Origin of the sequence: Nonlabens spongiae (genome assembly GCF_002117125.1) — a bacterium.
Lineage (GTDB): Bacteria > Bacteroidota > Bacteroidia > Flavobacteriales > Flavobacteriaceae > Nonlabens > Nonlabens spongiae.
The window spans coordinates 519043-634385 of the sequence record NZ_CP019344.1; the positions used below are offsets into that span (position 1 = coordinate 519043).

102 protein-coding genes (2 of these 102 only partly in view) are annotated in these 115343 nt (G+C 40.9%); 56 read left to right on the forward strand and 46 right to left on the reverse strand.

The genetic code is table 11. The annotated features are described in order from the left end of the window. The 22 genes from BST97_RS02415 to BST97_RS02520 all read left to right on the forward strand — a co-directional run. Positions 1-113, forward strand: the end of a protein-coding gene (locus BST97_RS02415) for a DUF559 domain-containing protein (RefSeq protein WP_169711518.1). It extends 1069 nt beyond the left edge of the window; only the last 113 of its 1182 coding nucleotides appear in the window; its start codon lies off the left edge, out of view; it ends in the stop codon at positions 111-113. A gap of 5 nt (positions 114-118) precedes the next feature. Further along, positions 119-811: a type ISP restriction/modification enzyme gene (locus BST97_RS02420; protein WP_157111394.1), complete on the forward strand. Its 693-nt coding sequence runs from the start codon at positions 119-121 to the stop codon at positions 809-811. 4 nt (positions 812-815) lie between these two features. Further along, positions 816-1859, forward strand: a complete 1044-nt coding sequence (locus tag BST97_RS02425; RefSeq protein WP_085765746.1) for a hypothetical protein — start codon at positions 816-818, stop codon at positions 1857-1859. A 102-nt stretch (positions 1860-1961) separates the two neighbouring features. Continuing rightward, positions 1962-3368 carry a pentapeptide repeat-containing protein gene (locus BST97_RS02430; protein WP_085765747.1) on the forward strand — a complete coding sequence of 469 codons (1407 nt, stop codon included), beginning with the start codon at positions 1962-1964 and terminating at the stop codon, positions 3366-3368. Continuing rightward, a complete protein-coding gene (locus tag BST97_RS02435; RefSeq protein ID WP_085765748.1) occupies positions 3369-3968 on the forward strand; it encodes a hypothetical protein in 600 nt (199 codons plus the stop codon). It abuts the gene before it with no gap. An 18-nt stretch (positions 3969-3986) separates the two neighbouring features. Next, entirely contained in the window at positions 3987-7133 is a 3147-nt protein-coding gene (locus tag BST97_RS02440) for an McrB family protein (RefSeq protein ID WP_085765749.1), read from the forward strand. Between the two features lie 10 nt (positions 7134-7143). Then, positions 7144-8406: an McrC family protein gene (locus BST97_RS02445; protein WP_085765750.1), complete on the forward strand. Its 1263-nt coding sequence runs from the start codon at positions 7144-7146 to the stop codon at positions 8404-8406. Positions 8407-8896: 490 nt separating this feature from the next. Next, entirely contained in the window at positions 8897-9577 is a 681-nt protein-coding gene (locus BST97_RS02450) for a type 1 glutamine amidotransferase domain-containing protein (RefSeq protein WP_085765751.1), read from the forward strand. A gap of 302 nt (positions 9578-9879) precedes the next feature. Next, on the forward strand, positions 9880-10500 hold the full coding sequence (locus tag BST97_RS02455; protein ID WP_085765752.1) for a DsbA family protein: 621 nt from the start codon (positions 9880-9882) through the stop codon (positions 10498-10500). A gap of 529 nt (positions 10501-11029) precedes the next feature. After that, positions 11030-11467 carry an IS200/IS605 family transposase gene (gene tnpA, locus BST97_RS02460; RefSeq protein ID WP_085765753.1) on the forward strand — a complete coding sequence of 146 codons (438 nt, stop codon included), beginning with the start codon at positions 11030-11032 and terminating at the stop codon, positions 11465-11467. Positions 11468-12509: 1042 nt separating this feature from the next. Further along, positions 12510-14456: a threonine--tRNA ligase gene (gene thrS, locus BST97_RS02465; protein WP_085765754.1), complete on the forward strand. Its 1947-nt coding sequence runs from the start codon at positions 12510-12512 to the stop codon at positions 14454-14456. A gap of 55 nt (positions 14457-14511) precedes the next feature. After that, a complete protein-coding gene (gene infC, locus BST97_RS02470) occupies positions 14512-15024 on the forward strand; it encodes a translation initiation factor IF-3 (protein ID WP_262497081.1) in 513 nt (170 codons plus the stop codon). A gap of 370 nt (positions 15025-15394) precedes the next feature. Further along, a complete protein-coding gene (locus BST97_RS02475; RefSeq protein WP_085765756.1) occupies positions 15395-16000 on the forward strand; it encodes a hypothetical protein in 606 nt (201 codons plus the stop codon). A gap of 615 nt (positions 16001-16615) precedes the next feature. Beyond that, positions 16616-18616: an alpha-ketoacid dehydrogenase subunit alpha/beta gene (locus BST97_RS02480; RefSeq protein ID WP_085765757.1), complete on the forward strand. Its 2001-nt coding sequence runs from the start codon at positions 16616-16618 to the stop codon at positions 18614-18616. Between the two features lie 211 nt (positions 18617-18827). Beyond that, complete coding sequence (locus BST97_RS02485; RefSeq protein WP_085765758.1) at positions 18828-19070, forward strand: hypothetical protein; 243 nt, start codon at positions 18828-18830, stop codon at positions 19068-19070. Next, complete coding sequence (locus tag BST97_RS02490) at positions 19052-19366, forward strand: type II toxin-antitoxin system RelE/ParE family toxin (protein WP_085765759.1); 315 nt, start codon at positions 19052-19054, stop codon at positions 19364-19366. The genes BST97_RS02485 and BST97_RS02490 overlap by 19 nt, the downstream gene beginning before the upstream one ends. A 27-nt stretch (positions 19367-19393) precedes the next feature. Further along, on the forward strand, positions 19394-20515 hold the full coding sequence (locus BST97_RS02495) for an NAD(P)/FAD-dependent oxidoreductase (protein WP_085765760.1): 1122 nt from the start codon (positions 19394-19396) through the stop codon (positions 20513-20515). Between the two features lie 95 nt (positions 20516-20610). After that, positions 20611-22716, forward strand: a complete 2106-nt coding sequence (recG, locus tag BST97_RS02500) for an ATP-dependent DNA helicase RecG (protein WP_085765761.1) — start codon at positions 20611-20613, stop codon at positions 22714-22716. Between the two features lie 93 nt (positions 22717-22809). Next, positions 22810-23478, forward strand: coding sequence for a TetR/AcrR family transcriptional regulator (locus tag BST97_RS02505; RefSeq protein ID WP_085765762.1), 669 nt, complete (start codon positions 22810-22812; stop codon positions 23476-23478). A gap of 2 nt (positions 23479-23480) precedes the next feature. After that, positions 23481-25160, forward strand: coding sequence for a peptidase domain-containing ABC transporter (locus BST97_RS02510; RefSeq protein ID WP_085765763.1), 1680 nt, complete (start codon positions 23481-23483; stop codon positions 25158-25160). Positions 25161-25162: 2 nt separating this feature from the next. Further along, positions 25163-26536, forward strand: coding sequence for an HlyD family secretion protein (locus BST97_RS02515; RefSeq protein ID WP_085765764.1), 1374 nt, complete (start codon positions 25163-25165; stop codon positions 26534-26536). Beyond that, on the forward strand, positions 26520-27986 hold the full coding sequence (locus tag BST97_RS02520; RefSeq protein ID WP_085768128.1) for a TolC family protein: 1467 nt from the start codon (positions 26520-26522) through the stop codon (positions 27984-27986). The genes BST97_RS02515 and BST97_RS02520 overlap by 17 nt, the downstream gene beginning before the upstream one ends. An 11-nt stretch (positions 27987-27997) precedes the next feature. Here BST97_RS02520 and rluF read toward each other — a convergent pair whose 3' ends face one another. Next, positions 27998-28738, reverse strand: a complete 741-nt coding sequence (gene rluF / locus BST97_RS02525; RefSeq protein ID WP_085765765.1) for a 23S rRNA pseudouridine(2604) synthase RluF — start codon at positions 28736-28738, stop codon at positions 27998-28000. Between the two features lie 149 nt (positions 28739-28887). Here rluF and BST97_RS02530 point away from each other — a divergent pair, with 149 nt between their 5' ends. Beyond that, the gene (locus tag BST97_RS02530) at positions 28888-29334 is read left to right on the forward strand and encodes a hypothetical protein (RefSeq protein WP_085765766.1); all 447 of its coding nucleotides are present in this window, start codon (positions 28888-28890) and stop codon (positions 29332-29334) included. On the opposite strand, the gene BST97_RS02535 is transcribed toward BST97_RS02530, so the two are convergent. The 4 genes from BST97_RS02535 to BST97_RS02550 all read right to left on the reverse strand — a co-directional run bounded on the left by BST97_RS02535 (position 29331) and on the right by BST97_RS02550 (position 31668). Beyond that, on the reverse strand, positions 29331-29801 hold the full coding sequence (locus tag BST97_RS02535; RefSeq protein ID WP_085765767.1) for a DUF1569 domain-containing protein: 471 nt from the start codon (positions 29799-29801) through the stop codon (positions 29331-29333). The two genes, BST97_RS02530 and BST97_RS02535, sit on opposite strands and share 4 nt — an antisense overlap. Positions 29802-29805: 4 nt before the next feature. Next, positions 29806-30258, reverse strand: coding sequence for a transcription elongation factor (locus BST97_RS02540; RefSeq protein ID WP_085765768.1), 453 nt, complete (start codon positions 30256-30258; stop codon positions 29806-29808). Between the two features lie 96 nt (positions 30259-30354). Continuing rightward, on the reverse strand, positions 30355-30879 hold the full coding sequence (ribH, locus tag BST97_RS02545) for a 6,7-dimethyl-8-ribityllumazine synthase (protein WP_085765769.1): 525 nt from the start codon (positions 30877-30879) through the stop codon (positions 30355-30357). Positions 30880-30882: 3 nt separating this feature from the next. Continuing rightward, entirely contained in the window at positions 30883-31668 is a 786-nt protein-coding gene (locus tag BST97_RS02550; RefSeq protein WP_085765770.1) for a tetratricopeptide repeat protein, read from the reverse strand. A gap of 266 nt (positions 31669-31934) precedes the next feature. On the opposite strand from BST97_RS02550, the gene recF reads away from it, so the two are divergent. From recF to BST97_RS02575, 5 genes are all read left to right on the forward strand, one after another. Then, on the forward strand, positions 31935-33014 hold the full coding sequence (gene recF, locus BST97_RS02555; protein ID WP_085765771.1) for a DNA replication/repair protein RecF: 1080 nt from the start codon (positions 31935-31937) through the stop codon (positions 33012-33014). Then, a complete protein-coding gene (locus BST97_RS02560) occupies positions 33011-33430 on the forward strand; it encodes a lipocalin-like domain-containing protein (protein WP_085765772.1) in 420 nt (139 codons plus the stop codon). The genes recF and BST97_RS02560 overlap by 4 nt, the downstream gene beginning before the upstream one ends. Continuing rightward, a complete protein-coding gene (locus BST97_RS02565; protein WP_085765773.1) occupies positions 33417-33716 on the forward strand; it encodes a DUF721 domain-containing protein in 300 nt (99 codons plus the stop codon). Before BST97_RS02560 ends, BST97_RS02565 begins: the two co-directional genes overlap by 14 nt. Positions 33717-33827: 111 nt before the next feature. Then, the gene (locus tag BST97_RS02570; protein ID WP_085765774.1) at positions 33828-35000 is read left to right on the forward strand and encodes a GlmU family protein; all 1173 of its coding nucleotides are present in this window, start codon (positions 33828-33830) and stop codon (positions 34998-35000) included. 70 nt (positions 35001-35070) lie between these two features. Then, complete coding sequence (locus tag BST97_RS02575; protein ID WP_157111398.1) at positions 35071-35679, forward strand: hypothetical protein; 609 nt, start codon at positions 35071-35073, stop codon at positions 35677-35679. A gap of 73 nt (positions 35680-35752) precedes the next feature. Here the strand turns inward: BST97_RS02575 and BST97_RS02580 are convergent, their stop codons facing one another. After that, positions 35753-36160 (reverse strand): hypothetical protein, encoded by a 408-nt coding sequence (locus BST97_RS02580; protein WP_085765776.1) that lies wholly within the window; start codon positions 36158-36160, stop codon positions 35753-35755. Positions 36161-36282: 122 nt separating this feature from the next. On the opposite strand from BST97_RS02580, the gene BST97_RS02585 reads away from it, so the two are divergent. Further along, a complete protein-coding gene (locus tag BST97_RS02585) occupies positions 36283-39588 on the forward strand; it encodes a WD40/YVTN/BNR-like repeat-containing protein (RefSeq protein ID WP_085765777.1) in 3306 nt (1101 codons plus the stop codon). A 70-nt stretch (positions 39589-39658) separates the two neighbouring features. On the opposite strand, the gene BST97_RS02590 is transcribed toward BST97_RS02585, so the two are convergent. The 3 genes from BST97_RS02590 to lysA form a co-directional block, all read right to left on the reverse strand. Then, positions 39659-40165: a GreA/GreB family elongation factor gene (locus BST97_RS02590; RefSeq protein ID WP_085768129.1), complete on the reverse strand. Its 507-nt coding sequence runs from the start codon at positions 40163-40165 to the stop codon at positions 39659-39661. A gap of 119 nt (positions 40166-40284) precedes the next feature. Continuing rightward, complete coding sequence (locus BST97_RS02595; protein WP_085765778.1) at positions 40285-41016, reverse strand: septal ring lytic transglycosylase RlpA family protein; 732 nt, start codon at positions 41014-41016, stop codon at positions 40285-40287. A 114-nt stretch (positions 41017-41130) separates the two neighbouring features. Then, a complete protein-coding gene (gene lysA, locus BST97_RS02600) occupies positions 41131-42360 on the reverse strand; it encodes a diaminopimelate decarboxylase (protein ID WP_085765779.1) in 1230 nt (409 codons plus the stop codon). A gap of 245 nt (positions 42361-42605) precedes the next feature. Between lysA and sucC the strand changes: the two genes are divergently transcribed. Continuing rightward, positions 42606-43799 carry an ADP-forming succinate--CoA ligase subunit beta gene (sucC, locus tag BST97_RS02605; protein ID WP_085765780.1) on the forward strand — a complete coding sequence of 398 codons (1194 nt, stop codon included), beginning with the start codon at positions 42606-42608 and terminating at the stop codon, positions 43797-43799. Positions 43800-43906: 107 nt separating this feature from the next. On the opposite strand, the gene BST97_RS02610 is transcribed toward sucC, so the two are convergent. Beyond that, entirely contained in the window at positions 43907-48334 is a 4428-nt protein-coding gene (locus BST97_RS02610) for a translocation/assembly module TamB domain-containing protein (protein ID WP_245833636.1), read from the reverse strand. A gap of 73 nt (positions 48335-48407) precedes the next feature. Between BST97_RS02610 and tsaD the strand changes: the two genes are divergently transcribed. From tsaD to BST97_RS02635, 5 genes are read left to right on the forward strand one after another with little or no spacing between them, the layout of a single operon-like run. Beyond that, positions 48408-49424, forward strand: a complete 1017-nt coding sequence (gene tsaD / locus BST97_RS02615) for a tRNA (adenosine(37)-N6)-threonylcarbamoyltransferase complex transferase subunit TsaD (RefSeq protein ID WP_085765781.1) — start codon at positions 48408-48410, stop codon at positions 49422-49424. After that, on the forward strand, positions 49425-50141 hold the full coding sequence (locus BST97_RS02620; RefSeq protein ID WP_085765782.1) for a 16S rRNA (uracil(1498)-N(3))-methyltransferase: 717 nt from the start codon (positions 49425-49427) through the stop codon (positions 50139-50141). A 57-nt stretch (positions 50142-50198) separates the two neighbouring features. Then, positions 50199-50840 (forward strand): DUF4159 domain-containing protein, encoded by a 642-nt coding sequence (locus tag BST97_RS02625; RefSeq protein WP_085765783.1) that lies wholly within the window; start codon positions 50199-50201, stop codon positions 50838-50840. 2 nt (positions 50841-50842) lie between these two features. Next, a complete protein-coding gene (locus tag BST97_RS02630) occupies positions 50843-51943 on the forward strand; it encodes an AI-2E family transporter (RefSeq protein WP_085765784.1) in 1101 nt (366 codons plus the stop codon). Beyond that, on the forward strand, positions 51940-53115 hold the full coding sequence (locus BST97_RS02635; RefSeq protein WP_245833637.1) for a THUMP-like domain-containing protein: 1176 nt from the start codon (positions 51940-51942) through the stop codon (positions 53113-53115). Before BST97_RS02630 ends, BST97_RS02635 begins: the two co-directional genes overlap by 4 nt. Positions 53116-53142: 27 nt before the next feature. On the opposite strand, the gene BST97_RS02640 is transcribed toward BST97_RS02635, so the two are convergent. The 6 genes from BST97_RS02640 to BST97_RS02665 are packed head-to-tail and all read right to left on the reverse strand — an operon-like array spanning position 53143 to position 57713. Beyond that, entirely contained in the window at positions 53143-53850 is a 708-nt protein-coding gene (locus BST97_RS02640; protein WP_245833638.1) for an SDR family NAD(P)-dependent oxidoreductase, read from the reverse strand. Positions 53851-53886: 36 nt separating this feature from the next. Beyond that, positions 53887-54681: an anti-sigma factor gene (locus BST97_RS02645; RefSeq protein WP_085765785.1), complete on the reverse strand. Its 795-nt coding sequence runs from the start codon at positions 54679-54681 to the stop codon at positions 53887-53889. Next, entirely contained in the window at positions 54678-55214 is a 537-nt protein-coding gene (locus BST97_RS02650) for an RNA polymerase sigma factor (RefSeq protein WP_085765786.1), read from the reverse strand. Before BST97_RS02650 ends, BST97_RS02645 begins: the two co-directional genes overlap by 4 nt. 56 nt (positions 55215-55270) lie before the next feature. Next, a complete protein-coding gene (locus BST97_RS02655; RefSeq protein ID WP_085765787.1) occupies positions 55271-55963 on the reverse strand; it encodes a superoxide dismutase family protein in 693 nt (230 codons plus the stop codon). Positions 55964-56013: 50 nt separating this feature from the next. Further along, positions 56014-56502, reverse strand: a complete 489-nt coding sequence (locus BST97_RS02660; RefSeq protein ID WP_085765788.1) for a YdeI/OmpD-associated family protein — start codon at positions 56500-56502, stop codon at positions 56014-56016. Continuing rightward, positions 56499-57713, reverse strand: coding sequence for a bifunctional alpha/beta hydrolase/OsmC family protein (locus BST97_RS02665; RefSeq protein ID WP_085768133.1), 1215 nt, complete (start codon positions 57711-57713; stop codon positions 56499-56501). The genes BST97_RS02660 and BST97_RS02665 overlap by 4 nt, the downstream gene beginning before the upstream one ends. Before the next feature lie 93 nt (positions 57714-57806). Between BST97_RS02665 and BST97_RS02670 the strand changes: the two genes are divergently transcribed. Both BST97_RS02670 and BST97_RS02675 read left to right on the forward strand, forming a co-directional pair. After that, the gene (locus BST97_RS02670; protein WP_085765789.1) at positions 57807-58334 is read left to right on the forward strand and encodes a SixA phosphatase family protein; all 528 of its coding nucleotides are present in this window, start codon (positions 57807-57809) and stop codon (positions 58332-58334) included. 9 nt (positions 58335-58343) lie between these two features. Continuing rightward, complete coding sequence (locus tag BST97_RS02675) at positions 58344-58565, forward strand: VF530 family protein (RefSeq protein WP_085765790.1); 222 nt, start codon at positions 58344-58346, stop codon at positions 58563-58565. Between the two features lie 166 nt (positions 58566-58731). Here BST97_RS02675 and BST97_RS02680 read toward each other — a convergent pair whose 3' ends face one another. The 14 genes from BST97_RS02680 to BST97_RS02740 form a co-directional block, all read right to left on the reverse strand. Continuing rightward, the gene (locus tag BST97_RS02680) at positions 58732-60084 is read right to left on the reverse strand and encodes an NAD-dependent succinate-semialdehyde dehydrogenase (protein ID WP_085765791.1); all 1353 of its coding nucleotides are present in this window, start codon (positions 60082-60084) and stop codon (positions 58732-58734) included. A gap of 61 nt (positions 60085-60145) precedes the next feature. Beyond that, the gene (locus tag BST97_RS02685) at positions 60146-60712 is read right to left on the reverse strand and encodes a hypothetical protein (protein WP_157111400.1); all 567 of its coding nucleotides are present in this window, start codon (positions 60710-60712) and stop codon (positions 60146-60148) included. Between the two features lie 4 nt (positions 60713-60716). Further along, entirely contained in the window at positions 60717-61688 is a 972-nt protein-coding gene (locus BST97_RS02690; protein WP_085765793.1) for a phosphoribosylaminoimidazolesuccinocarboxamide synthase, read from the reverse strand. A 99-nt stretch (positions 61689-61787) separates the two neighbouring features. Further along, positions 61788-62339: a hypothetical protein gene (locus BST97_RS02695; RefSeq protein WP_085765794.1), complete on the reverse strand. Its 552-nt coding sequence runs from the start codon at positions 62337-62339 to the stop codon at positions 61788-61790. A gap of 10 nt (positions 62340-62349) precedes the next feature. Then, positions 62350-62778, reverse strand: a complete 429-nt coding sequence (locus tag BST97_RS02700; protein WP_085765795.1) for a hypothetical protein — start codon at positions 62776-62778, stop codon at positions 62350-62352. 130 nt (positions 62779-62908) lie between these two features. Beyond that, positions 62909-63400, reverse strand: coding sequence for a Dps family protein (locus BST97_RS02705; protein WP_085765796.1), 492 nt, complete (start codon positions 63398-63400; stop codon positions 62909-62911). Between the two features lie 2 nt (positions 63401-63402). Next, positions 63403-63534: a hypothetical protein gene (locus tag BST97_RS16225; protein ID WP_262497056.1), complete on the reverse strand. Its 132-nt coding sequence runs from the start codon at positions 63532-63534 to the stop codon at positions 63403-63405. Between the two features lie 97 nt (positions 63535-63631). Continuing rightward, positions 63632-64504, reverse strand: coding sequence for a DUF1853 family protein (locus BST97_RS02710; RefSeq protein WP_085765797.1), 873 nt, complete (start codon positions 64502-64504; stop codon positions 63632-63634). Further along, positions 64505-65119 carry a WbqC family protein gene (locus BST97_RS02715; protein ID WP_245833639.1) on the reverse strand — a complete coding sequence of 205 codons (615 nt, stop codon included), beginning with the start codon at positions 65117-65119 and terminating at the stop codon, positions 64505-64507. A gap of 27 nt (positions 65120-65146) precedes the next feature. After that, positions 65147-66778, reverse strand: coding sequence for a signal peptidase I (gene lepB / locus BST97_RS02720; RefSeq protein ID WP_085765799.1), 1632 nt, complete (start codon positions 66776-66778; stop codon positions 65147-65149). 21 nt (positions 66779-66799) lie between these two features. Next, a complete protein-coding gene (gene dapB / locus BST97_RS02725) occupies positions 66800-67501 on the reverse strand; it encodes a 4-hydroxy-tetrahydrodipicolinate reductase (RefSeq protein WP_085765800.1) in 702 nt (233 codons plus the stop codon). Positions 67502-67503: 2 nt separating this feature from the next. Continuing rightward, positions 67504-68100, reverse strand: coding sequence for a DUF5683 domain-containing protein (locus tag BST97_RS02730; protein WP_245833640.1), 597 nt, complete (start codon positions 68098-68100; stop codon positions 67504-67506). Beyond that, complete coding sequence (locus tag BST97_RS02735) at positions 68090-68992, reverse strand: ParB/RepB/Spo0J family partition protein (protein WP_085765801.1); 903 nt, start codon at positions 68990-68992, stop codon at positions 68090-68092. The genes BST97_RS02730 and BST97_RS02735 overlap by 11 nt, the downstream gene beginning before the upstream one ends. A gap of 4 nt (positions 68993-68996) precedes the next feature. Then, the gene (locus BST97_RS02740) at positions 68997-69761 is read right to left on the reverse strand and encodes a ParA family protein (protein ID WP_085765802.1); all 765 of its coding nucleotides are present in this window, start codon (positions 69759-69761) and stop codon (positions 68997-68999) included. Positions 69762-69914: 153 nt separating this feature from the next. Between BST97_RS02740 and BST97_RS02745 the strand changes: the two genes are divergently transcribed. Further along, complete coding sequence (locus tag BST97_RS02745; RefSeq protein WP_085765803.1) at positions 69915-71150, forward strand: glycosyltransferase; 1236 nt, start codon at positions 69915-69917, stop codon at positions 71148-71150. A 28-nt stretch (positions 71151-71178) separates the two neighbouring features. Here BST97_RS02745 and BST97_RS02750 read toward each other — a convergent pair whose 3' ends face one another. From BST97_RS02750 to miaE, 4 genes are all read right to left on the reverse strand, one after another. After that, positions 71179-72132 (reverse strand): D-2-hydroxyacid dehydrogenase, encoded by a 954-nt coding sequence (locus BST97_RS02750; protein WP_085765804.1) that lies wholly within the window; start codon positions 72130-72132, stop codon positions 71179-71181. Positions 72133-72261: 129 nt separating this feature from the next. Continuing rightward, positions 72262-73308 (reverse strand): COX15/CtaA family protein, encoded by a 1047-nt coding sequence (locus tag BST97_RS02755; RefSeq protein WP_245833641.1) that lies wholly within the window; start codon positions 73306-73308, stop codon positions 72262-72264. A gap of 21 nt (positions 73309-73329) precedes the next feature. Beyond that, positions 73330-74118: a DUF3050 domain-containing protein gene (locus BST97_RS02760; protein ID WP_211277460.1), complete on the reverse strand. Its 789-nt coding sequence runs from the start codon at positions 74116-74118 to the stop codon at positions 73330-73332. A gap of 24 nt (positions 74119-74142) precedes the next feature. Beyond that, a complete protein-coding gene (gene miaE, locus BST97_RS02765) occupies positions 74143-74748 on the reverse strand; it encodes a tRNA-(ms[2]io[6]A)-hydroxylase (protein WP_085765806.1) in 606 nt (201 codons plus the stop codon). 140 nt (positions 74749-74888) lie between these two features. Between miaE and BST97_RS02770 the strand changes: the two genes are divergently transcribed. The 7 genes from BST97_RS02770 (at position 74889) to BST97_RS02800 (ending at position 80237) form a co-directional block, all read left to right on the forward strand. Beyond that, positions 74889-75251 carry a nuclear transport factor 2 family protein gene (locus BST97_RS02770; RefSeq protein WP_085765807.1) on the forward strand — a complete coding sequence of 121 codons (363 nt, stop codon included), beginning with the start codon at positions 74889-74891 and terminating at the stop codon, positions 75249-75251. A 139-nt stretch (positions 75252-75390) separates the two neighbouring features. After that, a complete protein-coding gene (locus BST97_RS02775) occupies positions 75391-76482 on the forward strand; it encodes a BT_3928 family protein (RefSeq protein WP_085765808.1) in 1092 nt (363 codons plus the stop codon). Continuing rightward, positions 76479-77552, forward strand: a complete 1074-nt coding sequence (locus BST97_RS02780; protein ID WP_085765809.1) for an ABC transporter permease — start codon at positions 76479-76481, stop codon at positions 77550-77552. The genes BST97_RS02775 and BST97_RS02780 overlap by 4 nt, the downstream gene beginning before the upstream one ends. Positions 77553-77689: 137 nt before the next feature. After that, entirely contained in the window at positions 77690-78442 is a 753-nt protein-coding gene (tpiA, locus tag BST97_RS02785) for a triose-phosphate isomerase (protein ID WP_085765810.1), read from the forward strand. A gap of 35 nt (positions 78443-78477) precedes the next feature. Then, positions 78478-79056, forward strand: a complete 579-nt coding sequence (locus tag BST97_RS02790; RefSeq protein ID WP_317043452.1) for a DUF1287 domain-containing protein — start codon at positions 78478-78480, stop codon at positions 79054-79056. Next, positions 79046-79897 (forward strand): 50S ribosomal protein L11 methyltransferase, encoded by an 852-nt coding sequence (gene prmA, locus BST97_RS02795; protein ID WP_085765811.1) that lies wholly within the window; start codon positions 79046-79048, stop codon positions 79895-79897. The genes BST97_RS02790 and prmA overlap by 11 nt, the downstream gene beginning before the upstream one ends. 46 nt (positions 79898-79943) lie before the next feature. Beyond that, positions 79944-80237 (forward strand): ATP-dependent Clp protease adaptor ClpS, encoded by a 294-nt coding sequence (locus BST97_RS02800; RefSeq protein ID WP_085765812.1) that lies wholly within the window; start codon positions 79944-79946, stop codon positions 80235-80237. An 85-nt stretch (positions 80238-80322) separates the two neighbouring features. On the opposite strand, the gene BST97_RS02805 is transcribed toward BST97_RS02800, so the two are convergent. Continuing rightward, complete coding sequence (locus BST97_RS02805; protein WP_085765813.1) at positions 80323-82830, reverse strand: T9SS type A sorting domain-containing protein; 2508 nt, start codon at positions 82828-82830, stop codon at positions 80323-80325. Positions 82831-82969: 139 nt separating this feature from the next. On the opposite strand from BST97_RS02805, the gene BST97_RS02810 reads away from it, so the two are divergent. Then, positions 82970-83782, forward strand: a complete 813-nt coding sequence (locus tag BST97_RS02810; protein WP_085765814.1) for a hypothetical protein — start codon at positions 82970-82972, stop codon at positions 83780-83782. A gap of 89 nt (positions 83783-83871) precedes the next feature. Here the strand turns inward: BST97_RS02810 and BST97_RS02815 are convergent, their stop codons facing one another. Further along, a complete protein-coding gene (locus BST97_RS02815; protein WP_085765815.1) occupies positions 83872-84645 on the reverse strand; it encodes a DUF1206 domain-containing protein in 774 nt (257 codons plus the stop codon). Between the two features lie 194 nt (positions 84646-84839). On the opposite strand from BST97_RS02815, the gene BST97_RS02820 reads away from it, so the two are divergent. Both BST97_RS02820 and BST97_RS02825 read left to right on the forward strand, forming a co-directional pair. Then, complete coding sequence (locus tag BST97_RS02820) at positions 84840-88436, forward strand: methylmalonyl-CoA mutase family protein (protein WP_085765816.1); 3597 nt, start codon at positions 84840-84842, stop codon at positions 88434-88436. Positions 88437-89440: 1004 nt separating this feature from the next. Beyond that, complete coding sequence (locus BST97_RS02825; protein WP_085765817.1) at positions 89441-89998, forward strand: hypothetical protein; 558 nt, start codon at positions 89441-89443, stop codon at positions 89996-89998. Between the two features lie 9 nt (positions 89999-90007). Here the strand turns inward: BST97_RS02825 and BST97_RS02830 are convergent, their stop codons facing one another. After that, positions 90008-90913, reverse strand: a complete 906-nt coding sequence (locus tag BST97_RS02830) for an IS982 family transposase (protein ID WP_085765538.1) — start codon at positions 90911-90913, stop codon at positions 90008-90010. 679 nt (positions 90914-91592) lie between these two features. Between BST97_RS02830 and BST97_RS02835 the strand changes: the two genes are divergently transcribed. Then, on the forward strand, positions 91593-93122 hold the full coding sequence (locus tag BST97_RS02835; protein ID WP_169711519.1) for a T9SS type A sorting domain-containing protein: 1530 nt from the start codon (positions 91593-91595) through the stop codon (positions 93120-93122). A 77-nt stretch (positions 93123-93199) separates the two neighbouring features. Here BST97_RS02835 and BST97_RS02840 read toward each other — a convergent pair whose 3' ends face one another. The 3 genes from BST97_RS02840 to BST97_RS02850 all read right to left on the reverse strand — a co-directional run bounded on the left by BST97_RS02840 (position 93200) and on the right by BST97_RS02850 (position 95967). Further along, positions 93200-94057, reverse strand: a complete 858-nt coding sequence (locus BST97_RS02840) for a hypothetical protein (RefSeq protein WP_169711520.1) — start codon at positions 94055-94057, stop codon at positions 93200-93202. Further along, positions 94032-94403 carry a hypothetical protein gene (locus BST97_RS02845; protein WP_085765820.1) on the reverse strand — a complete coding sequence of 124 codons (372 nt, stop codon included), beginning with the start codon at positions 94401-94403 and terminating at the stop codon, positions 94032-94034. Before BST97_RS02845 ends, BST97_RS02840 begins: the two co-directional genes overlap by 26 nt. Positions 94404-94527: 124 nt before the next feature. Continuing rightward, complete coding sequence (locus BST97_RS02850; protein ID WP_085765821.1) at positions 94528-95967, reverse strand: glyceraldehyde-3-phosphate dehydrogenase; 1440 nt, start codon at positions 95965-95967, stop codon at positions 94528-94530. A gap of 490 nt (positions 95968-96457) precedes the next feature. Here BST97_RS02850 and BST97_RS02855 point away from each other — a divergent pair, with 490 nt between their 5' ends. The 5 genes from BST97_RS02855 (at position 96458) to BST97_RS02870 (ending at position 105468) form a co-directional block, all read left to right on the forward strand. Next, positions 96458-98794 (forward strand): LamG-like jellyroll fold domain-containing protein, encoded by a 2337-nt coding sequence (locus BST97_RS02855; protein ID WP_085765822.1) that lies wholly within the window; start codon positions 96458-96460, stop codon positions 98792-98794. Further along, complete coding sequence (locus BST97_RS02860; RefSeq protein WP_085765823.1) at positions 98782-101910, forward strand: T9SS sorting signal type C domain-containing protein; 3129 nt, start codon at positions 98782-98784, stop codon at positions 101908-101910. The genes BST97_RS02855 and BST97_RS02860 overlap by 13 nt, the downstream gene beginning before the upstream one ends. Beyond that, entirely contained in the window at positions 101907-102101 is a 195-nt protein-coding gene (locus tag BST97_RS15705) for a hypothetical protein (RefSeq protein ID WP_157111404.1), read from the forward strand. The genes BST97_RS02860 and BST97_RS15705 overlap by 4 nt, the downstream gene beginning before the upstream one ends. 256 nt (positions 102102-102357) lie before the next feature. Beyond that, entirely contained in the window at positions 102358-104682 is a 2325-nt protein-coding gene (locus tag BST97_RS02865; protein ID WP_085765824.1) for an ATP-dependent helicase, read from the forward strand. Positions 104683-104871: 189 nt separating this feature from the next. After that, a complete protein-coding gene (locus tag BST97_RS02870; protein WP_211277462.1) occupies positions 104872-105468 on the forward strand; it encodes an LURP-one-related/scramblase family protein in 597 nt (198 codons plus the stop codon). 77 nt (positions 105469-105545) lie between these two features. On the opposite strand, the gene BST97_RS02875 is transcribed toward BST97_RS02870, so the two are convergent. Both BST97_RS02875 and BST97_RS02880 read right to left on the reverse strand, forming a co-directional pair. Continuing rightward, the gene (locus BST97_RS02875) at positions 105546-106091 is read right to left on the reverse strand and encodes an RDD family protein (protein WP_085765826.1); all 546 of its coding nucleotides are present in this window, start codon (positions 106089-106091) and stop codon (positions 105546-105548) included. A gap of 141 nt (positions 106092-106232) precedes the next feature. Beyond that, a complete protein-coding gene (locus BST97_RS02880) occupies positions 106233-107303 on the reverse strand; it encodes a S41 family peptidase (RefSeq protein WP_085765827.1) in 1071 nt (356 codons plus the stop codon). Positions 107304-107517: 214 nt separating this feature from the next. Between BST97_RS02880 and BST97_RS02885 the strand changes: the two genes are divergently transcribed. Together BST97_RS02885 and BST97_RS02890 are read left to right on the forward strand one after the other, a co-directional pair. Next, positions 107518-107856 carry a single-stranded DNA-binding protein gene (locus BST97_RS02885; protein ID WP_085765828.1) on the forward strand — a complete coding sequence of 113 codons (339 nt, stop codon included), beginning with the start codon at positions 107518-107520 and terminating at the stop codon, positions 107854-107856. A 323-nt stretch (positions 107857-108179) separates the two neighbouring features. After that, positions 108180-109097 carry a glutaminase gene (locus tag BST97_RS02890; protein WP_085765829.1) on the forward strand — a complete coding sequence of 306 codons (918 nt, stop codon included), beginning with the start codon at positions 108180-108182 and terminating at the stop codon, positions 109095-109097. A gap of 84 nt (positions 109098-109181) precedes the next feature. On the opposite strand, the gene BST97_RS02895 is transcribed toward BST97_RS02890, so the two are convergent. The 4 genes from BST97_RS02895 to BST97_RS02910 form a co-directional block, all read right to left on the reverse strand. Then, positions 109182-109781: an SET domain-containing protein gene (locus BST97_RS02895; protein WP_085765830.1), complete on the reverse strand. Its 600-nt coding sequence runs from the start codon at positions 109779-109781 to the stop codon at positions 109182-109184. Positions 109782-110048: 267 nt separating this feature from the next. Then, positions 110049-110921, reverse strand: a complete 873-nt coding sequence (locus BST97_RS02900) for a carboxypeptidase-like regulatory domain-containing protein (RefSeq protein ID WP_085765831.1) — start codon at positions 110919-110921, stop codon at positions 110049-110051. A gap of 688 nt (positions 110922-111609) precedes the next feature. Beyond that, positions 111610-112914 carry an amidohydrolase family protein gene (locus BST97_RS02905; protein WP_317043453.1) on the reverse strand — a complete coding sequence of 435 codons (1305 nt, stop codon included), beginning with the start codon at positions 112912-112914 and terminating at the stop codon, positions 111610-111612. Between the two features lie 10 nt (positions 112915-112924). After that, on the reverse strand, positions 112925-115343 hold the 3' portion of the coding sequence (locus BST97_RS02910; RefSeq protein WP_085765833.1) for an amidohydrolase family protein. Its footprint extends 641 nt past the window's final position; only the last 2419 of its 3060 coding nucleotides appear in the window; its start codon lies off the right edge, out of view — the gene reads right to left on this strand; its stop codon occupies positions 112925-112927.

A 115343-nucleotide genomic window follows, 5' to 3' on the forward strand; every position in this document is an offset into this window, starting at 1 on the left:
AGAATCTTTTGGTTTGTATAAGAGAATTGCAAGATTCTATTGATAAAATTCAATCAAATACTAAGGATTCCCCCTTGGGGGCTAGGGGGCGACAGGAGCATTCACTCCATTAGATGTATTGGATTATATCTACGCGGTGTTGCACAGTCCGTCTTACCGCGAGAAGTACAAAGAATTTTTAAAGACAGATTTTCCACGCGTGCCGTGGCCGGCCTCGCTTGCCTCTGTGGCCTCACCCCAGCCGGAGCATTCCTCTCGCTCCAGCTCGTCGGATGCTGGGGAGAGGGAGCAAGTCCAGTCGGTGTTTTGGAAGTTGGTGGAGTTGGGTGGCGAGCTGCGTCAATTTCATTTGATGAAACACGAGGACAGCGATAAAGTCAGCGTGACTTATCCAGCTGCAGGCGATAACGTGATCCGCAATAAAATGACGAAGACGAGCCCGGGATGGAGCCCCCTTTCTCCTGCGGAGATTTCCCCAAAGGGGAAAGAGGATCTGAAGTTGGACACGAACTCGAAAAACGAAGATGTCAGTACCAGCCGGTCCCTGAGCGGAGTCGAAGGGCATGGCGAAGTGTATCGAGAACGATTAGGCCGCGTAATGATCAATGAAACCCAGTATTTTGACAACGTCCCAAAGTCGGCATGGGAATTTTACATAGGCGGTTATCAGCCCGCTCAAAAATGGCTTAAGGATCGCAAAGACCGCGAGCTTAAAATGGAAGATATTCAACACTACCGGAAGATCATCAAAGCGCTGGTGGAAACAGAGCGGTTGATGGGGGAGGTTGATGGGGTTTTAAAATTAGATTAACCAGATGAACTTAAACTACAATCCCGATTCTTTTCAAAAAGGCAAACAATTTGAAGATTTTGTCGAAAACGTTCTGTTTCCTGACTCAGAATATTCAATTGAGCATAAAACGAGTGAGTTCAAACAGAACCGCGTCAGGTATGTGGGCGATGCGCAATTGCCTGATTTTAGATTCAAAAGCAAGGTTACCGGTCAAGAGTTTCATGTAGAGGCGAAATTCAGTTCCAGCAGTTGGCAGGGCGAATACACCATCGCAAGCGAGAATCAGGTCAAAATATTCAGCAGGATTGATATTGACAAAACTCCAATTTTTGTAGCGTTGGGCTATGGTGGACAGGCACATGAACCTGATTTTGTAAGCTTGATACCCTTTGAAAAATACCCAGATGGAAAAATTCCTGAAACTGAGGTCATGGAATATCGGGTTGAGAAGTCAACGGTAGCATCATCAGAAATACATGATCGAATTCAATCTTTACAAGTTATCGGTGAGGTAGAAATAGCTCTCGAGAATTCAACATCTACAGAGCCAATTGATCAAGATTCAAAAACAAAGTCATCTCAAGTCGAAGAAACTAAAGCACCAAAATCAAGCAAACGCAATGTTGTAGTCGGTGTTTTGGCGGCGCTAATAGTTATTGTATTTGCAATTTTCATGTTCAATAGTGATTCTGTTTCTGATGAAGAATTGCTTAAAGAACGTATTGAGAATTATTACAAGATTCTTGATGCCAACAAAGTCCATGAGATCCACAACTACGTTTCAGAGGATCTGCATACTTGGTACAGCTACGATGATCCTGATTTTGAAACCGTAATCAGCGATATCCAGCGCTACCGTGAGAAATATCCTTTTACCATTTCAGAAATTGATTGGTCTCAATTCAAGCTTACAGAATTAGAAAACGGGCATTTTAAAGCAGAATATCCACTAGAGTATAAGATCAAATCAAAGATGAAAAGTCCTTATAAGCTGTACAATTTAGAGATTACGACGATTTGGGATGAGGATATGAAGCTGGTAAGTGCGGTGGAGGTGAGGAGGTGAACCTAATATACGCTGTAAGTAAAGAATAATGTGCGGAAGGAATAAAATTTTGATGAGTGATACTATAAATTTTTGAATCATAGATTAATAATACGAAACGACATGGCTGGCACTAACCGCAAAATTTTGACGTACGAGGAATTTAATAAGCATTTCGGATTAGCTGGCGAATATGTAAATACTAGTTTACTCAAGTCAGAAAACATTATAAGGAATCGAATAATTAATCAGCCAGTTATAATCAAACCAGGAACACCAGAAGTTCATTTTGAAAATTGTGAATTCAATTGCAAAGTCAAAATTTGTGAAGGTTCTATTAACGAATTTATTCCAAGTTATCGACAGATGGAACTCATCGTGGAGGAGGAAAAAAGAAAAGAATTGAGTGAATACGACTTCGAAAAATGGAAAACAGATAACGAGCTTAAGGAGGCTATTAGGTCAAAAAAAACAAACACAATTAAACATCAACTTTCCTTCACCAATAATTGCGTATTTAATATGGCGTTCATAGCAAATGATATGATTTTCGAGAAAAAATTTATCGTACATAGTTGCAGACTTAATGAATTCCATTTGAGAAATACGAAATTCCATGGTCTGGCAGATTTTTGGAATTCTACTTTCAATAAGGGCATGACCTTTTATAAAACTGACTTCAATAAAACGGCCGTTTTCAGCATGGCTACGTTTGAAGAAAATGTTCTATTCACATACAGTTTGCTAGCGGGAAAAAGCATCTTTGCTAAAACTGAGTTCAAGGCAGGTCTTGATTTATCCCAAGCAATCATTTCGGGTGAATTGAAGATATTTGATCTGCTATTTAGAAAAGAGGAATTTGACACCAATTATTTCGAGAAGGAAAATAAAAATGGATATCAAAAAGCCATAGATTATCAAGGAATTATCCCAACGGAAAATAAAGTGCATACCTTCCAAATTTTACGCAAGGCTTTAGAAGATGTAGGTAATTATGATGACGCTACAAAGATGCGTCGAGCTGAAAAGTCCGCTGCAAGGCAACTGAATTATGAATCATTAGAGTTGGGTGAGATACCCGTAATGGAGAATCAGGGAGATAACAATTTATTATTAAACTGGGCAACTGAGCCTTTTCGTTCTTTCAGATTGATTAACTGGAAGGAATTACGATCAAACGACGGACTAATTTTATTTCTCAATCGCAGATCAAATAAATACAAGACAAGTTTTTGGACAGGAGTTTGGTTTACGGTTCGAATGGCGTTACTTTTTGCCCTTGTAACATTATTGTCATTAGGGGACTTTTGGGCTCATTTACCGTGGATCGATCGTACTACTCCAGATTATGAAGCAATGCAGAAAGGTGTTAAATTCATCGTTCAATTTTTTAACCCGGCTAGGAGAATAAATTATTTGGATGCTCTTAATCCATGGTTTGGATTAGCATACATATTTGATTTTTTAGGTAGAATAGCTGTAGGCTATGGAATTTACCAAACAGTTCAGGCATTTAGAAAATTTAAGTAGATGATAAAAATTAATCAGCAGTATAACGATTTTGAATTCTCTCTGCGAAAAATTTGGAGTTCTAGTAATTTTGAAAAAATGCTGATCGAGATTGCTCAGATGTTATTTCGTACCCGATCTGATATTAAAGATTGGAAGAAGCCAAATGATAACGATGGATACGGTGTTTATGCTTTCTGGTATAAGGGTGGTGGTAAAATTGATTTTGAAACTTTCAATACGAAATGGTCGGGTTTAGAGAAGTGTAGTTCGTCTAGACCCTACAAGAAATGGTTTGAGACTGTAGCCATGAAAGAGCTTCATCGAGAATTAGGTCTACATATTCAAGGTAATAGCCATCGTTGTTTCTATCTCGGTAAACGAGAAATGATATTTACCAGAATTTCAGATCATATTGATGGTTCATCACAGACTACCTATGGACTTCATCTAAATCGGGATGGAATAGATTTTCGCGATCAACTTTCTGTGGGTTACTGGCGTGTACCGATAGATGTTGACGTCAAATGTAATACCTCTCGGATGGTCAATCAACATTTAATCTCTTACATTGAATCAGAATTGCGCTACTACCTAAGTCCGATGGTAGGTAAACAATAGAATTTTAAAAATTAAAATATGTCATTCCAACCTGAAAAAATCACAAAAGAACACGTTTTAAAAGCCTTTGAAGAGATAGATAGTGGCAAGATCGGTATTAGACCTTCAACTAAATACGATATACTTTATGAAGGGCAGACTTATCCACCAAAGGATGTCATGCGCTTGGCACATGAATATGCTACTGGCGATTATTTGTGGCATCCTGGGGGAGGAGAGCCTACGAATAAATATCTTAGGAACTTAGGTTTTGATGTCTTAAATAAAGATGAGATTTTTGATCCCTACAACTGGACTGAAACCCACCGAGAACTCGCTGAATATTTGCGAGACAAACGAGAGCAAACGCCACTTTTATTAAACGTTCTCGAAAAAGCTGGAGTTAATGTAGGTACCGACCAAAAAGAACAGGGAGAAAAGAGTCCTATCGAGAAAATCGATCCATTTACATTTTTCTGTTATATCTATAAATATGGCGAAAAGAAACGGCTTGAGGTTCTGCAAAATATTGCTGACCAACTTGATTTGACTCATCCGGAAGGTGAGCGTGGCATCCCGAGCGCCAATGCTCAAAAAGTTTGGATGTTTCCCTATGCCTACGCTAGAACTGGAAATGAATTTGATATACTGTGGGAATTGTTTGACCGTGTTTTAAACGATAAAGTCGATGACCAAATTTTTCAGAAAGCACTCGCCATAAAAAATGTAGGTAAGACTAAGCTGACCGAGGTACTTTTTTATGTGCGCCCTGATCGATACTTTCCGATTAATGGCCCGTCAAAGCCTTATTTAAAAGAAGTTTTGGGAATCGATCATCAATTTGAAACTTTTGAAGATTATCAAAAAATCAATGAAGCTATTAATGACAAAAGCAAAAAGTCTTATCCTGAACTGTCTTATGAGGCTTGGCAGTTTTCTTCACAAATGGAATCATTATTGGGAGATGATGCAGAAATCTTATTACAAACTCTAAAAAAGTACAAACAAGAAAATGTTGTAGACTATTTCACATTATTGGATCAGTTCATCGATGAGGTAGCAATTGATGCTAGAGACAACTGTTTTACATTTAATGTACGAGAGGGGAAAATTCGTTTGATTGCAGGTCAGATGGTCATCTGGGATCTGAATCATTTGAAGGAGAACAAAGGCTTTGCAATTATTGCAAACAATGAGTGGGGGCACGTGACCTATCGTTATAAAAATGAATCCTTTGTGATGGTGACAGTTTCAGATGTCGATCAAATTGATAATTCACAATTGGATTCCGCTGTTTATATAGCCAAGTCCATTCAATCTAAAAGTGAGAAGTCAGGATACAGGAATAAAATGAATTCTGCTTTCGCGAAAGCGGCGTTTGATAAAGAATACAGACAGTATATTTATGATCAGCTAGATGATCAACCAAAAGTTGACTATTGGATCTTTAAAATTGATCCTGATGAATTTGATATAGCCGCTTCTCTTAGCGGAGGTCATTTTAGAAGTTGGGGAGTTTTAGCTCACGAAAATAAAATAAACGTAGGTGACAAAGCGATAATTTGGAAAAAGGGAAAAGATGCGGGCTGTTATGCGCTCGCAGAGATTATCACTGATATAGAGAATTCTGAACAGAAAGAATTTGAGAATTATTACTACAAGACTGAACAAAACGCTGAGAACTCTGACAGAGTGGGACTAAAAGTAACCCACTATTTTAATGATAATCCAATACTAAAGGATGATATTAAGAACCATCGGGTTTTCAAGACATTAAATCTAGATAGTGAAGAAGAGATTTTAAAGTCTTCTCAAGTCCAGTTTGAGTTTTTTGAAAATTTCAAAGTTCCTCTATCAGAAAATCACAAAATGAACATCCCACTAAACCAAATCCTTTACGGTCCACCGGGAACGGGAAAAACCTACGCTACTAGCAGACTTGCTCTGGAAATTATCAAAGGCAAAGAATATGTAAAAAATCTTTCTAGAGATCAAATTCTTCGGGAATATGGTAGTTTGCTAATACGGGACTGGGAAAGTACTACTGGACAAATCACTTTCTGTACGTTTCATCAATCCTTTTCTTATGAAGATTTTGTAGAAGGAATCAAACCGAGAGTCGTTGAGGAGAAGGATGTCATCTATGAGGAACAGGACGGTGTGTTCAAACTTTTATGTGAACGAGCTAGAACAAGCTCAGATTCTGATAGCTCAGATTTGCAAAAAGTATTGAATGAGTTCAAGAAAAATATTATTGAGAATGGTCCTAAAACCTTGAAAACAGACAGAGGACTTAAATTTGATGTTGATTATAGCGGTCATACTACATTTGGAATCAGACCCCACGAGTCATCGGCAGAGAACCCTAAATACCCTGCCTCTATAAAAAATATCAGATTGCTTTATGAGGGAGCACCTTTGACAAGTATTTATAATCCTTCATACGTAAAGGGTATTTTGAATCATTTGTTTGAGGAATACCACCTGATTGAGTATGAGAAAATCAAAAAGGAGGGAAAGCCACATGTTTTGATAATAGACGAGATCAATAGGGGTAATGTCTCATCAATTTTTGGAGAATTAATTACACTTATAGAGACAGATAAACGAGAACAGAATAAAGAAGAGTTAAGTACTATACTTCCTTACAGTAAGAAAGAATTTAAGGTTCCCAAAAACGTTTACATTATCGGCACCATGAACACCGCAGATCGAAGCATTGAGGCTCTGGACAGCGCGCTGCGCCGTAGGTTTGAGTTTGAAGAGATGATGCCAGATTATGAACTTATAGATGAAGTTTTGGACAGCAATGAGTTTGAAAATTTCAAATTATCTGAAATACTTCAAACTATTAATAAGCGTATTGCGGTTTTATTGGATCGCGACCATCAAATCGGTCATTCCTATTTTCTCAAACTTAAAGACTCTGAAAATCTTGAAGAAGGCTTGAGAACCATATTTGCCAAAAAAATTATTCCGCTGCTTCAAGAATATTTCTTCAACGATTATGTAAAGATTGCCATGGTTCTGGGTGAGGGCTTTTTGGAGAAAAAAGAAACTGAAAAGAATCTTTTTGCTCAGTCTGCTGAGAGCTATGCCGGCGACTACGATGAGGTAATTAGATATGAAATAAAGCAACCCGTAAAAATTGACATTAAAGAAGCCATTGAGTTATTGATGAATTAAAGCAATTGCAATGAAAAATGATCTCATACAGGTTTTTGAATATGAACGCATTGCTTACAAAGGTAGGTATGCTCATGATCAGTTTGACGAAGATCTTTATAAGGCATTTCAATCTTACCACGAACGTTTTCCAGACACGCCGTTTTTTAGCCTGACAGCTTATGGGGTTAAATTCACTCAATATGTAGGTGCAATTAGAGTAGGGAACATCACAATTGAAGTGCTTCCCAAGGCTGGAAAATCTGGCACTCACGCACAATGGCAAGGAATTCTTTTAGAGATGTTGAAGAAATGTCACTTGCTTCAAGCCAAGCAATCTGGTACCGCCAATCTAAAATTGAAAGCCAATTCAATTTTGGAATTATATTTTGAACTGTTTATTGTTGAATTGGAGCAATTAATCCATCGTGGCCTCATCAAAAAATATTATCAATCCAGCGGTCAACAACTCGCATTAAAAGGTGCATTGTTGTTCAATCAACAAATCGCCAAAAATCTAGTTCATAAAGAACGCTTCTACACTCGCCACACGATTTATTCTAAAGATCACTTGCTGCATCAAATCTTACATGAAGCCATATTTGTTATAAGCCATTTAGTCACGAGTTCTGCCTTGGTGGATCGGATAAAGCGTGTTCAAAGCTTATTTCCAGAAGTTCGTAGAGCACAGGTTAATGCAGCTACGTTTGATAAAATTCCGCTTTCGCGAAAGCATCAACCATATCAAACTTCGATTTCGATTGCTAAGCTGATTCTTCTTAATTATCGCCCAGATATCAAATCAGGCCGAAAGGATCTTCTTGCGATTATGTTTGATATGAATAAGCTGTGGGAAGAATATGTTTTGGTTTGCTTACGCAAGGAAGTTAAGGATCGATGGGCTGTGAATGGTCAGAGAAAGAAGTCTTTTTGGTATGCAGAAGCTGGTTATTCCAAATCAATCAAACCAGATATTTTGTTAACCAATGGCGATACTTCCATTATCATTGATACGAAGTGGAAAATTATAGATGATGGCAGACCGAGCGACAATGATCTTAAACAGATGTATGTGTACAATCACTATTGGGATTGTGATCATAGTTTTTTGGTTTATCCAAGATCCTTTTCTGCTAATGGAATCTCAGGACGCTTTTCAAATACCAAAAATTCAAAAGATAAAGGCTGCGAGATGATTTTTCTTGACGTCCATCATGAAGGTCGATTGAATCAATCCATAGGTAATGATTTGATTGAAGAGATCAAAAGTACCGTAGAATCCATTCATTTTTAACTCTTAAAAATTCCCATACAGTTTAACATTGTACACTTTTCAACTTAGTACAGCCCAGAACTGTACAATCCTGTACACTTTTAATTGGTACATTTTCTAAAACTGTACGGTAAAAACTGTACAAACTTTTCTTGTACAAACTTATTCTTTGTACAAATCAACCTTGTACAGCTTTGTACAAACACTTCGTGTACAATTTTAAACTTTTTACAGATTTACCTTGTACAATCCTGTACCCACTTTTTTCGTAACGATCTGAAATCAGTACAGTTTAAAATGTTACAAAGCTGTCACAGATGGCTCTGTCCCATATTGAATTTGTGACAGAAGGATTTGTGACAAGATAAATTGCATCGCTAGGTTTATTTCTAATCGCTTTAACGCGCTTTATCGCTCTATTAACACTCAGCAGTATGTGCAGGCTCTAATTTTGTCTGAAATAAATAGAGGGTTGTATGAGACAGCTCACTAAATCGAAAAAAACAACATTATGAACGTATTATTTGTACTGACATCACACGATAAACTGGGAGACACCGGCAAGAAAACCGGGTTTTGGGTGGAAGAATTCGCTGGGCCTTATTACACCTTAAAAGACAAAGGGGTAAATATCACCCTCGCCACACCAGAAGGTGGAAAGGCGCCCATAGATCCTTCCAGTACCACAGAAGATGCCTCAACCGAGTCCACCGAGCGCTATGATAACGATCTAGAAGCTCAAGAACGCATCGCTAACACGACCAAACTTTCTGAGGTGAAAGCAGCGGATTATGACGCGGTGTTCTATCCAGGTGGTCACGGTCCGCTATGGGATCTATCGCAAGACAAAACTTCCATCGCGCTGATCGAGTCATTTAATCAGGCTCAAAAGCCTATAGGTTTTGTATGTCACGCACCAGCAGCCCTCAAAAATGTAAAGGGTACTGATGGCGCACCACTGGTAAAAGGTAAAAAAGTAACTGGATTCGCTAACACCGAGGAGCAAGCCGTGGACCTGGTAGACGTGGTGCCTTTTCTCGTAGAAGACATGCTCAAGGAAAACGGCGGTGACTACTCAAAAGTAGCTGACTGGGATGAGTATGCCTTGCAGGATGGCAATCTAATCACGGGACAAAATCCAGCTTCTTCTAATAAAGTAGCTGAAATGCTCTACGATTCTTTGAAAAAATAACTAGAACCCGATTAAATATGACGCCTGATCTTTCGCGAGATCGGGCGTTTTTTTATCCCCTAAGATGATGCTCATTTAAAGTTTAATATTATTCATGCTCAGGTGAGTTTATTATTACACGCTTTCGCGAAAGCGAGAAATGAATAGCTTATAAGAAATTTAAAAATCCTACCATGGAAAATTTTTGCATTACCATTTCCAAAACGTGTTTAGAATTTATTTTAAAGAAATGGAATACAGAAAGAACAAACAGATCCAAGCGACTCAAGTAAAGTCGAAAAGATTTACCATAATACGATAGCATGAAACTTATTTACATCTACGACGCCCTCTGCGGCTGGTGCTATGGCTTCTCGCCCGTAATCCATGAGTTTGTAGCTACTAACAAATTAGATTGTGAGGTGCTGTCTGGGGGGATGATCACGGGAAATAGGGTCGGGCCTATCGGTGAGGTCGCTGGATATATAAAGACCGCTTACAAAGATGTGGAAGAGCGTAGTACGGTGCGATTTGGTAAAGACTTTTTGAACGGCACGCTGGAGGAGGGGAGTGCCGTATTCACGTCTATTCCTGCTGCGATTGCCATGGCTGTTTTTAAAAACGTTATGCCTAAACACCTGCTGGATTATGCCAGCGAGATACAAAGAGCCATCTATCATCAGGGTAAACCACCAGCAGATCATGCCACATATGCCAATATCGTGATCAAATACGGCATCGAGCCCAACAGTTTTAAGGAATTGATGAGTAAAACTGAATATTTTGATCAGGCTCAAGATGAATTTGACCACGTTGCTCAACTAGGCGTTTCTGGTTTTCCAACTTTGATGCTAGAAAAAGATGATGAGCTCTTTGTCATTGCAAAAGGTTACTTGCCAGTGCAACAACTGCAAGCAAATTTTGAGCGGACACTAAATATGTAATTTATGAGTGCATGATGTTATGTCAAGCGCTCCCGGCACGTTTCTGGACGAGAAAGGTTACATATCTCGATTTTAAAACGATCTCGCTCTGATAAAATCAGGAAACGTTTGCCCATGGCCGCTGAGCGGAGCCGAAGCGCAAGCTGGCTGACACCAACTACATACGAAGCTCATTTTTTAACTAAAACAGGCTCAAAATTTAACCAAAAAAATGATGTTTAATACTTATTGTGGATGCACTTTTACCATGTTTTAAAAGTCATAATACCATGGCAAACAAACCTAAAAAGCAGGCTAAAAATTTTGGCAAGCCAGCAGCTTCAAAAGCTCAGGCTCCTACTGCAAAGAAGGCTCCTAAGAAATAATCTTAGTACCAGCCTCACGTCAAGTCAAGGACTTGACAAGCAATGTCTAACAATCACAGCCACTCGCAAGGGTGGCTTTTTTATTGGTCTCAGGACAGGGTATAAAACCCTGCAATTTCATTGCAGTACTTTAGTTATGCGAAAAAATCTATACATTGGTCATTATGGGATCAGCACAGAGAAAAGGCTCGCATACTGTAACTCGTCTCACCTGTCATATAGTATGGTCAACGAAATATAGGTATAAGGTTTTGGAGGGCGACATCAAGATTCGCTGTCGTGCTCTCTTGATACAGATCTGTGAATCTGAAAGTGTAGCGATACTGAAGGGTGTGGTCAGCTCAGATCACGTCCATATGCATGTTGAGTACCCGCCAAAGTTGCCAATCAGTATTTTAGTAAAAAACCTTAAGGGTCGGTCATCACGGAAGCTGCAACAGGAGTTTCCAAAATTGAAGAAGCGTTATTGGGGGAACCACTTTTGGGCAACCGGCTACGGAGCATGGAGCAGTGGCAACATAACGGATGAAATGGTCAACAACTATCTGGAACACCACCGCAAGGAGAATGACAACGATAATTCCAACTTCATATTGGAGTAGTCAGAGCAAGGACTTTCAGTCCTGTGTCAAAAACCCCTGCACTTGAGTGCAGGGTGGTTTAGTGACAATTTTTAATTGATTTGGATCTGCTATAAACTCCAATAAGCGCAGTAATTTGTAAGATTTGATTTGATAATTGTTTTACTTGTTCGGTCGGACTTCGAGAACCTCAGTCCTCGCGATCTATTGTTCTTGAGCCCTGAGGCTCTCGAAGGGCAAATCAGTAGACGAATCTTACCGTTAACTAACTTGTTGCCGACTTTAGACTGTCTCGAGCTTTTCGAAAGACTTGAGCTGACATTAGGTGGGTTCATAAAACCGTTCCCTAATAACTTAGTAAATTGATAATTGTTTTTATTGTTCGGTCGGACTTTTAGAACCTCAGTCGTCGCGATCTATGGTTCTTGAGCCCTGAGGCTCTCGAAGGGCGAATCAGTAGACGATTGTTATCCGTTAACCAACTTGTTGCCGACTTTAGACTGTCTCGAGTTTGTCGAGAGACTTGAGCTAACATTAGGTGGGTACTTAAAACCGTTCCCTAACAAATTAGTAAATTGATAATTTTTTTATTGGCTTGATCGGACTTCGAGAACCTCAGTCTTCGCGCTCTATTGTTCTTGAGCTCTGAGGCTCTCAAAGGGTGAATCAGTAGAAGATTCTTATCCGTTAACTAACTTATTCCCAACTTTAGACCGTCTCGAGCTCGTAGCGAGGCTCAAACTGACATAAGGAACACTTATGAAATCCGCTACTTTTCATGCTATGATAATTGTCTTTTTCATTTGACTTCATACATAAAAATTGGTGTAATCCACCGCCCCCTTGAAGGGGTTGGGGTGTTACCAGAATCTGTATCATTCCAGACTTAATCTAGGACTCCTTTTAAACCTTGTTAGATCTTAGATAACGTTGTATCAATTTCAAGGTGACAAGAATTTTTAAAAATCTGATGGCATCAAATTTTCTTAAAAAAGAAACCACATAGAAGGTTTTGGAATCTCATAAAATTTTACCTTTGGCGGCTTAATCGTAAGTTGTAGTTATGATCAACGTTACATTGCCAGACGGCAGTATCAAACAGGTAGAGCAAGGATTTACACCCATGGACATCGCCATGGGAATCTCTCATGGACTAGCGCGCAACGTCATCAGCGCTAGTTATAATGGTAAAAAAGTCGAAACCAAAACGCCACTAACAGAAGATGGTAACCTGGTACTCTATACTTTTAAGGATAAAGAAGGTAAAGAAGCCTTCTGGCATTCTACCTCGCACATCATGGCGCAGGCGATCGAGGAATTATTTCCGGGAGTGAGTCTGACCATAGGCCCAGCCATTGATAATGGATTCTATTATGATGTGGATTTTAAAGAGCACAGCATCAGTGAGTCTGATATTCCCAAGATAGAGAAACGCATGCTGGAGATCGCTCGTGGTAAACATGAGTTCACCATGCGCGAAGTCTCAAAAGCTGATGCGCTGGAGTTCTATAAAAAGAACGATAATCCATACAAAGTTGAGCTTATTGAGAACCTGACCGATGGTGATATCACTTTCTGTGATCACGATTCATTTACCGATCTGTGTCGTGGAGGTCACATTCCAAACACAGGTCTCGTTAAGGCGGTAAAGGTCATGAGCATCGCCGGTGCTTACTGGCGCGGCGATGAGAACAATCCGCAACTGACACGTGTTTACGGGATCAGTTTCCCGAAGCAAAAAGATCTGAAAGAATACCTCGAGCTTCTGGAAGAAGCTAAAAAAAGAGATCACCGTAAGTTGGGTAAGGAACTCCAGTTGTTCCATTTTTCCCAGCGAGTAGGGCAAGGGCTGCCACTATGGTTGCCTAAAGGTGCCGCTTTACGCGAAAGGTTAGAAAACTTCCTCAAAGCCGCTCAGAAAAAAGCTGGCTATGAGATGGTGGTGAGTCCGCATATAGGCTCTAAAGAATTGTATGTGACTTCTGGTCACTACGCGAAGTATGGTGAAGATAGTTTCCAGCCCATTAAAACACCGGCTGAAGACGAAGAGTTTCTACTTAAACCCATGAATTGTCCACACCACTGTGAGATTTATAAAAGCGCGCATTGGTCCTATAAAGACTTGCCAAAGCGTTTTGCAGAGTTTGGAACGGTTTACCGCTATGAGCAAAGTGGTGAATTGCATGGTTTAAGTCGGGTGCGTGGTTTTACGCAAGATGATGCTCACATTTTCTGTATGCCAGAACAGCTGGATGCCGAGTTTAAAGCTGTGATCGATTTGGTGATGTATGTTTTTGGCTCATTAGGATTTGAAGACTTTACCGCTCAGGTAAGCATACGCGATCCTAAAAAACCTGAGAAGTACATCGGTGACGTGGCAAATTGGGAAATTGCAGAGCAGGCGATCATCAGCGCAGCAAAGGATAAAGGTTTAGACTACGTCATTGAAGAGGGTGAGGCGGCCTTTTATGGTCCTAAACTAGACTTCATGGTGAAGGATGCACTGGGACGCAGCTGGCAGCTGGGAACCATTCAGGTAGACTACAATTTGCCAGAGCGTTTTGATTTGAGCTATAAGGGAAGTGACAATGAGTCACATAGACCTGTCATGATCCACCGTGCGCCATTCGGTTCCATGGAGCGTTTTATCGCTATTTTGTTAGAGCACACGGCGGGTAATTTCCCGCTTTGGTTGATGCCTGAGCAATGTATCGTTCTGTCCCTGAGTGAGAAATACGAAGATTATGCAAAAAAAGTGGTAGATTCTTTAGAAAATAACGAAATTCGCGTCACTATCGACAATAGGGCTGAGACCATGGGTAAGAAAATCCGTGAGGCTGAGATGAATAAATTACCCTATATGTTGATCGTAGGCGAGCAGGAAGAGCAAGATGGTACGGTTTCTGTTCGTAAACATGGTGGTGAAGATTTGGGAGCTATGAGTGTTTCCGCTTTCGCGAAAGCGATACATGAAGAAGTATCCCAGAGCATCAAAAAATTTGAAGTTTAATTAAAATTATATAGCCATAGCAATAAGAAGACGCAGAAGCCGCGGCCCGGCTCGAATTATCAAAGAAGATAAGCACGCGATTAACGAGAAAATACGCGCGCGCAAAGTACGACTGGTAGGTCAGGGTGAACCTCGCATCATGGATACTCGTGATGCCATGAAAGAAGCACAAGAGAAAGAAATGGACCTTGTGGAGATTTCACCAAATGCAGAACCGCCGGTTGTAAAAATCATGGACTACAAAAAGTATGTCTATGAACAGAAGAAGCGTGAGAAAGCCATGAAGGCAAATGCCAGTAAAGTGGTGATCAAAGAGATACGCTTCGGTCCTAATACGGATGATCACGATTATGAATTCAAGAAGAATCACGCTGAGAAGTTTCTGAAGGAAGGAGCTAAACTAAAAGCGTATGTATTCTTTAAAGGTCGTTCCATCATCTACAAAGATCAGGGAGAGATTCTCTTATTGAGACTCGCTCAGGATCTTGAAGAATTAGGTAAAGTAGAACAGATGCCTAAAATGGAAGGTAAGCGCATGAATATGTTTATCGCTCCTAAAAAGAAATAAGCTCAGGCCTTTTTTCATATAAGAAGCCGTCTCAATAGATAATTGAGGCGGTTTTTTTAAGTCTCTACAGTCAACATGCCAAGTATTTTTCTTTGCAAGTTTGTATTTAGAAAGTCAAACCTGGCTTTTTACTGTGAACGCGACGAAAGTAGCTTTCCTATAACTATCGGGACAGAGTACCCATTAACATTCCTCCACCTTGTTCAATAATTCTTAGCAATTAAAAAAAGAATGTCATGAAAGTTATACAGCATGCACTCTTCTCGTATATAGGAACGGGATAATTTTCTGAGCCATTAAATTATAACAAGTAAATTTGTGAATACAATTGATTTGATTTCCTTCAACCTCCTAATTCTTTCATTTCTCCATGTTACGTAAAATTATTTCAATATTCATTGTAGTCTCTACAAGTTTCCTTGGACACTCTCAAAATAAAAAAGCTTATAAACTCAGATCTAAAATCATCACCGCAAAGGATACGATTCATTGTTTCCTGACAAATGATGAAGGGTTTGAGGATGAAATTGAATACAAATTAGGTATAGAAAAGGATAGTCCTCTTTACCGCATCAACACAGTTCATGTTTTAAAAATTGATCAAGGAGCAAGAGAATTCTACAATATACAGTACAAGGGCAAATCAAAAATGGTCAAAAGCATCGTTGATGGAACTGTGCGTCTGTTTGAATACAATGAACCTACCTCATTCACATACTTCGATCATGATCAATCAAGTCCAACCTATAGGGAAAGCCGTACGGTGTTCAACATGGACAAGCCTAAATATTATTTAGAAAAGGACGGAGAGATCTTCTATTTAGGTAAGGGAAACAAGAAGAAAACGTTGAGAAAGGCGCTTACCGGAAATCCCGAGGTAACAGAAATGATTAATGATTTAGACAATTCATTGATCCGTTTCAGGTTGCGCAATATTGTTAAGAAATACAATTTCTGGCTCACTGAGAAAGACTAATCTCATTGAACTTAAAACTTAAGACTACACAGCCATTTCTGCTCCCGCTCAGTAGCATCCAGAATATCTAACTCTAATACTTGATTGAAGTGCTTTGCTGTCCTGAATACATCTTCTTAACACCCGGTACAGTAAAAAGTTATGCGCTGATTCCTATTGTGAAATAAATTCACGAGATACAGCTCTCCTTCAGTAGTCAAGGAGGTATTGATAGACCGCATACGCTAACTTGTTCGACCTTTGAAAACAGATATGTATTCAAAATCGGGTAGTGGTTTCCATCTACCAATATGCAGCGCAAAAATCGACCAGATCTTGCGATACCTTTTCGCACCCAGATCAATCTGCGATTCCGTGCTTGACGCTAGATATACCGAAAAAGATAGCATCTAACCACCCACAAGCAGACTTTCACAAGCTCCTACATAAATGAACAAGTAAATACTATAAAGGCAAAGGCTTCACGTTAGAAGGATCTCGGTTCTAAGTAAGTAATCATGGATGGTTATTTGATTCCAAATTTAGATAAACCCGTTTAAAACTTATGATTAACTATACACATCTGTCGTACATTCCTTATCAAAAAAGCATACATTTGAGTAGATAATTGATAATATGATAGCCGAACAGCCCATAGACTTAATTTCTTATTATAATAACAATCTGGATGCTGCGACTCAATTACAGCTCTACAAGCGCATGTTATTGCCGCGCATGATAGAAGAAAAGATGTTGATTTTGCTGCGGCAGGGGCGCATCAGTAAGTGGTTTTCTGGAATAGGTCAAGAGGCGATCTCAGTAGGTGTTACCATGGCGATGCGCGATGAAGAGTACATCTTACCCATGCATCGCAATCTGGGCGTTTTTACCACGAGAGACATCCCGCTCTGGAAGCTTTTTGCGCAATGGCAAGGTAAGGAAGAAGGATTTACCAAAGGTCGTGACCGCAGTTTCCATTTTGGAACGCAAGAATATAAGCTCGTAGGGATGATCTCGCATCTCGGTCCTCAACTAGGCGTTGCAGACGGTATAGCCTTAGCAAACAAACTCAAAAACAACGGACTCGCCACGGCCGTATTTACCGGTGAGGGAGGTACCAGTGAGGGCGATTTTCACGAGGCGCTTAACGTGGCGAGCGTGTGGCAACTGCCCGTGCTGTTTTGCATCGAAAACAATGGTTACGGCCTCAGCACGCCTACCAGCGAGCAGTATAATTGCAAGGATCTTGCAGATCGTGCCGCGGGTTACGGCATGAAATCTCAGATTGTAGATGGCAATAACATTATAGAAGTTTATAACACGGTTTCCCGTATTCTCAATGACATGCGTGAGCATCCAGAGCCGGTGCTGCTGGAGTTCAAGACCTTCCGCCGTCGAGGGCACGAAGAAGCGAGCGGCACGAAGTATGTGCCAGATGAGCTCATGAATTTTTGGGCAGATCGGGATCCCATTCTTCGGTATGAGCAATATTTGCTCAATCAGGGAATTTTAAATCAAGATACGATCCGTTCCTTACAAGAAGAGTATAAAACGGCGATAGAAGAGGGTCTTGATACCGCTTTCGCGAAAGCGAAACCGTCACCATCTACCTCACAAGAACTAGCTGATGTCTTCTCGCAACACCACCATGCTAGTGTGCCTGCTTCACCTTCCACAAAGAACATCAGACTGGTTGATGCCGTAAAAGATGGACTGGACGTGGCGATGAAGAAATTTGATGATCTCGTCATCATGGGACAAGACATCGCTGATTATGGCGGAGTTTTTAAGATTACTGAAGGTTTTACTGAAAAGTACGGTAAGGAACGCGTGCGCAACACGCCCATTTGTGAAAGTGCGATCGTCGAGGCGGGTATGGGCTTGAGTATCGCCGGTATGAAAGCCGTAGTAGAAATGCAGTTTGCCGATTTCGTCAGCAGCGGCTTTAATCCTATCGTCAACTATCTTGCAAAATCCCATTACCGCTGGGCACAGAAAGCTGATGTAGTCATACGTATGCCGTGCGGTGCTGGTGTGGGAGCCGGTCCTTTTCACAGCCAGTCCAATGAATCTTGGTTCCATACCATTCCAGGCTTAAAAATCGTCTATCCATCAACTCCTGCAGATGCTAAGGGACTTTTGATTTCTGCAATTGAAGATCCTAATCCAGTTATGTTTTTTGAACACAAAGCACTCTATCGATCGGTTTATGGTGATGTCCCAGATGACTATTATAATATTGAACTTGGTAAAGCTTCACTCGTTAAAGAAGGAAACGAACTCAGCATCGTCACTTATGGAGCAGCAGTACATTGGGCGATTGAAGCGGTAGAAGAATTAAGTCTCAAAGCCGATGTTCTTGATTTAAGAACTATCGTTCCCTTAGACGAGGAAGCCATTAAAGAATCGGTGCTCAAAACAGGTAAAGTTCTCGTTCTGACTGAAGATAACCTGACTGGTAGCGTTGCCAGTGAAATTGCCGCAAAGATCGGTGAGCAATGGTTTGAACATCTAGACGCACCTGTGAAAAGATTAGGCAGTATCGATACACCTATTCCATTTGAAAAGGGGCTGGAAGACAATTACCTGCCGAAGAATAGATTGAGAGAAGCTCTGGAAGAATTGAGAGATTATTAGTTTTGTTAGCTGTTAGCTGTTAGCTGTTAGCTGTTAGCTGTTAGCTGTTAGCTGGGAGTCATGAGATTTTGGTGCTGAATTTTCTCAATAGAAGTTAATTATTGCGGTCTCTGTGCGGGCTGCAATCAGGTTTACTGTAAATCAAAATTTTATCAAGAAACGATATAATAACAAAAAATAATTCCGAAATTGTAATCCAAAGCAAGCAGTTATGGCCACCATCGATGTAATACGTAATATTTTGATAGATAAAATAAGATCTATTGAAAATAAGGATTTTTTAGTCGCACTTGATTCGCTTGTTACTTCCAGTTCATCTCGTGATGAGGTGACTAAGCTTAGCGAGGCTCAATTAGAAATGCTAGAAATGAGCGAGATTGACATCAAAAAAGGTCGACTCATTTCCCAAGAATCCATGGATAAAAGAAATCTGGAATGGCTCAACGACTTGTAAGATGGACAAGGACTGCTGATGTACAATATATTGGAATTCTTGAATATTGGGTTAATCGAAACAAATCAGCTACGTACTCCAAGAAATTAATTAAAATCGTTGGAAAGTTGACAAAGCAAATAGCTAAATCACCTTTCATTTTTAAAAAAGCAGATTTTGAAAACACGCGCGTAGCCACTCTCAATAATTTTAGCATATTTTTTCAGGTTCATAGAGAAGAAATATTGATTACCGCATTTTGGGATAACCGCCAGGATTCTATAAATCTCATTGAGACTTTGATAAATACTAAATAAGGTTTGCAAAACAAGTCAAAAAGCTTGATGAATAATATTGCTATCGACTTTGACGTAATCATCGCTGGTGGCGGTCTCGCGGGACTTACTGCGGCTAATATTTTGGGAAGGGACTTTAAGGTTTTATTAATTGATCCCGATGATTATCCGCGTCATAAACTCTGTGGCGAGTACCTAAGTGCCGAAGTAGAGAATATTCTATTGGATCTAGGTATAAACTTACCTAAAGCGACTGATGTAAAATTAAAAAAGCTGCTTTTTTCAACGCAAAACGGTAACAAAATCCAAGCTGATTTACCGCTGGGAGGCTACGGAATTTCACGATTTCATTTAGATCATTTACTCTTTAAAAAAATTGATCAATCTGTTGCTATTAAAAAAGATAAAGTTGTTGAAGTAAACATGAAATTGAGCCAATTTGTAGTGCTGACAAAACATGAAAAGTTTACCTGTAGACAAGTAATTATGGCAACGGGCAAACGTTCTGTTTTGGATAAAAATCTGTCGAGAGAATTTGTGCAGCACAAGTCACCCTGGTTAGGAGTAAAATGTCATTACGAATTTGATATGCCTCTCGATCAAGTGGAGCTTCACAACTTCAACGGTGGATATGCAGGTCTCTCAAAGGTCGAAAACGGAAATGTCAATCTATGTTATCTCGCCACGTTTGAATCCTTCAAAAAATATAAGGACATCGACGACTTTAACAGAGAAGTCCTTTCACAAAACCCTCATTTAAAATTATTCTTTCAAAATGCACGGCCTTGCTGGGAAAAGCCCATTGCGATTTCTCAAATTAGCTTTGACAACAAAAGTGCGGTCCAGAATGGTATTATTATGATCGGAGATACTGCTGGACTGATTCATCCACTTTGTGGTAATGGAATGGCAATGGCAATTCACAGCGCAGCGATTGCTTCAAAATGTATTCTGCCTTTCCTGAAAGACGAGACCAGCCGAGAGGATTGTTTAAAAGGCTATGAGCGGGAATGGAAGCTTGCTTTCAATTCTCGTTTACGTACGGGACGCTGGCTTCAGAAACTATTTTTAAACCCTACGGCTACTAAAGTAGGTTTGGGAATCGTAAAAAACATACCTAGCTTACTGCCTTTGATCATTGAAAGAACTCATGGCAAAGTGGTTTATTAGATAATCAGACGATCAAAACATACCCGTAGCTTATAAGTACATCAGTTCTGAGGTTTCAAAAGTTGGTTGGCTTATTTTTGAAAAAAACCTAATCGGTGCCACTTAACTTCTTATCAACACCTATTGATTATTTAAACGGCGTGGGACCGCAACGGGCTAAGTTGCTCAAGTCTGAGTTGCACATCCACACCTACGGTGATCTGGCAAATCTATTCCCGAATCGATACATCGACAGAACTAAGTACTATAAAGTGAGCCAACTCGTGGAGGAGGCAGCGCAGGTTCAGGTGATTGGGAAGATTGTGAATTTGAAAACCGTTGGTTCTGCAAAGTCAGAGCGACTCGTGGCAACGTTTACTGATGGAACAGGAGTGATGGAGCTGGTGTGGTTTAGAGCGCAAAAACACTTTCGCGAAAGCGTAAAAATCAACGAGCCCTATGTGGCTTTTGGGAAAGTAGCACGCTATGGGGCGACCTACAGCATGGCGCATCCTGATCTGGAATTACTTAGGGATCATCGTGCGCGCAAGCACAGTGCCATGACACCGGTGTATCCCAGTACAGAGATGCTTGCCAAACGTAAGATTACCAATACGTACATCGTCAAGCTCATGCGCAGGTTGTTTGATGAGATTCAGAATGCGTTTGTAGAAACGCTTCCCGAAAACATTTTGAAAGAACTACAACTACTGGATAAAAACAGATCCATGCGCAACGCCCACTTTCCTGAGAGCGCGGCTTACCTGCAGGCGGCACTATATCGGTTGAAATTTGAGGAGTTGTTCTACATTCAAATGGAGCTTTTGATGCAAAATCGCATCAGAAAAACGAAGATCAAAGGATTTGTTTTTGATCAAGTTGGGGAGCGGTTCAATGATTTTTATGAGAATCACCTGCCATTCGAACTCACCGGCGCTCAAAAACGTGTAGTGCGAGAGATCAGGAGGGATATGGGAACAGGCGCGCACATGAACCGACTCTTGCAAGGCGATGTGGGCTCTGGAAAGACGATTGTTGCGGTACTGACTTGCTTGCTGGCGATTGATAATGGATTTCAAGCCTGTATCATGGCACCTACTGAGATTCTCGCACAACAACATTACGCAGGTGTTCAAGAATTGCTTGAAAAAACAGGTTTAAAAGTCGCATTGCTTACGGGATCGGTTAAAAAGAAAGATCGTACTATCATCCATGAGCAACTTGAGGACGGCTCGCTCCATATTTTAATAGGGACGCATGCACTTATTGAGCCTAAAGTTCAATTTAAAAATCTGGGCGTTGCGGTTGTAGATGAGCAGCATCGTTTTGGTGTGGCTCAACGGGCTAAACTCTGGAAAAAAAATAGTCTGCCGCCGCATGTTCTGGTCATGACGGCTACACCCATACCACGTACACTCGCCATGAGTCTGTATGGCGATCTGGACATCTCCGTGATTGATGAGTTGCCACCGGGACGTAAGGAAATCAAGACCGTTCACCGTTACGACAAGAATCGTTTGTCAGTCTTCAATTTTATACGCGATGAGATTGAGCTGGGTCGGCAGATTTATATCGTGTACCCGCTGATTGAGGAGTCCGAGAAATTGGATTATAAAGACCTGCAAGATGGGTATGAAAGTATTGTGAGGGAGTTTCCATCACCTCAATACCAGGTCAGTATCGTGCACGGTCGCATGAAACCTGAGGATAAGGACTTTGAGATGCAGCGATTTGTTGAAGGAAAGACCCAGATTATGGTTGCTACCACGGTGATTGAGGTAGGTGTAAACGTACCTAACGCCAGTGTCATGATTATTGAAAGTGCAGAACGTTTTGGACTCTCGCAACTGCATCAGCTGCGTGGTAGAGTAGGACGTGGAGCAGAACAGAGTTATTGCATACTCATGACCGGTCATAAATTGAGCAGCGATAGCAAGACAAGGTTGCAGACCATGTGCGAGACCAGCGACGGGTTCAAAATCGCCGAAGTAGATTTAAAACTACGTGGCCCTGGTGATATCATGGGAACCAGGCAGAGTGGCGTGATGGAATTACGGGTGGCTGATATTGTGAGGGATAATGAAATTTTGGCGCTTTCGCGAAAGCGTGCACAAGAACTGCTGTCTCAAGATCCTACAATCTCGTTACCTGTTAATGCAAATGTCGCAAGGGTTATGCGTTTCCTGCAGAATAAAAAAGGCATCTGGAAATACATCAGTTAAGTCCTACATTCTCATGTACACGTGTGTTAAATAAAAACAAAACTACCCGATTGTGATAGTAATACTTTTAGATTTGCGAATCACATTTTGAAAATGGATAAGATTCTTTATAACCTTAAGATGGAAATCAATGAAAAGCTTTTCATCAAAGATCCAGAAACTTCGGCTTTAGGCAAAAAGATCATTCAAGAGAGTATCGTGATGATTCATGAACTGGGCTTTGAACAGTTCACTTTCAGAAAATTAGGTAGTAAGATCGGGTCTAATGAAAGTTCTATTTACAGATATTTTGAAAATAAGCATAAGTTATTACTTTATCTAGCCTCTTGGTATTGGAGCTGGCTAGAACATCAAATGGTATTTCAAACCATGGCTATCCACGAGCCTAGAGAAAAACTACTAAAAGCAATCGATATCATCACTGCAGATACGGTTCAAGATTCGACTTACCAGCATGTAGACGAGATATTACTTAACAAGATCGTGATATCTGAACATTCAAAGTCTTACTTGACAAAAGAGGTAGATCGTGAAAATAAAGATGGGTATTTTCAAGTTTATAAAAGACTTGCGAGCCGTATAGGGGATATGATTTCAGCACTTAATCCAGATTATCCATACCCAGCTTCTTTGAGCAGTATGATTATCGATGGAGCATTACACCAGCATTACTTAAAGGAACATTTTAAGGTAATTACAGATTGTGGAGCAAAAGTCTCCCCATCAAAATATTTTAAGGATCTTATCAATAGAGTTTTATAAAGATGAAGAATAACAGAAACATCTTAACCGCCTGGCAGCGGCTTACTCGATTGTTAAAACTGGATAGCAAAGATGTAAAACAGATCTTTTACTATGCAATTTTTGCTGGTTTAGTAGGTCTTACCTTACCACTGGGAATTCAAGCTATAATCAATTTAATTCAAGGGGCACAAGTATCAACCTCGTGGATCTTGCTAGTTATTTTAGTGACCTTAGGAGTCGCCTTTGCTGGTGTTCTTCAGATCATGCAGATCAGGATCACAGAAAACATTCAACAAAAAATATTCACGAGATCATCTTTTGAGTTTGCTTATCGATTTCCAAAAATCAAAATGAGCGCTCTGAGGGGGATCTATCCGCCTGAACTGGCTAACCGATTTTTTGATACGCTAACAGTTCAAAAATCGCTCGCAAAACTTTTAGTGGATTACCCTACGGCGATCCTACAAATTATTTTTGGCTTGCTGTTGTTGTCCTTTTATCATCCATTCTTTATCATCTATGGATTTCTCTTATTGCTACTCGCTTATGTTCTTTTTAGATATACTGCTGAAAAGGGTCTGGAAACCAGTATCCTTGAATCTAAAAATAAATACCGTGTGGCCCACTGGCTGCAAGAGGTTGCCAGGTCTATCATCAGTTTTAAACTCTCTGGATATACACAACTGGCGCTTAAAAGAAATGATGAACTCACGGCAGATTACTTGAAATATAGAGAGGAGCATTTCCGTATATTAGTATTGCAGGCTATTCTACTTATAGTCTTTAAGGTGTTGATTACCGCAGGCTTATTATTAATAGGTGGATTGTTAGTTTTAAATCAGCAGATGAACATAGGTCAGTTTGTGGCGGCAGAGTTGATTATCCTGATCATCATCGGTGCAGTGGAAAAAATTATATCTGGGTTAGAATCCTTTTACGACATGCTAACATCCATGGAAAAATTAGGAGAGGTAGTAGATAAGGAGCTAGAAAATCAAGACGGTGAGCATCCATTTCATGATGATGAGAATTATACGGTTGAATTAGAACAAGTGACTTTTGAGGTGCCTAATCGCAGCACTCCGATTATTGAAAATGTAGATCTCAAAATTAGTAAATCTTGCATCATCCTACTCAACGGTAAGAATGGAAGTGGTAAAACTACTTTGCTCAGACTTATTGCTGGAATCATTGAACCAACTAAGGGGAATATCTATATCAACAACACAGATCTTAGAGGTATAGATCTCAACTATTATCGAGCTCATCTGGGACAATCGCTTACTGAGGAAAGTCCATTTGAGGGAACGTTAAGACAGAACATAACCTTTGGCGATCCTAATATCGATGATGATAGAGTCTACTGGGCGCTTGAAAAAGTAGGACTCAATAATTTCTTGAAAAAGTTACCTCTAGGACTTAAAACAATGATTTACCCTGAAGGTAAACACCTGAGCTATACGGTAGGAAAAAAGATTGTTCTCGCTCGTAGTATCGTTAGAAACCCTAAATTATTGATTCTTAAGGATCCTTTAGATCAGTTTGATGAAGGAGAGGCTACACGTATCATGGACTTCCTTGTAGATCGTTCTAATGGCTGGGCACTTATCGTAGTGAGTCAAAATGAACGATGGTTGAATAAATGTGGTCGCATTGTTACCATGAACGACGGTAAGATCATTTCAGATAAATCTAAATAGTCATGTTGAACATCTCAAATACTTCAAGCATTAAAGGGAATCTAGAGCTCAATGACTATAAGTCTGGCGTTAAAGTCGCTAAAAGAAGACATTATAAATATTTCAATAGATTCTTAGGTGGTGCAGCCATTTTTGCATTCATTATTCTATTCTTGCCATGGACACAGAATGTTACCGGTAATGGTTATGTAACGACACTCACGCCCGAATCACGGCCACAAACTATACAATCTCCCATCGCTGGTCGAATAGAGACGTGGTATGTACGAGAAGGGGCTAGGGTTAAAGTAGGGGACACCATTTTGAGGATTAGTGAAGTCAAAAGTGAATATTTTGATGATCAACTGGTTGAGCGTACAACGGATCAGATAGGCTCAAAAAGCAACGCGGTCATTTCCTATCAGAACAAAGTGAGTGCACTACGTAATCAAATAGGTGCGCTCAATCAAGAACGTGAGTTGAAACTGGATCAGGCTCAACTTAAATTGCAACAAGCTCGATTAGGAGTGGAGAGTGATAGCATAGATCTCGTAGCCGCTAGAACAAACGAGCGCATTGCCCTACAACAGCTCAACCGTTTTATAGAATTGAATGAAGAGGGCATTGAGTCTGATCAAGAGGTTGAGATGAAGGAGATGAAATACCAAGAAACCCAATCTAAACGTATTTCACAGGAAGCAAAACTACTCCAGAGCAAAGCTAAGGTAGCAGATGCTTTAGTCGAAATCAATCGTGTGAGACAAGAGTATATTGATAAGATCAGTAAGGCTGAGAGTGATCTTTATACCGCCCAGAGTACTCAGTTTGACACAGAGGCTCAAGTAAGTAAACTGGAGGTAGATCGGGCAAACTACCAGCGTCGTAGAGATTTGTATTATGTGACTGCGCCCCAAGCTGGATATGTAAACCGCGCTATAATAGGAGGAATAGGTGAAACCTTTAAAGAGGGACAGCAGCTAGTGAGTATTATGCCAGACGATTATGAGCTGGCGGTAGAGACCTACGTTGAGCCTATAGATTTGCCCTTGATACATGAAGGGGAAGAGGTGAGGGTTCAATTTGATGGATGGCCGGCGATCATCTTTTCTGGCTGGCCTGCGGCGACCTATGGAACCTATGGAGCCAGAGTCGTTGCGATCGAGCAATTTATTAGTACTAACGGAAAATACCGAGTATTGCTGGCTCCAGATGAGGAGGATCATCAGTGGCCAGACCAGCTGGTTCCAGGCGCAGGTGCCTACACCTTTGCATTGCTAGAAGATGTGCCGGTATGGTATGAATTGTGGCGTCGTTTGAATGGATTTCCAGCAAACTTTTATCAGCCTGAGGCTAATGATAAAGAAGCTAAAAAGGATAAAAATGCCCAGAAGAAATAGAGTCCTTTCCTTTTCTGCGATATTGATGTTTTTTGTAGTGTGTAGCTCTTTGGGTAGCACGCTTTCGCGAAAGCGAGTCCTACAAAATCCCATAGCCACTCAAGAAGTCATGGATACTACATTCATTTCTCTCAGTGAGTATCTGGGGTATGTTAAGAAGCATCATCCAGTCGTTAAACAAGCAGGTCTTGTAATCGAACAGGGCGAGGCTCAATTATTGAAGGCGAGAGGTGGGTTTGATCCTAAAATTGAAGTGGACTATGAGCGTAAGGATTTCAAAGGCACAGAATACTATGATGAATTGCGTGGAGCATTCAAAATCCCCACCTGGTACGGAGTAGAATTCAAAGCTGGAGCTGAGCGCAATGAGGGAGCCTTTCTCGATCCATCACTCAAGGTTCCAGAAGATGGATTATACAGCGCTGGAGTGAAAGTGTCTGTCTTGCAGGGTTTAGTGATCAATGATCGCATGGCGACGCTTAGAAAAGCAAAATTATTCCGTGAGCAGACCCAGTCAGAACGTAACCTCTTAATCAACCAAATCCTATCCGACGCTACTGAGGTGTATTTTGAATGGTGGAGAGCGGCGCAGGAACGTTTGCTCTTTGAAAGTATATTAGAAAATACCATTATAAGGTATGAGGGTGTCGTGCGACAGGTGGAGACGGGTTACAAAGCTGCTATCGATAGTGTTGAAGCTGGGATTGCCGTAAACAATCGTCAATTGAGTCTGGAGCAGGCACGCTTGGATTTCGTTAAAAAGCGTTTGGAATTATCTAACTTTTTATGGATCGACGGCGTCCCTATAGAATTGAGGGAAAATACATTTCCTGAAAATGAATTGCTGGACAACATCGATGCTTCCCTTGAGATCATGGGACAGTCTCTGGATCTTTTCACCATTGAGAACCATCCCAAAATCTTGGCGATGCAGCTTAAAATGGAGCAACTGGACGTAGATCGAGATTTGAAGGCCAACAAACTCTTACCTAGACTCGATGTGGGCGTGGACTTACTGACACCCGAATGGGATAATGGCGATAGTTATCAATTGAATAATTACAAGGCTCAGGCGACCTTTTCATTCCCCATATTTTTGAGGAAAGAACGCGGAGACCTTGCCCTAGCTGAAATCAAGTTGCAAGATGCGTCTTTTGACCTTTTGGCAACCAGTATTCAGATCGAGAATAAGATCAAGGCCAACTTTAATGAGATCGATTCCTACAGTAGGCAAAACCAGATCTCAGATGAAATCGTGACTTCATCTGCGCGTTTGCTTTATGCTGAAGAACGTAAATTTGATCTGGGTAACAGTTCCATTTTCTTGATCAACGCTCGTGAAAATAAACTGATCGAGAGCAGCGAGAAACAGCTACAGATCATCGTCAAATTACTAAACGCAAAAGCGAGTTTATTCAATAGCTTGGCGATTGTGCCGGAGAATTTGTAATCGGTATCGTTCTAATCTGAGGATTTAAAAACCTTAGTGCTGTTTTTAGTCAGTTTGCGTAATGTACTTAACTCTTCTCGAGTAAGATCACGATGCTTTCCTACAGGCATATCCAGCTCCACATTCATAATACGCACGCGTTTCAGTTTGGTTACTCTATAATCGAGATACTCGCACATACGTCTGATCTGTCGATTCAAGCCTTGAGTCAGCACTATTCTAAAACTGCGTTTACCTAATTTTTCAACCTCGCACTCTCTTGTAACGGTATCTAAAATGGGAATCCCTGAAGACATGCGCTGCACAAAACGATCGGTTACCGTGCGGTCTACATGAACGATGTATTCCTTCTCATGATTGTTTCTTGCTCTGAGAATCTTGTTCACGATATCGCCATCGTTTGTCAAAAAGATCAATCCTTCTGACATTTTATCTAATCGGCCGATGGGGAAAATACGAGTAGGATAGTTGATGTAATCAATGATATTGTCCTTTTCTACTCTGGTGTCAGTCGTACATACAATGCCTACTGGTTTGTGGAATGCTAGATAAACGGGTTTCTCTTTTTTTGTGCTTATTGCTTCACCATCTACAGCGACTTCATCTCCAGGCATGACTTTGGAGCCCATTTCTGGAACTTGACCGTTAATGGTCACCCGTTCTTGCTCTATGAGTTTATCGGCTGCTCTTCTTGAACAAAAGCCTTGCTCACTGAGGTATTTATTGATGCGCGTTCCTTTTTGATCTGACATGCTACAAAGGTAAGCGTATTCACTATCTTCAAAAGAACTGAAGAAGATTTCCAAATTATCTATTAAGAGGACTACAGAAGCATCGTTACAAGGATTCCTATAATGTAACAATTTCAATCACTATCGTACTAATAGATAAAGAAAGAACCATGGATCAAAAAACCGCTGAAAATACCTTTAATGACCAATTCAGAGACGGCTACCCGGCCCACAACAATCTCAATACGCTCGCAACGATGCATTTGATTTATGGTATTCTATCCTCTCTAAGCTCGCTGTTCTTTATATTTTACATCTTTATGGGAGCAGCTCTAAGCGATCAAATAATGCGAGACTCTTCCAGCACTCCACCGTTTGATGTGAGTGTTATTTTTATTATAATTGGTTCTGTGGGAATCTTCTTTTGTATACTAAAAGCGATCTTCAATTTTCTATCCTCTTCTTACTTGAGGAAAGCAAAGAATTTCAACTTTGTTTTTGCGACAGAGATTATTAATTGCATCTCTGGAGTTTTAGGAATAGTCTTGGGGATTTTTACTTTCGTAGAAATTCACAAACCACACGTCAAAGAATTATTTCATAGGAATAGATCCTAGTTTTTCTTTACAATATCTCTTATGATCTTAAGATGGTGATGAGTATGAATCGTGATGAACTTTACAGTTTCCTTCTTTTTCATCCATCCAAATAAAGGATGTTTAAAAATTTTATTTTCATCGATTGCAGGAATTTCAGCGACTTCTTCGATTGTTGACGCATGTTTCTCAAGCAAACTGTTATGAGTTGCTTCTTGTGCACTCAAAGTCTGTTTAGGAGCTTTTCCTTTCCCTCGTGGAATGGTTTTGAAAGTCATGACCACCCATTTCCAGAAGCTGAATTTTGGAGCATAATTTTTAGGATTTGATTCTTCAAGGGTTTGAATGATTCCTTTAATAACATTTAAGGAATGATCAATATGCCAGTACGTCCCCACCTTAGAAACATTATTAGCATTTTGATTGCCTAACTCAATGTAGGAGTGAAGTTCAGCAAGTTGATTTTCAAGTTTCTTAAGTGCTTGCATGAGTTCAAACGATTTGGAGAATATTATGTTCCTTCTCATTGAAGGTGAAGGTATCACCTGCGTGGCGATGTTTCAAAGCCATTCCTAAAGGAGAGGCAAGGGATAGCGCAAATACGTCTTTTTCATTGACAGTAAGCTTCCCCATTCCCGCGCTGATGTAATAGTGTCCAGAAGGTAACGTGACTAGTGCACCATCCTCAACACGTTTACATTTTTTATCTGGATCGATTTTCAAAAGTTGATCTAGAATGATTTGAGTCTGGTGACGCTGTCTTCGATAAAGCTCTTCTTGGTTCTGAATCATTGCGCGACCGGTTTCATATTTGTCACCGGCACTGCTTTTGGTTTCAGATTGCTTAGAATGCTGAAGGTTTTTTAGATTGTCATCGATAATGTCTAGGCGTTCAGCTACAATTTCTAGACACTTGGTATTTATTGCTTTTTTGAATTCAGACAAGGATCCTTAGTTTAGAATAGCAAATTACAATAACTCCCCTACAATTAGAGGTCAGAAATTACAATACCGAAAAAAAATAAAGATAAAAACTGAGAACTATAGACTATCCAGCTTAATCGCAGCCATTTTTATTGCTGCAACCGCAGCCTCGCTGCCCTTATTTCCATGGCGACCACCACTGCGATCTACACTTTGAACATGAGTATCATCAGTTAGAACACAAAAAATTACTGGTATGCGCGAGTCATTAATGTTTAAGTCTTTGATCCCTTGAGTTACTCCCTGACAAACAAAGTCAAAATGAGCGGTTTCTCCACGTATCACACTACCGATCACAATTATCGCATCCAGTCGTTTCTTTTGACCTTTATCTTTAATCGGGTAGGTAGTGTCTTGCATATGCTTTGCACCATAAACCAATTCAAAACTGCCCGGTACATTTAATCTAAAGATGCGATCCTCATCTACACCACAGTCCAGCAAGGTTTCATGAGCGCCGTTGAAAAGGTTTTCAGTGATATCATCATTCCACTCGGCAACAACGAGACCTATGCGCATATTACTCGCATCAGGAAGCTGATTCTTATCGTAAGCTGAAAGATCCTTACCTGCGGTAGCCATGATTTAGTTTTTGGCTTTAGCCTGTCCTAAAAGAACCTTTGCATTTTGAGCTTCTGCTGAGTCGCTGTACTCATTTTCGATACGCTCAAGTGCGCTTACCGCTTTTGCATTATCGCCAGCTTGGAGAGCGGCCTTAGCAGCTTTTAATAAGTATTTAGGTGAGGAGAATTCATTGGGTTCCGTATCGGCAGCGTTTAAGTAGTAGCTTACTGCATCGTCATATTGCTTCACTTGTACCAAAGCATCGCCTATACCAGCTTGTGCCAGCGCTTCCATTACACGGTCGCCACCATCATAAGCACTTAGGTAATCGATGGCTTTCTGGTATTTATCACCACCTATGTTGAGGTAGGCCATACCTGCCTGATAGTTGGCTAGATTTCCAGCATCAGTTCCGGCGTACTCATCTGCGATTTTGATCAGTCCATATTTACCATCAGCACCTTCTAGAGCAAGATTGTAAAGACTGTCTTGTTCTTGTCCGCTTGCGTTTAACGCAGCAGCATAAAGTTCATTTGCTTTAATGCTTTCTAGAAGCGCTTCATTTTGCTTGGGAGATTGAATGAACTCGTTATAAGCCCAGTAAACTAGAGCTGCAAGAGCAATAGCAGCAATCACACCTATGATGGCGTTTTGGTTGTTGCTTACCCATTCCTCCGTTTTATTGGCACCCTCATCCAGCGACTCAAATACCTCTGCCGTTGTAGACTCAGAGTCGTCAATTAGTTCTTCTTCCTCCTTTTCAGGCTTGGTTTTCGGTTTATATCCTCGCTTATTGTACGTTGCCATTACTTCTTGAAATTGTGCGCGCAAAAATAGAACAATTATCGAATTATAAAAATGTGTGAAAACTTTATTACGACTAAGTTGAACCGTTGAAATGGGTATTTGAGGTAATTGTCCGGCTCACATCATTTTTAAGAGCATTCTACCAGTCATTTCCTTCCCTCTTTTGTAGGTTTGTGCAGCTGTAAAAAGTTTTTTAATAAGTACGCTTTCGCGAAAGCGTAAACCCTTACAATCACCTCACACATTTAAAGCTGTCGTTACCCATTATGTATCTTAAATCACTGAGCCTGATCAACTATAAAAGCTTTGAGAGTGCTGATTTTGAGATGGATGAGCGCATCAATTGTTTTGTGGGGAATAATGGGGTGGGTAAGACTAATGTGCTGGACGCTGTTTACCATCTGGCTTATGCAAAGAGCTACTTCAACCCGATTGCAGTTCAAAATATCAAACACGGTACAGACTTTTTTATGCTGAACGGAAAGTTTGATAAAAATGGGCGTGAGGAAAACGTGATCATCAGTTCTAAACGCGGCGCTAAGCGACTGGTGAAGCGCAACGGCAAAGAGTACGAGCGCATCAGTGAACACATCGGTTTGATACCGCTGGTGATCATTTCACCAGCAGATCGGGATTTGATTACTGAGGGCAGCGATACCCGCAGGCGATTTCTAGATGGTGTTATTTCCTTGGAAAATAATCCCTACCTAAACAAGCTGATTGATTACAATAAACTGGTGCAGCAACGCAATGCTCTGCTGAAATACTTTGCCAGCAATAGAAAATTTGACAGTGCAGCGCTAGAAGTCTATGATCTTCAAATGAGTGAGTTGGGTACGTACATTTATGAGCAACGGACTCAGTTTTTAGAAGTTTTCATACTCATTTTTAGAAAATACTATCAGAAGATTTCGCAGACCAGTGAAGAAGTCAGTATTAAATACAAAAGTGATCTCAAGGAGCTTAGTTTGCGCGAGGCCTTGACAAATGCCCAACAAAAGGATATGCAGTTGCAATACACAAGCGTGGGCACGCACAAGGATGACCTGATTTTATTGCTTAATGGCTATCCTGTGAAAAAATTTGGTAGTCAGGGACAGCAAAAAAGCTTTTTGACAAGTTTAAAACTGGCTCAATTTGAATTTATCAAACAGCAGAGCGGCACTGTACCTATTTTATTGCTGGATGATATTTTTGACAAACTGGATGAATCGAGGGTTGCGCAGATTATCGATATGGTAAATGAGGAGCAATTTGGGCAGATCATGATCAGTGATACGCATCCCGAGAGAACCGAGGAAGTCATTAAACGTACGGAGCAATCCTATAAAATTTTCAATCTATGAAGTGGAACATCTTTTTATCTGTATGTATCGCGATGTTTTTAATCTCTTGCGAGAAAGATTCTTCAGAAAAAATCAAATTATTAGAAGGCTACTGGAATATTGAGACGGTTGAAATGCCTGATGGATCTGAGAAAGCTTTTCCGTTCTCAAATCACATGGACTATTTTGAGATCAAAGAAAATACTGGGATGAAATACCGCGTGAGCCCACGATACGATGGAACTTTTGTCAATTATGGCAGTCCAGTGCCTTTTAAATGGAAGGAAAAAGATGGAGAACTGCTATTGAAATTTGCTGACAGTTCAAATGCTTATCAGCAAACCCTGAAAAGTGTGAGTAAGAAAGAACTGGTCTTACTCCATGAAAACGGAACCTTATACACCTATACCTCATATACACCAGATGCGAAACAATAAAAAAGACGACTTTCTAAAATTGAGCGATGCATTGCAGGATTTCAAATCTCAAGAAAAACTTTCTCGTGGGTTTGAGCGCGTTAATGTAGAGACAGCCTGGAAAGATGTCATGGGACCCGGCATCGTGAAATACACTACAGGAATGAAATTTACTGCAGGAACGCTTATCGTGAACTTATCTTCATCTGTTTTGCGTCAAGAATTGATGTATGGCAGGACTAAAATCATGGAGAATCTTAACCATCATATGGGACAAGAATTGGTTACAAAAATTGTATTGCGATAAAATCTGATACAGTTCTGATCTGGTTAAAGTTGTATAATTCTTATTGACTTAAACTTACTCTTAAGCTTAAACTTATTCTTATTTCCGACCTTTGACTAAAACCAAATTGCTATGAACTACATACTCTCAGATTTTGACGCCCATAAGTCTTTGCTACCTTTTACTTACACTCGCCCAGCTTCAGAGATACGATGCGGTATTCTCACGATGACTAATCGCTGGAAAAGATTGCTGGAAGAAGAGTTAAGCTTTCAAACAGAAGAATATTTAACTAAAAAATTTTCTCTCCATGAAACAGATGACAATGTTGTTATTGCTGGAAACGCAGTAGCAACTGAAGAACTTGTATTTCAAATCAAAGCTTTAAAATCAGAGCAAAAACTTATGGCTGGCGATAGGGTAGTAGCCTATCGAGCGGCTCAAGTTCACACACCCACCATCGAGTTAGAGCAAGTTATTTATGAAGGTGACGAAATTATTTTTATAGATCATACCTGGGATATCTTTTCCAAGAACGGAGAAGTTCTGGAAATGGACTTTGATTTGATTACTAAAGAGCGCGATAGTCAACCCATCCCAGAGCATGTTCAAGCTGTAAATCCAGAACGTATTTTTATAGAGGAGGGAGCAACAGTCAACTTTTCAATTCTTAACGCTTCTAGTGGTTCTATTTACATAGGCCGCAATGCAGAAGTCATGGAAGGTTCTTTGATTAGAGGTGGTTTTGCATTGTGTGATCATAGCTCGACAAAACTGGGAACCAAAATTTATGGCCCAACAACAGTTGGACCTCACAGTAAAGTAGGTGGAGAGGTAGGCAATTCAGTTATAATCGGTTATTCAAACAAAGGACACGAGGGCTATTTAGGGAATTCAGTACTGGGAGAATGGTGCAATCTGGGCGCCGATACTAATACCAGCAATTTAAAAAACAACTACGCCGAGGTAAGACTGTGGGATTATGAAACAGGTCGTTTCGCTAAAACCGGACTACAATTCTGCGGATTAATGATGGGTGATCATTCCAAGTGCGGAATCAATACCATGTTCAATACAGGAACGGTTGTCGGCGTAAGTGCCAACATCTACGGTTCAGGATATCCACGCAATTTTATTCCGTCTTTCAGTTGGGGTGGTCCACAAGGTATGATGACTTATAAATCCTCTAAGGCTTATGAAGTGGCAGAAGTCGTCATGAAAAGGCGTAATCTTCCTTTTACTGAGTTGGATAAAGAGATTTTAGATCACGTATTTGAGGATACTAAAAAGTATAGGAAGGATTAGTTTTTGTTGTTTGCGTGTAAAATAATGCTGGTGTTACGCAACTTTTACTATAAATGATCATCTTTAAGTCATGAAGTCGAGACAGAACACAGTATACTGTAGTGCCTTTTTAATGCTGCTACTTTTTCAGAATTTCTGTTTTGGCCAAGATGCCGCACATGGTAATATATCATTTGAATCTGGATTTCAAGTTGGTCGTTATATAGGTCTTGATTTTGGTATAAATTACAAAGTAAATCATCAGAACACACTTCATTTTGGCGTTTCAGCCTTAACTACAAAAGCGCATAATCGCCCTGAAGGGTATGGTGGAGGTTTAGAGTCGGTGTATAGCTTTGGGTTTTCTGCGGCAAGAGAGCGATTGTTTAATTTTCGTATTGGAATAGGTAAGATATTCAATTTGAACGAGCAGAGCAGTTGGAGGTTCCATCCTAAAGTTGGGATCGGGCTAGCAATCATTCAAGAACCGATTAATTTTAACTTTAATGGTAGTTTTTTGATAAGTGAAAATTACGATTATGAATTCAATTCCTACAGTACATGGAGTATTCATATAAGCCCTAATATTGAATACCTCATTCATGAATCTTTTGGATTTTCAATTTCACCTTTATTGATTTTGAACAAAAATCAGTGGCACTATGGGCTAGGGCTCAATGTTATACTTGGTAGCCCTTAAAAAAACAATCAGCTTCTGTTTTCTCATTATATAATGACATCTGCTACAATCTTTAATGCTCAGATAATTATCTTTAATCTGCAATTTTAGCATAACGCTCGCTGCACGCCTCAATACAGAAATAATTTATTTGAAGAGTTCCATCGGCTAAAGTGTAGGTCGCTTGACAATTTCCAACTGAAGCCATAATTGTATTATCCATCTCATTATAACTTCCTGTTCGGTCTGAGGAACTTGAAGATGCTCCAAAACACATTCCGAAATTACTGCTCACTGTTCCATTACCGTCAAAAGTAAGGCGCTTACCACTGTTGTCAACTTGGAAAGTTCCACTACCATCTCCAGGATCAGCGAGGGTGGTTCTAATTTCCCATGTTCCCTGTAAAATATTGCTGTCAACGTCAGTATCTTGATCGTCGCTATCACAAGAGTAAGCAGTCATTAAAAATAATACTGGAAGAATAAAATAGAGCTTTTTCATGTTTTTAGTTTTTATATAGATGCTTGATTCTCAAAAAGGTTGCGTAGTACGAGTTGCATTTTAATTGTCCCACTTTCGCGAAAGCGGAATCCCCACTATCTTTAGAGCAATATTACAATTCTATGAAAATCAAACTTACTTTAATCGGGTTCTTGATCTGTTTTGGAGCGATCCAAGCACAAAGATTAGATTTGGATCTGGTCAAAGAACTTAATCCCAGAAATATAGGTCCAGCAGGTATGTCGGGTCGTGTCACCTCCATCGATGTGGTGGAAAATCACACAAACATCATGTATGCCGGGACGGCGAGCGGTGGTTTATGGAAATCTACTAATGCTGGCACCACTTGGGGCCCCATTTTTGACAATGAGGTGACCGCTTCAATAGGTGCAGTAGCAGTGCAACAATCTAACCCTAGCGTGGTCTGGGTGGGAACGGGTGAAGGAAACCCTCGTAATTCTCTCAACGGTGGTTACGGCATTTACAAATCCCTCGATGGTGGGAAAACCTGGAAGTCTATGGGACTTGAAAAAACCAGACATATCCACCGCGTGGTGATCGATCCCACAAATCCAGATGTGGTTTATGCTGCTGCGATAGGATCACCTTGGGGAGAACATCCAGAGCGCGGTGTCTTCAAAACTACAGATGGTGGAAAGTCTTGGAAAAAAGTCCTTTATACAAACGAAAAATCAGGTGCCGCTGATCTGATCATGGATCCAAGCAATCCCAACAAACTAATTGCTGCCATGTGGGAACACAAGCGCGATCCGTGGTTCTTTAAATCGGGTGGAGAAGGTTCTGGACTCTATATCACTTACGACGGTGGTGATAACTGGAAAAAACTGACCGACAAAGAAGGAATGCCCAAAGGCGAATTGGGTCGGATAGGAGTGGCGATTGCGCCCAGCGATCCGAATATTGTTTACGCTCTTGTAGAAGCAAAAAAAAATGCTCTTTATAAGTCTACTGATGGTGGAGAAAACTGGAAAAAGATCAACGATAAAAGCGATATAGGAAACAGACCTTTTTACTACTCTGAGATCTATGTAGATTCACAGAATGAAAACCGAGTATACAGCGTTTTCACTTACGTAAATGTTTCTGAAGACGGCGGGAAAAATTTCGATCAGCTTATGCCGGCTTACGGTGTAGACAATGGTGTTCATCCAGACCACCATGCCTGGTACATCCACCCAAAAGATGGTTCTTTCATGATCGACGGGAATGATGGTGGAATGAATATTACTTACGATCGTGGTAAGTCGTGGAGATTCATCGGGAATCTTCCTGTGGCGCAGTTTTACCACATTAATGTAGATATGGAAACACCATATAATGTGTATGGTGGAATGCAGGATAATGGGAGCTGGAGAGGACCAGCTTACGTCTGGAGATCGCAGGGAATCAGGAATTCCTACTGGCAGGAGATCAGCTTTGGGGATGGTTTTGATGTCGTTCCAGATCCTGACAACAGCCGTTATGGTTACAGCATGAGCCAGCAGGGTTATGTAAGTCGCTACGATTGGCAAACGGGAAATAATTATAGTGTACGACCCACGCATCCAGATCCCGAAGTTGACTTGAGATTCAACTGGAACGCTGCGATTAATATTGATCCCTTTGACAACTCAACCTTGTACTTCGGGAGTCAGTTTGTGCATAAATCCACTGATAAAGGTTTAACTTGGAAAGTGATCTCTCCAGATCTCACCACAAACGATCCGGAAAAGCAAAAACAAAGTGAGAGCGGAGGACTTACTATGGACGCAACAGGAGCAGAGAATCACACCACCATCCTGGTCATAGAGCCCAGCGCGGTAGAACGTGACGTATTATATGTAGGAACAGATGATGGTCGCGTGCATGTAACTAAAGATGGCGGTGCTAACTGGATAGATATCGCTTCTGGATTGAAAGGGCTTCCAACAGGCAGCTGGATCGCACAAATCAAGGCTAGCAAGACAAAAAAAGGCCATGCGCTACTTATTGCAAATGATTACCGCCGTTTCAACTATGAGCCTTACGCTTACCGAACTACTAATTATGGACAGAGTTGGACCAGAATCGTGGATGCCGACGACACAGAAAGTTATGCATTAAGCATTATTGAGCACCCAGAGCAGAACAATTTGATGTTTTTAGGAACTGACGACGGGCTCTACGTGAGTATCGATGCTGGTGATAACTGGACAAAATACACAAACGGTTTCCCTACTGTGAGTGTGAAAGATCTTGTCATTCACCCGCGCGAGGACGATTTGGTGATTGGAACATTCGGTCGTGCAGCATGGGTGCTGGATGATTTGGAACCTTTAAAACAAATGGCTGGAGATTATTCCGCTTTCGCGCGGTCCCTGAGCGGAGCCGAAGGGAAAGCGAAAAGGAGTAGAAAGAAAAGAAAAAGTGCCCATCGAGAGCCTCAGGGCTCGGAGGATACAGCAACCGTTGCAGAGCAGCCCATATACCTGTTTGAGCCACCTACAGCTTATTTTGCCCGTTACCAGCAGCCCACGGGAAGCCGTTTTGGCGCTGATGCGATGTATCAAGGCGAGAATAGGGGAAGTAGAGGAAGGTTCAGATATTTCTTTGATCCAGATGCGTACAAAACAAAAGGTGGAAAGGGAATAGGATCTGACAATAAGAGCAAAGAAGATAAGGAAGACGGGTCGCTGAGCGGAGCCGAAGCGAAGCCCGATTCACTTTTCCTTAAAATCTATGATGGCGATAAGCTCATCAGAACAATGAGCAGTAAAGTGCCAAAAGAAAAAGGGGTGCACTCGTGGGGATGGTACCTGAGAGAAAAAGGAGCAAAGCGTCCGAGAAGAGGCGTAGATGAAAGCAAGAGAGAACCGACTGGAGTCAGCGTTTTGCCAGGAACTTACAAAGTTGTTCTAGAATATGGAGATTTGACCAGTGAGACGATGATAAAGGTTCAGGAAGATCCACGCATCGATGAGTTTTCTATCGCCAATAGACGTGCCATGCGAGCGGAACAGAAAAAACTGGAAGCGCTCAATGAGGAAGTCTATGAACTGACCCAAGCACTGGCAGAAGGCAAAAAAAACGCTGAGCTTTTCAAGAGAATAATGAAAGATGCCGATGAAGAGAAATTCAAAGCTCAGATCAAACGAACTGATAGTGTTCTCAAAGAACTGAAGCTGGAGCAGAACAAATACTTTGGCACGCCAGATGACCGTCAAGGAATTACACGTAATCCTGAAAAGACCATTATGCAACATATAGGACTTGCCAGTTCCTACATAGGTAGCCGTCAGGGCGCACAAACACCTACCGAAGGACAGCTACTGGATCAAGCACAAACCTTGGCAAACAAAACCATGATGGAAACCAGAAAATGGATGGAGGAAGTCTGGAAACCCTACGTAGCGGATATGAAGGCGCTGGAAGTAAGCCTGTGGGACTGATGGCAATTGTATCTATAAAACATAAAAGGATCTCGAAAAGAGGTCCTTTTTAAATTGAATCAGTTGAAGATTAGGAATCGTATTCAATCTCCAAAATCTCAAATACCCGATTCTTAGGCTTCAGTTCCAAGATTACTTTATCACCGACTTTTTTATTGGTAAGCAGTTTTGCGATAGGAGAGATAAAAGATATTTTCCCCTTGGCGATATCGGCTTCATCTACGCCTACAATTTGAAATTGTTGAGGTTTGGATTGATCCCCAATTTTTAATTTTAGGGAAGCTCCGAAACGTACTTCGTCTTTAGGTTGTTTACTCAAATCAATAACTTGAGCAGACGCGATTCTTGTCTTGAGCAGACCCAGTTTTGCGTTAATAAAGTTGGTTTGAATTCTCTTCTCTTTCTCATCTTTAATTTCTGAACTATCACGTTCCTTGATGAGATCTTCTTGCTCTTGGAGCAATTCACTCATTCCGGTTTGAGTGACATAATTTGTAACACCCTCTGGCAGATCTGCCCTGGGTGGTACCATAGGTACTTCTTCCTGATCTTCCTCTTTTACAAAACCTCTGCTCATTACTTTCACTTAGAAGGGAAGTTAGCTTATTCTACTTCAAGTTTGTCCTAAAATTCTGTTGAAAGTGTTTATGAATAGAGGTTAAGGTAGATTCTGGATCTATAAAAGTTTTTATTAAATCACCGACCCGTCACATTCTCAAACTTAGCGTACTCCACGATAAAAGAACCAGGATATTGTCGCTCGATGCGTTCTTTAAAACGTTCAGCTTGCTGGCGTTGGTCAAAATTACCGATGATCAAGGTATACACTTTTATGCCTTGTACGGTTTTTACTTGAGCGGTCATTTTGCTGCCGTAGCTTTTCTCAAGATTATCCGCCAGCCTCATAAGGTTTGCCAGTTCTTGAAAGCTGCCAATTTGAACACCAAATCCAGCGGGATCTGCGCGATTGATATCGATATTATAGAATTCGGCTGGGGTTTGTTCATAGGTGTCTATGTCATCCTCTTCTTGATAGTCACCTGTGTCAGTTCCGTTATCAGCAACTGGTGTCTGTGAGTCTCCTACTACTTCAATGACGACGTCAGTAACACCCTGACCTACAAAATTCAATTTCTGCGCAATGGACTTAGATACATCGATGATGCGCCCTCTTACAAAAGGTCCACGGTCGTTTACCGTTACAATCTGGCTGCGGTTATTGGCAAGATTGGTCACTCTAAGCTTGGTGCCAAAAGGTAAAGTTCTGTGTGCCGCAGTAGCTTTATCATGTCTATATTTTACACCGCTCGCGGTTCTGCGACCTTCAAATTTATCGGCATAAAAAGATGCTTTACCGGTTTGTACTTGGGCAAAGGTTAAGATTGAAAAAATACTTGCAATAAGTAGCGTGAAAAATTTCTTTGACATGAATTTTATTTTGTGGTCAAATATAAGATGATCGTTCTTTTTCAAAGATTAAGGATAGTTCAAATAAAAATGCCAGAACTTTCGCTCTGGCATTCAATAATTTATATCTGAATATCATTCCGCGAGTTCTGTTGCTAATTCCAGTTCCACCACCTCTTGGTTTTTCAAGATGTCTTTCATGGTTTCCCTTTTTCTGATCACGTGGGATTTTCCGTTGTGCCATAACACTTCTGCAGGACGGTAGCGGCTGTTGTAATTGCTCGCCATGCTGAAACAGTAGGCTCCCGCGTTTGAAAATGCGAGTAAGTCACCCTCGGTGATTTCGGCGATCTGGCGGTTTTGGGCAAAAGTGTCTGTTTCACAGATATAGCCCACCACGCTGTAAAAACGCTGGCGCCCCTCTGGATTACTAATGTTTTTGATTCCGTGATAGGAACCGTACAGCATGGGACGGATCAAGTGATTGAACCCTGAATCAATTCCAGCAAAAACGGTAGAAGTGGTTTGTTTTACCACATTGACCTGAGCAATAAAATGTCCCGCCTCACTCACGAGAAATTTACCGGGTTCAAAAGCCAGTGCGATGTCCTTACCATAATCATCGCAAAACTTGTTGAAACGCTCACTCAACTGCTCGCCCAGTTCTTCAATATCGGTCGAGACGTCGCCCTCCTTATATGGAACTTTGAATCCGCTACCGAAGTCGATGAACTCAAGGTCCTTAAATTTTGCCGCGGTTTCAAAAAGAACTTCTGTAGCATATAGGAATACGCCTATGTCCAGAATATCACTACCCGTGTGCATGTGAACACCGTTTACATTCATGCCGGTATTCTCCACAATACGCAACAGGTGCGGAATCTGGTGTATGGAAATTCCAAACTTGCTGTCGATGTGGCCCACAGAAATATTGGCATTTCCACCCGCCATCACATGCGGATTGATACGCACGCAAACCGGTACGTCAGGGTGTTTGGAACCAAATTGCTCGAGAATGGATAGATTATCGATGTTGATCTGAACGCCTTTGGCAGCTACTTTTTCAATCTCTTCCAGCGAGACACCGTTAGGCGTGTATATGATCATCTTTGGGTCGACACCAGCGACCAGCCCCAGCTCTACCTCTTGTAGACTGACGGTATCCAGTCCAGCTCCCAGCTGTTTAAAAAGCTTCAAGATTGAGATGTTAGAAAGTGCTTTTACTGCGTAGTGAACTCTAAGTTGTTTCGCTTTCGCGAAAGCGGAAACTAAACGTTCATACTGCGCAATGATGACCTCTGCATCATAGACATAGACCGGGCTACCGTGCTCCCGCGCTATGTTGGTCAAATCTTGATGGTTCATGAGAATTACTCGTTAAATTTTAAGCCTGTAAAAATAGGGCGCGACAGTATTATAGAACGATTTTACAGAGGAACTATGTTGAGATTAAGCTTTTTTTTAACGAAATACGGCTCTTGAGTTTAGATTGACTGGAAAAAGTAAGATGTGAATAAGAGGTATAGCCGGCATTTAGCTTAAATAGGATTCTTTATTAGCCAGTGCTTTGCTATTTTTGCTGAAATAATTGTAGAACTTAAAAGACAAATATGAATCTTCACGAATATCAAGGGAAAGAAATTCTAGCCAGTTATGGTGTGACCATCCAGCGCGGTAAAATTGCAACTACTGCAGAAGATGCGGTGGATGCTGCAAAAGAACTTACCGAGGAAACCGGTACGGGCTGGCACGTTATCAAGGCTCAGGTGCATGCTGGTGGCCGTGGTAAGGGTGGTGGTGTGAAACTTGCCAAAAGCCTAGATGATGTCAAAAAGATATCAGATGAGATCATAGGAATGCAATTAGTCACTCCACAAACGAGCGCTGAAGGTAAAAAGGTACACCAGGTTCTTGTTGCTGAAGATGTTTATGAGCCTGGAGAGGCTGAGATCGAGGAATTTTACATGTCGGTTCTTCTAGACCGTGCACAAGGAAAAAATATGATCATGTATTCTACTGAAGGTGGAATGGATATCGAGACTGTTGCTGAGGAGACTCCACATTTGATCTTTACCGAAACTGTGGATCCTGCACATGGATTACAAGGCTTTCAAGCACGTCGTATTGCTTTCAACTTAGGTTTGAGCGGTAAGGCCTTTAAAGAAATGACCAAGTTTGTAACGCAACTTTATAATGCTTATGTAGGTTCTGACTCTGCGTTATTTGAGATCAACCCTGTACTTAAGGCGAGTGACAACCGCATCATCGCTGTAGATTGTAAAATCACTCTAGACGAGAATGCGCTGTTCCGTCACAAGGATCTAGCTGAAATGCGCGACACTCGTGAAGAGAATCCAACTGAAGTGGAGGCTAAGGCTGTAGGACTTAACTATGTTGACCTAGACGGTAATGTAGGTTGTATGGTAAATGGTGCCGGTCTTGCGATGGCTACGATGGACTTGATCAAGCAAGCTGGAGGAGAACCTGCTAACTTCCTAGATGTAGGTGGAACCGCAGATGCCAAAAGGGTGGAAGAGGCTTTCCGTATTATCTTAAAAGATGATAAGGTAGAAGCGATCTTGGTAAACATTTTCGGTGGTATCGTGCGTTGTGACCGTGTTGCTCAAGGTATCGTAGATGCCTATAAAAATATGGGTGACGAGATAAATGTACCGATCATCGTTCGACTGCAGGGAACCAACGCTGAAATAGCAAAAGAACTCATTGATAATTCTGGACTTGACGTACAGAGTGCCGTTGAATTTAAAGAAGCAGCTGATAAGGTGCAGGCGGTGCTTGCTTAAGCTGATTACTTTATACATATTGAAACCCTCAAACCGGTAATGGTTTGAGGGTTTTTTTATTGATTTACAGAGGATATTTTATCTGAAAGTAATTGAAATATATTTCCTCAATTTGAAGGTGTTGACACTTGCTCCTGAGCAGTCTTTTCTGTTTCTGTTTCTCTGCTCATGGTTTTCTTAAAGATCTTCTCGTATAATTCGGCAATGGAATCAAAGTTGACCTGATATTGAAGACCTAGACCTTGAGTATAATCCTCTTGCTGGCCAAATTGCTGTAAGGTATTCTCACGGTTGAAAAGTTTTAAACGTAGTGTTCCATCATCGTTCAGGAGGAATTCGATCTCCACATTTCCAATAACCGCTCTTTCCGTAGCGTTTGTAGTTCCTACTGGTACACCCAGCTTCCCATTAATCAGTACGCGATCTGAAATCTGGGTGCTCAAGGTGATACCAAAACGGTCAGAACGCTGTAAAGCTGAGTTAGGATTGCGCTCACTAGCCTCATAACTCACTCCAAAGTCAAATTGGCTATCTTGATTACTCACTAAATCATTTACAATTCCCGTAACATTTTCCACTACGTTACCGGTAACAGCATTTTGACCAATACTGTTTGGATTATAGAAAGATCCAGAGGTAATCAATGACAAAGCTTGTAATTGACGCTCTGCTCGATCATCTAGGCGGTACTGCAGCTCAGAGCTCACCACCGAGTTCGTATTAGGGAATCTGATCTGAAATTCAGGATCAAAGAAAGTAAGATCTCCTTCTAGATAGGTAACAACTTCTACCGGAATCTGAGCGTTCAAGTTAGGGTTATCGAGTAGGATAGAAGGGTTTGCGCGAGTACTGTATACCGCGCTAACGTCGATATTGGCTTTTGTGGGGTCACCATTCCAATCTACGGTTCCACCGGGAGTTATGGTAAATTCCTTATTTACGATCCCTGCATATTTAAAGTTGTAAATACCCTCAGTAGCGATGAAATCACCATTCATGATGAATTTTCCGTTTGTATTGATCTCAATGAGCAAGTTCCCATAACCACTTCCTCTTAAATAACTACCGTTTGTAGGATCTACAGTGATTTCTACTTCAGCAACTGGAGTTACCCTCAAATCAAACCTTAATTCAAGTCCATTGACTTCTTTAATTTCAACGGTCTCACCAGAAACTCTAGCAGCCTTTTCTTCAGGACTCAAAAAGTAGATCGCGCTAGTATCTCCTAGAGATTCACCATCATCTATAGGAATCTTAAACACTGTATCATCACTTGTTGTTGCTGTGACGTCGATGAAAAGCTCAGTAGTAGGACCGGTGATGGTTGCGCTACCGTCTATAAATGCGGTACCGTAATAAAGTGCTTCAGGAGTCAAATCTGTATCGAGCACAAGTAGACGATCGGATTCCAAGGCTAGGTCCAATTCCCAGAACCCAAAATTTTTATGTTCAATAGAACCATTTAGAATCCCTTTGGTTCCAAATTTTGTGTCAGTCAGTTCTATTTGCTCAAATTCAAAAGCATCTGGAGTGATGGTCACATTTGCCGATTCTTGAAAGTCAAAATCAGTATTAAGATAGGGTAGGCGTAGTCCAGCATTGCGTAGGGTAAGTTCACCATTTATCTCTGGTTCAGAAAGTTTTCCAGTTAGTGTAGCTTTTCCATCAGCAAAACCTCTTATGTTATCTAGGACCACTCCTCCCAAAGGACTGAAAGAGATTAAATTAAAGTCATTGAAAGTTGCTTCTACATCATAAGTGGAATTTTCACCAGATGTGTTTATGGTACCATCAGCAACAAAAGTTCTGGTGTCATCATCTCTGAGCTGGGCGTGGACGATATAATTTGTGAGTGATTCATCCCCTTTGACTTTCAAATCAAAATTACCTAGGGGTGTGTCGTTCACCTCAAAAGATTGGACCGTGAAATCACTTGTTGGAGCATAGTTACCATTAATCTGTTCTAATTTCAAGGTTCCATCAATCTGGCCTCTTAATTTCAAACTGTCGATAGGAGAGACGAGACTAGAGATTCTCACTTTCTCGAAATCCAGATAAACCTCTTTAGCTTCTTTCTGATCGTAAAGTCCTGCTAGAGTTATTTTCTCTTGGCCATTTGTTGCTGACAGAGAATCGAGAGAGAATTTTTTAAAGTTATGATCAAACGTGAATTGTACATCATCAGCATTCTTATTGAGCTGCCACTTTTTACCCTGAAATCTAAAATTGCTTTTTCTTATACCTACAACACTCTGACTTTGCTCATCAACAGTATGATAAAGACTTAGTTTAAATTTATCCTCAGGTCTTTTTGCATTTTCAAACTCTGTTCTAAAAAGTAATGTGTCGTTTTTGGTGACATTAATTAATTGAAAGTCTCTGACGTCATATACCCTATTCCTGACCTCATCAATCTTTACATACGTATTAAAAATAGGATTTTGATTGTCCACTTGAACATTTACATTATCCAAATAAACACCGTAGGCATCAATCATGGGTGTTCTAAAGGTCATTTTAAATTCGGACTCATTACTACTCACGCGACCTTTCAAAATGGTATTCTCACCCAGATCCATTTCTGGAAATACTAAATCAACAATTTTATCGTAGATCTGAAATTCATAGTTCAAATACTGATTATCAGTTATGTTTTTACTCTTATAATTGGTATACACGGTACCAATACTATTTTTGAAAAGTTCTGGAATTTCCCTCACTTTAAATTCACCACTGATCTCTCCCTCAATTACATCCGTACTCTTGACCGTAAGTAAACGAACGTTTTCATTAAACGATGAGGAAATAACCAGATCATCAAACACATAGTTTCCATTCTGATTTTTATAACTGGTTTCTGTGATATTAATATCTCCCGTGGCATTATCAAGGTTAGTACCTTCCATATCCATTATAATGTTGCCTCTTAATTCTGAAATGCTATCTCTTTTGAAAATGTTGATAGCATTGAGGTTAGCATATTCTATCTGAGCGTTGAAATCATACTTATTAATAGTTTCAGACATATCAACAAGGCCATTGAACTTCATTTTCAGATTAGGGTCATTAACACTTATCCTACCGTTAAAAATTGGTTTTTTGAGGTTCCCATTAACCACAATATTTCTATACCTATACCCATTGTAGGTGAATTCAATAGCGCTTCCGCGTAAGGTTGAAATTGCTTTTTCAGGTGTAAAACCACGACCGCTCACATTGAGATTGAGCGTGGTTTTGCCAAATTTATCATCGTCTAAAATCGCTCCGAGATCAACACTTTTAAGTTGAACGTTTCCTACGTAACCTATATTCCCACTCTGTATTTCAGTAAGGGTGAGATCTGTATCAAAATTACCCTTACGCGTTGAGCCTCGCATTCTAGTGACGAGACGATTAGAATCTACACTAGCATAACCTTGAGCTTTTATAGTACCAAGTTCGTTGAGTTGTCTCGGCATTTGATCTCCCAGTATATTGGGGAGAAATTTTTTCAAATCGCGATTGCTTATTTGGAGATTCCTGAAGTCCCCTTCAATAAAAAACTCCTCCTCGTTCTCCACGAGGTTCTTGAAATGCATATCACCGTCGATAGAAATATCATTTAAAGTAGAGGCAAACATATTGTCTACTTTGAAATCATTTAAAGTTCCTTGCAGGTATCCAGAAAGCGCAACCGATTCATTCGGAACAATTTCATCGTAGAATTTTCTGATTTCATTGGTTGCTATTTGCGCCGTATCAATTTTGAAATCCCATTGCACTTTGGTTAGGAATTCAGCGAGATCTTCACGTTTATAATTCAATTTTAAATCACCTATCAATGTACTGGCATCAGTCTCAATGGTCAAATCATCTGCTGTGATCTGAGATGGAGTGTATTGAAAATCTGCAGCAAGGTCTTTTATGACTATAGTTTCCCTCACGCCATCAATAGTTTTCATGCTCCCATTCCCTAATATAAAATCGGCATGGGTTATATTACTTTCAATAACAGAGCCTAAAATGTGCAAACCTTCAGTCTCCACATTCATATTTGAGCCTAAAAAGGATTCTGGTATTGTCAAATCCTCATCTATAACACGTACAGTGGCGTTATTAATGGTGAGATCTCCAGTAGTAAGTTCAAAAGGTTGTACCGGTTCTCCAGTAGGTTCTGAGCTTAGTTTTTCAATAAAAACAGTAAGATTGTCGGTAGGTTCTCCCTTATACCTCCTAATGTTTAAAATAAGATCGTCAATTTCAGTATCGCCTAAATTAGGACTCCCAGCCATCATGGCACTAAATCCCAAAACAGATGTTTCAAGCTCCTTGAAATAAATCATCGTATCTTGACGCTCGTCCAGAGCAAGGGCATCATTAATCACAACATCTCCAGAGTACAGAACTTTAATTTTCTTGATGGAGACGTTAACGTCAAACTCCTCGTTCAAGTAGTCTGTAGCCTGACGACCTGCCCAGGTTTGCACACTAGAATAGGAAAATACCCAAACTAAGATCAGAAAGATAATGAACAGCACTAAGACTGTACGCAACAATATTTTCAGGAATCTTTTAATGACAGTTCATTTAACTTTGCAATATTACCAAAAGTAATGCCCCATTCATTTTATGAACAAACAAAGTTGCTACATACTTGCTATAGAATCTTCATGTGACGACACTGCATGCGCTATTCTAAAAAATGACAAGGTACTGGCTAATGTCATTACCAATCAGAAAATCCATGAGCAATACGGTGGTGTGGTACCAGAGCTGGCTTCAAGAGCCCACCAGTCTAACATTGTGCCCGCAGTTGATACGGCTCTAAAAAAAGCTGGAATAAAAAAAAGTGATTTGAGTGCTATTGCTTTTACTCGCGGTCCTGGTTTAATGGGTAGCTTACTAGTGGGCACTAGTTTTGCAAAATCTCTCGCTCAAGGGCTAGATATTCCGCTTATTGAGGTGCACCACATGCAAGGACACATTCTTGCACATTTCATAGAAACGGGAAACCCTAAACCTACTTTCCCATTTCTAGGACTCACCATCAGTGGTGGTCATACACAGATCGTAAAGGTGACAGATTATCATAATATGGAAGTCCTAGGAACCACTCAAGATGATGCGATAGGTGAGGCCTTTGACAAAACAGGTAAAATATTGGGGCTTGGATATCCAGCAGGTCCTCAGTTAGATAAGCTAGCTCAAAAAGGAAATCCTTATCGTTTTGATTTTCCGATACCTAAAGCTCCTGATCTCAACTATAGTTTCAGTGGTTTCAAAACAGCAGTCTTATATTTTATTCAGAAAGAAACTAAGAATAACCCTGATTTTATCGCTCAAAATCTTGAAGATATTTGCGCCAGTGTGCAACATACCTTGATTGAAATTTTATTTAAAAAGGTGGAAAAGGCCGTTAAAAAAACCGGTATCAAACAAGTGGCCATGGGAGGTGGTGTAAGTGCTAATTCTGGGATTAGGAAACGCTTACTTTCTTATCAAGATAAAGGCTGGACCGTCTTCATTCCGCCATTTGAGTTCACGACTGATAATGCTGCGATGATCGGTATCTCAGCCTATTTTAAGTATTTGGAAAAGGATTTTGCCAGCTTTGACGTTACCGCTAGCCCCAGAATCGCCATGTAGATGCAATTATTTTATTACGACATACCCAGCGCACAGTCCACAAAACTGGAATTAGAAAAACAAGATTCTCGCCATCTCACAAAAGTGCTGCGTAAAAAATCGGGCGATACCTTTCACGTGACTGACGGCAAAGGGAATTTATTTGATGCTACGCTGGGACTTGTAACCAGTAATAGGTGTGAGATAGATCTCGCTTTCGCGAAAGCGGAACCTCCACCATCACCATCACTACACATTGCCATTGCACCCACTAAAATGAACGATCGCATGGAGTGGTTTCTGGAGAAGGCAACGGAAATAGGTGTTTCTACCATATCACCCATAATTTGTCAACGTAGCGAGCGTAAAAAGATCAATCACGATCGCTTTCAAAGAATAATCACCAGCGCGTTGCAACAGAGTGCGCAGCTATGGATGCCCGAGCTGAAAGATCAGCAATCATTTGACCAATTTGTTAAGAATCACGATGCTCAGCAAAAATTTATGGCGCATTGTATGGATGGGACTGAAGGTTATCTCGGGTCGCAATTAGAAATGGGAAGTGACACCATAATTATGATAGGACCTGAAGGCGACTTCACGCCAGATGAATGGAAAATGGCGATTACCATGGGGTTTGAATCTGTTAATTTAGGGAATACTCGTTTGCGCACCGAGACTGCTGGAGTCTATACTGCTACCATTTTTCAAGGATTGCAGCTGCTTGATTTGAAGTAATTAGCTTTATAGCTCTATTAGTAATTATAAGTTGCGATAGTTGTAAATTGCCACGGTATGCGAGGATGTATTTTAATGATTGCTTTTCTTATAATATCGGGCGTTCAAGCTCAACAACTAGCGGTTTTAAAGTACAGTGGTGGGGGAGACTGGTATTCAAATCCCTCGTCATTACCTAACTTAATTTCTTACTGTAACGAGAATCTAGGTACCACGTTAAGTGATGATGTTGCAACAGTGGAGCCCTCGAGTAGTGATATATTTCAGTATCCATTTGTGCATATGACTGGTCATGGGAACGTTTTGTTCCAAGACCTTGACATTGAAAATCTACGGGATTATTTGCTGAGTGGTGGATTTCTCCACATTGATGATAACTACGGCATGCAAGAATATCTTGATAAGGAGATCGTCAAATTGTTTCCTAACAAGACGTTTGTGGAGCTACCGGTAGATCACCCTATATTCAACAGCTACGCCAGCTTCCCAAAGGGCTTGCCTAAAATCCATGAGCATGAAGGATCACGACCCCAAGCAAAAGGCATTTTTCATGAAGGCAGACTTATACTCTTATTCACTGTAGAAAGCGACCTGGGTGATGGGTGGGAAAGTCCAGAGGTTCATAACGACTCACCTGAGGTGCGTAAAAAGGCCCTGGATATGGGTGCCAATATTATCAAATATGTATTTCAAAACTGACCATGACCACAAAACAAACTTCTAAAGCCATTTCTTTTGGAATCTTGAGAGCCGTTGGGATCATGATTGGTATCGTGATTCTTTTGCTTTTTCTGTATGAGATCCAGGCTGTACTCGCTTACATAGGTATAGCTGCGGTTATATCTTTGATAGGGAGGCCTTTAGTATTGTTTCTAAGAGATACGATAGGTATTCCCAATACCATGTCAGTAATTATCACGCTGTTTCTCATTTTTTGTATCATACTGGGAGCTATTTCCCTCATGATTCCCGTAATAATAGAACAAGGTGAGAATTTCAGTAAGATCAATGTAGATGAGGTACGACAGAATCTGGAAGTATTAAACAATGAATTTAATGATTATTTCAACATCAAGCGTGTCGATCTTTTAGAGCGTATCGAGCAACTGGATTTCTTTCAAAATTTTAGTCTTGATATTGTTCCTACGTTTATCAATTCCTTTTTTGGGACGCTAGGTGATCTAGCCATAGGACTTTTCTCGATACTGTTTATTGCATTCTTTCTATTAAAGGACAGTAGATTATTACTTGAAGGGGTGCTGGTATTCTCAAAAAAAGGGAATGAGGGACAGTTCCTCAGGGCTTTCACTAAGATAAAGCAACTGCTGTCTCGTTACTTCATAGGACTGCTATTTCAGGTTTTGATTTTGTTTACGCTTTACACCATCATGCTTGTCATAGTAGGAGTGGAAAATGCGCTTATCATAGCCTTTTTCTGTGCACTGCTGAATTTAATACCTTATTTAGGTCCAGTGATAGGTTATTTTTTGATGTCTGCATTTGTGATCAGTGATAATCTGGGACTCAATTTTACGGAATTGATCTTGCCAAAGTTGATCATCGTACTCATAGGCTACGGTATCGTTCAGGCAATCGATAATTTCATCAATCAACCTCTTATATTTGGTGCAAGTGTTAAATCACATCCTTTGGAGATTTTTATCGTGATCCTATTGGCAGGCATTGTTTTCGGAGTGCTGGGTTTGGTGCTTGCGATACCTACTTATACTGCTGTTAAGGTGATTTCTAAAGAATTTTTGAGCGAATACAAAATCGTGAAAAAGCTTACCCAAAACTTGTGATCCATACAGATTTACTCAATCCTGAGGTTAGAAAATATTTGTTGGATCACCTCACAGAACACCCGGCAGATTTTCTTTTGCGCTCACATCCATTTGAGATAGATCCTAAAACACTGACGCAACAACTGGTAGGACTGCAAAAATCTTTAAAGAAATTTCCAGAGCTGCATGAGCATCCTTCCATTTTGTTCCCGCCTAAAATGAATCTGGAGCAAACCAGTTCAGCTAGTACGGCATTTTACAAGTCTCAAATCGTTTCAGGGAATTCCATGGTTGATTTGACAGGAGGATGGGGAGTTGATGTTCTCGCTTTCGCGAAAGCGGGCTTCCAATCCACCCACATCGAGCGCGATAAGGAATTACAAGCTTATTCCCAGCATCTATTTAAAGCTCGACAATTGGACGTGAAATCGTTGAATCTAGACGGGATCGAGTACGCTTATGAACATTTGGATCATGTGGACCTCATTTATATGGACCCCAGCAGGAAGACGGAGAAAAGCGCTAAAGCCGTGCGACTTGAAGATTACGAGCCAGATGTTTTGGAGCATCTTGAACTCTTGCTTCACAAATGCAACTATTTGATGATCAAGACCTCGCCTATGCTCGATATAACGATGGGCATGGAACAGCTGAAACACGTGAGCCATCTACATGTAGTTTCTGTCAAAAACGAGGTGAAGGAATTGCTCTGGATACTGGAACGTGAATCTGTTCAAACTCAAGTTCACTGTGTTAATCTGGAGACAGATCAACCAACTTTGATTTATAATCTCAATAAGGTAGAGAAATCCATGGAATACTCTGCTCCTAAAAATTATCTCTACGAGCCCAATTCCAGCATCATGAAGGCACAAGCTTTTGATGCACTCACCTTAAATTATGCTGTTGATAAACTAGATATAAATACGCACCTATTTACAAGCAGAGAATTGATCTCTTTTCCTGGTCGTATTTTTGAAATTAAGGCAATACATCCTTATAAACCTAAATCAATCAAGAAACTATTTGGAAAACAGAATAGAGGTGTAGTCACGCGAAACTTCAAGAACTCAGTAAAAGAGCTTCGAGCTAAATTTCAAATAGGAGAAGATGACAGCCAGTATTTATTTTTTACTCAAATACATGGCGGTAAGCCAGTGGTCATAGAATGTGAGAAGGTGGTTCACTGAGAATTACGTTTTCTGTAGAGAAACCTCTTAATTTTTTAACGCTTGAAAAAATTGACCGTTAGGCCCATCATTATCGATCAATACTGGTTCTAGTGCACCTGGTAAAACTGCCTCGACCTCGTTCAAAGCTTGATCGCCACCCATATCGGTTTTGAGCCAGGTGGGATCAAGGTAGTTCAAACGTACATTTGTGTCTTGCAATTTAGTGGCAAGATCCATGGAAAGTTTATCAATCGCCCATTTGGTTGCACCGTACGGAGCCAATTCTGGAATACCATCAATTCTAGAAGTTAGATTCACCACACGACCATAACCACGATCAATCATAGCCGGTACAAAAGCAGCGCATAGTTTATAAGGCGCAACTACGTTAACCTGATAGGATTGCATAAAATCTTCCGTAGTGTGCGACCATATATCTTCTTTGTAAGCAACCATAATTCCTGCATTGTTATACAAGATATCCACTGGAACACTCAGATTATCAACTTGCTCGATCAAGTGTTTTACACCGCTTTCTTGAGAAAGATCGCCAGCAACACTGTACGTTTTTACATCATAGCTTTTCAGTTTTTCAAGCATTTCCTGACAGTGATCGATATTGCGTGCGTGAACAATGATATCACAGCCTTCTCCAGCCAGACCCAGAGCAATTTGCTGCCCCACACCGCGGGAAGATCCAGTTATGAGTGCTGTTTTATTTTTTAACTGCATATTATTTGATAGGCTTTTCATTGATAATTACGCTTTCGCGAAAGCGCACAATCAAAACTATCCCTGACTAGGTATTACACCCAGTGTATACAACTGTTCCAGCGTAGGTGAATCACTACCTCCAGCGGGCTCCAATGTGATTCCAAAAGCCTCTGTCGTATAAGGATTGTCAATTTTCAAAAGTGTTTCATCCTTTGCTACGACGCCTAAACTGGTAGGTGTCAAAGGATTCAATGTGAGGGACCAAAGCTGATAGGTTTTCCCTTCCGGAACTTCTGGCAATTGATCCAGATCTAGATAAGTTACATCTTGCTCGGCATTGTGAAACGCCACTGCACTCGTAGAAGCAAAATCACCTTGACCTGCTAGGTTCACCTTTACTGTGTTTTTGTCTTTAATAAATGTGATCGCTTCTTCATAGGATTGATTAACTCCTTGAACGTCCTCTATTTCGGATTCTAGGAATTGTTTCTCCTGCTGGGTCGAAGTTACTTGCTGTTCTAGGTTCTGGTTAAGACCTTTCATTCCATTTAGCGAAGTGTAGAGGTAGCCGCTCAACAACAATAAAGCAAATGCGGCTGCCCAACCAATGTATGGGCCAAATCCTCTGCTTGTTTTGTTTTTACTATCAAGTTGTTGAAGCAGACGGTCAAAAATCTCGTTTTCACCAGCATCAGGAGCAAGCCCTTGAGCCAATTTCATATAGCAGTTTTCAATCAACTCCACCTCGTTTCTCAAGACTTGGTTTCCTTTGAGGCGTTGTGATATTTCCCGCATCTCGTCTTCAGGTAATACACCACAGACGTAAGCTTCTAGATTACCGCTTTGTATAAGTTCTTGATCTGTAGTCATTCTAAAACGAGGTTTCTAAGATTTGACATACATTTTCTATGGCGCGTCTTAAGTGTTCCAGAAGGAATGCCCATCTGTTCTGCACCGTCCTTGAAGGTAAATCCTTTAAAGAAAATTATGTCTATGATCTGTTTGCACATAGGCTCTAATTTTGAGACCCATTTTCTAACAAACATCGCATTTGACGCTTCTTCAAGATCCTGTGATGTCTCTAACGTATCTACGAAATTATCAGTACTTAGGTTTTTTAGACTGTTTTTGTGCTTTTTAGATCTCAAATAATCGATTGACGCATTGCGTGAAATGTTGAGCGCCCAGGTGAAAAAACGTCCCTGATCAGAATCATAGGATTCGGCATTATTATAGATCTTCATGAATACATCTTGCAGAATCTCTTCTGAAATATCTCTATTTTTTACAATGTTGAAAATAACCCCATGAAGAGCTTCTTGATAGCGCTCGTAAACGCGAGCAAAAGCGGCGCGATCGCCATTTTTCATTTTAAGAATCAGGAGGTCTGGCTGAGTGCCCATGAACTATAATTTAATTTTAATAACTGGACTTATACAATAATGCTAAAAACAATCCATTACATTTCAATGACACCGCAAGCTACTCGCTGTCCAGCAGCTCCACTAGGTTGAGATTCAAAATCATCTGCTTTTGCGTGAACGATGAAAGCTTTACCTACTACATTCTTGTTTTCATCATCACAGTCTATGCACCATTTATCAGTAGAGAAGGATAAAGATGCATTTCCTTTGGCATCAGCCATAAGATTGCCTATATCACCAGAATGATGCATTTCTTCACCCCATTTACCGTGCTTCTCTTCAGTGGGATTCCAGTGGCCGCCGGCACTTGTACCATCATCGCTGGAACAATCGCCGTTTTGATGAATATGGATGGCGTGTGATCCTTCTGACAATCCATCAAAATTAGCCACCATGTTTACCGTATCACCTGATTGTGTAAGGGTAATAGTTCCTGTAACATTACTTCCGCTTTTTGAGCCCATGGCTACTACTAATGACTTAATGGTCTCATCATCATGATGGTCGCCATCGTGGCCATGACTGTGAGTTGTGCCATCTTTATGGGTGTGCTCATGGTCATGAGCCTCTTTCATGCCTTTTTCCTCATGGTGGTCATCCTCATGGTCATGACTGTGTGTTGTGCCATCTTTATGAGTATGTTCATGTTCATGCTTGTCTGCATCTTTACAAGATTGAACTCCTAAGATTAACCCTAAGGCTAAAAATCCGATGTATACTTTTTTCATAATGAGTTAGTGTTTGTCTTCACGCTAAAATAGGCGAAATGGATGAACTTCTATAAGTTACGGTCAAATTTAAAGGGATCACGGTTCCCCCTTTTAAGATTTTCCATGGCGTTGAGTGCTTTATCTACTCGTTTTTGGGAACCATTAACATTGTAAACGCTGAAAATAATATTGCGTTGCTTGCCCGGTAATAGGCTCTCAAAGATCTTATAACCCTCATAATCGCTCAAAAGAACTGCTTCTAGCTCCTCGGTCATAGGTGCCTGATACTTGCTGGTATCTTCTTTCATGCTGACTTCAAGAGTATTTCCTTGATCAACTCCTAGTTCTTTTCTTTTGGCTTTGGAAACCATGAGGTAAACGATACCTTTTCTCTTACGCACAGCTGCATGCAGTGTAATTTCTCGATCATTATAACTCAAGACAGCCACGACACGTTTCACCTTATCCTGTGCCAATTGCTTAGTAACATCGTCTGGAATCAATAATGCTCCTAGATTACCGTCGCTACCTAACGTAGCTTCAAATTGATAAATCATTTCTTGAGTTTTGTAATCACCTGGGTAGGTGAGTGCAACGTTCTATGTACAGGACATTTATCAGCAATTTGCAAGAGTTTGTCTATTTGATTTTGTGATAAATCGCCTTCAAAGGAAATTTCACGTGTGAAAGTGTCGATTTTAGATTTAGGATCCTCGCAGTTCTCGCAATCTTGCTCATGGTCTTTACCGTAAGAAACATCACACTGAACATTTTCAACCTGCCATTTTTTACGTCGCGCATACATTTGAATCGTCATTACAGTACATGCTGCAAGTCCAGACGACAGTAAATCATAAGGGGTAGGTCCAAAGTCATTGCCTCCAAAATCAATAGGCTCGTCAGCTAGAAAGTAGTGACTCCCAGCTTTAATCTGGGTTGTAAACAGCTCTTTATTATCCAGCTGTGCCGCAACTTGATGATTTGTGCTGATCTGTTTGGTTTCTGGTATTTCAAGATATCTAGAAGCCCACTGGGCTATCACTTTACCTATGTACCTAGAGTCCGCTTTATCAGTAAGTAGGTGGTCAGCGCCATCTAGACTCACAAAACTTTTAGGATGCATCGCAGCCAGATAGAGCTTTTCTGCGTGATGAATTCCTACTGTTTTATCTTGAGGTGAGTGTGCTATAAGAATAGGTTTTCTAATAGCTCGCAGGTTATCGGTTACCATCTGTTCATTGAGATCATGTAGAAATTGACTTTTGATTTTAAAAGGTCTGCCGCTTAGTTGAACTACAGATTCACCTTCGGTTTTGATGGTGTCTAGTTGGTCTGCAAACAAATGTTTTACATGCTTGGTATCGCTAGGGGTGCCTATAGTGGCGATGGCTTTGATGGATTTCGCTTTCGCGGAAGCGTAAATAGCAGCAGCACCTCCCAGGCTATGACCTATAAGAAGGGTAGGAGCTTTATACTCTTGAGTAAGATGGTCGATAGCTGCTACCAGATCTTCTACATTTCCAGAAAAATTTGTGTCGGCAAAATCGCCCTCTGAATCACCGAGACCTGTAAAATCAAATCTCAAGACTCCATATCCAGCGGTGGTCAGCGCTCTCGTTATATTTCGGGTGGCATGAAAATTTTTGCTGCAGGTAAAACAATGCGCAAAAACGGCGTAGTTATGAGGCCTACTATTTACGGGCAGCTCAAGACGGCCGCTTAACTGATAACCAGCGCTGTTCACAAATTCTATTTTTTCAACCTTCATATGCTTTTTTGTTTTCAGCATAAAGGTAAAGGGAATTAAACGTATTTTGCAGATTGTAGAACTAGTTTACTTATACTTTACACTTATAGTAATATGAAATATTTCCTCTATTTGCTGATAGTTTTATCGACGATTGCCTGTGGAAACTCGCAAGAAAATGACCAAAAGGAAAATAAAGAATCTGACCTGACCACCTTTTACTTCTTAAGACATGCTGAGAAACAAGCCGGCAATGATCCCGAGTTGAATGAGAAAGGCGAGAAGCGGGCAGAGCAGTGGGTGGAGTATTTCTTCCTTAAGGATGTGGATCACGTCATGTCATCTGACTTTAAACGCACTAAAGCCACCGCAGCACCGCTAGCGCAATCTAAAAAACTTGATGTTGAAACTTATGATGTGCGATCGCTAGATGGAGACCAATTACTAGAAAAATATCGAGGTAAAACGGTGGTATTATTTGGCCATTCAAATACTATTGGAACATATGCAAACCAGCTGCAGAATGATGAGAAGTTTGACGACCTCAACGAGAGCGATTACGATCATTTTTATATGGTGACCATAGATAGTAATGGCAACGCACGCGCCGTTAAGGAGGAAACCGATTTCATGGAATTTTAATCTCGCTTAATGCAAGAACAACCTAACAATCCCCTACACGGTATCAAACTTGCTCAAATGGTTGAGGAGCTAGTGGAACATCACGGCTGGTATGAACTAGGAGGAAGAGTGCGCATTAATGCTTTCAACACCAACCCTTCTGTCAAATCAGCGCTCAAATTTTTAAGACGTACGCCCTGGGCTCGTGAGAAAGTGGAGCAGGAGTATTTGAAGATGATTGGGAAGGAGTAAATCTAAGTGTAAGTCGAAGTTTAAGTTTAAATCTAAACTTAAATTTAAATTCAAACTCAAATTATAGCAGTGAACACCCCCAACCCCCTCGAAGGGGCATTCTAATAATCAATCCATGAGAATATTCTGAAGTTTCAAGTTCTGCTTCAACTTCGAGTTCAACTTCTCACGCTACCACAACCGTTTTGATATTCACAAATTCTCTGATTCCGAAATGGGAAAGTTCACGGCCATAGCCAGAAATCCCTGTACCGCCGAAAGGTAGTGCTGGGTGACTCGTTACCTTTTCATTGATGAATACGGCACCGTCTTTAATACGTTTAGATAGCTCTTCTGCTTTATCAGTGTCTCTTGTGAATATGCTAGCTCCAAGACCGAATGGGCTGTCGTTAACCATTTCTATAGCTTCATCTTCTGTATCAAACGTACTTACCGCCATTAATGGCCCGAATGTTTCTTCTCTGAATACGGGCATATCGCTTGTCACACCGGTTAAAATTGTTGGCTCGAAAAAAGTGTCTTTACGCTTCCCACCGTAATGCAGTTTTGCGCCTTTTTCAATAGATTTATTCATCAACTCTTCAAGCTCCTCAGCCAGATCCTTGCGTGACATAACACCTATGTAGGTGTCCTCATCTTCAGGATTACCTATTTTAAGCTCTTTTACTTTTTCTGTGAAAAGCTCGACAAATTTATCCGCAATTGTGGAATGTAGTAATAAGCGCTTCCCAGCGATGCAACTCTGCCCAGTATTTTGGTAACGTGCGGTGATGCAAGTCTCTAGAGCTTGATCAAAATCTGCATCTTCTAGAACAACTAGTGCATTGTTTCCACCTAATTCAAGAACTGTTTTCTTAATCTCACTACCTGCAGTTCCTGCAACGGCGCTTCCCGCAGGTTTTGATCCGGTAAGTGTGGCTGCTTTGATAATAGGATTTTTGATGATTTTTTCAATCGGGTCGCTGGACACGGTCAGATTTTGAAAACATCCCTGATGAAATCCTGCTTCCAGAAATAATTCTTCAATCATTTCAGCACAACCCATTACAGAACTGGCGTGCTTGAGAACACCTACATTTCCTGCCATAAGCGCAGGAACAATAAAACGCATTACTTGCCAAAAAGGATAATTCCACGGCATTACTGCGAGGATTACCCCAAGAGGCTCATAGCTTACATAGGATTTTTGATAGTCTGTTTTGATGGATTCTGGAGCGAGATAAGATGCAGCATTTTCTGCATAGTGGTCACAAAGCCAAGCGCATTTTTCTAATTCTGATCGTGACTGTGAGATCGGTTTTCCCATTTCTCTAGTCATCTGAAGGGCGTATTTATCTTTATTCTTTTCTAAAAGTTCGCCTACTTTCCTGATCTTCTCTGCACGCTGTTCGTAACTCGTTGTTCTCCAGTAATCAAATGTCTTTTGAGCAAGCTCTAGCTTTTCTTGAATCTGGTCTGAGGTAAGCTCTTTATATTGCTTAAGTTCTTTGCCGGTATACGGATTTACGGTAGTGATCATTCTTTTTGTTTAAAGATAAGCACCTGCTGTAAGCTCTAAAATTGTTTTGGAATGGTTTAACTTACTTCTCGTGAGTATTATGAAACAAAGCGATCGCTTTTATATAATTTTCAGCTCCAGTTTTAGTCAAGTCATAAATAAACTCAGGATGTTCAGGATGGTGAACTTTCATCCAGCTGATCAAAGAATCCCTTTTTGCAGACCAATGATTCCAATCTACGTCACCGTAACTAGTGAAGTCAATTTTTGAGATTTTCTGATCTATGAGGTGTATTTGTTGCTCTGTAACAAGCGGATTGTTTTCTAGAAACTTCAATCTGTCAGATGTTGTTTCTAACCTAATTTCAACTAGGTCATCTACAGATTTTATATTTAAGACCTTGTAACGAGGATTAAAAACGGAATCCCATTGGAAATAGTCATAGTAGGTATCTCTTGATAGCTTGACGGTTTGGTTTCCTTCAATGAAATGTAGGCTATCAGCTACATATCTTCTGACTTGATCAAAATTTCCCTCATTCAAAGAGGAATAATAGTTACTTACAATCTCTTCGTTACTGCGTTGCGTATTGCAATTACAAAACGATAGAGCAAGGGTATAAAATAAGAGTTTATTTATTAACCTCATACAGCTAATGGTTAGCTTTCAGCCAGTTTTCCACATTATTCTGGATGCGAGAGTGTATGTTTTGAGTTTCCGTCCCGATAGCTATCGGGATCGCGAAAGCGAGACCCGTAATCTGCTCATACAGTTCTTGATAGCGCTTGCTCACGGTTTCAATATAGTCGTCGCTCATTTCTGGGAGCACCTGACCCTCTTTTCCCTGAAATCCGTGGCTGATCAACCATTGTCGCACAAATTCCTTACTCAATTGCTTTTGGGGTTCACCGGCATCCTGGCGTTGCTGATAACCATCTGCATAAAAGTATCGAGAGGAGTCTGGAGTGTGGATCTCGTCTATGAGAACGATTGTACCGTCTGCGGTTTTTCCGAATTCATATTTGGTATCGACTAAGATCAAACCGCGTTTTGCAGCGATCTCAGTACCACGTTGAAACAGCTGGCGAGTGTACTTCTCCAAAACCTGATAATCTTCCTCACTGACAATCCCACGAGATAGAATATCTTCACGTGAGATGTCCTCGTCGTGATCGCCCATTTCTGCTTTGGTAGCTGGTGTGATGATAGGTTCAGGGAATTTGTCGTTTTCCTTCATCCCATCAGGCATGGAGACGCCGCAAAGGGTTCTTTTACCCGCTTTGTATTCACGGGCTGCATGTCCAGAAAGGTAACCTCTTATGACCATTTCTACTTTGAAGGGCACACACTTGTGACCTATGCTCACGTTAGGATCTGGAGTGGCGATGAGCCAATTGGGAACGAGATCTTCCGTGTCGCGCATCATTTGCGTGGCGATCTGGTTCAAGATCTGACCTTTATAGGGAATCCCTTTAGGCATCACCACGTCAAAGGCGCTTAACCGATCACTCGCCACCATCACAAGTAGATCGTTTTCAAGAGAATATACATCTCTTACTTTTCCTTTATAGACGTGGGTCTGACCGGTAAAATTAAAGTCGGTTTTTGTTATGGTGTTGCTCATGATTTTGATCTATGCTACAAAAATCATGAAAACAAATCATTCCTAGGAAAGTAGGCAGTGCTTTTTAATCAAAAAGTTATTGACGCGTGTCAAAAGTTTTTAGTCAACAAGTCTTAATTCGCCTTCAAAGTCTATACTAAATGATTGCTGTAGATCATCTGCGGTTCCAGAGCCGGTAATACGGTACCTATTATTTCCCGTTGAGGTTAACTCAATAGTTCCTTGAAAAACTTCGTCTTCAATAGAGCCGACAAAGGAACTTGTATTATAGTCAGTTGCAAATATTAAATGGACAGTATTAGGCATATTGTTAGTAGCATCCAGGTTATAAGTTCCTACAGTCAAATCATTACTCGAACTTGAATAAAATAATAAGCTGACCACATCCCCCATTCCGACTAATTCACCAGATGCTGAATTCAAACTCAAACCATCACCGACTAAAATCACATGGGTCATGAATAAATTAGGTGCATCTTCAATAATTCCAGAACGAAAGCCAGAGCTGAGTCCATAACTATCGCTGCCCACGGTAAATTCATTTGAAGACGGGTCGGGATTTGAAGAAGGCGGATTGTCATCATCTGAGGTGCATCCTGAAAGAGATACAGCTACAGCTATAAATAGGGTTAGGTAAAGATTTTTGATCATTTCAAATTATTTAATAAGGTTCTGCGTTTTCATAATCTTCTTCAGTAAAACGCCAATAAAAATTATTGTTACTGGGATCGTCTTCCCATTCATCGCTAAAAAAGATGGAGTCAGCAACAAATCCTTGTTCTTCCTGAGCTATTCTATAACTTAACTTACGCAAATTATCAAACATCACAACAATAGAATCAACTCGATAAGCCTCAGTTACGGTCGGAATTCTAACATCCGTTTTACAACTTTCGGCAAGTACGCCAACTCCATTTTTAACATAAGTATTTTCAAGAAAGGCTCCAGCAGAGTTTATTCTATATTGCTCCATGACGACTGATCGATCCGTATCATTGATAAAAAGGTAACAAAATTTTTTCGGTTCACTTTCTCTAACACAATTTGTAAAGAAGCTTGATAGCGCGATAATAATTAAGGTTTTTTTCATCGTATTATTGAACGGATGGAATAAACAGATTGGTTAAATATTAAATATACAAAAAATGATAAGACTCTGAGAAAAAAAAGCCTTTCCCTAATTAAGAGAAAGGCTTGATATAATTTAAAAAAATATATGATTACAAAGCGCTGCGCTTCTCTTCTGTCTTCATTCTCCAGGCATCCAGCATCCAGCTTACAGTCTCTAATTCTCTGATGTAGGCTCCTATTAAATCGATGGTTCCTTCATCATCTGCTTTTTCAGCTACCTCCACCACTTTAGACATTTGCTTTAAGATATGTCCGTGATCTTCAAGTAGGTTGTTTACCATTTCAACATCGGTAAGGTCAGATTTAGTCTCCTTGATGTTTGAAATTTCTAGATAATCGCTGTAATTTGATGCGGGCTGATAACGCAGGGTTAGTATACGCTCTGCGATTTCGTCAATTTTAAGAACAGCATCGTCATATAATTCCTCAAATTTCTCATGCAAATCAAAAAACGCGTGCCCTACCACATTCCAGTGATAATTACGCAATTTCTGATAATACAGGTGGTAGTCAGCTAGAAGAATATTAAGTTCCTTGCTAGTGTCTTTAGCCTTTTCTAAATCAAAATTCAGATAATTCATATTTACTTTTCTTTCTTTTTTTCTTTATCGGTTAATGTTTTTGACTCTAGGTCAAAATCCTTATTCTTATTGGTTTTAGCCATATTTCCAAGAGGTTGATCCTGCTCGGTTTTTCTTTCAAATTTCCTTTCCATAACAATTTTTTATAAAGATACCGCCCAGTGCAGGTTGTCTTTTTAAAAATCAAGTTAAATGATGTTTAAAGGGTTTAACAATTGGTTTTCTCTATAGCTAATCTGCAATTACAAAAAATCGTTCCCAGTCTTTACCGACCTTTTTCCAGAGTAAAGGTGCAAATCCCCTCTCAATGCTTTTTTTAACTTCTAGCAGTATTTCAGAAAAATTGAACGCCTGGCTCTCGATCTCAAAAGGATTCATTTTCCACTGATGTTTGTGTGGTATGAAATAGAGAGTGTCGTTTTGTGTTTCCGCTTTCGCGAAAGCGGAATAATTCAAATAATATCCCTTGATACAGGCTTTATTGATCCATTTGAAGTTATGGTTCCAGAGGTCACACGGAATAAATACCTGAGCCAAAAAGCAAACTTTTTGTTCAACGGCATCAACATCAATATCGTTTTTCTCAAGGATACTCTTGGTTTCTGGACGATAGAGCAGAGGCAACTGGTGCGTCTTGAGCCGATTGATTTTCTTAAGCAAGTAATCCCGACGATTGGGTCCTTCATAGCAGGACAATTCATACCGCGCTTCTTGAGTTGAAGTTTTCTCACAGGCGAGCCTCTTTGTAGGATCGTAAATGTAAAATTTATAAACCAGCTCAATATGGAAAATTCTTCTCGAAGTATTATGCTGGACTATAAAATCCAATTCGCCCAAAGTGGTCTTACCTCTAAAAACTTGAATATTGGATAGGAGACAATTGTAATTTGAGGATTGGTCCACACAGAATTTAAAATAAAATTCTGCACGCTTGCCCAAAACAGTTCCATGAGGAATGTCAGGTAAGGTAAGGGCTCCTTCTTTTAAATCGTGCTGATCAAAACGAAGTTTATCTAAATAAAACTGATTCAGGCCTAGAAGCTTACCTTTCCAAAGGTTAGGGGTATTGTAAAAAGCTCTTAAGCGCTGGTAGCCGTCTTGCATTTATGAGTGTCGCAATCTCTTGTTCTGGCTCTTAAGATAAGCAATACTGCTGGGACCCAGATTGAATAAAAGATCGAGACCACAAAGCGGTTGCAGAAAACCATACTTCTCCCGAAAAACCTGAATATAGTGATCAACGCTGTACAGCGGTTTTCCTTTGGCTTTGATTAGGTTGTTTGCGAGAGCATCATTTTTGAAGGCTGTAGTTTCCTCAAAATTTAATTCAAGTGACATGTTTCTTATCAGAAAGTCAAATGTTTTTAAATTCCAGTGGTAAAGCAGTTCAGGTATTTCGCTGAATAATTTCTCAAGATCATCTTGGTAATACTGATAAAAGGGACTTGAATTATAGGCGCTGTGGATACTTTTCAGGTGATTATCGGCCCATGGTTCGCTATAATCAATTTGTACCTCTTTATACGGAATAGAAAAACCCTTGCCTGTGTGAACTACCGGTACATTGAGCGCCAGCCTTCCATTTGCTCCCGCGATATAGCAGCGGTTTCGATAGGTTTGTTTCACATAGTTTCCATGACCTTCCCAAATTATCGTTTGGGCTGAGTAGGCAAAACTCAATGTGATAACATCGCTGAAGTAGGAGGGATAAAGAACCACTTTCAATCTAACTTACGTAAGCTATAATTACTTCTTCTGTTTCTTTCTATTCTTGTAAAAGCGGCTCGCCGCAATATAGATTCCAAGACCAACTATAAAATAGATGAAGTAGGATCGTGGTTTGCCTGGACCGTTAACTGTGGTGAACACGCGATCCGTTCTCACTCCAGTCGGGAATGACTTATTGGGGTCATAACTCATCCAGATAAAAACAGGTTTCCCTACCACGTGTGTTTCTGGAACAAAGCCCCAGTAACGGCTATCGAGACTGTTATCGCGGTTATCACCCATCAACCAATAGTAATTTTGTTTGAAGGTGTACTGGTTTAAAGGCTCACCATTGAGATAAACCTGATTCCCACGAGTTGAAAGTTGATTGAAAGTATCCATTTCAGAACCTTCATAAACCTCAATGATTCTGCGGTAATAGTGTATGTTTTTGAAATCGATGTCAACGGTTTGACCTTCGGCGGGAATTAGGAACGGAGCGCGATCATCATTAGAATTTTCATAAATGCCGGTATAGGGGAAGGTCTCCATGTGAGTTCTGTCCACTACCTCGCCGTCTACAAGTCTTTGATAATTGACTTTTTGTCGAGTAGGAGTGCGATCCACCTTGATAACTTTCATAACCTGACCGGTAGCTTCCATTTTTGCAATGGCTTCATCAGTGGCAGATTTAATATTCATAATCAGCTTACCGTCAGCAGTTTGCTGATATCCCACACCGTCTGTAATATCAAATTCAAACTTTAACTGATCTTCTGGAAAACGGTAGCCGTTAGTAAGAACTTGATAGGAATACTGAACTTTAGCGCGATCAGGAAGCTGTAGAGGCTTACCATCTATATGGACCTTCCCATTGATAATTGATAAAGTATCTCCAGGAACACCCACGCATCTCTTAACGTAATTCGTACGCTTATCAATGGGCTTATAGTAATACTTCCCATCGTCTGCTCCAAATATATTCAGCGTATCAACCGGCCAGTTGAACACGACGATGTCGTTACGCTTGATATCTTGAAAACCAGGCAGGCGGGTGTAAGGTAATTCTGGTTTAGCCAAATAACTTTTTACATTCAAAACGGGAATCGTGTCATGAACCATTGGTGCAGCAACCGTAGTCATGGGCAATCGCGCACCATAATGGAATTTACTAACCAATAAAAAGTCACCGATAAGCAACGACTTCTCTAAAGAAGAAGTAGGGATAATGAACGGTTGCATCACGTAGGTATGTACAATCGTTGCAGCCACAATAGCAAATAGAATGGAACTGGTCCATTCACCAGCTGCCGTACGTGGCTTGAGCTCCCTATTTTCAATGTAGGGAAGAGGCTGGGTGTAATTTAAATAGTACAGATAGAAGCCAAGAGTAAAGATCACTAGGATCGTATCAACCGCTCTGTTGTAGCCAAAACTGCGACACATTTCCACCCAGAATACGATCAACATGATCAAATTCACAACGGGCAAAAAAAGCAAAAGCGCATAATACCACGGTCTATTGATGATTTTTGCCATAATAATGGCATTGTAAATAGGGACAAAAGCTTCCCAAGCTCTACGGCCTGCGGCCTGGTACATTTTCCAAGTGCCCAAACCATGGATGATCTGAACGATCCCCAAAAACAATAACCAATAACTCCAACTCATTTTAAATTCATTTATACTCGACTATAGTCCTAAAACATCTTTCATGGTAAACACGCCTTGCTTCCCTTGCAGCCATTCGGCAGCCATCACGGCGCCTAGCGCAAAGCCGTCTCTGCTATGGGCTTCGTGTTTTATTTCTATCGTATCGATCTCACTTTCATAACTCACGATGTGAGTTCCTTTTACTTCTTTTTCTCGTATGGCGGCAATACCTATCGATTCCTCGCTAGAATTAGAGCCCAGATGCCAGTTTTTGTTACCGGTTTTTTCTGCTATTTGTTCAAATAGGCTTAGAGCGGTTCCACTGGGAGCGTCTTTTTTCTCGGTATGATGTATTTCAGTCAGGTGCAGTTGATACTCCTGAAATCGGTTCATCAGTTCTGCAAGTTGTTTGTTCAACTCAAAAAACAAGTTGACACCTAGACTGAAATTTGACGCGTGGACTAATCCGCTCTGATTGCGCTCAACCTGATTTTTTATTTCAGGTATATGTTCATTCCAGCCAGTCGTACCACAAATCGTAGGTACTCCAAGCTGTATCAAGGTTTCTAGATTCTCAATAACACTGTCCGGACTGGTAAATTCTATAGCCGCATCTGCCTTGCTGGCGATGCTGAGATCATCTCCACGAGAAATTTTAGCGACTATTTCATGGCCACGATCTTGAGCGACGCGCTCAATCACCTTACCCATTTTACCGTAACCGACTAGAGCAATCTTCATTTTTAAAATTTATAGGATAAGGTCAGCCCGTAACTAGGAGCGACCAGCATGTTAGGAGAATAATCTATGTATGGGCTTAAACTCAAATCACGATCTACGTCAAATTGATCCAGATGTCCAGCTACATTTGCATCTACTATCTGAACTACATAAAACAGCGCCGTAATGAGAATACTCAACTCTTTATTGCGCTGTGAATTTCTCTGTGCTCTTTCCAGTCCCTCTGTACTTATGAGTGGCGTGCCGTCTTCGCTAGAAAACTCATCATCTGTTCCTCCCGCAAGACGTATTCTGTAGGCATCTCTTAAGCGTTGATACTGACGATCGTTCCAGATGTAAGCTCCGATGGGAATTCCTATTCCAGCATAAGCCAGCGGCACTTTCCAGTACTGTTTGTTATAAACCTGTCCCAAACCTGGTAACACGGCACTGTAAAAAGCCGCACGAGAAGGTTTGTTTGCATCATAGACTGTTTTTACAGAATCTGCATCTTGAATCAAAGCACTAAAATCCTGATCATCAATGGGTGGTTGAGGATCACCTTGAGCCATTGCCAGCCCTGCGATGAGTAAAAAAATGTAAAGCAGTTTACTTGGCATCGATCAGTTTTACAATGCGTTCAAATTCTGCAAGAGAATCGTAGTCTATAATTAACTTTCCTTTCCCAGACTTGGACATTTTGTTAGAAACTTTAGTGTCCAAAACATCGTTCAGCCGGCTGGTAGATTGCGTTACAAATTCTGGAACGGGAGCTTTTTTGGGTTCTCGCTTTCGCGAAAGCGGTACCTCTTTCAACTCCTTTACCAGTTTTTCAGTTTCTCGTACACTTAGGTTTTCTGAAATGATCTTCTGATAGATTTCCAGTTGCTTATCAAGATCAGCTACGTTGATCAATGCCCTACCGTGACCCATACTGATGAAGTTATCGCGCATGCCGGTCTGGATAATGGGGTCCAGTTTGAGCAATCGCAGGTAGTTTGCAATCGCACTACGGGATTTACCGACACGCTCGCTCATTTGCTCTTGAGTAAGGTCGATTTCTTCAATGAGTCGCTGGTAGGAGAGGGCGATCTCGATGGGATCTAGATCCTGACGCTGTATGTTCTCGACCAGTGCCATTTCCAGCGATTCCTGGTCGTTTGCGATGCGCACGTAAGCTGGAATAGTCTCTAAGCTCAACAGTTTTGATGCACGACAGCGACGCTCTCCCGAAACCAATTCATATTTCCCGAAACCCTTTTTACGGACGGTAATGGGCTGGATGACTCCTAATTCTTTTATGGAAGAAGCTAGCTCGCGCAAATGTTCCTCGTTGAAGCTCGTGCGTGGCTGGAATGGGTTCATTTCAATAGACTCTAGTGGTAGATCCACCACGTTGCCCACGATCTGATCAGCATTCTTATCCTTAGCAGATTGAATATCATTTGAGGGATCTTTCAACAATGCTGAAAGTCCGCGCCCTAGAGCTTGTTTTTTGGTAGCTTTTGCCATGTAATCAAGCGTTTTTTGTTAAAAGCTCGTTTGCCAAGCTTAGATAATTCTCAGACCCTTTACTGGAAGCATCATAATTGATAATGCTTTCGCCATAAGAGGGTGCCTCGCTTAAACGCACGTTCCGCTGTATAATTGTCTTAAAGGTGAGTCCTTCAAAATGCTGGTTCACTTCTTGCACTACCTGATTAGATAACCTGAGACGGCTGTCATACATGGTAAGTAGCAAACCTTCAATGTCCAAGTTTTGATTGTGGTATTTCTGTACACTTTTAATCGTGTTCAATAGCTTTCCTAATCCTTCCAGTGCAAAATACTCGCACTGGATAGGAATCAGTACAGAATGGCTTGCCGTCAAAGCGTTAAGCGTGAGAAGTCCTAGGGATGGCGCACAGTCGATGATGATATAATCATAGCTGTCCTCAATTTCTTCAAGCGCAGCGCGCAGCATGTATTCCCTATTTTCTATATCTACCAGCTCGATCTCGATGGCGACGAGATCAATGTGTGCAGGAATAATATCTAGATTGGGAGTTTCTGTGGAAATGATGAGGTCGCTGGCCTTTGAACTGTGTTCCAACAACTGATAGGTACCTTGTTCGATAGACTCTATATCCACGCCTAATCCTGAACTGGCGTTAGCTTGTGGATCTGCATCTATCAATAAAACCTTCTTCTCTAAAACACCCAACGCCGCAGCGAGATTCACAGCTGTTGTCGTTTTTCCTACGCCACCTTTTTGGTTTGCAATTGCAATAATCTTACCCATCAATCTACTTAAAATACAAGCTGCTAATTTAGTTATTTTAGGGCAATGCCTTTAGAAATACGCTGGCGGTTTATTAACGGATTCTTAATAAAATTAGTTCAGAATTATATCTCTGAAAAGTTCAAATCAATGGTGTAAATTATCTTACCCGACATGAATAGTAAAATCCTTGCCATCATAGCACCTCACCTGCCTGAATCCAACAGTACTGCAGCAGGTTCTCGTATGATGCAACTCATCAGGATGTTTCAAGAAATGAATTTTGAAATTCATTTTTGCTCGACCGCCGCTTTCTCACCTGAAAAGGTTACTGGTGTATTGAAAAATCTGGAATTAAAACATATTGCGGTTAATGATGATGTATTTGACACGTGGATCAAAAAGTTGCAACCCGATTGTGTGCTATTTGATCGTTTTTATATAGAAGAACAATTTCACTGGAGGGTTAAAAAATCAATCCCAGAGGCAAGAACGATTCTAGATACAGAAGATCTACACTTTCTCCGCAAGGCGCGCCAGCGAGCGATTATGAATAATGAGCCGGTAGATAATATTAACTTTAATCATCCAGATACATATCGTGAAATTGCAAGTATCAAGAGATGCGATCTCTCCCTTATCATTTCGACATTTGAAATGAACTTGCTTCAAGAAACTTTTAGCATTAAACCCGAAACTATTTTTTACTTGCCGTTGCTGCATGAACACCACAAAGAAATCTGTAGGCCACCGTTTGAAGAAACTGCTGATTTTGTTCACATCGGTAATTTCAAGCATGCTCCCAATGAAGATGCTGTATGGCAGTTGAAAAAACATATTTGGCCTCAAATCCGAACTCAGTTACCCAAGGCAAAGCTTCACATTTACGGTTCATACGCTTCTCAAAAACATTTGCAGTGGCATCAGCCCAAAGATGGTTTTCTCGTTCACGGTTATGCTGAATCAATAGAACAAGCATTTGCTGGCAAAAGAGTTTTGCTGGCTCCGCTACGATTTGGAGCCGGAATCAAAGGGAAGATTTTTGATGCCATGCACTACGGTGTGCCAGTTTGCACCACACAAATAGGAGCAGAGGGTATTGCAGATGAGGAAACTTTCTGTGGGCGCATAAGTGGCTCAGAAGAAGCTTTCACTAATAACGCGATAGAGCTTTACACTTCAAAATCTTGTTGGGAGCTAAGTCAGAACAAGGGGGCAAAATTGTTGAATGAGTTTTTTGAATATTCCGCTTTCGCGAAAGCGTTCCATCAAAGAATCCAGAAATTACAATCAGCTTCTCGATCAGCAAGAGCTCTTGAAGAGCACATGCTGGATTTTCACGGTTTGGAACACCTGAAATTTAAGGGGAAGTGGATTGCGGAGAAAACTAAAAATGGCCACTCAAGGTGACCATTTTTTATATTAAAAGATTGGAATTCTAATTGAGAATCTCAATGATTTGATCTGCGAGCTCGACACCTATGCGATCTTGTGCTTCACCAGTCGCAGCACCTATGTGGGGACTTAAAGAGAGTTTGCTGTTCATAAGCAGGACTACTTCAGGCTTAGGTTCTTTTTCAAAAGTATCCAGAGCGGCAAATGACAAATGCTCATTCTCAAGTGCATTTACGAGAGCTACCTCATCAATTACTCCGCCACGCGCAGCATTGATTACTGCGGCTCCTTTTTTCATTTTGGCAAACTCTTGCTCGCCCAGCACGTAATCCTTTTGAGCAGGAACATGCAAGGTCACGAAATCAGACTGCTCCAGTAAGGCATCTTTCTCAACAAGAGGAATCTCTACTGAAATTTCCTGACCATCAAACAGTTCCCATTTTACCGTCGGAGCTTTATCAGCATAGCTGTCGTGAGCTACTACATTCATTCCAATTCCGGTGGCGATTTTGGCAACTTCTTGACCTATACGACCTATACCAATAATCCCTAGAGTCTTGCCGCGCAGCTCAATACCTTTGGCATATTGTTTTTTAAGTCCTTTGAAATTGGTCTCGCCTTCAAGTGGCATATTTCTATTTGAATCATATAAAAAACGCACGCCTCCATACAAATGAGCAAAAACAAGCTCAGCAACACTTGCGCTACTTGCAGCAGGCGTATTGATTACATGAAGACCTTTTTCTCTAGCATAAGCAACGTCAATATTATCCATTCCTACACCGCCACGACCTATGATTTTTAAGCTAGGACAGTTGTCTATCAATTCCTTTCTAGCTGTGGTTGCAGATCTTACCAGCAATACGGCTACGTCATTTTTATTTATATATGCTTGAAGCTGATCTTGAGCAACATTTGTAGTAATGACTTCATGCCCAGCAGATTCTAATTTTTCAATTCCGCTTTTTGAGATTCCGTCGTTTGCTAATATTTTCATGTGGGTATTTTATCAGTTTTTGTGAGTGAAACAAAACTATTAAAAATGATGGGCTTTAAGGCACGATCAGCAAGAATATAACGATCCTGGAATATCGTCAGAATCACAGAGAACTTGAATAAACCTGATCTATGAAACTGTCGCAGATTGAGCGACTCGTAACCGCATCCATAAATAGAACTGAACGCCGAGTATCAATGATGCAATAACCAAATGTGATGCTTGAGAGCCAAATGGGAATTCAGCATAATTCATTAAAATTCCGCTTAGAATGGTGAGAACCATCATAATTGCCAGTGAGACGTAGGCCCAATTAGGGTGCTTAAAAGTTTTGATTCCCTTGTAAATAAACCATGCATGAAGCCCAACGAGGAGAATGCTGAAACTTCTATGGATGTAAAAGATGATTGGTCCGTTTTCAAGCCAATCTGACTGTAACGGGTAACCAAATAAATCCACTTGATCATCGATGTACTGACGCACTTGCGTTCCCATGGCTACTTGAATGAGGGTTAACACAATCAGCAAAAGTGAAAAGTTTACAAACCTTGTGTTTGAAGAATAACGCAAATCTGCAGGTTGAACAGCGTGCAGCAGATAAATTAGTAGACCTACGATCAACAAGGCTACAATCATGTGGATGGTTATCAAGACAGGAGAGAGGTTAGTGTCCACCACAATCTTGCCAATCACGGCCTGAATCAACATGGCGAGAAGAGTTACAACACTTAAAATTGTGATTTTAGGTCGGGAACGAGCGTATTTCAATGAAAAAACGCACATGATTAAAACCACCAAGCCTCCCAGCGCTCCTATAAGTCGATTAATATATTCAGTCCATGTATGGTAAACATTAAAAACATTATAGTCATGTTTTGTGTAGGCTTCCCAGTTCTTTTCCTGATAACTGTCTCCCGTTTGAAAATTAGCTTTTGCGACCCTCAACTCCTCATTGTGAATGATCACCATCCCTTTTTTATAGGGTGTATTGGGTGAGAACTCAATTTCATGTTGCTGCGTAGGAGGAATCCAGTATCCAAAACACTTGGGCCAGTCGGGACATCCCATACCAGATCCAGTCATGCGCACCACCGCTCCAGCCACAATAATCAGATAGATCGCAACGATGCTGGTACGTAAAGATTTTCGGTAATTTCTATCGGTGAAAAAACTCAAGAGCCGTATAATTAAAATTTGTTAGAGAACTGGTTGGTTTTGAGCGACTATGGATTTGTGGATTGCATCCCACAAATTGATCCTCATTTCAAGAGATTTTTTAGCAACTTCAAGAGCTTGATTCCATTTTTCATCATCTGCACCGCAAAGTTCAGAGACCATTTTTAGCGATAGTGGACCATGCTCGTCGCCGTCCAGCTCAATATGGCGTTCCAAATAATAGATAAATTTGTTATACTCAATATTTTCAGGATCAGCACTTTTGAGAACTTCCATGAACATATCCGGAATCACATCTTCTCTTCCAAATGTAAAAGCACTTGCTACGAGATGAGGCTGATCTGTTGCAATGACTTCAAAGGTATAATTCACAAAATCTTTCAACCCTTTTGGAACATCTACTAATTCCATAGCCTCTGAAACTGATTTTCCTTCATGAATTGCAGATATAAATTCTTCAATGGCTCGGGTAGAAGCACCCATTTGCTTCATAGCGTCAAGGTACATCTCATAATGACTCTTTGGCTCTCCTATTTCATTGATGTCACTTTCCTCACCGTGAACGATTTCGTTGATAAAACGGGCTAGGGAAGGATGCTGAACCGGCATCCATGGAAGTTCCGTGCAGGTCAGTTTTATTTGAAGATATTTTAAAAGTGACATAAAATCCCAAACCGCAAAAACATGGTACTTCATGAAGGTGCGTACATCGTCTAGGCTTGTAAGGTCACTGTATAAAGCGTGCTCTCTTAAATCTGATCTTAGATCAGCTATATCTCTCTCTATTTTTTTAATGTTGTCGGAGATCATTGATATTTGATACTTTAAATTAACCTAGTGCATACGATCTCCTCGTACCTGCAAGGTGGGTAAAAATTCAGCCTCATAGTCTAGCCAGTATTGCCAGCGATCCATGACTATTTGATCTTCAAAATAATGTTTTGCTAATTTCAGAAACAACTTGTAATGAGCTGCTTCGGCGACCATGAATTTGTGATAAAATTCTTGAAGCTCTTGATCTGTTAGCTTTCGCGAAAGCAATCTAAACCGCTCACAACTACGCGCCTCTATGAGTGCGCAGATCAGTAATTGATCCAAAAATAGTTGATCCCGTCCCTGACCTTTGGGCTTGCCTTTCATGAGTTTTTTGATGTACTCATCAGGTCGTTGAATGCCGAGTGTAAGACCTCGTTTTTTGAGTTCTGCCAGCACCATGCGGAAATGTCCCCATTCCTCGGTAACCACTGGCGCGAGAGCCTCTACGATCTCTGGTTTGTCAGAGTGCATCTGAATAATGGAAATGATTGAACTGGCTGCTTTTTGCTCACAAAATGCATGATCGGTAAGGATATCCTGCAAGCTGAGTGATGCGAGATCTACCCATCTGGGATCTGTAGGTAAATTGAGTCCTAAAGTTGTCTTAGATGAAGTTGAATTCATACTGCAAAGGTCGCAATTGAAGCCATAAGATTACTGATCGAGAGCGATTAAATAAACTTGAATTCGATAATCCTCAAGGTTGAGTTGCAGTAATTTTCAAATTCTGAGTACTTTTATACATAACTTAAAACTAAACAATCATGACTACCCAAGAAATTGCAAACCAACTCGTTGATTATTGTCGTAACAATCAAGAAAACAAGGCATATCAAGAATTATACAGTCCTAAAATCACTAGCGTAGAAATGGTTGAACCTATGAAAGAAGTTCATGGGATGGAAGGCATTCAGAAAAAAGGGCAATGGTGGGAAGAAAACTTTGATGTACATGGGACTGAGGTCTCTGATCCACTCGTTGCTGACAATCATTTTACCGTACGCTTTTGGATGGATACCACACACAAACCTTCTGGACAGCGCAGCCAGATGAATGAGCTCGCCGTTTATCAGGTGCAGGACGGGAAAATCATTAGAGAACAATTTTTCTACGATACGGGAGAGTAGGTCTTAAAATCATCGAGTCGATAGTTTTGAGTCATAACCGATTCATTCCTATAAATGTAACGTAAGGAACTTTGATAAGATATAATTCGTTTTGCCCAAAAGTGCTACAAAAGCTAACTTTGAGGCAAACTAAAATTGCATGAAATCCATTGTTGCCTTTTGTCGCTGGTTTGTAGGAATATTATTCATTTTCAGTGGATTGGTAAAGCTCAACGACCCGCTGGGATTTTCCTATAAACTCGATGAATATTTCAGTGCTGCGGTGCTCGGGCTGGAGTTTTTACAACCATTCGCTCTGCCACTGGCAATTTTCTTGGTGATTTTTGAAGTGGTACTGGGAGTGATGCTCTTGCTGGGTTTTCAGAAGAAATTCACGATATGGTCGCTGTTGCTCATGATCCTGTTCTTCACGTTCCTGACTTTTTATTCGGCATATTTCAATAAGGTGACGGATTGTGGCTGTTTTGGTGACGCGATTCCGTTGACGCCGTGGCAATCATTTTGGAAAGACGTCATTTTGCTTGTCATGATCGTGATTTTGTTTGTGAAACAAGATTTGTGGGGTTCCGCTTTCGCGAAAGCGACCTCAAGCATCATCATCCTCGTCACAACATGCCTTTGTCTTTTATTAGGCTATTACGTTTTGATGCATTTACCAGTGCTCGATTTCAGAGCATACAAGGTGGGTACCGATATAGAGACCGCGATGAAGAAAGGTCCCAATGAGCGAGATATTTATGCCTACGATTGGTATTACACGATTGACGGAGTAGAGACCATTATCACCACCGATGGATTGCCACCAGACGGTTATGGTGACTACGATAAAGTGGAAACCCGCACGGTTCAAGAAGCTAAGCTTCCCAAAATACATGATTTCTCCATTACTGAAAACGGTGAGGATTACACTCAAGAAATCTTAGATAAGGAAAAAGTAGCACTCATCCTGATTTATGATGTAGATCGTGCCGAGGCTGGCGGGATGGAAAAAGTAGGTGATTTTGCCTCACGTGCTGAAACTAATGGTTATGAAGTTTTTGTACTTGCCGCAAACAATCCTGAAGACGTTAAAAGATTGCTCGACGCTTATAATCTGAATATCAAATCCTACACCACAGACGGCACCCAGCTGAAAACCGCTGTCCGATCCACGCCGGCAGTGATGTTGCTGGAAAAGGGAGTGATCACGGGCAAATCGCACTGGAACGATTTTGAGGATCTCGATCTATGATCAGCTACCTGCTCAAAAAATTGGGTTACGCAGTATTGACCCTATATGGCGTCGTGACCGTAATTTTTTTACTTTTCTATTTACTTCCAGGCGATCCAGCCGAAATGATGCTGGGACAGAATCAAACGCCTGAGCAGCTGGAGAACCTGAATGCAAAATACGGTTTTGACCGCTCGCTGGGCAGTCAGTATTTACTCTTCATAAACGACTTGAGTCCGTTATCGTTTCACAGTAGTGATCCGCAAGACTTTACCTTTCCTGATGATCGATATTCAGGATTCCGACTGGTTGATTCAGATGCAGTTATCATGATGGTCAAAGCGCCTTATTTACGCGAGTCTTTTCAAAAAACGGGTAAACCTGTAAGCGAAGTCATCGGTGAAGTTTTGCCCAATACCATCTTGCTCGCAGTTTCAGCCATCTTTATTGCTTTGTTGCTGGGTGTAGTTCTAGGAGTGGTCTCTGCCTTGCATCGGGATGGCTGGATCGACAAATCCATTCAAGTGATTAGTACGCTCGGCATGAGTGTTCCCAGTTTTTTTAGCGCGATATTGTTTGCCTACTTTTTCGGTTACCTTCTTCATGAAACCACCGGACTCAACATGAGTGGGAATCTTTATGAGCTAGATGATTATGGGGAGCACATGGAGCTCAAGTTGCGCAATTTGATATTGCCAGCGGTGGTTTTGGGAATCAGACCCCTCGCGGTAATTACCCAACTTATGAGAAATAGCCTGATTGAGGTAATAAATGAAGAATACATCACCACCGCTTACGCAAAAGGATTGTCCACATATCAGGTCATTGTTCGACATACATTTAAAAACGCACTTAACCCAGTAATCACGGCAGTAAGTGGCTGGTTTGCGAGCATGCTGGCAGGAGCCGTGTTTGTGGAATATATTTTTGACTGGAACGGTCTGGGTAAAGAGATTGTTGAGGCACTCAATACCTTAGATTTGCCCATCATTACGGGTGCAGTACTCGTTATTGCTACCCTGTTTATATTCATTAATATTGTAGTGGATTTGATCTACGCCTGGCTGGATCCACGAGTGAGTTTGGATTGAGCCTTGAATTTAAAAAGGAAAAGGTGTTTGTTTTATCTCGCTTTCCTTCATTCCCCGTAGGCTTGTCGAAGGCGAAGCGCGAAAGCGGAATACCCACAAGCAAGATCATAAAAACAAAAGACTGAAAAACTAAAAATATGAGAAAGAAAATCGTTGCCGGAAACTGGAAAATGAATTGCGACCTACCGCAAACACAAAGCCTAATTACTGACCTTAAGACGGGTCTCGTAAAAGAGTTCAATTGTGAACTGATGATCGCACCTTCATTTCCATTTTTATACCCAGCTTTTAACAGCACCCTAGAAACTCCTATAGAAGTAGTAGCCCAAAATTGCTGTGAGGCCGACAAAGGAGCATTCACTGGGGAAGTTTCCATAGATATGTTACAGAGTGTGGGCGTAAAAACCGTGATCATAGGTCACTCAGAACGTCGTGAAATTTATGGAGAGTCAGATGAATTACTTAATTCAAAAACTCGTGCCGCTCTTGACAAAGGGATGCGAGTGATATTTTGTTGTGGCGAGATGCTCGAGGAAAGAAAAGCGGGTAAACACGTGACTACGGTTGCTGACCAAATCAAAAATGGACTCAATGATGTTTCTGCAGAGCAGATGGAGCACGTGGTGATTGCTTATGAACCGGTTTGGGCGATAGGGACAGGAGAGACTGCGACCCCAGAACAAGCTCAAGACATGCATGCAGAGATCCGTAAGCAACTGGAAGAACTTTTCAATAATGACGTGGCTAACAATACCTCCATTCTTTACGGAGGTAGCGTGAAACCCGGCAATGCTCAAGAGATTTTCTCCCAGCCTGATGTGGATGGTGGTCTCGTGGGTGGTGCGTCTCTGGATGCACAAAGTTTTATTGAAATTGCAAATGCGTTTTAATTTTAAGAGCATCTTTAAACTCATATCTTCTTAACATGATGCAGCTCTCAAGGTTGATATACATCGTGTTCTTGCTATTTTATTCAAGCAACACAGACTTTTATGAAAAACTCGCAAGGGCAGCAGAAGAATTGACTCAGGACCAAGTTACCTATAATGGTCAGTATTTTACCATTGATTATCCCATGGGAGACGTTCCTGCTCAGTACGGTGTTTGTACTGATGTGGTGGTGAGAGCTTATCGTAAAATGGGCATCGATTTGCAGCAGCTGGTGCATGAAGATATGAAGTCTCATTTTAAAAGATATCCGCAGTTGTGGGGACTGTCTAGAACAGACACAAACATCGATCATCGCAGGGTGCCTAATCTGCGCAGGTTTTTTGAGCGAAAAGGTGAGAGCCTCAGCACAGAAAAAGATGCTCAAATCTATCAACCTGGTGATGTCGTGAGTTGGGTTTTGCCTAATAACCTCACTCACATCGGGATTGTCTCAAATACTAAGAATCGAGCTGGTGACCGCTACTTGATGGTTCACAACATAGGTTCTGGTCAAGTGCTCGAGGACTGTCTTTTTAGCTATAAAATAACCGGACATTACCGTTATGGAAAATAATATTACAGATCAGTTGTATGTAGAGTACAACTTCACCGTACAACCGACTGAGCCTTGGACTGATGTGCTCATGTCACAACTGGGCGATCTCCATTTTGAGAGTTTTATAGAAACTGAGAAGGGCTGCAAAGCTTATATCAGAAAATCTCTGGACAGTGACAATTTGCTGGAAGGTTTTGAATTGATGGAAAATGATTTTGTAGATCTCGCTTTCGCGAAAGCGGACGTACCACCCACTAACTGGAACAAGGAGTGGGAATCCAACTTTTCACCCATTATGGTAGAAGAACGGTGCGAAGTCAGAGCGCCATTCCACGAATCGAGAGGAGCAGAATACGACATAGTGATCGAGCCAAAAATGAGCTTCGGGACCGGTCATCACCAGACTACCCACATGATGATTCAGTTTTTGCTGGAGGAAGATCTTACCGGTAAAAGAGTGCTGGATATGGGCAGCGGAACTGGGGTTCTTGCCATACTCGCTCAGATGCGCGGTGCAGTTGCTATTGACGCTATTGACATAGACACCTGGTGTTATGAAAACGCCGTTGAAAATGTAGCCCGCAACAAGGCAGATAAAGTTGAAGTGATTTTGGGCGGCGCAGAACAGCTTTCAGGAAGATCTTATAACGCGATTATTGCCAATATCAATTTAAATGTTTTACTGAACGATGTCAAGGCCTATTCAGATTGTTTGGAAAGTGGTGGAGTGATTTGGTTCAGTGGTTTTTATCAAGAAAATATACCTACACTTGTAGACGCCTGTAAAGAAGTAGGGCTGGTTTACGACTCACAGAAAGAGCGTGATAACTGGGTGGCCCTCAGGATGGTTAAGAATTAACACGCTTTAAATACAGGAATTTCTCAAGGATTATAATATTTGCACAATGAAAAATTCAGTTTTAGAAGAGCTTTTACCAGAAGTAGAGCAGGAGGTAGCGGTAAAGGAGCAGGTGAGCAAAGAGCATAAGATTGTTCTTTTCAATGATGAGGTGAATACCTTTGATCACGTGATCGATATGCTGGTTGCGACTTGCGACCACACGCCCATTCAGGCAGAGCAGTGCTCGCTTATCGTTCACTACAAAGGAAAGTGTGATGTAAAAACCGGTGATTACGATGATTTAAAGCCTCGTTGCAGCGCGCTGCTGGAAGGAGGTCTCACGGCTGAGATTCAATAATTATCTAGATCGAAAATAGAAGATCAAACAGAAAATAAAAAAGGCGCCCATTCGGACGCCTTTTTTGATACAGTGCTGAATCTCATTATTTGATGATCAGCTTTTGTGTGGTACTGTGGTCGCCACTATTGATTTGTACCAGATAAATACCAGCCTTTAAATCTTTAATATCAACTACATTCATTCCAGAGTTGATATTTAGACTTTTCATTTGCTGCCCTAGAGTAGTGTAGAAGGTTATATTACCATTCTCTAGATCAGCTCCAGTTTGAATGGTAAGTAATTCACCGTTGTTTGGATTAGGATACATCTCAAAACTTGCGATACCAGTTTGGACAGTCGACAAAGTAGTATCTATAAATTTAATGGAGAATCTTCCATTGGCAAAACTTGAAGCGTCGTTAAGGTCTACAGTAAACGTGTAGTTGTTCCATCCAGAACTAAGTGTCATTTCAGTATTGGTGTAACTATCCACTAAAATTGCTTCTAAGCTTATATTTAGATTTTCGTGATTCATTCTTAATTCAAAATCAGTGTGAATCACATTTGAGAAATCAAAAAGAATGATCTCTTCGTGCGTAGGCATTGCTCTGTTCTCAATACTCAAAAGTGTACCATTTTTATTAATAGAAAAGTTTTCTTCCCAGTTGCCTATTTCTGGAGCATCCATGGCATCTACTATGTTATCTCCGTCAAAATTGAATTTAGCCGTGTCATATCTCGTTCCAGCTGTTCCGTTATCCCATAACTCAACCGTCATAGTAGGTCTGGTATTTGGTGTTGAAAACGTACCGCCATTAGTAGCCGCTGGAGCTTTAGCCGAAGCTAAAAAATCTATACTTGCTGCACCACCAGAGGGGTTATTCACGACGAAAAATGCTTGGCCAGGCTCTATATAACGAGCTGGATCTGTTGAAGCTGCGGAAATGTCAACGGAGACGTAGGCGCCGTTTGTTGCGGCATTAGGATCCCATGTATACATAAAGTTGGGATTGATTCCATTTTTGGTTACGGCAGTCATGTCAATGGTAGCCTGATAAGGATTACCTACAAAATCAAACCCTCCAGCGGCCGGATTTAAAGCACCAGAAGAAACGGAGGTTCCCAGTTCTAATGTTCCCAATGCAGGGAGTCGTACATCTACATTTGGGTTACCATTAGTTGAAAGATCAAAGTTACGATCTCCTCTGATGAAGATATTGTAAGGCTTTCCGGCTACCAGATTATCATCTGTAGTGGAAGGATCATCAGTTGCAGTTATAAAACTCCATTGATAACCACTACCATTATCTACATATTCTAGCATAGAAGGATTTCCTGAAACCGTTGCGTCAAAGCCATTTGCTCCCGTACTGGAACCAGTAATGTGAGTTCCTATTCCCGCCTCTGAAGAACCGCCAGTTTGCCAGTTCTCATAGATACTAGTGCTGGTGTTTACTGATGAAGTCACAAACCTGTAGGCACGATGATTGTTAGTTGCTGCTGGGATAAAACGTTGAACGGTTACATCACCAGATATAGAAGCACCAGTTCCATTTGTAAATTGTGCAGTCCCAGTAGCATCGCTCTCAAAGGTTAATACTCCATTATTAGTTATACTATTTCCCGAATTAAGATTGAATAATACAGCAGGATTTATATTGAGTGAGTTGTCTATTATAATATCTGTATTTACATTAATATCATGTGCAATTGTAATCTGATTAGTTGAAGCTGGTACTTCACCAGTATCCCAGCTGCTACCACTGGTCCAATCAGTAGCTGAGGCTGTGGTTGAAACTTGCGCCCTTGAACCTCTATATGTAAGTGAAGACGTAAAAGTCATAGCGTTCAGTCCAAAGTTATTACCGCTATTCTCAATACCTGTGCCATAGCCTTCATTAGAAGAAAACATGTTGGAGCCACCGTCATTAGGATTACCATAAGTAGCTACAAAATCAAAAGAGTCAGAACTGGTAAGTCCGATTTCTGACCATTCAAAACTGATGGTAAATGAAGCTGCGCCAGCACTAGAGCCTACGGCATCTACAAATACTAAAGAACCGCCAGTAATCGCGGTTCCAGTAGCTGGAATGCTAAATAACCCTCCAAAACCACTCTCAATGGAAATTCCGTAGCTAGCTTCAAAACCAGAAGGAAAGGTTAAGTTGCCAGAGTTGGCATTAGTTATGGCGCGTCTCCCTGCATCATTTCCGTCAGTTCCATCGATGACCGCCCTTCCACCAGTCCCGTTGTCGATATACAAAACTATGAAGTTAGAGGTGAGGTCACCCGCCGGGTTTATGGTAACAGACACGGTAGTTCCATCATCAGTTATGCTCATTGTACTATTTCCAAAAGGGCCACCAAAACCCGATTGCCCATTTGCCGCGTAAGATCCATTTGAAATGGTAACTGATGTAGTACTGGTCTGAATCCCTGCACTAGCTGAACCACCAGGGCCATCCAGATCTGCAACACTTAACTGTCCTGCGCTGCTGCTCATGGATCCACCGGAACCACTTCCTGTGGTTCCTGTTACCACAACACCAGATTGAGCCAAAGCAAATAGGCAGAAAGTAAAGACTAATAATGAAAGGAATAATTTTCTCATATTTCAAAAATTTCTCAAAAATATTTCTTGTATGTATGATCTACAAACTACAGATTTCAATTATACGAAATCGATTGCGAACATGATATTTTGTCTATGAAACCAATTTTAACTTACTTTTACACCAAACTTAAACGCCATGAAATCTTATATTTATCTTCTTCTTATAGCTTTTTCCTTATTTTTAAATGCTCAAGCTCCTGAAGCGATGACATACCAAGCTGTAGTACGTGATAGCGGTGGTGCAATTCTTAGTAATGCTCAGGTGGGAATGGAAATAGGCATTTACCAAAATGCGGTAACAGGCTCACCAGTTTATACGGAGACGCATACGCCCACAACTAATACAGCTGGACTTTTGGACATTCAAATAGGTACCGGTACGGCAGGAACGGGAACCTTTTCTGATATTGACTGGTCTACTGGAAATTATTGGTTAGAGACTAAGATTGATCCCGCCGGTGGAACTACTTACACAATTACAGGAAACTCACAACTTTTGAGTGTTCCCTTTGCGTTTCACTCAAACACGACTTCCTCTGTTGCATCTTCGTCTTCTTCGCCTTCTAATTCAGGCGTAACTACAGAATTTTTAATACCCTATCTGCCTTATGGTCCTACTGCCTCTCAAATCATTTATATTACTTCTTATTATGCGGAACCAGCAAATAGAGATTCTAATGCTGCGACCGTTTCAACTGATATCTCAGTAGAAGCAATTGACAATAATGGTAATCTATATGATCTGGGTGTTATTACTTCCATTAGCGATGAAAGGGTTACAAAATTGCACACTCTGATTAATAACGCGCTTCAGGCAGCAGGATTAACAGGCAACCAAGTGGCTATTAAAATTACTGCGTCTAATTCTAATTTTAATTTGTATCCTCATGCTGGTTTCAACGTAGGTGGTAACGATAGAATGCGGATAGAGGTAGTGAGATTGAATTAAAAAATACGTTTTTGTAAGCTACTATGTCGCTCATGTTTTTTTTCATTGGGTAGTTTTAATTTACACGCTTTCGCGAAAGCGTTACAACCTCAATAAATAGGAATATTACGATGTTTAGCACTTAAAATCAGGTACAGACCATAAAGGGCTAAACCACTGGCAACAATGCCCATAGTCCAGGAACCGTACTCAATACTCAAGAAAGTAAAGGCCTCTCCAGTGCTTTTAGGAACCTCGTTGCTCCAGCCTACGATTACTTTGAAGAAAAGATAGGAGAATACACCAAAAACGATCCCACGGCTAAATCTTCCCACTCTGCCCAAAGCGAGCAACAGTTTGTAATTTCTTGTTGTAAGTTGATTTTCAAGAATCATTTTGTTGATCATGGTGCCAAAAGCCATGTACCACTCATTCAAAGCACTTACACCTAATCCTACAGAAGTAATAATTAAAATATACATTCCCCACCATTTGGACAGTAGAAAAACAAACAACCGCTGGTTACCTTCTGAAAAACCAGCTCCTATCAATAACTTGATACAAGTAAAAAGCAATGCGATATAACCTATACCGTTTATGAAATAAGCAAAACGCCTAATTTTATTCTTACCGTAGCCTTCATAATCATTTTTATTAAACGCTAGATAAAACCTGGAAAACACATAGCCTGCTATTCCCACAGTGATTAATAAAAGCAAGAACCAGCCAAAAGTAAGAGCTGATATCCATTCTAGAATATCTCTCCCACCTTTCAACTGATAAGTGACTTTTGAAGCAGTGAGGGCCGCAAGAGCGCCCATAAGAAAAAACACGACTCCCTTGATAAAAATACCATAGCGTGCAAATCTGCGTGAGGCTTTCAATAATTATTTTTTTGAAATATAATTATGGCTCCCCTTATTAAAAGCTAACAGTAACTTAAATTCAATTCATAACCATATTATTGTTTCATTGATCTGCTAAGATTGCGCTAGAAGCACTAGTATTATTTCCTCAAAGGAATTTATCCTGCGCTATCGATTTCGTAAATTTGCGTCCTAGAATTTTAAGATTGACAATGCAAGATCAGACTCCATACGTTCCAAAAAATAAAGTAAGAATCGTAACTGCCGCAAGCCTTTTTGATGGACACGATGCTGCCATAAACATAATGCGACGCATCATTCAGTCTACGGGATGTGAGGTGATCCACTTGGGTCACGACCGCAGTGTGGACGAGGTGGTAAATACCGCTATCCAGGAAGATGCAAACGCAATCGCGATGACTTCTTATCAAGGTGGTCACAATGAGTACTTCAAGTATATGTATGATTTGTTGAAGGAGCGCGGTGCCGGTCACATCAAGATTTTCGGTGGTGGCGGTGGAGTAATCCTACCTACTGAGATTGCTGAGTTACATGAATATGGAATCGAGCGCATCTATAGTCCTGACGACGGGCGCGAGATGGGGCTTCAAGGCATGATCAATGATCTTGTTAAACGTTGTGATGTAGAGGTTCCCCCCATTTCTGTAAAGAAATCAACTAACAAAGACGCGAAAGCGAGACTAAACGGAGAGTTAAAACAGAATCACGTCCCTACGATTGCAAGATTGATCTCTCTAGCAGAAAACCGTCACGAGGATTTTGAAAAGCACTTTGCCGAAGCAGAAAAAACAGAGAAACAGGCTCCTGTCTTGGGAATCACTGGAACCGGTGGAGCTGGAAAATCATCATTGGTAGATGAATTGATCCGCAGGTTTTTGATTGATTTTCCTAAAAAGAATATTGGGATTATTTCTGTAGATCCATCGAAGAGAAAAACGGGTGGAGCGTTACTGGGTGACCGTATACGCATGAATGCGATCAACAACGAGCGGGTGTATATGCGATCGCTCGCCACCCGTCAATCCAATCTGGCACTATCTAAACACGTGCAAGAAGCGGTAGATGTCTTAAAAGCTGCCAACTATGATCTAATTATTTTAGAAACCAGCGGAATAGGGCAAAGCGATACCGAGATCATGGATCACAGCGATGTATCACTTTATGTAATGACGCCAGAATTTGGTGCAGCCACTCAGCTTGAGAAAATTGATATGCTCGACTTTGCAGATGTCGTCGCCATCAACAAATTTGATAAGCGTGGAGCGCTAGATGCATTGCGCGATGTCAAGAAGCAGTACCAGCGCAACCACAACCTCTGGGAGGCAGATCCTGAAACGCTACCCGTTTATGGAACGATCGCAAGCCAGTTCAATGATCCTGGCATGAATGCGCTCTACGAGTCATTGATGACTAAGGTGAGTGAGAAAACTGGTGTGGATCTCAAACCACAAAGTGACCTCAACAAATCACAGAGTGAGAAGATTTTTGTAATCCCGCCATCACGCGTGCGTTACCTGAGTGAAATCGCAGAGAATAATCGTGCTTATGACGCTTCCGCGAAAGCGCAATCAGAAACAGCCCAGAAGCTATACGGGATTTATAAAACGATCTTGACGGTGATGGACACTTCGAGTGCCTCAGCGTCCACACACTCACAAGTAGTTTTATCTACACAATCGAGCCCTGAGGCGTTCCCTGAGCGGAGTCGAAGGGCTCTCGAAGGGCGATTTTTAAACGACAAAGGCTTAAACGAAGAGGAGCTACTCAATCAAGTTCAGCAAGATGACAAACAGTTTGTTGAAATGCTCATTGCGCAGTTCAACAAAACCTATAAAGACCTCGATCCCTACAACTGGGAAATAATCACAGGCTGGGAAGAAAAAGTAAATAAATACAAACAACCCATTTACGAGTTTCAGGTACGAGACAAGGTTATAAAGATTGAGACTCATACAGAATCTCTTTCACATCAGCAGATTCCAAAAGTAGCCTTGCCTAAGTATTCAGCTTGGGGAGATATTTTAAAATGGTGCTTGCAAGAGAACGTCCCGGGTGAATTCCCTTACACTGCAGGATTGTATCCATTCAAACGTCAAGGGGAAGATCCTACCAGAATGTTTGCTGGAGAGGGAGGTCCAGAGCGTACTAACAAGCGTTTTCATTATGTGAGCTTGGGAATGCCCGCAAAGCGATTGAGTACAGCATTTGATAGTGTAACGCTTTATGGGAATGATCCCGGCCATCGTCCTGATATTTATGGAAAAATAGGTAATGCGGGTGTGAGTATTTGCTGTCTAGACGATGCCAAGAAATTGTATTCAGGTTTTGACTTATCACATCCAGCCACATCGGTTTCTATGACTATCAATGGGCCAGCACCCATGTTGCTAGGTTTTTTCATGAACGCTGCTATCGATCAGAATTGTGAGAAATACATCAAGGAAAACGGACTAGAAGATCGAGTAGAAGCAAAGCTGAAAGAAGTTTATGACGATAATGGTCTAGAACGACCATCATACCTTAATGCTGATGGTAAAAAGATTATCAGTAAAAATGGAAAAGTAGATGTGGACGGACTTCCTGAAGGGAATGACGGCCTTGGGTTAATGCTACTCGGATTGACCGGTGATCAAGTTTTGGATACTGATGTGTACGCAAGAATTAAAGCAGAGACTCTTAACCAAGTACGCGGTACCGTTCAAGCTGATATTTTAAAAGAGGATCAGGCGCAGAACACCTGTATTTTCTCAACCGAGTTTGCTCTTCGATTAATGGGCGACGTGCAGGAATATTTTATCGATAAAATGGTGCGCAACTTTTACAGCGTTTCCATTTCAGGTTACCACATTGCCGAGGCTGGTGCAAATCCTATCACACAGTTAGCATTTACCTTGGCAAACGGTTTTACTTATGTGGAGTATTACCTGAGCCGCGGTATGGACATCAACAAGTTTGGTCCTAACCTGAGTTTTTTCTTCAGTAACGGAATCGATCCAGAATATGCCGTCATAGGTCGTGTCGCAAGAAAGATCTGGTCCAAAGCATTGAAACACAAGTACGGCGCAAATGCTCGTGCACAAATGTTGAAATATCACATTCAGACCAGTGGTAGATCATTACACGCACAAGAAATTGACTTCAACGATATCAGGACCACATTGCAAGCGCTTTACGCGATTTACGATAACTGTAATTCGCTTCATACGAATGCTTACGACGAGGCGATCACTACGCCTACGGAAGAAAGTGTACGTCGTGCCATGGCGATCCAGTTGATTATCAACAAAGAACTGGGACTTGCCAAAAATGAGAACCCCATCCAGGGAGCCTTCATCATTGAGGAATTGACAGATCTTGTCGAGCAGGCAGTATTGACTGAATTTGATCGCATCACAGAGCGTGGTGGTGTGCTCGGAGCAATGGAAACCATGTACCAGCGCAGCAAGATTCAGGAGGAGAGCATGCACTACGAGATGTTGAAGCACACTGGTGAATTCCCAATTATTGGAGTAAACACCTTCTTAAGTTCAAAGGGAAGTCCAACCGTCACCCCAGCAGAGGTGATCCGTGCGACCGAAGAAGAGAAACAGGCTCAAATTGCTACAAAGGAGAATTTGCATACCGCTTTCGCGAAACCGAGTCAAGAAAAGCTCGACGCTATACAAGAAGCCGCCATCAAAAACGAAAACATCTTTGAGCAACTCATGGAAGCCACAAAGGTGTGTTCTCTGGGACAGATCACCGAGGCGTTATTTGAGGTAGGCGGGCAGTATAGGAGGAATATGTAAGCAGAGAACCGCCAGCTCTGCTGGCGTGTGAATCGCTTACGCTGAGCGGAGTCGAAGCGTTTTTAGACTTTTGCGTCCGACTTGCTGAATTGAAGGTTGCTTACCTTGAGCGGAGTCGGCAAAGGGTTTTCCTGAGAACCGCCAGCTCTGCTGGCGTGTGAATCGCTTACGCTGAGCGGAGTCGAAGCGTTTGCTATTAAATACTTTGCGCTGGATCGGAGGCTACTCACTCTTTACGTAGTCAATGGTTTTCATGAGAACCGCCAGCTCTGCTGGCGTGTGAATCGCTTACGCTGAACACTTTGATTACGCTTAGCAACCACGTAATCTAAGCGTCTGCTTGTCGTATCCAGCTATGCTGGATTTCATGCTGCTTACCCTAGGCCGAGTTGGGGGTTGTCAAAGAATTAAAAAACTGCAATAGTGCGGATATAGGAATCGCTTACTATTGGCTTTTCGAGACCGCTTAATGACTGTATAGTCAAAGCATTGATTATTTGATTTGCTTATATCTATACGTTTTTACATAGCTTCTAAGCAAAAAGTAGTAATCAACAAGTTTGCTTGTTTCGCGAGTGATGTTCGATTTAAGACAGCTTTAAATATTGGCAATTTCAAATAGCTACCGTGCTTAAATTTTCAAAACCGTATTATAAGTGTAATAACTATAATTATTTAAATAACTTTTTCAAATAGTTCTTTATCAATCGGAATTTGTCATTCTAGTCTCAAAGAATTGCTAAAATTGCATTTAATAAATGTTATTTTTTCGATATACAATATAAAAAATGAATCCTCTGAATAGGGAATATTAACTTGCAATTCGATATTTAGATTTTATGAAGAGAAAAAAATAAGAAGCTCAATTAAGAAATTTAAATCATAATTGTATTGAGTTTTTTTGGAAACTTTCACACGTAATTTTAATCCATTTAATTTTTAGGATTTCATACGACCTAGAACAATTTTCATTAGATTTTAATATATTTACTAAAATTCAACTAATGAAACGAATCCATTTTTTCTGCCTCTTCATCTTGTTTAATTCAACATGCTTTGCACAAAATATTCAGTTTTCGAGTGCTGAACTGAAATCTTGGATATTAAACAACCCCACAGTTTTAGAACCTGGCTGGGGTTTCACAATGGCAGATTTAAACAATGATGGTGAGATTTCCGTTTATGAAGGTTCTAGAATCACTCATATTAGAAGGCAAAGAACTTCCGTTACCCCAGTCCTTTTAAATGACTTTACTGATCTTTTAAATTTTCCACTTTTAGAATGGTTGGATTTTGGTACAGATTTAACTCAAGTTGATTTAAACTCTATTCCTGACTTAGAATATTTGTATGTTGAATTTAATAATCAGATTAATAGTAGCTTAGATATATCAGATTTGTCTTCATTAATAAGAGTTGAAGCAAAATTTGAGAATAATAATGTCTCTAACACAAATGGCATTTCTTTGAATGTATCAGGTTTGCAATTGTTGGAGGGTTTGAGAATTCATAACTATGCGACTTCAAATATTGATTTCAATAATTTACCTAATTTATCCTAACCCGTTGTGCTAGTAGTTCCATGCATGCCTGATCCTATTTATTGGTCTGTTGTTTTCCCTATTGAACATCTGCAGCATGGCAACTGCGGCCAGTTTGCTTGAGACCCTTGTCAGGAAGCCCTTGAAGCTCTTTGCCAGGTTGATCTTGATGGAGAACTGGGAGCATAACTGTGAAAACCTTGTCTCTATAAACTTACGGTTCTTTCTCCTCTCGGGCGAGAATGCGCTTTTGACCAGCTGGTTTTTCCTGGGTGGGGTGAGAAGTTCTATACCGTAGCTTGTGAACAGATCTGCCTGGAGCTCCCTGGATATATAGCCTCGATCGCCGATGATCTGCCTCTCCTCGCTACCGTCGTACTGCCTTTCCTTCAGGAACTTTATGTCGTGTACGTTTGCTGGGGTCACTGCCATGTCATGGAAGATGCCCTGCGTACTCATGAGCAGGTGGAGCTTGTATCCAATGTAGTAGCGGCGGTCAACCGCCGAGTAGCCCTTTCTCGGAGCCGTGCCCAGATCTTCCATACAGATCTTCATGCGGTGCTCCCTGGCGTTGTGCACGATGGGACAGGGCATCGAGTCCACCAGAAGGGCAGATCTGCCATCATCCATACGGTCGCCCAAGAGTCCCGCGGACTCCTTGAAGCGTGGCTCGAGCGAGCGCCTGCGCCGGTTGAACCTGGTGCGGTCGACCAGCATGGGAAAGTCCTCGCGAAAGTGCTTCTTTATCTTGGCAAACAATAGGTTCTCGCTGGGGATCGAGGCCGCCTCTCCGGTAATGGCGAGTGCCATGACCTCCAGGTCATTCATTTTCGTGTTGACCGGTCGCTTGATGAAGTTTCCGTCCACCGTGACGGTTTGGTAGAGATCAATGAGGTAGGAAAGGTGTTTTTTGTACATTGCAGGTAGATCGTGCATGGTATCAGAATTACAGATTAGGAACCATTAATATACTGAATATCAACAAAATGCACGGTCTTTTTTTAATCTGTTTTTTAATTTTAACTAGCACAACGGGTTATCCTATTTAAACATTAACGATTCTAATATAAATAGCCCGATAAGTTTCAACTCAAGTAATTTGAGTTCCATTGAAATATTCAATAGTCAACTTCAGGAAGTTAATTTTAGAAATATAGCTGAATTTGAAGGTCTGAGATTAGTAGATAGCAGCATTTCTGTTTTGAGTTTAGAAAATGTTCAATATACTGACAGTTCAAGTTCTTTCGATTCACAGATTTACATTCAAAATTCTCTTTTAAGCAATTTAAGTTTTCTTGACTCTAACGTGGAGAACGTTCAATTCTACGCAGGTAGCCCAATACAAGCGCCTATTATGAATTTCGTCAATAGTCATATTAAACGCTGGTCGTTAGAAAATTATTTAGATATAAATTTAAATGATTTTTCGGGTGCTGGTCTTAAATTTTTAGAACTAATGAACGCTGCTTGGATTGTCTCGGATTACTCATTTTTAGCAACTCTGGTGGAACTAAGAGTATTTGATTGTCAAAATGTCGAATTTTTAGATTTATCTTTGGCTCAGAACCTTGAATTTCTGAGTTTGTTAAATAATTCAAACTTGAAATTTCTTTTCTTGAAAAATGAAGCACCATTTCATTCAAGTCAATTATATTTTAATAGCAATGTGAATTTGAGATATGTTTGTGTCCCTACTCGATTAATTTCGCAATACACAAATTTGCTTTCCTCTCACCCAAATAATTCCATAGTAGTCAACTCTTACTGTACATTTGAGCCAATTGGTTTTTATAATGAAATTATTGGTACTACAAGAATTGATTCAGATGGAAATGGTTGCAATTCTAATGATACCGAAATTTCTAGTTTGCTATACTCTGTTACAGATAACATGAGTGCAGGTCTTATTTCTACAAATAACTCTGGCAGTTATTATTTACCAGTCTCAGACGGCCAGCATACCATCACCCCACAACCTGAAAACCCATCCTATTGGAACTTTAGCCCAGCAAGCGTCACCGTGGATTTCCCTACTCAGACCAGCCCCTTCACCCAAGACTTCTGTGTAACTCCCAATGGAACGATTGAAGATCTAGAAGTCATTGTAATGCCCCTAGAACAAGCCCGCCCAGGCTTTGAAACCGGCTACAAAGTCGTGGTGAAGAACAAAGGAAACCAAAACGCCAGCGGCACCGTTACCCTTGATTATGATGCAGATTATATGACGCTGTTTGATTCCGCTCCGGCTGCGGGAACGGCAAATGCTGGTCAGCTGGACTGGTCGTTTACTGATATTGCTCCTTTCCAGATGGAGGAATACATCTTTACCATGACGCTCAATACACCTACGGATTCAACATTTCCTCTCAATGGAAACGACGAACTTTCCTTTACGGGAATCGTTACTGGAACAGGTACGGACAATATGCCGGCCGACAATACCATGACGCTCGAGCAGATCGTGGTGAACAGTTTTGACCCCAATGATAAACGTTGTTTAGAAGGAGAGAAGATCGAGCCGTCCATGGTGGGTGAGTACGTCCACTACATGATCCGTTTTGAGAATACGGGAACGGCAAGTGCGATCAATGTGGTCGTAAAAGACGCGATTGATCCTATCATGTTTGACGTCAGCACATTTGTGCCTCTAGGTGGCAGCCATGACTATTATGTGCGAACCGTTGAAGACGGCAACACCTTTGAATTCATTCATGAGAACATCAATCTGGACTTTAATGATGCGACCAATGATGGTTATGTACTGTTCAAAATCAAAACCCTTTCTACGCTTACGGAAGGCGACACCTTCAACAACGATGCAGAAATCTATTTTGATTTCAACGCGCCTATCGTGACCAATGATTTTGTAACCACCGTACAATCTACAGCCAGCGTTTCATTCATAACTGATGATAGCATTAAAATATCGCCTAACCCAACTTCTGGAATACTTCAATTAAATGCCAAGAATGCGATCAAATCTCTGACCATCCACGATCTCAACGGCAGATTGTTGAATAAGACCAGTTTTGTTTCAGGAACATTGAATGAAACTGTAGATCTTGAGAATTTGAATTCTGGAATATACTTGATGACGGTGGTGACGAGTGAAGGACAAGCTACGGAAAGAGTAGTGGTGAAGTAACATTTCTATTGTACGCTTTCGCGAAAGCGAAATCATCAACCTTTTACAAAAAGTTATAATGATCGCCGCTAGGGGGATTAAATGTATCCAAACTTAGTAAATGATGCAGTAAGACAAATCACAAACGCGATCAAATAGAACAGCTTGTAATTTTCAAATTTGTCATTACAGCTCGCCATTCCCAGCAGGCAGAGAATTGACGCAAATCCTGTTTCAGAACGGGTGAATACCAGTGTTGCCAGGAATAAAAGCATGAACATGTGAGAGACACGACTGGGTTTGAAGGCAAAAAGGGCGGCAACAAAAACCTCTGCAGCTATTGTTACCCATGTAAATGATTTGATAAAATTGATGAATTGGTCAAAAGGTGTATTAAAAATTCCTTGATTATTCTCACGTGGCACTGATTCATTAATCTTGTTATAAACTGCGGCATTTTCGTTTACAAATAGATCGTATGAATCAAAAATGTGAAGAGGTTTGGCAAATCCACCTAGGACAGTTGTAAATCCTAAATAAGATCCATCTATGAATTCAGCTGACAATATTTTATGCAGAGCCGCAAAAAGAAATACCACGCCTAAAATCCATCGCGCATTGTAATTTAAAATCTTATCAAAATCCAGTTTGTAGGCCAGCGCAATGGTGGTCGCAAGACATAAATACAGTAACACAAAATGGTGATTGGCACAGTTGTAAAAATTTGACAAAAACTCAATTGCCAGATATGCCGTTATCCCCAACCAAAAAATAGGTTTGTAAATATTTTTTACTTTATAGATGGCAGCAAAGGCGAGAGGCAGCACTAAGAAGGGTCTTAACGAGAACACAGAATTGTTCAAATGAAAGCTGTATAAAAATATATACAGCAATAGACACACAATGTAAACCCGTTGGTATTTATTTTCCCTAGTCGGCGTGAGGCTTGTATTCATAGACAAGTTTACGTGAGTAAGTCATGCTCTCAAGATTAAAGGTAGGGCGCCACAGCTGTAATTTTTCAGCATCAGGGAAATCTGAAGCGAGTTCCTTTAATATAAGATTTGCATGGGCGTCGCTGGGCTTTCTTTTAAAGCTTTTAGAAAGTTCTTCTGGTAATTGCTCTTGTTCAATAAGCTGATCATTAAGCCAGATCTGATTCAGGTTGTAATGCATCTCGCTGTACATCCCAAATCCACCACCTTTCCAGCGGGTGAAGCCGTTTTGGGCTTTATACAGTTGAGCTCCCGCAATTCCGGTAATCAACAAAGGAATAAAAGCAAATTTTAAAAACCTAATCATACAAGTATCGTGCGGTCTAAGTTACAATTTTAATAGTACAAGAACGTATTTGAATAAATCAAAAAAGCCGATGATTAGTATCGCTACTCTCCATCGGCTTTTGAAATAATTAAATTTATTCTTTCTAGTAGTAAGTGAAGCGTCTCACTTTTGCAACATATTTCGCCAGACGTATGACCTGATGGCTATAACCATACTCATTATCATACCAAACATACAGCACCACGTTTTTACCTCCCTTATCTACGATTGTTGCATTGGAATCATAAATAGAAGGGGCATTGGAACCTACGATATCGCTAGAAACCAATTCATTATCGAGTGAATATTGGATCTGCTCCACAAGATCACCTTCAAGCGCATATTTCTTCATGGTTGCGTTAAGGGCATCCTTGCTGGTTTTGCTCTCCAGCTCAAGATTTAATATTGCCAGTGATCCGTTGGGAACAGGAACACGTATCGCGCTAGAAGTCAATTTACCTTCAAAAGTGGGCAAAGCTTTGCTCACAGCTTGTCCTGCTCCGGTTTCAGTAATTACCATATTAAGCGCAGCAGCTCTACCTCGGCGGTATTTACTGTGCATGTTGTCCACAAGGTTTTGATCATTGGTATAGGCGTGAATGGTTTCTAAATGCCCTCGTACTACGCCGTAGCTATCTTCTACAGCTTTGAGAACCGGTGTGATCGCATTAGTCGTACAACTTGCAGCACTATAAATATCCGTAGTATCTGGATCGTAGTCTTTTTGATTTACACCGTGAACGATGTTAGGAACTCCTTTTCCTGGAGCGGTTAGGATAACTTTGTGAGCACCTTTGGCTTTCAAATGTCTGGACAGCGCTTCCTTATCTCTAAAAGCACCCGTATTATCAATGATCAAGGCATTGTTGATTCCGTATGCCGTGTAGTCGATATCTTCTGGAGCGTTAGCGCTTATGATGTTAACAGTTGTGCCGTTTACAATAAGCGATTTACTATCCAAATCATAAGAAACCGTTCCTGAAAAATCTCCGTGCACACTATCTTGAGCTAGGAGGGATGCTCTTTTTGCCAAAACAGTCTCATTAACTTCACCACGTGTCACGATGGCTCTTAGACGTAATTGGCTACCTTTTCCTGCTTTAGACATTAACTCGCGAGCAAGTAATCTACCTATACGGCCAAAACCATAAAGTACCACATCCTTAGGCTGAATAGCTTCCGATTTTTTAGCGTGATTCAATTTTTTAATCACAAAGCTCATGGCATCTTGAGCCTCGTTATCCTCAAGGTGATACTCATAGGTTAACTTTCCTATGTCAAGCTTTGCAGGCGGTAAGTCCAGAGAGAGCAAAGCTTGAGCAATCTCAACGCTGTCAAAGACTGAAATGGGTTTTTGCACAAATTCGCCAGCGTATTCATGCAAGTTGATGATCTCACTCACGTTCCGGTCGATCAGCTGATTTCTAAACAGTACAAGCTCGATAGAGCGATCGTACCATAAATCGCTCACGGCCTTGATAAATGCTACTGCTGCGCGACGCCTGTCGGTTTGAAAGGCGAGCTCTTTTTCATACGTGTCCATAAAGGTAGTTCAAATTTTGTTTTAATCCCGATAGTTATCGGGATGCAAAAGTAGGGATACTATAACGTTATCGTAAATCGTAGAAGAGGTTTTTTTCTAGATTTTTTACGCTTTCGCGAAAGCGAGAATTCATTTAATGTAAAAAGGCCGTAAAGTTTTAATTCATTTATAAATTGAAATGTAAAGGGGACAAGCGAATTTGATCTTTAAATTTAATGACCAGAAGTTGTATCTAGGAAATATTAAAACTTTTTACTGTTGATACCTATCAGAACGTCATTTAAAAAAATTTAATATATCTAATTGTTTAAATTATTTTCAAAGTTTACTTTCTTAAATAGAAAAAATAATCGATTAAGTGTATTAATAATAGGTTGTGTAAATGCTTGTTTGTCAGCATTTTATATTTATTTTAGAAGATAGTGTTGTTTTTTAACTAAACATTGAACAAGCTTAACATATTTTAGGACGTGATTTTTAAAATTAAAAAATGAGACATTTTTACTTGTACCTAACTCTGATTTTTTCATTTGTTTCTATAGCTCAAGATGCAACGCACCTAACCTTTGATGGTGTTAACGATCATGTCGTCCTTCCTAGTGAAAGCAGTTTTGATTTTACGAGCGAATTTACCGTTGAGTTCTGGATGCGCTCAAGCACCATTCCCCAGCAATGGGATGCATTGGTCGCAAAAGGAGATGATAGCTGGCGAGTCGCTCTAACTGATGCGGGAAATATTGCGTTCGCTGGAAATGGATCTTTTTCAGATTTTTTCTCGACGGTATCAGTTACTGATGGTAACTGGCACCATATCGCTGCGGTAAAGACCGCAACAGATGCCTACATTTACATCGATGGTGTTCAAAATGTTACCGCTAGCGCACCAGGTACTGTAAATAACTCTGGCTTTGCGGTTTCCATAGGGGAGAACCTTCAAGCTACCGGAAGGTATTACACTGGGGAAATTGATGACATTAGAATCTGGTCTACAAGTAGAACGAGTACTGAAATCGATTCAAATAGATTTTGCGAGCTGGGCGGGTCGGAAAGTAATCTGACAGCCTATTACAAAATGAATAACGGCGTTGCCGCTGGAGATAATTCTGACGTGACCGTCCTTGACAATGCATCATCTAATGGAACAGCTTTAAATGGAATTCTCAACAACTTTGCCTTAAATGGCTCTTCTTCTAACTGGATTTCTGGAACAGCGGTTTCCTACGCTGCGATAAGTTCAAGTACAGATGCGACTTGTGGCGATAACGGTTCTGCAACAGTCCAGACATATAATATGACCAATCCGACCTATCTATGGTCTAACAATGCCACTACTGCTACGGTTTCTAATTTGGCAACTGGAACATATACTTGTGTCATCACAGCACAAAACGGTTGTACTTCTAGTGTTAGCGTGATTATTGACGGTAATGATCCTATTGCTTACACCATTACAAAAAATAATGATATTACCTGTAATGGAGATAACGATGGCTCGGCTACTGTAAGTGTGACAGGTGGAACTCCACCTTACACTATTTTATGGTCCACAAGTGAATATGGTACTACCTTGAACAACTTATTTCCAGGAACCTACTACATTGCTGGGGTATCAGATAGTTTAGGTTGCGGAATAATTTGGGACGGTAGTCAACAAACCATAACCATTACTGAACCTGCACTAGTAGGCGATACAACCGTAAGCTCTCCGGTGACCTATGATCAAGGGGATACAGCAGTGCCTCTCACTGCCACTCTAGGCTCTAATGCCACCACTCTTTTATGGTACACCGCTGCAACCGGCGGTACAGGATCTACTACAGCACCAACGCCAGACACTTCGTCAACAGGAAATACTTCTTACTGGGTTTCAAGTGCCAATGCGAATGGCTGTGAAAGCGCACGTGTGGAAATAGTCGTGACAGTAAATGTAAGCATCCCTGACGCACCTACAACGTCATATAGTACTCAAGTTTACACTGGAGATGACAAGGATTTGACAACATTACAAGTTACGGGAGATAACATTCAATGGTACGATGCCGCTATAGGAGGTAATCTCTTAACTAACACGTCCTTGCTGGTAGACGAGATAACTTATTATGCCACCCAAACCGTTAATGGTACAGAATCCACAGATCGCCTTGCTATCACGGCAAACAGAATCTCAGAGAATTCTCAAACATTACCCGATAACAGTACGGTAGCTGATCTTATTGCAACGCCTAGTTCGGGCACAACCGTGAAATGGTATACGAATGCAACAGGTGGTACAGCGTTGGCACCGACTGATGAACTTCAGTTTGGTACTTATTATGTGGAACAATTTTCAGCTGTGGCTACCAGCAACCGTGTGCCAGTTCAGGTAGATGTACCCTTTACTCCCGCTACGCACGTGCATTTTGATGGGGTTGACGATAAAATTTCATTGTTTACATCTATTAGTGGGCAAGTTTTTACTAAGGAATTGTGGATCAAGCCCAGCACATTATCAGGTATCCAGCATTTGTTTTCGTATACTGATGGCTCAGCTGGTGAATCTCAACACGATCTTTGGATGGATAACGGCTATATCAAATCAGGTGAGATTTTTCATTCAGCTACCATCTTAACTTCGACAATCCAAGTTGCTGTTGATCAATGGACGCATATTGCGGTAATATCAGGTAATCTTAGTCTAAATCTTGATTCAAAAATCTACATAAACGGAGTAGAAGTAGCTTCTTCTGACTCCTCAGGTGCTGGTTCTAATCAGATGTCCGGTAACCAATTCATCGGTTCAGGGGGATTTCTACTGATGCAAACTTTTCTGGAGAAATGGATGAGGTAAGATTATGGGATTATGCACTAAGTCAAGAAGAAATTCTGGGTAGAATGAATTGCGAAGTGGCAAGCGATGAAAGCGGCCTGAGCCTTTACTTTACCTTCGATGGTGGTGTTGCTAATGAAAATAACGCATCCATGGCATCGGTAGTAAATGAAGTAACCGGGAACAACAATGGTGGACTTATGAATTTTGCTCTTTCCGGAACGACTTCAAATAGAATTGACGGATCTCCCATTCTTTCAGGGGTGACTAATCCTGAAACTCCAACCCCTATATCTTTCAACTATCAACTCAACGATGTTGCAGCTCCTCTAAGTGCAATTATCGGTGCAGGTGGTACAGGTTTAAATTGGTATACCAGTCTTACGGGAGTGAGTTCTACCGCAGCGCCTACTCCAGACACTTCGGTAATCGGCGGTCAAACGTATTGGGTTACGAGTATAAATGTAAATGGCTGTGAGAGTGAGCTCGTACCAGTTTATGTAGCAGTAACTCCAAATGTTGAATATGGTTGCTGGCAAATGGTTGATACCGGAGCAACACACACTCTAGCCATCGCTGAAAACGGATCTTTATGGTCTTGGGGAACCAATACCAATGGTCAATTGGGCTTGAACGATAATACGGCAAGAGGTACTCCCAACTTAGTCAATTCAGATACGGACTGGATTTCTATTGCAACAGGGAGTGGCATTTCGTTTGCCTTAAAATCAAACGGTACGTTATGGTCTTGGGGGTTAAATGATGTAGGTCAACTAGGTCAAGGCGACAATGTAGAACGGCTTGTACCTACTCAAGTAGGTTCAGATACCAACTGGCTGTCTATTCATAAAACAGATAACTCTGGCTTTGCTATTAAATCAGATCATTCCCTATGGGTCACTGGAAGTAATTCAAACGGTAAGCTAGGATTAGGAGACACCAATAACCGCAACAGTTTTACTCAAGTGGGCACTTCTACAGACTGGGCGCAAGCTTCTGGTAACACCCATGGGAGCCTGGCCATCAAGACAAATGGAACATTGTGGACTGCAGGTTCTGCAACTTATAGTTCAAGTGATTCAAATTCATCTTTTTCTCAAATAGGCACAGATACGAATTGGCAAAAAATTGCTTTTGGTAATATAAATGCATTTGCTTTGAAAAACAATGGTGATCTATATTCAGCAGGGCTCTCTCTTCCCTTTGGGGGGTTAGGAAGATCGCACACAACAGGTTCTGGTTTTGCCAAAGTTTTAGGAGGTGGTTATAAGGATGTAATGAGTGGAGGATTAGGTGCAACTGCTGCGATTAAGTATGATGGAAGTCTATGGACTTGGGGGATGATTGCCCGTTCTGGTATAAGTTCTACAGGACAACCATATGAACCTATTCAGGTAGGTACTGATTTAAATTGGGATAGTATTACAGGAGCAAGTGGATCTTTTATTATTAAAAAAACAGATAATAGTATTTGGAAACGTGGGAATAATAGTAATGGTCACCTAGGAAGTTCGTCACCTGACCCTTCAACTCCTACTAAAATTGCATGTCCTTGCGATACCACCACCACATGGGATAGTGGAGCATGGACTAACGGCACTCCAGATACTACAAAAAATGCAATTTTTCTTTCTGATTATACAGGCACTGGGTTTAGTTCTTGTTCAGTCAATGTCTCAAACTCTGCTAATGTTGTAATCAGTACTGGAGAAGTACTATTTGTGGAAAATGCAGTAACTGTAGAATCTGGTGCTTCATTAGAATTCCAGAACGATGCTTATCTATTTCAAGGCAATGATGCAGTAAATTCTGGTGAGATTATTATGAATGTTGAGAGCGCTCCTATGGTTAGGCAGGAATATACTGGGTGGGGTTCTCCTGTTGCGGGACAAAATTTGCAAGCGTTTTCACCACAAACGCTCAGTAATCGTTTTTATACCTACGATCCAGCAGGTACAACAGCTGCAACAGCTTGGAATGCAGTGGCAGATCCTTCGACAACAAGTTTTGCTAATTCAACAGGATATTTGATAAGAGTTGCTAACAATTGGAGCAGTACGACTCCCAGTCCTTATCAGGGAGTGTTTACTGGAGTTCCTAACAATGGCTCTTACACCATACTCGGTTCCGCTGGATATAATCTCTTGGGTAATCCATACCCATCACCCATAGATGCTGTTCAATTCATTGATGCTAACGTGGCAAGAGGGATAGGAGCACTTTATTACTGGACTCATGAGGCCGCTCAAGATGGTTCCTATACGGCGCAATCTAATTATGCGTCCTTCTCCAAAGCGGGCGGTGTAGCGGCTGCAGCTGGAGGAACCGCACCAGTACGTGTTATACAGACCGGACAAGGCTTTTTTGCGGACATTGCTTCTGCTGGATATATTGATTTCAATAATTCCTTACGTAGGATACAAGGAGACAATTCACTTTTTAAGTCAAATACATCTCCCGTTCCGCCGAATGATAAACACAGAATTTGGTTGAATTTGACCAACTCTACGTCCAGCTTTAATCAAATAATGATTGCTTATATGGATAATGCGACAAATGATTTTGATCTAGGAATCGACGCTAAGGTTTTAACCAATTCACCTTCCTATTTATCTTCTCTAACTAACAATGAGGAACTCGTAATTCAAGGTAGAGCGGCTTTTAATATTAACGATGAGGTGGAACTGAGTATAACCGTTGATACAGCAGATACTTATGAGATCAGCGCCGCACAATTTGATGGTATCTTCCTCTCACAGCAGTTTTATTTATGGGATAAACAGTTAAAAGTGATACATGACATCAAAAACTCATCCTATACATTCCAAATGTCTCCTGGTACCTACAACTCAAGATTTGCCATCATTTACCAGAATACAACGCTGGGCATAAATACTACTGAAATGGATCCTACAACGGTATTCGTTAATACTCTAAATGAAATCGTGGTTCAAAACCGTAATATTTCTTTGGATAAAGTCGAGGTTTTCGATATAGCAGGCAAGTTGTTGTATGCAAAGTCAGCCATAAATGACCATACTCATAAAGTAACAATAGATTTGTCATCTGCAGTTTATCTGGTAAGAACCACCACCACAGAAAACCATTCTAATATCACCAAAATTATTAAGAATTGAAAAAAACAATTTATATACTCGTCTTGATTTGTTTTCTTATGACCCCAACCGTTCAGGCCCAAGGTCCATTTGATCCACCTTTTGATAACGACCCTGTAACAGCACCTATTGACGATTGGACTCCTGCTTTCTTAGGACTAGCCCTAATGATGGGCTTGGCAATTTGTTATATGCGCGAGGTGAAAAATTAGAATTTAGTAGTGAAGCAACTATCGAGAAAGGTTTTGACAAAATTTACATAGCAGTCTGGAGGTTTCACGACTTGTAATACACTAAAACGTTTCAAGCTTTTCATAAATGTTTAAGAGAAATTATGTAGTCTGCAAAATAGAATTTTGATGATTTGAATTAGGCAGCTGTTGAAAAAAGGCTGGATAAATAGCACGCTTTCGCGAAAGCGGAAACTTCTTCAAGCCGTACCTTTATCGCTTCCAAATTCAACACATTTTGCAGGATTATATTTCCCAACTCAACGACGCACAAAAGCAACCCGTTCTTCAGAAAGAGGGGCCTATGATCGTGATCGCCGGTGCGGGATCTGGAAAGACCCGCGTGCTCACGCTGCGCATAGCCTACCTCATGCAACAGGGCGTGGATGCTTTCAATATTCTCGCGCTTACGTTTACTAACAAGGCTGCGCGCGAGATGAAAAAACGTATTGCCGATATCGTGGGGCAAAGCGAGGCAAAAAACTTGTGGATGGGAACGTTCCACTCGGTTTTTGCGCGACTGCTGCGTATGGAAGCGGGCAAACTGGGTTATCCGTCCAATTTTACGATCTACGATACCCAAGATTCCCAGCGACTGGTCAGCGCGATTATCAAGGAAATGGGACTGGATAAGGATGTGTACAAGTACAAACAAGTCTATTCCCGTATTTCATCGCTTAAGAACAGCCTGATCACCGTACGCGCTTATTTCGCTGATCCCGACCTTCAAGAGGCCGATGCCATGGCGCGCAGACCACGATTTGGTCAGATTTATCAAGAGTATGTAGAGCGCTGCTTCAAGGCGGGCGCGATGGATTTTGATGATCTATTGTTGAAGACAAACGAGCTTTTGAACCGCTTTCCTGATGTTTTGGCAAAATACCAGCACAGGTTCCAGTACATTCTAGTCGATGAATATCAAGATACCAATCACAGCCAGTATTTGATCGTTAAAGCGCTATCTGACAAGTTCCAGAATATTTGTGTGGTAGGTGATGATGCGCAGAGTATCTATGCCTTTCGTGGAGCTAATATTAATAACATTCTCAATTTCCAGCGGGATTATGATGATGTAAAAGCCTACCGACTCGAACAAAATTACCGTTCTACCAAAAACATCGTAGAAGCCGCTAATTCTGTGATCGAACATAATAAAACCAAACTTGATAAAGTTGTCTGGACGGCAAATGATGATGGACCTAAAATCATCGTCCACCGGCTCATGAGCGATGCCGAAGAAGGTCGGTATGTCGCCGGTTCCATCTTTGAGAACAAAATGCAACACCAGCTGGACAACAGTGAGTTTGCCATTTTGTATCGTACTAACGCCCAATCGCGCGCCATGGAAGATGCGCTGCGCAAGCGTGATATTCCTTATAGAATTTACGGTGGGCTCAGTTTCTACCAGCGCAAAGAGGTTAAAGATGTTCTTGCTTATCTAAGGCTGGTCGTCAATCCAAAAGATGAGGAAGCCCTAAAACGTGTGATCAACTATCCTGCTCGTGGAATAGGTGCCACTACCATGGATCGATTGATCGTAGCGGCCAAGCATTACGACCGCAGCATTTTTGAGGTCATTGAAAACATTGATCGCATTGAGATAAATATCAACGGCTCTACAAAAACCAAGCTCAGGAACTTTGTAACGATGATCAAAAGTTTCCAGGCACTTGAGGAAGAGCAAAACGTTTTTGAACTTACAGAATATGTGATCAAAAAAAGTGCGCTGCTCACTGAGCTCAAAAAAGACGGAACTCAAGAAGGTATTTCTCGTATTGAGAACATTGAAGAATTGCTCAACGGTATGCGAGACTTTGTCGAGGGACAGAAAGAAGTCGCAGACGCTCGTGGTTCCCTAGCCGAGTTTCTAGAAGACGTCGCTCTCGCTACTGACATGGATAATGATAAGGGCGATCAGAATAGGGTGTCACTCATGACGATCCACCTTTCAAAAGGTCTGGAATTCCCTTATCTGTATATCGTCGGGATGGAAGAAGACCTGTTCCCGAGTGCGATGAGTATGAACACGCGCGAGGAGCTGGAAGAAGAACGTCGTTTGTTTTATGTGGCGCTCACCCGTGCTGAAAAGCAGGCGTATCTCACCTATACGTTGAGCCGCTACCGTTGGGGAAAACTGGTGGATGCAGAACCTAGTAGATTTATCACAGAAATAGACGATCAATATCTAGAATATACCACTCCACCAGATGATTATCGCTACAAGAGTGCTTTGCAGGATCATTTGTGGGATGAGCCCGACAAATCTAAACTGCGCCAGACCAAACCCAAAAACGGCACGCCACCCAGCGTAAATCAGCCGAGCGAGGCGCAAATCAGGAAGCTGCGCAAAATGAAACCCATGAGCGCCGCGACAAAAAGTACTCCGGCAGGTTTTGAGGGCAATCTGGAAGTGGGCGATAAGGTAAGTCATGCACGGTTTGGAGTAGGTGAGGTACTGAATTTTGAAGGAGTAGGCGGCGAGCGCAAAGCTGAGATACGTTTTCAGGTGGGTGGACTGAAGAAATTATTGTTGCGTTTTGCTAAGTTAGAAAAGGTGGAGTAAGCTGTTAACTTAGTGAGTTTGAGAGTTTTTGAGTACATAAGTTTGAGGTGTCTTACCGAGGCTCCTTGGATCGCGCTCAAGAAGTGAGAAACTCGCTTATGTGTAGCTTGTGTTTTGTAGTTTACGCTTTCACGAAAGCGAGACCACTAAAACAGTATCATTTATATTTACGTACAAGAACAGATATCAATGAAAGACTTACAGTTTCCCCTGGATTTTAGATTTAAGATCAGCACATTGAGCAATGACTTCGTTGCGACTGATGCCACCGGTCATACCGTAGCCTACGTACGCCAAAAAATGTTCAAATTCAAGGAAGCTGTAAATGTTTATTCCAACGAGAGTAAAAGCGAATTACTCTATTCCATAAAAGCAAATAAATGGCTGGACTGGAGTGCTGCCTATGGATTTACAAACGCCAGTGGTGCGCAACTGGGAAAAGTGGCTAGAAAAGGCTGGAAATCACTCTGGAAAGCGCAATATCTCGTCATTGACCAGAATAACGATCAGCAATACAAAATTGAGGAGGAGAGTGCCTTTACACGATTTGCAGACGGGTTACTGGGAGAGATACCAGTTTTGGGATTTTTTACCAGTTATGTATTTAATCCAGTCTACAATGTGACTGATATGCAGGGCAATGTGGTGGTGAAACTGAAGAAAAATCCATCGTTCTTCGGTAGAAAATTTGTTGTTGAAAAGCTCAAGGACGTGGATCAAGATGATAAAGAGCGCATCATGATATCGCTTATGATGATGATCTTGCTGGAGCGTAATCGAGGGTAGGACTCAGCCTAAAATGTTCAGTTTCTGGGAGTGAACTAAAGAACATATTATTAAATTTCTTAAAGGTTCAAAGAATTTTACTTCCGTACCTTAAGAACAAAGGTCTTTGCCATACGATCCTTGAGACTACGATTTTGTGCAGCTTCATCAGTAAGTAAGACAATGACATCGATCAAAATGATGAGCGAAAAAACAAAGTTTAAGATCATCATTATAGGGAATGCAGTACCTAAAGATTGGGAAAAAGTAAAATAACTCTCAATATTTTTAAATTCAGGATCTGTAAATCCAATGTATTGCAAGGGAATCACAGCTAAGGAGGGTAGAATATAGATCAAACTGCGTAAAAAGGACTTTTCATAGCTGATAGGTTTCAAATCGTAGTCGGTTACCTTTAAATTGAGAACCATTTTTCCCAAAGTGGCCTGATACTTACTTTCCATAAAGGGTTTGTAAGCTATTCCCAAGGCGAGTAGAATTAAGTAGATAATAAAACTCTTAATGGTGACAAAGTTGAGATAATTAAGTAAAAATGAAGGTACGCCTATAATTATGGCATCTAAAAGATAAGCGCCTAGGCGGTCCCAGAATTTCCCGAATTCAGGTTGTGGAGTGAGGTTCATTGTTTCCAGTTGTTGCTAAGTTCAAACTTAAGAATTTAATTGATCTAAGTTTTTCTTGAAAAGGCTAAAGTAAAGGGTAATTCTAACCCATTGCAGAACCGATACAAGACCCGAAAAATCAGATAGATTACTCGTAATTTTTTAATCTGAAACTTTCAGTTGTGCTATCGCTCTGATGATCAAAGAATCTTTGTTTTCGAATATATCAGTGTGTTGATTCAGCAATTTTATGTCAGGAGGTATACCACTGCCTTCATAATTAACCATTGATGCTGAAAAATATTGTTCGTTTGAAAGTGTAACGAGCCAACCGTTGTGCAGTTTAAAATCATACATGTCAGAAAATATTCCATTTGTATGATCTCCTATAATAGTCACATAAGAAAATTCATTCATGATCATTGTAAACACTTCAGCGGCACTCGCGGTTAAATCGCTTGTTAATAGAATGATTGGTTTAACAAATTGCTTTTTGCCAGCAGGTTTTATGTTGAACTTCTTCATGTTTTCATAACTTGAAGTACCTTTTTTCCGTTTCCGTTTATAAAATCCTATTCTCTCTTTATCAGCAAATCTACTGGCAATTTTGAGTGAGACCTTATCATCACCACCGCCGTTGAATCGCAAGTCGATTATAACACCTTCCTTACTTTCAAAATGAGTTAACGCTTTATCAATGTGTCTTCTATATTTAGCTAGAGACATATTTCCCATGGATAATATTCTGAAATAACCAAATTGTTTTGAAACCGAATACTCCATTGAGCCTTTCTGGGAAGCTCCCTTTGTAACAAAACCGTTTTGTTGAAGCGTGTGATCTGTAGTTTGTAGCAACTGATAAATGTTCGGTTTGCTATTTTTTATCGCTGGAAACTTTTCTAAAAATTCTGAAGGGCTGCCATCCTCTAATTTATTTAGAATAACCCCATTAGATCCGTACTGGATAAGATTGATATGACCATCCTCTAACTCTAGCAACATTTTACTGCAGACTGTAAAAAGGCTATCATTTGAAGTTTCAAAGTTTACCAACGGACGATATTTTCTATACATCTCATCCCAGTCTACGTTCTTGATATCAAAGTTTGCATATCTGTCATTGAATTCATTCCAGAGTTTATCAAAGTTTTTTACAGGTTGGTCCGGTTCATCTGTTTGGGCGAAGCTGGTTTGAATCAAAAGAAGTACCAGTAAATAAATGAAGGTTCTCATAGTGGTAGCAAGATCAGTTGTACTGTTTAGATAAATTAAAATTACAATTAAATTTATATATCACTAATTTAAGTGCTTACAAACGACTATAAACGTAAGCAATCCTTTAAAATACGTTTGCGACTTTGAAACTGCCACACATTTGCACCGTCATCAACAAACAAATCAAACCTGATGGCAAGAATATTTTTTTAATCCATACAAACTAATTATTATGAGTACCATGAACAACAAAGTACAACTAATCGGCAATCTGGGACAAGATCCAGAAATCATCAACCTTCAAGACGGTAAAAAATTGGCTAAATTCTCACTCGCCACAACCGATCGCTACAAGAACAAACAAGGCGAGCAGGTCACTGATACACAATGGCATCGCGTGGTGGCCTTTAACGGTACCGCAAACATCATCGCCAGCTACGTGAAAAAAGGGAACAAAGTAGGCGTAGAAGGTAAGCTGGTCACCCGTGCTTGGGAAGATAAAGACGGCAACAAACGCTATACCACAGAGGTCGTTTGCAACGAGGTCCTTATGCTAGGGGGCAAGGACTGATTTAATATAATCTGTTGCAATAGAAACCCACTTGTTCATGCGAGTGGGTTTTATTATTTAAAAATGTTTCTGGTGAGGAGAATAAGTACATATCAGGTTTACATAGATGTTTCCGCTTTCGTACTTCTACAAGCGCAGTATGAACTTCTTTATGGTTACGCTTTCGCGAAAGCAAAATAAAGCGAGATCCCTTCAAGCTTACCAATACTTCAAATTCTCTATCATTAGCTAAAATCTCCTTGAATCCCTCATGAATTTAAGTTGGGTCTAAGAAAAAATGCTTCATCTATCTATAGTTTTGTGTAACTCATACAAAAAGAGATATGGACAGTGTAGAGCAATTGATTAAGGAGATTTATGACGATATCAAGTCCCAAGAAAATAAAGGAGCCGTAGCCGATTATATACCAGAACTTGCAAAGGTCGATCCAGAGCGTTTTGGTGTGCATTACACGTCTATCGAAGGTAACGAGTTTGGGATAGGGGATTATCAAACCAAATTTTCCATACAAAGTATCGCAAAAGTACTATCGCTCAGTCTTGCCTATAAATATGAGGGCGATGCGATGTGGGACCGGGTAGGTGTGGAGCCTTCTGGAAATCCTTATAATTCTCTTGTTCAGCTAGAAGATGAAAACGGAATACCGCGTAACCCGTTGATAAACGCCGGCGCTATCGTGGTTTGCGATATTTTGCTCAGTCGCTTTGAGCATCCGCTAAGGGAACTGCTTGATTTTATCAAATCCATTTGTGATCATGAAGAGGTGGATTATAACCTATTTGTTGCTCGTTCTGAGAAATCTATCGGTTACCGTAACGTCGCATTATGTAATTATTTGAAGTCATTGGATAATCTTGAGAATGAGCCAGAAGATGTTCTAGACTTTTATTTTACCATGTGCTCGCTGGAGATGAGCTGTCAGAATCTGTCGCGGGCATTCTTGTTTCTCGCCTGCGATGATTTCAGAAACCGAGAAGGCAAACAAATTTTGCCCATCATGAAAGCCAATCGTGTAAATGCCATCATGCAAACCTGCGGATTCTACGATGAGTCGGGCGAATTCTCATTTAGAGTAGGCTTGCCTGGAAAAAGTGGTGTAGGGGGCGGTATCATCGCCCTGCATCCAGAAAAATACAGCATCGCTGTGTGGAGTCCCAGACTCAACGAAAAAGGAAACAGCTACCGAGGCATGCGATTTCTAGAAGAGTTTACCTCAAGGACTAATTCGCATTTGTTTTAAAAACTAGAATATTCTAAATCGGGAAGCCCTGATTTGAATACAGTTATTCACCTCAGGGCTTTTGATTGAATTAAAGTTTTGCGTTTATTCAGCTTCAGGATGTTTGCTAAAGTAATTGGCTAAAATAGATTGCATTTCTTCTTCGCCTTGTATCACGCGGTTGATCTGAGCCCACGTTGGATCATTCATGGCGTGTCGCAGAGGTTGATCCAGTTTAGTGATTTTTGGAAATACTTTTTTGATCTTGTTGTCCCAGGTTTTGTGGTATTTCTTCAAGTCATCTGGATAGACGACCTTCCTTCTGGTTCCTTCATCGATGCCTCTAAAGGGTGATGAAATATTTAAATAGCCATAGTCATCTGTCAACTGCTCACCTGGATGTATGTCTCTGATCGCAATCTCAAAGTCGTAAGCTGTGCTGAGGCAATTTGAATTGAAACTATGGTTAACGTATCTACCGTTATCCCAGCATAAAACCAATCTCCCGTGGTTGTTCCTAAAGGTGTAAAATTCTAAAATGTCTTGATAAATGGGATCCATTTGATCAAAATCATCTTGACTGAACTCTCGATCCAATTTGTCAAGAGTCCAGGTAATAGTTCCCGCAGGAATCAGTTGAGTGGCAACCACACCGTACCCTACTTCCTTACTGATGAACTTTAATTCTGTATGAGGGTGTATCATTTAATTCTGTTAATCAAACCCTTCTATAGTTCTGAACCGGTCTTTGTTAATACATAAACCCGTTTTGATCTATAAGAGAGTACATTTTATCCATAAACGAATTTAAAATTATTCATGATATGGCAATATGTAGCGAGCATTTTGCGAAGGTGAATTATGAACAATTTCACTAAGTTTTGAAAAGGACAGGAAGTCTCTAATTTTGAACTTAGTGTTTTTACAATAAGAGATTTATAAACTGAAATTTTTACAGTCTAAAAAGAAGGATCAATAAAAATTCAAATTATAAGCAACGCCTATTTGAAATTCCTCATAATCGGAGAGGTGGCGGTAGTTAGCAAGCGCAGACCAGTTGGAATCACCGAAGCGATACAATGCCTCGGTTTTCACCTCATTGAAGTTATCCCAGTACGTATAACTAGCTGATAGATTTAAATTACTGAATAAATTGCGGCTCAATCCTAAACCGATTCCCAGACTTTCGTTTTGCTCTTGGCCATCGTAGTTGAGATGACCGAGAATCACTTTAATTCTTGGGTCTTTATAATATTTGGAATTGAAACTTAGGAGTTTAAAAGAAGTCGAGATATCTAGCCGATATTGATGAAACTGTAAACCATTGAAATTTTGATTTTCTACACCAGCTTTAAAACTAAAATATCTTGAACCAGACAGTCGGATTGAGTTTCTTAAAGAATAGGAGTAACTACTATTGTTATCTAAATCAGTACCTATTGAACCACTAAAACTAAAATTGAGTGGTAAAATCCCTTTGTGATTATCAACCTCGATTTTATTTACTTTGTAATTCAAGCCTTTGCTAATAAAAATTTTATTCATTAAAAAAGGATGACCGGCAGTTACCGCTACTACTTCCAATATAGGCTGAAGCGTCACACCAATAATTTTCTGATTACCGACTAAAATAGATTGATTTTCATAACCAGTATATGCGAATACTAAAGTATTTGCTGGGAGTACCTTTATTGTATATTCTCCATCAAAATCTGTAACCGTGAACTTCTGCGTTCCCTTTATCTGAATTGTAGCGCCTGCCAATGCTCGTCCATCTGGATCAATTACCTTACCCGTGACCAGAAGTGAATCAATCGCTTGGCTGTTATTTCCTAAACATGTCATTGAAACAAATATTGAGAAGAGGAGAAGGGATGATTTCAAACGGCCGTTGTTTAAGCAGAATTTAAAGGTAGATAAAACTTATTAAAAAATGGAAACCGCTCCCTAATCTTTAAATATTGGGTTTATCAATCTACAGAACACAGGACAATTCAACTAAAAAAGCCGTTCCCTTCAGTTTAGAGAAACGACTTTTTGTTCTTGATTTCAAAATCGGGCTTCGAGAACCTCAGCCCTCGCGATATTAAATGACTTTGAGCCTGAGGCCCTCGAAGGGCGACTTAGTAGGGCAAATTTGAATTTTATTAAATTACGACTAAGACAACGATTTACTTTTGCAAACACTCCAACCCCCTCAAAGGGGCTAAAGAAAATTTAATGCTAGGACTTAACCAATAAAATATAAACTTTTGCACTTCAAATAGAATCAATGTCGAACTAAAAAAGCCGCTCCTTCAGTTTAGAGAAACGACTTTTTGTTCTTGATTTCAAAATCGGGCTTCGAGAGCGCTTCGACAGGCTCAGCGTAACACCTCAGCCCTCACGATATTAAATGACTTTGAGCCCTAAGGAGTTCTCTGAGCATTTCGGATCCGCTCAATGACCACGGAGTCGAAGGGGACTTGAAGGGCGAAATAAATTCATTCTGCATTCCAAATTCTGCATTCAGCATTCTGCATTCATAATTCAACTACCTCTTCACCTCAAGCCCGTACTTTTCCATATACCGCTCATACAGCTCAGTCTGGTGGCTGTCGAGGGAAATCTCACGACCGTCTATAAAAGCGTGGGTCAACACGTTACCCATCATTTCAAGAGCATTACCTTTTGAAATGAAAAGCGTAGCCATTTTACCTTCTTCTAGCGAACCGTATTTGTCATCAATTCCCAAAATCTTTGCGGGATTCAGCGTGATCAGTTTTAGGGCTTCTTCCATGTCCATACCGTAACCTGCTACCGTTCCAGCAAGGAATGGGAAATTACGTGTTTGATGACGCTCCATGTCACCACTGTTCTCCAATGCTACTAAAACCCCTTTGTCCGCTAGCATTTTTGGGAATTTATAAGGCAAATCAAAGTCTTCATCCTCGGCGCTGGGTAGGGAATGGGTACGGCCTGCCAAAACAGGAACTTTCATCGCTACCAGTGTTTTAGCCACTTTATCGGCTTCACGAGCGCCGACCAATACAGGTCTTTGAATACCATTTTTATTGATAAAATTCAGCACGTCTCTAATGCCTTTCTCACCATCTACATGAAAATATACCGTCTGCTTTCCATTAATCGCATCGTTTAGCGCAGCATATTTCAGGTTCAGACCTGTTTTGCTCTCTGTAGCGTTATAAGCCTTTGCGTTATTGACAAAATCGGTCAGTTCGCGAACTTGTTTCTCGTAATCTTTACTGGGCTCAATCGGCCCGGGATTGTACCAGGATCCGGTTCTTCTGAAACTACTGGGCCAGTTGATATGAACACCTTCATCGGTTAGGAGGGAAGCATCTTCCCAATTCCACGCGTCGAGTTGTACCACGCTGGATTTTCCAGAAATACGTCCACCACGTGGTACGATCTGAGCCATCAGAACTCCGTTGGGTCTCATGGATTCCACTACGCGACTCTCTGCATTATAAGCAATCACAGACCGCACATGCGGATTGTACGTTCCGATCTCACGCTCATCATCACTCGCTTTTACGGCATCCACTTCTACCAGTCCCAGCGTGGCATTCATCGCGATAATTCCTGGATATACGTGCTGTCCTTCGGCATTGATTACGCGGCCTTTGGGTTGCATTTTGACCGTTGTGGCATCTGCAATTGTGGTGATTTTGCCTTCTTCTACGACTATTATACTGTTCTCGATCACGCTGCCGTCACCTATGTGCGCGGTCGCGTTCATGATCGTAAAAGCTCCTTTTTGTGCGAGCGCTGGAGTTTGTTGCGCCCACGTTATCATGCTGCAAATCAGCGCAGCTACTATCGTTAATTTTCTCATGGGTTTCATTTTACCAGTGCAGGGTATCACATTCATAAAGTGTCTTTTCATTCTTTTTGGCAGGCTGTGTTTTCAGGCCTTTATTCTTTGCTTTAAGCATTTCGTTGACCAGTTGTTGCCTTTCTTTTTTTACGCTTTCGCGAAAGCGTGCATCTCTTTCAACATCAAAGAAAACAATACCATCAATCATGGTGATCTGGGGTCTCGCGGTCACACTCATGGGGTGCGCATTCCAAAGTACCAAATCGGCATCCTTACCCTTTTTGATACTTCCCGTGCGGTCGTCGATGCGCAGGAGTTTTGCTGGATTTAGCGTTACAAACTTCCAAGCTTCTTCCTCGCTCACGGCACCATATTTCATGGCTTTTGCAGCTTCTTGGTTCAAGCGTCGAGACATTTCGGCATCATCACTGTTAAAGGCAACGGTCACACCAGCCTCGTGCATGATCGCACCGTTGTAGGGAATGGCGTCGTTCACCTCATATTTGTAGGCCCACCAGTCGCTGAAGGTCGATCCTCCCACGCCGTGCTCAGCCATTTTATCGGCTACCTTGTAACCTTCTAGAATATGAGTAAACGTATTGATTCTGAAGCCGAAATCTTCTGCCACCTTCATCAACATATTGATCTCGCTCTGTACATAACTATGGCAGGTTACAAATCGCTTGCTCTCCAAAATTTCCAGAAGTACTTCCATTTCTTCATCATAACGGAAGTCTGGTTTTCCCTTTGAGTCTTTATAGTCACGCGCTCGCGAAAAGAAGTCGATGAATACCTGTTCCACTCCCATACGGGTTTGAGGGAAACGCACGCCGTACTGATAGCGGGATTGTTTTACATTTTCACCTAGCGCAAATTTGATGAACTGTGGCGAATTGTCATAGATCATTTCATCTGCTGGGTAGCCCCATTTTAATTTGATGATCGCGCTACGACCACCTATGGGGTTAGCACTTCCGTGCAGCAGTTGCGAACTCGTCACTCCTCCAGCAAGATCCCGGTAAATATTGACATCTTCGTGATCTACGACATCTTCAATAGTTACCTCTGCTGTTGAGTTGTGACCGGCTTCATTTACACCACCGTCTATGGCGATGTGGCTATGCTCGTCTACAATACCGCTGGTTAGGTGCATTCCTGTACCATCAATTACTCGTGCTCCACGATCGCTGAGATCTTTGCCGATTTTGGCAATTTTACCGTCTTTAACGAGAACGTCGGTATTTTTGAGTATTCCTTCTTCTTCATTAGTCCAGACGGTAGCATTGCTGTATAATACTGTTTCTTGCTGAGGACGTTGCTCGTACCCAAAACCTATATTAGGATAGGTCATTTTGCCTACTGATTTCAGTTCTTTCTGAGTAGCGTCGTCCTTCGCGGGCGTTTCGACTCCGCTCAACGACCCCTCAGTAGAGTCGTCTTGATCTTCTTCATCCTTCTCAAGGTCTGTGAGCGGAGCCGAAGAGCCGTCATCGGTATCGTCACCCTGAGTCGAAGAGCCGTCTTTCTTCATCGCAGCCGTAAACCCAATTTCATTTCCATCAGCTAGATAGGCGGTACCGGTTAATCCGTCATTTTTGTTCTTTTGAGCAAGGAAACGGTGGACGCCTTTATCATCTGTATTTTTAGGTGTTGCTAGAATGTTGATCCAGTCGTTATCGTAATCGATTTTAGACCCTAGCGTGATGCTGTCGCTTTTCACTTTAATCTTTTTACCAGTTCCTGAAATCACCATTTCATAGTCTGTACCGCCTATGCGTGTGGTGTAGGTCCCGTCGATGTCTTTTACATTACGATCCTTGAGCAGGTGTTTGGAGCCTTGCACCCAGTTTTCATAGATCACGGTTTTCTTATCAAAAAGATCTCCTGAAGCTACGATAAAATTGGCCAGTTTTCCTTTTTCCAAAGTTCCCACCATTGCCGATGATTTCATGATCTGTGCAGGAATCGTCGTCAGGGCTGCAAGCGCCTGATCTTTAGTCAAACCATATTCCATCGCGCTGCGCAGCTTACCGTAGATATCACTAGGTTTCTTGAGTCCCATGGTCGTGATCGCATAAGTAACGCCTTTATCGCTGAGCATTTTAGGATTAGCCGGAGCTTGTTTCCACTCGCGCATATCAGAAAGGCTTACAAAACTTTCCAAAAACGGATTGCTCACATCATAAGCATCTGGGAAATTTACAGGAAGAATGAGCGACGCATTGGTTGCTTTGATCTCATCGATCATTTCATAGGCATCTTCACCACCTACGATCACAAACTGCTTCCCGATGCGGTCACCCAGTTTGTCTACGCGCAATACGTTTTTCTTATCGCCGGCCTCAAAGTACTGCACCATGCTTTTTTTAGCATTGAGCGCTTCAAGGGAAAGGTCTTTGTTTTTTGCATGTCCTTTTGCATACCAGTCAGCGTCAAAATGTGCTTGA

Coding starts and splice junctions, on each gene's coding strand:
- dapB (WP_085765800.1), bottom strand. CDS start 67,501: ATGAAGATTGCTCTAGTCGGTTACGGTAAAATGGGTAAGGTGATTGAG.
- BST97_RS02770 (WP_085765807.1), top strand. CDS start 74,889: ATGACTACCCAAGAAATTGCAAACCAACTCGTTGATTATTGTCGTAAC.
- lepB (WP_085765799.1), bottom strand. CDS start 66,778: ATGAGTTGGAGTTATTGGTTATTGTTTTTGGGGATCGTTCAGATCATC.
- BST97_RS02550 (WP_085765770.1), bottom strand. CDS start 31,668: ATGGCAACGTACAATAAGCGAGGATATAAACCGAAAACCAAGCCTGAA.
- BST97_RS02510 (WP_085765763.1), top strand. CDS start 23,481: ATGAAGAATAACAGAAACATCTTAACCGCCTGGCAGCGGCTTACTCGA.
- BST97_RS02480 (WP_085765757.1), top strand. CDS start 16,616: ATGATAGCCGAACAGCCCATAGACTTAATTTCTTATTATAATAACAAT.
- BST97_RS02710 (WP_085765797.1), bottom strand. CDS start 64,504: ATGCAAGACGGCTACCAGCGCTTAAGAGCTTTTTACAATACCCCTAAC.
- tnpA (WP_085765753.1), top strand. CDS start 11,030: ATGGGATCAGCACAGAGAAAAGGCTCGCATACTGTAACTCGTCTCACC.
- BST97_RS02900 (WP_085765831.1), bottom strand. CDS start 110,921: ATGACATGTTTAGGAAATAACAGCCAAGCGATTGATTCACTTCTGGTC.
- BST97_RS02750 (WP_085765804.1), bottom strand. CDS start 72,132: ATGAAAATATTAGCAAACGACGGAATCTCAAAAAGCGGAATTGAAAAA.
- BST97_RS02650 (WP_085765786.1), bottom strand. CDS start 55,214: ATGGGCACTCAGCCAGACCTCCTGATTCTTAAAATGAAAAATGGCGAT.
- BST97_RS02505 (WP_085765762.1), top strand. CDS start 22,810: ATGGATAAGATTCTTTATAACCTTAAGATGGAAATCAATGAAAAGCTT.
- BST97_RS02790 (WP_317043452.1), top strand. CDS start 78,478: ATGATGCAGCTCTCAAGGTTGATATACATCGTGTTCTTGCTATTTTAT.
- BST97_RS02740 (WP_085765802.1), bottom strand. CDS start 69,761: ATGGGTAAGATTATTGCAATTGCAAACCAAAAAGGTGGCGTAGGAAAA.
- BST97_RS02705 (WP_085765796.1), bottom strand. CDS start 63,400: ATGAATTATCTGAATTTTGATTTAGAAAAGGCTAAAGACACTAGCAAG.
- tsaD (WP_085765781.1), top strand. CDS start 48,408: ATGAACAAACAAAGTTGCTACATACTTGCTATAGAATCTTCATGTGAC.
- rluF (WP_085765765.1), bottom strand. CDS start 28,738: ATGTCAGATCAAAAAGGAACGCGCATCAATAAATACCTCAGTGAGCAA.
- BST97_RS02645 (WP_085765785.1), bottom strand. CDS start 54,681: ATGACTACAGATCAAGAACTTATACAAAGCGGTAATCTAGAAGCTTAC.
- BST97_RS02780 (WP_085765809.1), top strand. CDS start 76,479: ATGATCAGCTACCTGCTCAAAAAATTGGGTTACGCAGTATTGACCCTA.
- BST97_RS02485 (WP_085765758.1), top strand. CDS start 18,828: ATGGCCACCATCGATGTAATACGTAATATTTTGATAGATAAAATAAGA.
- BST97_RS02660 (WP_085765788.1), bottom strand. CDS start 56,502: ATGATTTATCAATTTGAAGCTACGTTAGGTAGCGACGGTAATCTAGGA.
- BST97_RS02455 (WP_085765752.1), top strand. CDS start 9,880: ATGAAACTTATTTACATCTACGACGCCCTCTGCGGCTGGTGCTATGGC.
- BST97_RS02830 (WP_085765538.1), bottom strand. CDS start 90,913: ATGCACGATCTACCTGCAATGTACAAAAAACACCTTTCCTACCTCATT.
- BST97_RS02445 (WP_085765750.1), top strand. CDS start 7,144: ATGAAAAATGATCTCATACAGGTTTTTGAATATGAACGCATTGCTTAC.
- BST97_RS02855 (WP_085765822.1), top strand. CDS start 96,458: ATGAGACATTTTTACTTGTACCTAACTCTGATTTTTTCATTTGTTTCT.
- BST97_RS02680 (WP_085765791.1), bottom strand. CDS start 60,084: ATGATCACTACCGTAAATCCGTATACCGGCAAAGAACTTAAGCAATAT.
- BST97_RS02805 (WP_085765813.1), bottom strand. CDS start 82,830: ATGAGAAAATTATTCCTTTCATTATTAGTCTTTACTTTCTGCCTATTT.
- BST97_RS02670 (WP_085765789.1), top strand. CDS start 57,807: ATGAAATATTTCCTCTATTTGCTGATAGTTTTATCGACGATTGCCTGT.
- BST97_RS02860 (WP_085765823.1), top strand. CDS start 98,782: ATGGATGAGGTAAGATTATGGGATTATGCACTAAGTCAAGAAGAAATT.
- BST97_RS02595 (WP_085765778.1), bottom strand. CDS start 41,016: ATGTCAAAGAAATTTTTCACGCTACTTATTGCAAGTATTTTTTCAATC.
- BST97_RS02850 (WP_085765821.1), bottom strand. CDS start 95,967: ATGGACACGTATGAAAAAGAGCTCGCCTTTCAAACCGACAGGCGTCGC.
- BST97_RS02560 (WP_085765772.1), top strand. CDS start 33,011: ATGAAGTGGAACATCTTTTTATCTGTATGTATCGCGATGTTTTTAATC.
- BST97_RS02425 (WP_085765746.1), top strand. CDS start 816: ATGAACTTAAACTACAATCCCGATTCTTTTCAAAAAGGCAAACAATTT.
- BST97_RS02440 (WP_085765749.1), top strand. CDS start 3,987: ATGTCATTCCAACCTGAAAAAATCACAAAAGAACACGTTTTAAAAGCC.
- tpiA (WP_085765810.1), top strand. CDS start 77,690: ATGAGAAAGAAAATCGTTGCCGGAAACTGGAAAATGAATTGCGACCTA.
- BST97_RS02655 (WP_085765787.1), bottom strand. CDS start 55,963: ATGAAAAAAGTATACATCGGATTTTTAGCCTTAGGGTTAATCTTAGGA.
- BST97_RS02430 (WP_085765747.1), top strand. CDS start 1,962: ATGGCTGGCACTAACCGCAAAATTTTGACGTACGAGGAATTTAATAAG.
- BST97_RS02870 (WP_211277462.1), top strand. CDS start 104,872: ATGAAAGACTTACAGTTTCCCCTGGATTTTAGATTTAAGATCAGCACA.
- BST97_RS02625 (WP_085765783.1), top strand. CDS start 50,199: ATGCGAGGATGTATTTTAATGATTGCTTTTCTTATAATATCGGGCGTT.
- BST97_RS02475 (WP_085765756.1), top strand. CDS start 15,395: ATGTTACGTAAAATTATTTCAATATTCATTGTAGTCTCTACAAGTTTC.
- BST97_RS02775 (WP_085765808.1), top strand. CDS start 75,391: ATGAAATCCATTGTTGCCTTTTGTCGCTGGTTTGTAGGAATATTATTC.
- BST97_RS02620 (WP_085765782.1), top strand. CDS start 49,425: ATGCAATTATTTTATTACGACATACCCAGCGCACAGTCCACAAAACTG.
- BST97_RS02840 (WP_169711520.1), bottom strand. CDS start 94,057: ATGAATACAAGCCTCACGCCGACTAGGGAAAATAAATACCAACGGGTT.
- BST97_RS02825 (WP_085765817.1), top strand. CDS start 89,441: ATGAAACGAATCCATTTTTTCTGCCTCTTCATCTTGTTTAATTCAACA.
- BST97_RS02690 (WP_085765793.1), bottom strand. CDS start 61,688: ATGAGCAACACCATAACAAAAACCGACTTTAATTTTACCGGTCAGACC.
- miaE (WP_085765806.1), bottom strand. CDS start 74,748: ATGAATTCAACTTCATCTAAGACAACTTTAGGACTCAATTTACCTACA.
- BST97_RS02890 (WP_085765829.1), top strand. CDS start 108,180: ATGGACAGTGTAGAGCAATTGATTAAGGAGATTTATGACGATATCAAG.
- BST97_RS02580 (WP_085765776.1), bottom strand. CDS start 36,160: ATGAAAAAGCTCTATTTTATTCTTCCAGTATTATTTTTAATGACTGCT.
- BST97_RS02530 (WP_085765766.1), top strand. CDS start 28,888: ATGGATCAAAAAACCGCTGAAAATACCTTTAATGACCAATTCAGAGAC.
- BST97_RS02565 (WP_085765773.1), top strand. CDS start 33,417: ATGCGAAACAATAAAAAAGACGACTTTCTAAAATTGAGCGATGCATTG.
- BST97_RS02820 (WP_085765816.1), top strand. CDS start 84,840: ATGCAAGATCAGACTCCATACGTTCCAAAAAATAAAGTAAGAATCGTA.
- BST97_RS02685 (WP_157111400.1), bottom strand. CDS start 60,712: ATGAGGTTAATAAATAAACTCTTATTTTATACCCTTGCTCTATCGTTT.
- BST97_RS02885 (WP_085765828.1), top strand. CDS start 107,518: ATGAGTACCATGAACAACAAAGTACAACTAATCGGCAATCTGGGACAA.
- BST97_RS02730 (WP_245833640.1), bottom strand. CDS start 68,100: ATGCCAAGTAAACTGCTTTACATTTTTTTACTCATCGCAGGGCTGGCA.
- prmA (WP_085765811.1), top strand. CDS start 79,046: ATGGAAAATAATATTACAGATCAGTTGTATGTAGAGTACAACTTCACC.
- BST97_RS02760 (WP_211277460.1), bottom strand. CDS start 74,118: ATGATCTCCGACAACATTAAAAAAATAGAGAGAGATATAGCTGATCTA.
- BST97_RS02535 (WP_085765767.1), bottom strand. CDS start 29,801: ATGCAAGCACTTAAGAAACTTGAAAATCAACTTGCTGAACTTCACTCC.
- BST97_RS02495 (WP_085765760.1), top strand. CDS start 19,394: ATGAATAATATTGCTATCGACTTTGACGTAATCATCGCTGGTGGCGGT.
- BST97_RS02875 (WP_085765826.1), bottom strand. CDS start 106,091: ATGAACCTCACTCCACAACCTGAATTCGGGAAATTCTGGGACCGCCTA.
- BST97_RS02515 (WP_085765764.1), top strand. CDS start 25,163: ATGTTGAACATCTCAAATACTTCAAGCATTAAAGGGAATCTAGAGCTC.
- BST97_RS02665 (WP_085768133.1), bottom strand. CDS start 57,713: ATGAAGGTTGAAAAAATAGAATTTGTGAACAGCGCTGGTTATCAGTTA.
- BST97_RS02590 (WP_085768129.1), bottom strand. CDS start 40,165: ATGAGCAGAGGTTTTGTAAAAGAGGAAGATCAGGAAGAAGTACCTATG.
- BST97_RS02450 (WP_085765751.1), top strand. CDS start 8,897: ATGAACGTATTATTTGTACTGACATCACACGATAAACTGGGAGACACC.
- sucC (WP_085765780.1), top strand. CDS start 42,606: ATGAATCTTCACGAATATCAAGGGAAAGAAATTCTAGCCAGTTATGGT.
- BST97_RS02570 (WP_085765774.1), top strand. CDS start 33,828: ATGAACTACATACTCTCAGATTTTGACGCCCATAAGTCTTTGCTACCT.
- BST97_RS02745 (WP_085765803.1), top strand. CDS start 69,915: ATGAATAGTAAAATCCTTGCCATCATAGCACCTCACCTGCCTGAATCC.
- BST97_RS02490 (WP_085765759.1), top strand. CDS start 19,052: ATGGCTCAACGACTTGTAAGATGGACAAGGACTGCTGATGTACAATAT.
- ribH (WP_085765769.1), bottom strand. CDS start 30,879: ATGGCTACCGCAGGTAAGGATCTTTCAGCTTACGATAAGAATCAGCTT.
- BST97_RS02640 (WP_245833638.1), bottom strand. CDS start 53,850: ATGAAAAGCCTATCAAATAATATGCAGTTAAAAAATAAAACAGCACTC.
- BST97_RS02695 (WP_085765794.1), bottom strand. CDS start 62,339: ATGATCAAAAATCTTTACCTAACCCTATTTATAGCTGTAGCTGTATCT.
- thrS (WP_085765754.1), top strand. CDS start 12,510: ATGATCAACGTTACATTGCCAGACGGCAGTATCAAACAGGTAGAGCAA.
- BST97_RS02880 (WP_085765827.1), bottom strand. CDS start 107,303: ATGAGAACCTTCATTTATTTACTGGTACTTCTTTTGATTCAAACCAGC.
- BST97_RS02905 (WP_317043453.1), bottom strand. CDS start 112,914: ATGAGAAAATTAACGATAGTAGCTGCGCTGATTTGCAGCATGATAACG.
- BST97_RS02895 (WP_085765830.1), bottom strand. CDS start 109,781: ATGATACACCCTCATACAGAATTAAAGTTCATCAGTAAGGAAGTAGGG.
- BST97_RS02700 (WP_085765795.1), bottom strand. CDS start 62,778: ATGAAAAAAACCTTAATTATTATCGCGCTATCAAGCTTCTTTACAAAT.
- BST97_RS16225 (WP_262497056.1), bottom strand. CDS start 63,534: ATGGAAAGGAAATTTGAAAGAAAAACCGAGCAGGATCAACCTCTTGGA.
- BST97_RS02585 (WP_085765777.1), top strand. CDS start 36,283: ATGAAAATCAAACTTACTTTAATCGGGTTCTTGATCTGTTTTGGAGCG.
- BST97_RS02845 (WP_085765820.1), bottom strand. CDS start 94,403: ATGATTAGGTTTTTAAAATTTGCTTTTATTCCTTTGTTGATTACCGGA.
- BST97_RS02435 (WP_085765748.1), top strand. CDS start 3,369: ATGATAAAAATTAATCAGCAGTATAACGATTTTGAATTCTCTCTGCGA.
- lysA (WP_085765779.1), bottom strand. CDS start 42,360: ATGAACCATCAAGATTTGACCAACATAGCGCGGGAGCACGGTAGCCCG.
- recF (WP_085765771.1), top strand. CDS start 31,935: ATGTATCTTAAATCACTGAGCCTGATCAACTATAAAAGCTTTGAGAGT.
- BST97_RS02630 (WP_085765784.1), top strand. CDS start 50,843: ATGACCACAAAACAAACTTCTAAAGCCATTTCTTTTGGAATCTTGAGA.
- BST97_RS02800 (WP_085765812.1), top strand. CDS start 79,944: ATGAAAAATTCAGTTTTAGAAGAGCTTTTACCAGAAGTAGAGCAGGAG.
- BST97_RS02810 (WP_085765814.1), top strand. CDS start 82,970: ATGAAATCTTATATTTATCTTCTTCTTATAGCTTTTTCCTTATTTTTA.
- BST97_RS02575 (WP_157111398.1), top strand. CDS start 35,071: ATGAAGTCGAGACAGAACACAGTATACTGTAGTGCCTTTTTAATGCTG.
- BST97_RS02735 (WP_085765801.1), bottom strand. CDS start 68,992: ATGGCAAAAGCTACCAAAAAACAAGCTCTAGGGCGCGGACTTTCAGCA.
- BST97_RS02520 (WP_085768128.1), top strand. CDS start 26,520: ATGCCCAGAAGAAATAGAGTCCTTTCCTTTTCTGCGATATTGATGTTT.
- BST97_RS02675 (WP_085765790.1), top strand. CDS start 58,344: ATGCAAGAACAACCTAACAATCCCCTACACGGTATCAAACTTGCTCAA.